At 68.6% G+C, this 112,579-nt stretch carries 104 protein-coding genes and 1 riboswitch (1 of these 105 cut by a window edge); of the genes, 56 read left to right on the top strand and 48 right to left on the bottom strand.

Annotated elements, in window-relative coordinates:
- Positions 1–42: 42 nt before the first annotated feature.
- Positions 43–1,545, top strand: a complete 1,503-nt coding sequence (locus QMA07_RS10500) for a Na+/H+ antiporter NhaC family protein (protein WP_290161880.1) — start codon at positions 43–45, stop codon at positions 1,543–1,545.
- Positions 1,546–1,566: 21 nt separating this feature from the next.
- Here QMA07_RS10500 and QMA07_RS10505 read toward each other — a convergent pair whose 3' ends face one another.
- Both QMA07_RS10505 and QMA07_RS10510 read right to left on the bottom strand, forming a co-directional pair.
- The gene (locus tag QMA07_RS10505; protein WP_290161615.1) at positions 1,567–2,199 is read right to left on the bottom strand and encodes a metal-dependent transcriptional regulator; all 633 of its coding nucleotides are present in this window, start codon (positions 2,197–2,199) and stop codon (positions 1,567–1,569) included.
- 82 nt (positions 2,200–2,281) lie between these two features.
- Complete coding sequence (locus QMA07_RS10510) at positions 2,282–2,584, bottom strand: hypothetical protein (RefSeq protein ID WP_290161617.1); 303 nt, start codon at positions 2,582–2,584, stop codon at positions 2,282–2,284.
- Positions 2,585–2,741: 157 nt separating this feature from the next.
- Here QMA07_RS10510 and QMA07_RS10515 point away from each other — a divergent pair, with 157 nt between their 5' ends.
- A complete protein-coding gene (locus QMA07_RS10515; protein ID WP_290161619.1) occupies positions 2,742–5,303 on the top strand; it encodes a rhamnogalacturonan lyase in 2,562 nt (853 codons plus the stop codon).
- 112 nt (positions 5,304–5,415) lie between these two features.
- Here QMA07_RS10515 and QMA07_RS10520 read toward each other — a convergent pair whose 3' ends face one another.
- Positions 5,416–6,705 (bottom strand): Nramp family divalent metal transporter, encoded by a 1,290-nt coding sequence (locus tag QMA07_RS10520; RefSeq protein ID WP_290161620.1) that lies wholly within the window; start codon positions 6,703–6,705, stop codon positions 5,416–5,418.
- A gap of 70 nt (positions 6,706–6,775) precedes the next feature.
- Between QMA07_RS10520 and QMA07_RS10525 the strand changes: the two genes are divergently transcribed.
- Complete coding sequence (locus tag QMA07_RS10525) at positions 6,776–7,435, top strand: TrmH family RNA methyltransferase (RefSeq protein WP_290161622.1); 660 nt, start codon at positions 6,776–6,778, stop codon at positions 7,433–7,435.
- A gap of 56 nt (positions 7,436–7,491) precedes the next feature.
- Here the strand turns inward: QMA07_RS10525 and QMA07_RS10530 are convergent, their stop codons facing one another.
- On the bottom strand, positions 7,492–8,811 hold the full coding sequence (locus QMA07_RS10530) for an MATE family efflux transporter (protein WP_290161624.1): 1,320 nt from the start codon (positions 8,809–8,811) through the stop codon (positions 7,492–7,494).
- An 86-nt stretch (positions 8,812–8,897) separates the two neighbouring features.
- On the opposite strand from QMA07_RS10530, the gene QMA07_RS10535 reads away from it, so the two are divergent.
- From QMA07_RS10535 to QMA07_RS10545, 3 genes are all read left to right on the top strand, one after another.
- On the top strand, positions 8,898–9,458 hold the full coding sequence (locus tag QMA07_RS10535) for a DUF1992 domain-containing protein (protein ID WP_290161626.1): 561 nt from the start codon (positions 8,898–8,900) through the stop codon (positions 9,456–9,458).
- A gap of 63 nt (positions 9,459–9,521) precedes the next feature.
- The gene (locus QMA07_RS10540) at positions 9,522–11,486 is read left to right on the top strand and encodes a M13-type metalloendopeptidase (protein ID WP_290161628.1); all 1,965 of its coding nucleotides are present in this window, start codon (positions 9,522–9,524) and stop codon (positions 11,484–11,486) included.
- Positions 11,487–11,664: 178 nt separating this feature from the next.
- Entirely contained in the window at positions 11,665–12,588 is a 924-nt protein-coding gene (locus tag QMA07_RS10545; protein WP_290161630.1) for a serine hydrolase, read from the top strand.
- A 12-nt stretch (positions 12,589–12,600) separates the two neighbouring features.
- On the opposite strand, the gene QMA07_RS10550 is transcribed toward QMA07_RS10545, so the two are convergent.
- Positions 12,601–14,043 carry an MFS transporter gene (locus tag QMA07_RS10550; RefSeq protein WP_290161632.1) on the bottom strand — a complete coding sequence of 481 codons (1,443 nt, stop codon included), beginning with the start codon at positions 14,041–14,043 and terminating at the stop codon, positions 12,601–12,603.
- A gap of 56 nt (positions 14,044–14,099) precedes the next feature.
- Positions 14,100–15,563, bottom strand: coding sequence for a peptide MFS transporter (locus QMA07_RS10555; RefSeq protein ID WP_290161634.1), 1,464 nt, complete (start codon positions 15,561–15,563; stop codon positions 14,100–14,102).
- A gap of 92 nt (positions 15,564–15,655) precedes the next feature.
- Here QMA07_RS10555 and QMA07_RS10560 point away from each other — a divergent pair, with 92 nt between their 5' ends.
- Both QMA07_RS10560 and QMA07_RS10565 read left to right on the top strand, forming a co-directional pair.
- Positions 15,656–16,345: a GNAT family N-acetyltransferase gene (locus tag QMA07_RS10560; protein WP_290161635.1), complete on the top strand. Its 690-nt coding sequence runs from the start codon at positions 15,656–15,658 to the stop codon at positions 16,343–16,345.
- Between the two features lie 126 nt (positions 16,346–16,471).
- Positions 16,472–17,857, top strand: a complete 1,386-nt coding sequence (locus QMA07_RS10565; RefSeq protein WP_290161636.1) for a glycine--tRNA ligase — start codon at positions 16,472–16,474, stop codon at positions 17,855–17,857.
- Between the two features lie 57 nt (positions 17,858–17,914).
- Here QMA07_RS10565 and QMA07_RS10570 read toward each other — a convergent pair whose 3' ends face one another.
- From QMA07_RS10570 to QMA07_RS10580, 3 genes are all read right to left on the bottom strand, one after another.
- Positions 17,915–18,340 carry a DUF1801 domain-containing protein gene (locus QMA07_RS10570; RefSeq protein ID WP_290161638.1) on the bottom strand — a complete coding sequence of 142 codons (426 nt, stop codon included), beginning with the start codon at positions 18,338–18,340 and terminating at the stop codon, positions 17,915–17,917.
- Positions 18,337–18,909: an HhH-GPD-type base excision DNA repair protein gene (locus QMA07_RS10575; protein WP_290161639.1), complete on the bottom strand. Its 573-nt coding sequence runs from the start codon at positions 18,907–18,909 to the stop codon at positions 18,337–18,339. Before QMA07_RS10575 ends, QMA07_RS10570 begins: the two co-directional genes overlap by 4 nt.
- Positions 18,910–18,974: 65 nt before the next feature.
- Positions 18,975–20,282 carry a glutamyl-tRNA reductase gene (locus QMA07_RS10580; protein WP_290161640.1) on the bottom strand — a complete coding sequence of 436 codons (1,308 nt, stop codon included), beginning with the start codon at positions 20,280–20,282 and terminating at the stop codon, positions 18,975–18,977.
- 61 nt (positions 20,283–20,343) lie between these two features.
- Between QMA07_RS10580 and hemE the strand changes: the two genes are divergently transcribed.
- From hemE to QMA07_RS10630, 10 genes are all read left to right on the top strand, one after another.
- A complete protein-coding gene (gene hemE / locus QMA07_RS10585) occupies positions 20,344–21,366 on the top strand; it encodes a uroporphyrinogen decarboxylase (RefSeq protein ID WP_290161641.1) in 1,023 nt (340 codons plus the stop codon).
- Between the two features lie 193 nt (positions 21,367–21,559).
- Positions 21,560–23,113: a protoporphyrinogen oxidase gene (hemG, locus tag QMA07_RS10590; RefSeq protein ID WP_290161643.1), complete on the top strand. Its 1,554-nt coding sequence runs from the start codon at positions 21,560–21,562 to the stop codon at positions 23,111–23,113.
- 201 nt (positions 23,114–23,314) lie between these two features.
- Positions 23,315–23,737: a hypothetical protein gene (locus tag QMA07_RS10595; protein ID WP_290161645.1), complete on the top strand. Its 423-nt coding sequence runs from the start codon at positions 23,315–23,317 to the stop codon at positions 23,735–23,737.
- Between the two features lies 1 nt (position 23,738).
- Positions 23,739–24,146, top strand: a complete 408-nt coding sequence (locus QMA07_RS10600) for a phage holin family protein (protein WP_290161647.1) — start codon at positions 23,739–23,741, stop codon at positions 24,144–24,146.
- On the top strand, positions 24,133–24,414 hold the full coding sequence (locus QMA07_RS10605) for a hypothetical protein (RefSeq protein ID WP_290161649.1): 282 nt from the start codon (positions 24,133–24,135) through the stop codon (positions 24,412–24,414). Before QMA07_RS10600 ends, QMA07_RS10605 begins: the two co-directional genes overlap by 14 nt.
- Before the next feature lie 67 nt (positions 24,415–24,481).
- The gene (hemQ, locus tag QMA07_RS10610) at positions 24,482–25,159 is read left to right on the top strand and encodes a hydrogen peroxide-dependent heme synthase (RefSeq protein WP_290161651.1); all 678 of its coding nucleotides are present in this window, start codon (positions 24,482–24,484) and stop codon (positions 25,157–25,159) included.
- Between the two features lie 7 nt (positions 25,160–25,166).
- Positions 25,167–26,183, top strand: coding sequence for a hydroxymethylbilane synthase (gene hemC, locus QMA07_RS10615; RefSeq protein WP_290161653.1), 1,017 nt, complete (start codon positions 25,167–25,169; stop codon positions 26,181–26,183).
- Positions 26,180–26,971 (top strand): uroporphyrinogen-III synthase, encoded by a 792-nt coding sequence (locus QMA07_RS10620; RefSeq protein WP_290161655.1) that lies wholly within the window; start codon positions 26,180–26,182, stop codon positions 26,969–26,971. The genes hemC and QMA07_RS10620 overlap by 4 nt, the downstream gene beginning before the upstream one ends.
- Positions 26,968–27,945, top strand: coding sequence for a porphobilinogen synthase (gene hemB / locus QMA07_RS10625; RefSeq protein WP_290161656.1), 978 nt, complete (start codon positions 26,968–26,970; stop codon positions 27,943–27,945). Before QMA07_RS10620 ends, hemB begins: the two co-directional genes overlap by 4 nt.
- 113 nt (positions 27,946–28,058) lie before the next feature.
- Positions 28,059–29,381 carry a glutamate-1-semialdehyde 2,1-aminomutase gene (locus tag QMA07_RS10630; protein WP_290161657.1) on the top strand — a complete coding sequence of 441 codons (1,323 nt, stop codon included), beginning with the start codon at positions 28,059–28,061 and terminating at the stop codon, positions 29,379–29,381.
- 226 nt (positions 29,382–29,607) lie between these two features.
- On the opposite strand, the gene QMA07_RS10635 is transcribed toward QMA07_RS10630, so the two are convergent.
- Positions 29,608–31,002 (bottom strand): HNH endonuclease signature motif containing protein, encoded by a 1,395-nt coding sequence (locus tag QMA07_RS10635; protein ID WP_290161659.1) that lies wholly within the window; start codon positions 31,000–31,002, stop codon positions 29,608–29,610.
- Between the two features lie 145 nt (positions 31,003–31,147).
- Here QMA07_RS10635 and QMA07_RS10640 point away from each other — a divergent pair, with 145 nt between their 5' ends.
- Entirely contained in the window at positions 31,148–31,597 is a 450-nt protein-coding gene (locus tag QMA07_RS10640; RefSeq protein WP_290161661.1) for a hypothetical protein, read from the top strand.
- Between the two features lie 78 nt (positions 31,598–31,675).
- Here QMA07_RS10640 and QMA07_RS10645 read toward each other — a convergent pair whose 3' ends face one another.
- Positions 31,676–33,667, bottom strand: coding sequence for an ATP-binding cassette domain-containing protein (locus QMA07_RS10645; protein WP_290161663.1), 1,992 nt, complete (start codon positions 33,665–33,667; stop codon positions 31,676–31,678).
- A 121-nt stretch (positions 33,668–33,788) separates the two neighbouring features.
- Here QMA07_RS10645 and QMA07_RS10650 point away from each other — a divergent pair, with 121 nt between their 5' ends.
- From QMA07_RS10650 to QMA07_RS10660, 3 genes are all read left to right on the top strand, one after another.
- Positions 33,789–34,850: an enoyl-CoA hydratase/isomerase family protein gene (locus QMA07_RS10650; protein ID WP_290161665.1), complete on the top strand. Its 1,062-nt coding sequence runs from the start codon at positions 33,789–33,791 to the stop codon at positions 34,848–34,850.
- A 200-nt stretch (positions 34,851–35,050) separates the two neighbouring features.
- On the top strand, positions 35,051–36,778 hold the full coding sequence (locus QMA07_RS10655) for an ABC transporter ATP-binding protein (RefSeq protein WP_290161667.1): 1,728 nt from the start codon (positions 35,051–35,053) through the stop codon (positions 36,776–36,778).
- Positions 36,775–39,024, top strand: coding sequence for an ABC transporter ATP-binding protein (locus QMA07_RS10660; protein ID WP_290161670.1), 2,250 nt, complete (start codon positions 36,775–36,777; stop codon positions 39,022–39,024). Before QMA07_RS10655 ends, QMA07_RS10660 begins: the two co-directional genes overlap by 4 nt.
- A 177-nt stretch (positions 39,025–39,201) precedes the next feature.
- Here the strand turns inward: QMA07_RS10660 and QMA07_RS10665 are convergent, their stop codons facing one another.
- Positions 39,202–40,851, bottom strand: coding sequence for a D-alanyl-D-alanine carboxypeptidase (locus tag QMA07_RS10665; RefSeq protein ID WP_290161672.1), 1,650 nt, complete (start codon positions 40,849–40,851; stop codon positions 39,202–39,204).
- A gap of 82 nt (positions 40,852–40,933) precedes the next feature.
- A riboswitch (TPP riboswitch) is annotated at positions 40,934–41,043 on the top strand.
- Here QMA07_RS10665 and QMA07_RS10670 point away from each other — a divergent pair.
- The 5 genes from QMA07_RS10670 to QMA07_RS10690 all read left to right on the top strand — a co-directional run bounded on the left by QMA07_RS10670 (position 41,037) and on the right by QMA07_RS10690 (position 46,652).
- On the top strand, positions 41,037–41,693 hold the full coding sequence (locus QMA07_RS10670; RefSeq protein ID WP_290161673.1) for an ECF transporter S component: 657 nt from the start codon (positions 41,037–41,039) through the stop codon (positions 41,691–41,693). It overlaps the preceding riboswitch by 7 nt.
- Positions 41,690–43,159: an ATP-binding cassette domain-containing protein gene (locus QMA07_RS10675; RefSeq protein ID WP_290161675.1), complete on the top strand. Its 1,470-nt coding sequence runs from the start codon at positions 41,690–41,692 to the stop codon at positions 43,157–43,159. Before QMA07_RS10670 ends, QMA07_RS10675 begins: the two co-directional genes overlap by 4 nt.
- Positions 43,156–43,953: an energy-coupling factor transporter transmembrane component T gene (locus QMA07_RS10680; RefSeq protein ID WP_290161676.1), complete on the top strand. Its 798-nt coding sequence runs from the start codon at positions 43,156–43,158 to the stop codon at positions 43,951–43,953. The genes QMA07_RS10675 and QMA07_RS10680 overlap by 4 nt, the downstream gene beginning before the upstream one ends.
- A gap of 217 nt (positions 43,954–44,170) precedes the next feature.
- Positions 44,171–45,253, top strand: coding sequence for a TerC family protein (locus QMA07_RS10685; protein ID WP_290161678.1), 1,083 nt, complete (start codon positions 44,171–44,173; stop codon positions 45,251–45,253).
- A gap of 94 nt (positions 45,254–45,347) precedes the next feature.
- Positions 45,348–46,652 carry a hemolysin family protein gene (locus QMA07_RS10690; RefSeq protein ID WP_290161680.1) on the top strand — a complete coding sequence of 435 codons (1,305 nt, stop codon included), beginning with the start codon at positions 45,348–45,350 and terminating at the stop codon, positions 46,650–46,652.
- Between the two features lie 29 nt (positions 46,653–46,681).
- Here the strand turns inward: QMA07_RS10690 and QMA07_RS10695 are convergent, their stop codons facing one another.
- On the bottom strand, positions 46,682–47,407 hold the full coding sequence (locus tag QMA07_RS10695) for an aminoglycoside 3'-phosphotransferase (protein ID WP_290161681.1): 726 nt from the start codon (positions 47,405–47,407) through the stop codon (positions 46,682–46,684).
- A 138-nt stretch (positions 47,408–47,545) separates the two neighbouring features.
- Here QMA07_RS10695 and QMA07_RS10700 point away from each other — a divergent pair, with 138 nt between their 5' ends.
- The 3 genes from QMA07_RS10700 (at position 47,546) to QMA07_RS10710 (ending at position 49,971) form a co-directional block, all read left to right on the top strand.
- The gene (locus QMA07_RS10700) at positions 47,546–48,178 is read left to right on the top strand and encodes a hypothetical protein (protein WP_290161682.1); all 633 of its coding nucleotides are present in this window, start codon (positions 47,546–47,548) and stop codon (positions 48,176–48,178) included.
- A 170-nt stretch (positions 48,179–48,348) separates the two neighbouring features.
- Positions 48,349–49,110 (top strand): SDR family NAD(P)-dependent oxidoreductase, encoded by a 762-nt coding sequence (locus QMA07_RS10705; RefSeq protein WP_290161684.1) that lies wholly within the window; start codon positions 48,349–48,351, stop codon positions 49,108–49,110.
- Positions 49,111–49,140: 30 nt separating this feature from the next.
- The gene (locus tag QMA07_RS10710) at positions 49,141–49,971 is read left to right on the top strand and encodes an NAD(P)-dependent oxidoreductase (protein WP_290161686.1); all 831 of its coding nucleotides are present in this window, start codon (positions 49,141–49,143) and stop codon (positions 49,969–49,971) included.
- 46 nt (positions 49,972–50,017) lie between these two features.
- On the opposite strand, the gene QMA07_RS10715 is transcribed toward QMA07_RS10710, so the two are convergent.
- The 4 genes from QMA07_RS10715 to QMA07_RS10730 are packed head-to-tail and all read right to left on the bottom strand — an operon-like array spanning position 50,018 to position 52,622.
- Positions 50,018–50,770 carry a sulfite exporter TauE/SafE family protein gene (locus tag QMA07_RS10715; protein WP_290161688.1) on the bottom strand — a complete coding sequence of 251 codons (753 nt, stop codon included), beginning with the start codon at positions 50,768–50,770 and terminating at the stop codon, positions 50,018–50,020.
- 7 nt (positions 50,771–50,777) lie between these two features.
- Complete coding sequence (locus QMA07_RS10720; RefSeq protein ID WP_290161690.1) at positions 50,778–51,365, bottom strand: ankyrin repeat domain-containing protein; 588 nt, start codon at positions 51,363–51,365, stop codon at positions 50,778–50,780.
- A 10-nt stretch (positions 51,366–51,375) separates the two neighbouring features.
- Positions 51,376–52,014, bottom strand: a complete 639-nt coding sequence (gene eda / locus QMA07_RS10725; RefSeq protein WP_290161692.1) for a bifunctional 4-hydroxy-2-oxoglutarate aldolase/2-dehydro-3-deoxy-phosphogluconate aldolase — start codon at positions 52,012–52,014, stop codon at positions 51,376–51,378.
- Between the two features lie 53 nt (positions 52,015–52,067).
- On the bottom strand, positions 52,068–52,622 hold the full coding sequence (locus QMA07_RS10730; RefSeq protein WP_290161694.1) for a ribosomal protein L7/L12: 555 nt from the start codon (positions 52,620–52,622) through the stop codon (positions 52,068–52,070).
- 70 nt (positions 52,623–52,692) lie between these two features.
- On the opposite strand from QMA07_RS10730, the gene rlmN reads away from it, so the two are divergent.
- Positions 52,693–53,982 (top strand): 23S rRNA (adenine(2503)-C(2))-methyltransferase RlmN, encoded by a 1,290-nt coding sequence (gene rlmN, locus QMA07_RS10735; protein WP_290161696.1) that lies wholly within the window; start codon positions 52,693–52,695, stop codon positions 53,980–53,982.
- On the opposite strand, the gene QMA07_RS10740 is transcribed toward rlmN, so the two are convergent.
- Positions 53,931–54,569, bottom strand: coding sequence for an NAD(P)H-dependent oxidoreductase (locus QMA07_RS10740; protein WP_290161698.1), 639 nt, complete (start codon positions 54,567–54,569; stop codon positions 53,931–53,933). The two genes, rlmN and QMA07_RS10740, sit on opposite strands and share 52 nt — an antisense overlap.
- 66 nt (positions 54,570–54,635) lie before the next feature.
- Here QMA07_RS10740 and QMA07_RS10745 point away from each other — a divergent pair, with 66 nt between their 5' ends.
- From QMA07_RS10745 to QMA07_RS10755, 3 genes are all read left to right on the top strand, one after another.
- Complete coding sequence (locus QMA07_RS10745) at positions 54,636–55,202, top strand: TetR/AcrR family transcriptional regulator (RefSeq protein ID WP_290161700.1); 567 nt, start codon at positions 54,636–54,638, stop codon at positions 55,200–55,202.
- Positions 55,203–55,291: 89 nt separating this feature from the next.
- The gene (locus tag QMA07_RS10750; protein ID WP_290161702.1) at positions 55,292–56,929 is read left to right on the top strand and encodes a DUF4407 domain-containing protein; all 1,638 of its coding nucleotides are present in this window, start codon (positions 55,292–55,294) and stop codon (positions 56,927–56,929) included.
- Positions 56,930–56,983: 54 nt separating this feature from the next.
- Entirely contained in the window at positions 56,984–57,997 is a 1,014-nt protein-coding gene (locus QMA07_RS10755) for an aldo/keto reductase family protein (protein WP_290161704.1), read from the top strand.
- A gap of 62 nt (positions 57,998–58,059) precedes the next feature.
- Here QMA07_RS10755 and QMA07_RS10760 read toward each other — a convergent pair whose 3' ends face one another.
- Genes QMA07_RS10760 through QMA07_RS10775 form a run of 4 tightly spaced genes read right to left on the bottom strand, consistent with a single transcriptional unit; the run spans position 58,060 to position 62,525 of the window.
- Positions 58,060–58,965, bottom strand: a complete 906-nt coding sequence (locus QMA07_RS10760; RefSeq protein WP_290161706.1) for a carbohydrate ABC transporter permease — start codon at positions 58,963–58,965, stop codon at positions 58,060–58,062.
- On the bottom strand, positions 58,962–59,912 hold the full coding sequence (locus QMA07_RS10765; protein WP_290161707.1) for a sugar ABC transporter permease: 951 nt from the start codon (positions 59,910–59,912) through the stop codon (positions 58,962–58,964). The genes QMA07_RS10760 and QMA07_RS10765 overlap by 4 nt, the downstream gene beginning before the upstream one ends.
- A 3-nt stretch (positions 59,913–59,915) precedes the next feature.
- Positions 59,916–61,229, bottom strand: coding sequence for a sugar ABC transporter substrate-binding protein (locus tag QMA07_RS10770; protein WP_290161710.1), 1,314 nt, complete (start codon positions 61,227–61,229; stop codon positions 59,916–59,918).
- Positions 61,230–61,289: 60 nt separating this feature from the next.
- Positions 61,290–62,525, bottom strand: a complete 1,236-nt coding sequence (locus tag QMA07_RS10775) for an aminotransferase class V-fold PLP-dependent enzyme (protein ID WP_290161712.1) — start codon at positions 62,523–62,525, stop codon at positions 61,290–61,292.
- A gap of 164 nt (positions 62,526–62,689) precedes the next feature.
- On the opposite strand from QMA07_RS10775, the gene QMA07_RS10780 reads away from it, so the two are divergent.
- Entirely contained in the window at positions 62,690–63,391 is a 702-nt protein-coding gene (locus QMA07_RS10780) for an FCD domain-containing protein (protein WP_290161714.1), read from the top strand.
- A 101-nt stretch (positions 63,392–63,492) separates the two neighbouring features.
- On the opposite strand, the gene QMA07_RS10785 is transcribed toward QMA07_RS10780, so the two are convergent.
- From QMA07_RS10785 to QMA07_RS10815, 7 genes are all read right to left on the bottom strand, one after another.
- On the bottom strand, positions 63,493–63,936 hold the full coding sequence (locus tag QMA07_RS10785; protein WP_290161716.1) for a GNAT family N-acetyltransferase: 444 nt from the start codon (positions 63,934–63,936) through the stop codon (positions 63,493–63,495).
- Positions 63,937–63,946: 10 nt separating this feature from the next.
- A complete protein-coding gene (locus QMA07_RS10790; RefSeq protein ID WP_290161718.1) occupies positions 63,947–64,459 on the bottom strand; it encodes an ACT domain-containing protein in 513 nt (170 codons plus the stop codon).
- 123 nt (positions 64,460–64,582) lie between these two features.
- Positions 64,583–65,641, bottom strand: coding sequence for a PLP-dependent cysteine synthase family protein (locus QMA07_RS10795; RefSeq protein ID WP_290161720.1), 1,059 nt, complete (start codon positions 65,639–65,641; stop codon positions 64,583–64,585).
- A 20-nt stretch (positions 65,642–65,661) separates the two neighbouring features.
- Positions 65,662–66,558: a hypothetical protein gene (locus QMA07_RS10800; RefSeq protein WP_290161721.1), complete on the bottom strand. Its 897-nt coding sequence runs from the start codon at positions 66,556–66,558 to the stop codon at positions 65,662–65,664.
- Between the two features lie 76 nt (positions 66,559–66,634).
- Positions 66,635–67,438 (bottom strand): GntR family transcriptional regulator, encoded by an 804-nt coding sequence (locus QMA07_RS10805; RefSeq protein WP_290161722.1) that lies wholly within the window; start codon positions 67,436–67,438, stop codon positions 66,635–66,637.
- A 1-nt stretch (position 67,439) separates the two neighbouring features.
- Positions 67,440–67,844 (bottom strand): D-ribose pyranase, encoded by a 405-nt coding sequence (gene rbsD, locus QMA07_RS10810; RefSeq protein WP_210096044.1) that lies wholly within the window; start codon positions 67,842–67,844, stop codon positions 67,440–67,442.
- 19 nt (positions 67,845–67,863) lie between these two features.
- On the bottom strand, positions 67,864–68,814 hold the full coding sequence (locus QMA07_RS10815; protein ID WP_290161723.1) for a ribokinase: 951 nt from the start codon (positions 68,812–68,814) through the stop codon (positions 67,864–67,866).
- Between the two features lie 107 nt (positions 68,815–68,921).
- Between QMA07_RS10815 and QMA07_RS10820 the strand changes: the two genes are divergently transcribed.
- Positions 68,922–69,584, top strand: a complete 663-nt coding sequence (locus QMA07_RS10820; protein ID WP_290161725.1) for a transaldolase family protein — start codon at positions 68,922–68,924, stop codon at positions 69,582–69,584.
- A 15-nt stretch (positions 69,585–69,599) separates the two neighbouring features.
- On the opposite strand, the gene QMA07_RS10825 is transcribed toward QMA07_RS10820, so the two are convergent.
- On the bottom strand, positions 69,600–70,277 hold the full coding sequence (locus QMA07_RS10825) for a FadR/GntR family transcriptional regulator (protein WP_290161727.1): 678 nt from the start codon (positions 70,275–70,277) through the stop codon (positions 69,600–69,602).
- A 46-nt stretch (positions 70,278–70,323) separates the two neighbouring features.
- Between QMA07_RS10825 and QMA07_RS10830 the strand changes: the two genes are divergently transcribed.
- Positions 70,324–71,304: an amidohydrolase family protein gene (locus QMA07_RS10830; RefSeq protein ID WP_290161728.1), complete on the top strand. Its 981-nt coding sequence runs from the start codon at positions 70,324–70,326 to the stop codon at positions 71,302–71,304.
- Positions 71,305–71,312: 8 nt separating this feature from the next.
- On the opposite strand, the gene QMA07_RS10835 is transcribed toward QMA07_RS10830, so the two are convergent.
- Together QMA07_RS10835 and QMA07_RS10840 are read right to left on the bottom strand one after the other, a co-directional pair.
- A complete protein-coding gene (locus QMA07_RS10835) occupies positions 71,313–72,086 on the bottom strand; it encodes an SDR family oxidoreductase (protein WP_290161729.1) in 774 nt (257 codons plus the stop codon).
- Positions 72,068–72,928, bottom strand: a complete 861-nt coding sequence (locus QMA07_RS10840; RefSeq protein WP_290161731.1) for a fumarylacetoacetate hydrolase family protein — start codon at positions 72,926–72,928, stop codon at positions 72,068–72,070. Before QMA07_RS10840 ends, QMA07_RS10835 begins: the two co-directional genes overlap by 19 nt.
- A 134-nt stretch (positions 72,929–73,062) precedes the next feature.
- On the opposite strand from QMA07_RS10840, the gene QMA07_RS10845 reads away from it, so the two are divergent.
- The gene (locus tag QMA07_RS10845; protein ID WP_290161732.1) at positions 73,063–74,358 is read left to right on the top strand and encodes an L-fuconate dehydratase; all 1,296 of its coding nucleotides are present in this window, start codon (positions 73,063–73,065) and stop codon (positions 74,356–74,358) included.
- The gene (locus QMA07_RS10850; protein WP_290161734.1) at positions 74,345–75,310 is read left to right on the top strand and encodes an aldo/keto reductase; all 966 of its coding nucleotides are present in this window, start codon (positions 74,345–74,347) and stop codon (positions 75,308–75,310) included. Before QMA07_RS10845 ends, QMA07_RS10850 begins: the two co-directional genes overlap by 14 nt.
- A gap of 124 nt (positions 75,311–75,434) precedes the next feature.
- Here QMA07_RS10850 and QMA07_RS10855 read toward each other — a convergent pair whose 3' ends face one another.
- Entirely contained in the window at positions 75,435–76,436 is a 1,002-nt protein-coding gene (locus tag QMA07_RS10855; RefSeq protein WP_290161736.1) for a LacI family DNA-binding transcriptional regulator, read from the bottom strand.
- Positions 76,437–76,650: 214 nt separating this feature from the next.
- Here QMA07_RS10855 and QMA07_RS10860 point away from each other — a divergent pair, with 214 nt between their 5' ends.
- From QMA07_RS10860 to QMA07_RS10875, 4 genes are all read left to right on the top strand, one after another.
- On the top strand, positions 76,651–77,520 hold the full coding sequence (locus tag QMA07_RS10860) for a sugar phosphate isomerase/epimerase family protein (protein WP_290161738.1): 870 nt from the start codon (positions 76,651–76,653) through the stop codon (positions 77,518–77,520).
- A 187-nt stretch (positions 77,521–77,707) separates the two neighbouring features.
- Positions 77,708–79,210 carry a sugar ABC transporter ATP-binding protein gene (locus QMA07_RS10865; protein WP_290161740.1) on the top strand — a complete coding sequence of 501 codons (1,503 nt, stop codon included), beginning with the start codon at positions 77,708–77,710 and terminating at the stop codon, positions 79,208–79,210.
- A complete protein-coding gene (locus tag QMA07_RS10870) occupies positions 79,210–80,241 on the top strand; it encodes an ABC transporter permease (RefSeq protein ID WP_290161742.1) in 1,032 nt (343 codons plus the stop codon). Before QMA07_RS10865 ends, QMA07_RS10870 begins: the two co-directional genes overlap by 1 nt.
- A gap of 46 nt (positions 80,242–80,287) precedes the next feature.
- Positions 80,288–81,286 (top strand): ABC transporter substrate-binding protein, encoded by a 999-nt coding sequence (locus QMA07_RS10875; RefSeq protein WP_290161744.1) that lies wholly within the window; start codon positions 80,288–80,290, stop codon positions 81,284–81,286.
- Positions 81,287–81,411: 125 nt separating this feature from the next.
- On the opposite strand, the gene QMA07_RS10880 is transcribed toward QMA07_RS10875, so the two are convergent.
- The 8 genes from QMA07_RS10880 to QMA07_RS10915 form a co-directional block, all read right to left on the bottom strand.
- Positions 81,412–81,708 (bottom strand): putative quinol monooxygenase, encoded by a 297-nt coding sequence (locus QMA07_RS10880; protein WP_290161747.1) that lies wholly within the window; start codon positions 81,706–81,708, stop codon positions 81,412–81,414.
- A 26-nt stretch (positions 81,709–81,734) separates the two neighbouring features.
- Positions 81,735–82,703, bottom strand: a complete 969-nt coding sequence (locus QMA07_RS10885) for an aryldialkylphosphatase (RefSeq protein ID WP_290161748.1) — start codon at positions 82,701–82,703, stop codon at positions 81,735–81,737.
- Positions 82,703–83,647 carry a shikimate dehydrogenase gene (locus tag QMA07_RS10890; RefSeq protein WP_290161750.1) on the bottom strand — a complete coding sequence of 315 codons (945 nt, stop codon included), beginning with the start codon at positions 83,645–83,647 and terminating at the stop codon, positions 82,703–82,705. Before QMA07_RS10890 ends, QMA07_RS10885 begins: the two co-directional genes overlap by 1 nt.
- Positions 83,648–83,657: 10 nt before the next feature.
- A complete protein-coding gene (locus QMA07_RS10895; RefSeq protein WP_290161752.1) occupies positions 83,658–84,614 on the bottom strand; it encodes an NAD(P)-dependent oxidoreductase in 957 nt (318 codons plus the stop codon).
- Entirely contained in the window at positions 84,614–86,116 is a 1,503-nt protein-coding gene (xylB, locus tag QMA07_RS10900; RefSeq protein WP_290161754.1) for a xylulokinase, read from the bottom strand. The genes QMA07_RS10895 and xylB overlap by 1 nt, the downstream gene beginning before the upstream one ends.
- A 9-nt stretch (positions 86,117–86,125) precedes the next feature.
- Complete coding sequence (locus tag QMA07_RS10905; protein WP_290161756.1) at positions 86,126–86,716, bottom strand: glucose-6-phosphate isomerase family protein; 591 nt, start codon at positions 86,714–86,716, stop codon at positions 86,126–86,128.
- Between the two features lie 110 nt (positions 86,717–86,826).
- Positions 86,827–87,807, bottom strand: a complete 981-nt coding sequence (locus tag QMA07_RS10910) for an acetylxylan esterase (RefSeq protein WP_290161758.1) — start codon at positions 87,805–87,807, stop codon at positions 86,827–86,829.
- 33 nt (positions 87,808–87,840) lie between these two features.
- Complete coding sequence (locus tag QMA07_RS10915; protein ID WP_290161760.1) at positions 87,841–88,377, bottom strand: CGNR zinc finger domain-containing protein; 537 nt, start codon at positions 88,375–88,377, stop codon at positions 87,841–87,843.
- Between the two features lie 39 nt (positions 88,378–88,416).
- Here QMA07_RS10915 and QMA07_RS10920 point away from each other — a divergent pair, with 39 nt between their 5' ends.
- The 5 genes from QMA07_RS10920 (at position 88,417) to QMA07_RS10940 (ending at position 93,700) form a co-directional block, all read left to right on the top strand.
- Positions 88,417–89,397 carry an EamA family transporter gene (locus QMA07_RS10920; protein ID WP_290161762.1) on the top strand — a complete coding sequence of 327 codons (981 nt, stop codon included), beginning with the start codon at positions 88,417–88,419 and terminating at the stop codon, positions 89,395–89,397.
- 73 nt (positions 89,398–89,470) lie between these two features.
- Complete coding sequence (locus QMA07_RS10925; protein WP_290161764.1) at positions 89,471–90,139, top strand: GntR family transcriptional regulator; 669 nt, start codon at positions 89,471–89,473, stop codon at positions 90,137–90,139.
- Positions 90,136–91,662, top strand: a complete 1,527-nt coding sequence (locus tag QMA07_RS10930; RefSeq protein WP_290161765.1) for an MmgE/PrpD family protein — start codon at positions 90,136–90,138, stop codon at positions 91,660–91,662. The genes QMA07_RS10925 and QMA07_RS10930 overlap by 4 nt, the downstream gene beginning before the upstream one ends.
- Positions 91,662–92,564: a methylisocitrate lyase gene (gene prpB / locus QMA07_RS10935; RefSeq protein WP_290161767.1), complete on the top strand. Its 903-nt coding sequence runs from the start codon at positions 91,662–91,664 to the stop codon at positions 92,562–92,564. Before QMA07_RS10930 ends, prpB begins: the two co-directional genes overlap by 1 nt.
- Before the next feature lie 2 nt (positions 92,565–92,566).
- Entirely contained in the window at positions 92,567–93,700 is a 1,134-nt protein-coding gene (locus QMA07_RS10940; protein WP_290161769.1) for a bifunctional 2-methylcitrate synthase/citrate synthase, read from the top strand.
- A gap of 73 nt (positions 93,701–93,773) precedes the next feature.
- Here QMA07_RS10940 and QMA07_RS10945 read toward each other — a convergent pair whose 3' ends face one another.
- Positions 93,774–94,205 carry an META domain-containing protein gene (locus tag QMA07_RS10945; protein ID WP_290161771.1) on the bottom strand — a complete coding sequence of 144 codons (432 nt, stop codon included), beginning with the start codon at positions 94,203–94,205 and terminating at the stop codon, positions 93,774–93,776.
- 339 nt (positions 94,206–94,544) lie between these two features.
- Between QMA07_RS10945 and QMA07_RS10950 the strand changes: the two genes are divergently transcribed.
- Positions 94,545–96,686, top strand: coding sequence for a hypothetical protein (locus QMA07_RS10950; RefSeq protein WP_290161772.1), 2,142 nt, complete (start codon positions 94,545–94,547; stop codon positions 96,684–96,686).
- Positions 96,687–96,882: 196 nt separating this feature from the next.
- On the opposite strand, the gene QMA07_RS10955 is transcribed toward QMA07_RS10950, so the two are convergent.
- The 5 genes from QMA07_RS10955 to QMA07_RS10975 all read right to left on the bottom strand — a co-directional run bounded on the left by QMA07_RS10955 (position 96,883) and on the right by QMA07_RS10975 (position 102,772).
- Positions 96,883–98,406, bottom strand: a complete 1,524-nt coding sequence (locus tag QMA07_RS10955) for an alpha-N-arabinofuranosidase (RefSeq protein WP_290161774.1) — start codon at positions 98,404–98,406, stop codon at positions 96,883–96,885.
- 38 nt (positions 98,407–98,444) lie between these two features.
- Complete coding sequence (locus QMA07_RS10960) at positions 98,445–99,350, bottom strand: carbohydrate ABC transporter permease (protein WP_290161776.1); 906 nt, start codon at positions 99,348–99,350, stop codon at positions 98,445–98,447.
- Entirely contained in the window at positions 99,350–100,300 is a 951-nt protein-coding gene (locus QMA07_RS10965; protein WP_290161778.1) for a sugar ABC transporter permease, read from the bottom strand. The genes QMA07_RS10960 and QMA07_RS10965 overlap by 1 nt, the downstream gene beginning before the upstream one ends.
- Entirely contained in the window at positions 100,297–101,634 is a 1,338-nt protein-coding gene (locus QMA07_RS10970; protein WP_290161780.1) for an extracellular solute-binding protein, read from the bottom strand. Before QMA07_RS10970 ends, QMA07_RS10965 begins: the two co-directional genes overlap by 4 nt.
- A 91-nt stretch (positions 101,635–101,725) precedes the next feature.
- The gene (locus tag QMA07_RS10975) at positions 101,726–102,772 is read right to left on the bottom strand and encodes a LacI family DNA-binding transcriptional regulator (protein WP_290161781.1); all 1,047 of its coding nucleotides are present in this window, start codon (positions 102,770–102,772) and stop codon (positions 101,726–101,728) included.
- Positions 102,773–102,850: 78 nt separating this feature from the next.
- Here QMA07_RS10975 and QMA07_RS10980 point away from each other — a divergent pair, with 78 nt between their 5' ends.
- The 7 genes from QMA07_RS10980 (at position 102,851) to QMA07_RS11010 (ending at position 111,719) form a co-directional block, all read left to right on the top strand.
- On the top strand, positions 102,851–104,110 hold the full coding sequence (locus QMA07_RS10980) for an FAD-binding protein (RefSeq protein ID WP_290161782.1): 1,260 nt from the start codon (positions 102,851–102,853) through the stop codon (positions 104,108–104,110).
- 68 nt (positions 104,111–104,178) lie between these two features.
- Positions 104,179–105,198: a LacI family DNA-binding transcriptional regulator gene (locus QMA07_RS10985; RefSeq protein WP_290161783.1), complete on the top strand. Its 1,020-nt coding sequence runs from the start codon at positions 104,179–104,181 to the stop codon at positions 105,196–105,198.
- Positions 105,195–106,742, top strand: a complete 1,548-nt coding sequence (locus QMA07_RS10990; protein WP_290161785.1) for a sugar ABC transporter ATP-binding protein — start codon at positions 105,195–105,197, stop codon at positions 106,740–106,742. The genes QMA07_RS10985 and QMA07_RS10990 overlap by 4 nt, the downstream gene beginning before the upstream one ends.
- A 180-nt stretch (positions 106,743–106,922) precedes the next feature.
- A complete protein-coding gene (locus tag QMA07_RS10995) occupies positions 106,923–107,918 on the top strand; it encodes a substrate-binding domain-containing protein (RefSeq protein WP_290161786.1) in 996 nt (331 codons plus the stop codon).
- A gap of 95 nt (positions 107,919–108,013) precedes the next feature.
- Positions 108,014–109,621: a sugar ABC transporter ATP-binding protein gene (locus QMA07_RS11000; RefSeq protein WP_290161788.1), complete on the top strand. Its 1,608-nt coding sequence runs from the start codon at positions 108,014–108,016 to the stop codon at positions 109,619–109,621.
- The gene (locus QMA07_RS11005) at positions 109,618–110,685 is read left to right on the top strand and encodes an ABC transporter permease (RefSeq protein ID WP_290161789.1); all 1,068 of its coding nucleotides are present in this window, start codon (positions 109,618–109,620) and stop codon (positions 110,683–110,685) included. The genes QMA07_RS11000 and QMA07_RS11005 overlap by 4 nt, the downstream gene beginning before the upstream one ends.
- Complete coding sequence (locus tag QMA07_RS11010; protein ID WP_290161791.1) at positions 110,682–111,719, top strand: sugar ABC transporter permease; 1,038 nt, start codon at positions 110,682–110,684, stop codon at positions 111,717–111,719. The genes QMA07_RS11005 and QMA07_RS11010 overlap by 4 nt, the downstream gene beginning before the upstream one ends.
- Before the next feature lie 96 nt (positions 111,720–111,815).
- Here QMA07_RS11010 and QMA07_RS11015 read toward each other — a convergent pair whose 3' ends face one another.
- Positions 111,816–112,579: the 3' end of a beta-L-arabinofuranosidase domain-containing protein gene (locus QMA07_RS11015; RefSeq protein WP_290161793.1), read on the bottom strand. It continues 1,099 nt past the right edge of the window; only the last 764 of its 1,863 coding nucleotides appear in the window; the start codon falls outside the window, past its right edge; it ends in the stop codon at positions 111,816–111,818.

Genomic DNA, 112,579 nt, shown 5'->3' on the forward strand with positions numbered 1-112,579 from the left:
ACCCGACCCCACCCTGCCCGACCTGACCACAATGAGGTGACCATGTTCGCTGAGGCGACCACGCTCCCCGCCATCGGCGGATTCGTACTCCTACCCATCCTGGTGATCCTGCTCGTCGCCGTCCTGACGCGCCGCACCCTTCTCGCCCTGCTCTGCGGCACGGTCACGGGCGCCCTGCTGCTGAGCGGCTGGGGTGCCTTCGACACGTGGACCGAGTACTTCGGCAAGGCCCTGGCGAACGAGACAGCCCAGTGGCTGCTGTTGATCATCGTGCTCTTCGGCATCCTGATCACCCTGTTCGAGCGCTCGGGCATCGTCTCGGATTTCGCCCGCTGGACCGAGCGTTTCGTCACCTCGAGGCGCAAGTCCACGCTGCTGACGTTCCTGCTCTCCGTGGTGCTGTTCGTCGACGACTATCTCAACGTGCTCGCGGTGGGCGCCTCGATGAAGTCCGTCACCGATCGATACCGGGTGCCCCGCACGCAGCTGGGAGCGATCATGAAGATGACGGCCGCGCCCATCGCCGTGATCGTGCCCTTCTCGACATGGGCGCTGTTCTTCTCGGGGCTCTTCGAGGCGCAGGGGGTCACGGTCGGCGGATCGGGATTCGGCGCATACCTGCAGGCGATCCCCTACGTCTTCTTCGGCTGGATCGCGATCGTGGTGGCCTTCCTGATGAGTGTCGGGTGGCTGCCGAAGTTCGGCGTCCTCCGGCGTGACGCGGCCAGGGCGGAGCGCGACGGAGACGTGTTCCCGCTCGACACGACGCCGGCCGAGCGCGAGGCCGAGGGTGCGGCGCTGCTGGCCGAGATCCGCTCGACCGACGCCGACGGCTCGACGGCGCAGCGCGTGTCCGCCGCTCTCGAGACCGCGACCGAGACCGCGACCGAGACGGGTGCCGCCGGGAGTGAGGTCGTGTCCACGCGTCCTCAGGCGTGGCCGTTCCTGCTCGCGATGGTCACGCTCGTCGGCGTCACGATCGTGACCGACGCGAACGTCGTCACCGGCACGGCGGCCGCACTGGCCGTCACCGTCGTGATCACCCTGGCGCAGCGGCGTCTTCGACTCCGTGAGCTCCTCGACTCTGCTCTCGTGGGGATCCAGAGCATGCTCTTCGTGGCGGTGCTGACCGTGCTCGCATTCATGGTGCAGGAGATGAACCTGACGCTCCAGCTGGCCGACTGGGTGATCGCCGTCACCGAGCCGGTGCTCACGCCCGCGCTCCTTCCGGCGATCGTGTTCGCCGTCTGCGGTGTCTACGCCTACGCCACGGGATCGTTCTGGGATCTCGCGGCCGTGATCACTCCGGTGGTGCTGCCGCTGGCGATCGCGCTCGGCGCCGACCCCGTTCTCGCCGGGGCAGCAGTCTTCTCCGGTGCCGCGCTCGGCAGCACGACCTGCCTCTACGGCGACGGGATCATCCTCGCGTCGCGATCCATCGGCATCAAGCCGCACAACCTGATGCTGGCGATCCTGCCCTACGCGGGCATCGCGGCGGCGCTGTCGCTCGTGATGTACCTCATCGTCGGAGCGGTCGGGGTGTGACCGCGAGGTCTCGTCCGGAGCTCAGGCGGTCAACCAGACGACGTCCGCCGCGCCGTCGGGCAGCGGGGTCTCGACGCCCCCGACCTCGATGCCCGATGCGGTGGTCGTGATCTGCGCGGTGACGGTGACCCCCGCGGCCTCGAGCGCACGAAGCAGCTCGGGGTCGCGGTCGTCGACCCGCAGCACGCGGCCGACGTGCCCCACCGGTGCATCGGCGAGAAGCACGAAGGCCTCACGCTCGACGACACCCGAGGCATCGGGGATCGCGTCGCCGTGCGGATCGAAGCGCGGGCGTCCGAGCCGCTCGTCGATGCCTTCGAGAAGGCGATCGCTGATCGTGTGCTCGAGCACCTCTGCCTCGTCGTGCACCTCGTCCCAGCCGTAGTCGAACTCCTGCACGAGCCACGTCTCGATGAGCCGATGGCGTCGCACCATCGCGAGGGCGCGCTGCGTGCCGGCATCCGTCAGTCTCACTGCGCCGTAGGGCACGTGCGAGACGAGCCCGGCGGCGGCGAGCTTCTTGACCATCTCTGTCACCGACGACGGGGCGATTCCGAGCTTCGCCGCGAGCACCGAGGGGGTGATCGGCGCGTCCTGCCATTCGGTGTGCGCGTAGACGGTCTTCAGGTAGTCGTCAGCTGCGGGGGATGCCACGGGTCCAGCCTAGATCAGGGGTCGGCCGTGCTCAGAGTTCGGCCGTGCTCACGGATCGGCTGTGCTCGAGGATCGGCTGTGCTCACGGATTGGCTGCGTCGACGAGGATGCCGAAAGCGACCTGCCCCGCGAAGAAGATGATGAGGAACCCGAGCAGTGCGGCGAAGAGCGAGAGGCGGCCGTCGAACCCTTCGATCTCGGCGATGCCGATCTTGCGCGCGCGGAAGGCCAGCACGAGGGTCGCGATACCCAGGGCGAGCTGCACCCAGGGGCCGCCGAAGGGCAGCGCGGTGGGGAAGGCGACGAGGAGCCCGCCGATCACGCCGGTCGCGATGCCGATCCAGGTGAGGATGCGGACGTTGCGGCGCGCGGTATCGGCAGACATCCTTCGAGCCTAACCGTCTGCGGCCACCGCGGTGCACGCTGTGAATCGTGTCAATCGGGTCGGATTCCTTGACTGGGGCGAGGTCTGCGGGTAGCTTCGACCGGGCACGGGAAAACGCTATCCGAGCGGGCTTCTGGCCCAGAGAAGGATTTCGACGATGAACATCCGACACCAATCGTTCCGCGCCGTCGTGGCGGTGGCCGCCGCCGGCTGCCTCCTCGTGGGAGGAGCGCAGAGTGCGACCGCTGCGTCGCCCGCAGCGCCCGCGGCCGGTCGCCATGACTCCGGGCCGAAGGCGCCCCAGCTCGAGGCGCTCGACCGTGGTCTCGTCGCCGTCTCGACCGCCGAAGGGGTCTTCCTCAGCTGGAGACTGCTCGCCACCGAGGCGAGCGGCGCGACCGAGACCGGACTCGCGGGCCCCGACTTCGCCGTCTACCGCGACGGCACGAAGATCGCCACGGTCACCGACAGCACGAACCACGCGGATGCCGGCGGCACGGCCGCCTCGCAGTACTCCGTCGTGCCGGTGGTGAACGGCGTCGAGCTCACGGCATCCGCCTCGGCATCCGTCACCGCGTGGGCCGAGGGGCACCACGATCTTCCGCTGCAGAAGCCGGCCGACGGCGTGACGCCGAAGGGCGAGGCCTACACGTACTCGGCGAACGACGTATCGGTCGGCGATGTCGACGGTGACGGGCAATACGAGTACGTCGTGAAGTGGGATCCCTCGAACTCGAAGGACGTCTCGCAGCGCGGCTACACGGGCCCCGTCTACCTCGACACCTATGAGCTCGACGGCACACTGCTGAATCGCCTCGATCTCGGGGTGAACATCCGCGCCGGAGCGCACTACACGCAGTTCCTCGTCTACGACTTCGACGGCGACGGCCGCTCCGAGACGATGCTGAAGACCGCTCCGGGCACGAAGTCCGTGCAGTACGCCGCCGACGGCACCGTCGCGAGCGAGTCGTACATCACGCTTCCGAAGGACGACCGAAAGGCGGGGTACTCGAACGACGACGACTACCGCCTCAGTGCCGCGGACTACGAGCAGCACCTCGTAGAGATGTTCCTCGGCTGGAGTGAGCGCGAGGAGGTCGTGTCAGGTCAGTGGCCGGCCACGCTCGAAGAGGCGTGGGGCATGCCCGTCACACACGAGTACCCGCTCTCGCAGGAGTCGGCGCAGGAGCTCGCCACCACCTTCATCGACGTGTACGCGCCCAGTCGCAGCTCGCGCAACCTGCTGCGGGAGTTCGAGGGGTTCATCATCGACGGACCCGAGTACCTCACGGTGTTCGACAGCGCCACGGGCGAGGAGCTGCAGACCATCCCGTATCCGACCGAGCGCGGCGACGACGGCCTGCTGTGGGGCGACTACGCGATGTCGCGTATCGAACCGGGCAACCGTGTCGACCGCTTCCTCGCGGGCGTCGGCTACCTCGACGGTCAGCATCCCTCTGCCGTCTTCGCCCGTGGGTACTACACCCGAACGACCGTCACGGCCTTCGACTGGGACGGCAAGCGTCTGAAAGCGCGGTGGGATGTCGACAGCGGTCATGCTCCGATGACCAACCCGTTCAACGACTCGCCGCACGGCAGGGACGGCACCGACCCGGAGTTCGGCACGATCACGACCCAGGGCGATCACTCGCTGAGCTTCGCCGATGTCGATGCCGACGGCAAGCAGGAGCTCGTCTACGGCGCTGCGACGATCGACGACGACGGAAGCCTGCTGTACAGCTCGTTCGACGTACTGCCCGAGGGCAGTGCTGACCCCGGAGCCTCGGTGCGCCTGGGGCACGGAGATGCGATGCACGTGACAGACATCGATCCGAGCCGCCCCGGGCTCGAGATCTGGACGGCTCACGAGGGCGGCACTTTTGCACCATACGGGTCGGTGATGCGTGACGCCGCCACGGGCGAATCCCTGTTCGGCGCCTACTCCGGTCGTGACACGGGGCGGGCGATGATCGGCGACGTGCGTCCGGATGTGCCGGGCATCGAGGTGTGGTCGAGCATGCCCGGCGGCACCGAGGGCAGCGGCCTGCTAAGTGCTGCGGGCGAGATGCTGCAGGCGCAGACGCCCGGCACGAACATGTCGATCCGCTGGGCGGGCGACCTCACGACCCAGCTCGTCAACGGCAGCGGCGACCAGACGCCGACGATCGACGACTGGACCCGCGGCACGGTGCTCACCGCGACGGGCACGCTCAACAACAACGGCACGAAGGGCAACCCCTCGCTCGTCGCCGATGTGCTGGGTGACTGGCGCGAGGAGCTGCTGGTGCGCACGGCGGACTCGAGCGCGCTGCGGTTCTTCACCACGACCGAGCCCACGGCGCACAAGCTCACGACCCTCATGCACGACGTGCAGTACCGCGTCGAGACCGCGCGTCAGCAGACGACCTACAACCAGCCGGCGTACACCTCGTTCTATCTCGCGAGTGATCTCGACTGGTCGCAGGTTCCGGTGCTGACCGCCCCGACGGAGCCGAAGGCACCGAAGTTCACGGACAAGCCGGGCACCTCTCGCGATGAGGTCAAGGTGCCGACGAACGTGAAGGGCGTCAGCTATTTCGTGAACGGCGAGAAGGTCGAGTCTCGGAACGGCAAGGTGCGGGTCACGGGCGAGGTGACCGTGGTGGCGGTGCCGGAGCCCGGTTACCGCATCGCCGACGGCGCGACCTCGCAGTGGACGGAGAACCTCCGCGCGCGCTGAGCATCGCGCCGAGCGCCGCGGTGACAGGACGCCGCCCCGAGTCGACTCTTCCCGTGCCGGCTCGGGGCGGTTCTGTGCGTTCTAACGTGTGTCTGCCCGAGGGGCTGCGATGTCAGGCTCCGGTCAGCACCAGCCAGAGCAGGGCGCCGTTGAGGGCGATGAGCAGCACGGAGGCGATGATGCCGGCGGCCGTCGTCCACGCGCGGTTCGCCCAGATGCCGAGCGTGCGGCGCTGAGCCGTGAGTGCGATGAGCGGGATCAGGGCGAAGGGGATGCCGAACGAGAGCACGACCTGGCTCAGCACGAGGGCGAGCGTCGGATCGAAGCCGATGCCGAGGATCACGAGAGCGGGGATCAGAGTCACGAGCCGACGTGCGAGCAGCGGGATGCGCACGTGCAGCAGGCCGTGCATGATCTCGGCTCCCGCGTAGGCGCCCACCGACGTCGAGGCGAGACCGGAGGCCAGGAGCCCGACCGCGAAGAACGTCGCGACGACAGGGCCGAGTCCGGCGGCCAGCGCGGTGTGCGCGCCTTCGAGCGAGTCGGTGCCCTCGACGCCGGCGAGGTTCGCGGCGGCGAGCAGCAGGATGCCGAGGTTGACCGTTCCCGCGATCACCATGGCGATCGATACGTCCCAGCGGGTCGCGGTGAGCAGGAGGCGGATGCGCGAGGTCTCCGTGCGGACGGCCTCCGCCGGCGCATCGGCGGTCGTCGAGCCGAAGCGGTCTCGGGTGAGCGACGAGTGCGCGTAGATCGCGTGGGGCATGATCGTGGCCCCGAGGATGGACGCGGCGAGGAGCACGGATCCGGTGTCCTCGAAGCGGGGCATGAGGCCGCCGACGATGCTCGAGGCGTCGGGCGGGGCGACGAAGAGGCCCGCGATGAAGCCCACGGTGATGATCACCATGAGCGCGATGATCACGAACTCGAAGGGGCGGGGCCCTCTGCGGCTCTGCACCGCCAGGAGGATCATCGACACCGCCCCGGTGATGATCCCGCCGAGCAGCAGCGGGATGTCGAACAGCAGGTAGAGCGCCACTGCGCCGCCGATGACCTCGGCCAGATCGGTCGCCATCGCGACGAGCTCGGCCTGCAGCCAGTACGCACGTCGAGCCCACGGGTTCTTCAGCCGCGTTCCCAGTACTTCGGGGAGGCTCTGCCCGGTGACGACTCCGAGCTTGGCCGACAGGTACTGGATCAGCCAGGCCATGATGTTGCCGGCGACCACGACCCACACCAGCAGGTATCCGTACTGGGCGCCCGCGGTCATGTTGCTCGCGACGTTGCCCGGGTCGAGGTAGGCGACTCCGGCGACGAGCGCGGGTCCGAGAAGCCACAGGCTGCGGGGCGCGGTCGCTCGGGAGATCGGTGCGGCCTCCGCGAGCGCAAGATTTTTAGGCATGCCGAAATCGTAGCCGATTTTTCGGCGTACCTAAATATGTGGGGAGGTGCGCGACGGATAGCCTGGCGGAATGGAAGAGCAGGCGCCCGCGGATGCGGCCGAGACAGGCGGATCGTCGACGCAGCCCGGCTACGGGGTAGGGCCCTGGCCCGGCGGCGAGGCGGAGTGGCCGGAGGGTGAGCAGTACGACCCGGAGCTGCTGTCCGTCGGCGACACGCGCAACGTGATCGACCGCTACCGCTACTGGCGGATGGACGCGATCGTCGCCGACCTCGACACCCGCCGGCATCCGTTCCATGTGGCCATCGAGAACTGGCAGCACGACATGAACATCGGATCGATCGTGCGCAGCGCGAACGCGTTCCTCGCCGACACCGTGCACATCATCGGGCGACGCCGGTGGAACAAGCGGGGTGCGATGGTCACCGACCGCTATCAGCACGTCGTGCACCACGAAGACGTCGAGACCTTCACCGCCTGGGCGCAGGCAGAGGGGCTGCCGATCATCGCGGTCGACAATGTCGAGGGCGCGGTGCCGGTCGACCGTGCCGACCTGCCGCAGAGCTGCGTGCTGCTGTTCGGTCAGGAAGGGCCGGGCCTGTCGGATGCCGCGCTCGCCGCAGCATCCGCCCACATCGAGATCACGCAGTACGGCTCGACGCGATCTATCAACGCCAGCGCGGCGGCCGCCGTGATCATGTACGAGTGGTGCCGGAGACACGCCGGCTGACACCCGCGCTCACCGGGGGAACGGGATCAGCCGATCCGCGCGGACACCATGAATCCCTAGGCGCCGGCCGTGACCCAGCGTCCTGAGCGCACGCGCCAGCCGAGGGTGCCCAGACGGGCGAGCAGATAGACGCCGAAGAACGCGACGGAGAGCCAGATGAGACCGGCGGACGCGTCGACGCCCGTCGCAGCGATGATCCAGAGCGCCGGCAGGAACGGCACGAGGTTCAGCCCACCCGCGATCGCGAGATAGCGCGCGTCGTTCGCCCCCATCAGCACCCCGTCGAGCACGAAGACGACACCCGCGATCGGCTGCGCGACCGCGAGGATGAGAAGTGCCGGCTGCACGAGAGCGGCGATCGCCGGGTCGCCTGTGAACACGATGCCGAGCACACCCGAGAGTGCCGCGATGAGCGCGCCGACCAGGACGCCGAACCACACTCCCCAGGCGACCGTGCGGGTGAGCACGCGGTGCACCTGCCGTTCGTCACCCGCGCCGAGTTCTTTGCCGATCAGCGCCTGGGCCGCGATCGCGAGGGCATCGAGAGCGAACGCGGCCGCCGAGAAGATGGTGAAGACGATCTGCCACCCGGCGAGCTCGTCGGTGCCGATGCCCGTGGCGACGGCGACGGTCGCCAGCAGTGCGGCTCGCAGGCTCACCGTGCGCAGGAACAGCCAGCCACCCGAACGAGCGGTGCTGCCCATGCCCGCTCGCTGCGCCATCAGCGACGCATCGTGCGTGGCCGCGAGGCGCCGGATCACCAGCACGTAGGCGCCGACCATGCCCCACTGGGCGACGACCGTGCCGACAGCCGATCCGGCGATGCCCCAGCCCAGACCGTAGATGAACACCACATTGAGCAGGGCGTTGGCGCCGAACCCGACTCCGGCGATCCACAGGGGCGTCATGGTGTCCTGCATCCCCCGCAGCAGTCCTGTCGCGGCGAAAACGATGAGCATCGCGGGGAGCCCCCACATCGAGACGACCAGGTAGGCGTTGGCGTCGGCGGCGACGGCGTCGCTCGCGCCGAACAGCGACACGAGCCACGGAGACGCCACGGCCCCTGCGGCGGCGAGCACCGCACCGATCGCCAGAGCCAGCCACATGCCGTTGATGCCGACCGAGATCGCTTCTCCGGGCCTGCCCGCGCCGAACAGCCTGGCGACGGCCGGGGTGGTGGAGTAGGCGAGGAAGACCATGAGCCCGACGATCGTCTGCAGCACGGCACCCGCGATGCCGAGGCCCGCGAGCGGCGTCGTGCCGAGGTGCCCGACCAGAGCCGCATCGACGATGAGGAACGCCGGCTCTGCGATCAGTGCGCCGAGGGCGGGCACGGCGAGGCGCAGGATCTCGCGGTTGAGAGTGCGCTCGGTCATCCTCCGAGCCTATGGGCTGGGGCGGACGGAGCCTCCGACGCCCCTCCGGTCGTACCCTGGAAGCACCGGATGCGACGGAGGCGCCCATGACGGATCCACGAGAGGCCGCGGCGAGGTACCGCGCGCGGCAGCGGAGCGGTGGCGAGGGTGAGGATGACGCCGAATCCGGTACGGCCCCCGGCATCGCGGCGGCCTCGGATCGAGCCGCCTTCATCGAGACGGCGATCCAGGTCGCGATCCGCCGCGGCGACTTCGACGATCTGCCCGGGGCCGGCAAGCCCCTCGAGGGACTCGGCACGCATCACGACCCCGACTGGTGGATCCGTCGCAAGATCGAGCAGGAGAACCTGACGGGTCTCGGCCCGCCTGCGATCCTGCTGCGGACCGAGGACCGAGAGCTCGACGACCAGCTCGACCTCCTCGGCCGCGAAGGCGACGTGCGGTCGGTGCTCGAGGACTTCAACCGGCGCGTGCTCGAGGCGCGACGTCAGCTGCAGGGCGGCCCGCCCGTCGTGACGAGTCCGCGTGACATCGACGCCGAGGTCGCCGCATGGGCCGAGCGCCGAGCGGCGCGCCTGGCGGCCCGGTCCGGGCAGGAGCCTGTGCAGCAGCGCAGGCGACGCTTCGGCATGCGTCGCCGGGACTGAGGTCGTCGCGGACCGCACGTCCGTTCCCGCCCGAATGTCGGAGCGACGCCTAGGCTGGTCGGCATGACCGACGTGCTTCCCTCTGGCCTTGAGACCTCCGAGTTCAGCTCCGACATCCGCCCGCAGGACGACCTGTACCGCCATGTCAACGGTGCGTGGCTCGCCCGCACAGAGATCCCCGGCGACAAGGCGCGCTGGGGCTCGTTCCATCTGCTCGCAGAGCAGGCGGAGAAAGACGTCAGGGCGATCATCGAGGAGTCGCAGGATGCCGAGCCGGGCACCCTCGCCCGCAAGATCGGCGACCTGTTCGCGAGCTTCATGGACACCGAGCGCATCGCCGCGGCCGGCGTCACGCCGCTCGCCGAGACGCTCGCCGAGATCGAGGCGATCGACGACATCCCCGCGTTCCTGCGCACGGTCGGCACCTACGACCGCGACGGTCGGGCGCACCTGATCGGCTTCTACGTCGACGGCGACCCCGGAAACCCCGAGCGATACCTGCCCGTGATCGTGCAGTCCGGTCTGTCGCTGCCCGACGAGAGCTACTTCAGACTCGACACCTTCGCCGAGACGCGGGCGGCCTACCGCGCGCACCTCGAGCGGCTGCTGGCGCTCGCCGGGATCGCGGATGCCGCGGGCGCCGCCGACCGCTCCATCGCCCTCGAGACCGAGCTCGCCGGGCACCACTGGGACAACGTGCGCAGCCGCGACGCCGTCGCCACGTACAACCTCAAGTCGTGGGCCGAGATCCAGGAGCTCGCGGGTGTCGACCTCGAGCCGTGGCGCGATTCCGTCGCGCCGGCCCACCCCGAGGCCTTCGCCGAGGTCGTCGTCTCGCAGCCGAGCTTCCTCGAAGGGCTCGGCTCGCTGCTCACCGCCGAGCGCCTCGACGACTGGAAGGCGTGGCTGCGCGCGCAGGTCGTGCACGCTGCGGCTCCGTACCTGACCGACGACTTCGTCCAGGAGAACTTCTCGTTCTACGGCACCGAGCTCACCGGCGTCCCCTCGATCCGCGAGCGCTGGAAGCGCGGCGTCTCGGTGACCGAGGGCGCGCTGAGCGAGGCGATCGGCAAGGTCTACGTCGAGCGGCACTACCCGCCGACGGCGAAGGCCGCGATGGACGAGCTCGTCGCGAACCTCATCGAGGCCTACCGGCAGAGCATCACCGACCTCGAGTGGATGACCGCCGAGACGCGGGAGCGCGCGCTCGCCAAGCTCGACTCGTTCACGCCGAAGATCGGGCACCCCGCCGTCTGGCGCGACTACTCGAGCCTCGAGATCGACCGCTCCGACCTGTTCGGCAACGTGCGGCGCGCCGCGATCTTCGAGCACGATCGCAACGTCGCGAAGGTCGGCAAGCCGATCGACCGAGACGAGTGGCACATGCCGCCGCAGATGGTCAACGCGTACTACAACCCTTCGATGAACGAGATCGTGTTCCCGGCGGCGATCCTGCAGTACCCGTTCTTCGACGCGTCGCGTGACGCGGCCGCCAACTACGGCGGGATCGGCGCGGTCATCGGCCATGAGATCGGCCACGGGTTCGACGACCAGGGCAGCCGCTACGACGGCGACGGCAAGCTCGAGGACTGGTGGACCGACGCGGATCGCACCGCGTTCGAGCAGCGCACCAAGGCCCTGATCGCGCAGTATGACGAACTCGTGCCGGAGGGACTCGACGCCGAGCACCACGTGAACGGCGCACTGACGATCGGTGAGAACATCGGCGACCTGGGCGGCCTCGGCATCGCGCTCAAGGCCTACGAGATCTCTCTCGACGGCGCAGAGGCCCCGGTGATCGACGGCTACACGGGCGTGCAGCGCCTGCTGCTGTCATGGGCGCAGGTCTGGCAGCAGAAGAGTCGCGACGCCGAGACTCTGCGACTGCTCACGATCGACCCTCACTCGCCGAACGAGTTCCGCTGCAACCAGATCGTCCGCAACATCGACGCCTTCTACGCGGCGTTCGACGTCGCCGAATCCGACGCGCTGTGGCTGCCGCAGGGCTCGCGCGTGACGATCTGGTGAGTCGTCCCGCCTAGCCGATCGGGCCGCGAGGGTGCCCTCATGTCTCCCGCATGACGATCTGATGACCGTATACCGGAGTATGTAGGGCATCCTCACCTGACGGGGTTACGATATCCGTGCTGCGGAGGATGGACACCGCAGCATCCCGCCAATCCAACCCCCCTATTAAGGATCCCGCGTGGGTGCTTCCGAGCCTGCCGACGGCCCACCACTGGCCTCGCTGCGCCGCTCTCAGCGGCCCAGTCGACGCTTGCCGCGGCGTGCCGCCACGGGGCGTCGGTCGTTCACGTCGACGCTGCGCGCCCTCGAACAGCTCGCGGACGCGGGGGCCCAGGTGTCCGTGCATGTCGTCGATCTCGACACCCACACGCACGTCCTCTCGGGCGATGACCATGTGACCATGCCGGTCGCCGGGCTCGGCGTCGTGCCCTTGCTCATCGAGGTGGCGGCCGCATTCGAGGCGGGCACCCTCGACCCGCTCGAGATCGTCGAGCGCTCCGCGGTCGAGGCGGTGTCGACATCGGGACTCTGGCGACACCTGCATGCACCCGCGCTGCCGCTCGAAGACCTCGCCGTGCTCGCAGCGACGGCCGGTGACCCGATCGCCGTCAATGCCCTGTTGCAGCGGGTCGGCCACGATCGCGTGCGTGCGCGCATCGAGGCCCTGGGACTCCGCCGCACTGCACTTCTCGATCGATTCCGCGACGAGCGCGGTCCGGATGACGCACCGCAGGTCGCGGTCGGGTCTGCACGCGAGTTCGCTGGGTTGTTCTCCGCCCTCGTCAACTCGCAGGTGGTGGGCGCATCCGTGAGCGCCCAGGTGTCCGAGTGGCTGAGTCTCAATCAGGACCTGAGTCTGGTGGCCTCCTCGACGGGCCTCGACCCGTTCGCTCACGACCATGACGCGCACGGGCTGCTGTTCATCAACAAGACCGGCCGCGATCGCGGTGTGCGGGCTGAGGCCGGCGTCCTCGCCGGGCCCCGTGCAGGTGTCGCCTACTCCTTGATCGTCTGCTTCGACGACCTGTCGATCACGCACCGGCTGCGTGCACACGATGCCTTCCGCGTGCTCGGGGTCGAGCTCATGGAGTACACGCACTGAGCGCGGGCCGGGTCATCCCGGCAGAGAGGGATGCGCCTCTGCCGCGCGCTGCCGAGGGATGAACAGCGACAGGACGAGAGCGACGATCCCGGCTGCGATCGCCAGCCAGAAGCACAGGTCGAACGCCGCCCTCGTCGGCACCGAGACCCCACCGACGTCGATGCTCATGGCGGCGAGCACCCCGCCCATCACGGCGGATGCACTCGACGTGCCGATCGAGCGGAAGAGCGCGTTCAACCCGTTCGACGCGCCCGTCTCGTTCGCGGGCACCGATCGCATGATGATCATCGGCATGGCGGCGAAGGTGAATCCGATGCCGACGCCGATCAGCAGGTTGCCGACGAGGATGTGCCAGACCTCGCTCGACCACAGCAGCACGAACACGTAGGCGAGCACGATCGCGCCGGCGCCGACGGTGAACAGCGGGCGAGGGCCGACGGTGCGCTCGAGCCAGCCCGACAGGGGCGAGATCACCATCATCACGAGACCCGCCGGCATGATCACGAGTGCGGCCGAGACCATGTCGAGTCCGAAGCCCGCACCGGAAGCGGCTGGGCCCTCGAGCAGCTGAGGGAAAGTCACGTTCGACGCGAAGAGCGCGAAGCCCATGCCGATCGCGGCGATGTTGGTGAAGAGCACGGCGGGGCGGGCAGCGACGCGCAGATCGAGCAGCGGATCCGTGGTGCGCAGCTGATACCAGCCCCACACCAGCAGCACGCCGACTCCGCCGATGATGCACGTGAGCGTCAGCGGAGCCGTCCAGCCCCACTCGGCCCCGCGCGAGACGAACAGCAGGATGCCGGTGAGGCCGATCGCGAGACCGATCGCACCGATCACGTCGAGGCGTCCGGGGAATCGCAGCACGTCCTCGGGGATCACGAGCAGCACGAGGGCGAGGCCGACGACGCCGAGAGCGGCGGCGAGCCAGAACAACCAGTGCCAGTCGGCGTTCACCGCGAGCAGGGCTGCCACCGGCATCCCGATCGCGCCCCCCACGCCCATCGTGGCGCTCATCAGAGCGACGGCGGTGCCCAGACGTTCGGGTGGCAGCACGTCGCGCATGATGGCGATGCCCAGTGGGACCACGCCGGTCACCGCGCCCTGCAACGCCCGGCCGATGATCACGCCGACGATCGAGCCCGACAGCGCAGCGATCAGCGACCCGAGGATCAGCAGCCCGAGCAGCACGATCACGACTCGGCGCTTGCCGTACATGTCGCCCAGCCGGCCCGAGATGGGGGTGGCGACCGCGGCGACGAGCAGCGTGATCGTGACGACCCAGGTGGTGTCCTCGCGGGATGCGTTCAGCAGACGAGGGAGTTCGGCCTGCAGAGGCACGACGAGAGTGAACATGAACGACGAGCAGAGCCCGGCGAACGCCAGGACCGCGACGACCGCCCACTTCGGTGATGTTCGGGAGAGTCTTCTGCGCGCGCGATCATCGTTCTCTCCCATCGCTTCAGGCTATCGGCGTCTGAGACACCCGAGGCGCGAGCCCCCTGCCGCGATCGTCAGCTCACGCCCTTCATCAGCCGCAGCACCGGCTTGACGGCGACGAGCAGCCCGAGGCCGACCACGATCGCGAGGGCGCCGAGGATCGAGAAGTAGGGCACCTCGTTCTTCGGGTCGTAGAACTGCACGAGCCAGCCAGAGATCGCGGTGCCCAGCGCGATCGACAGGAAGAACAGGGCGACCATCTGCGTGTGGAACACCTTCGGGGCGAGCTTCGTGGTCACCGACAGGCCGACCGGTGAGATCAGCAGCTCGGCGACCGTGAACACGAAGAGGATGCCGACGATAGCGATCAGCGGGGTGGAGTTGGCGCCTCCGCCCGCGAACGGCAGGAACAGCAGGAACGCCGCCCCCATGATCATCGCGCCCAGTGCGAACTTGACCGGAGTCGAGGGCTGACGGCGTCCGAGGCGGGTCCAGATCGCCGCGAAGACTCCGGACAGGATGATGATGAACACGGGATTGATCGACTGCACCCACGAGACGGGCATCTCGAATCCGAAGATGTTGCGGTCGAGACGCTCGTCGGAGTAGACCGTGAGCACGGTGAACTGCTGCTGGTACAGCGACCAGAAGGCGACGCTCGTGACGAAGAGGGGCAGGAACCCCCAGACGCGGGAGCGCTCGGTGCCGTCGATCCGGCGGCTGCTCAGGATGACCGCGAAGTAGGCCACCGTCGCGACGATCGTCCCGATGATGACCATGGACGCGAGGTTGTCGGCTCGGATCACTCCGATGAGCACCAGCACCGCGATGAGGGCGACCGCTGCGACCGCGATGATCGCGACGAGCGGGTAGCGCGAGGAGGGGAGCGGGTTCGGCACGCGTCGTGCCTCGTCCGGCAGCGCCTTGCGGCCGAAGGAGTACTGCACGAGTCCGAGCGTCATGCCGATCGCGGCGAGGCCGAATCCGTAGTGGAATCCGAGCGACGACTGCAGGATGCCGGTGAGGATGGGACCCATGAAGGCGCCGAGGTTGATGCCTAGGTAGAACAGGGAGAATCCGGCATCCCGGCGGGTGTCGTCCGCGCTGTAGAGGGTGCCGACGACCGAGGTCGCATTGGCCTTGAGGCCACCCGAGCCGAGCGCGACCAGTACGAGGCCGACCCCGACGCCGATGAATCCGGGAAGAAGGGCGAGGGCGATGTGTCCTGCCACGATCACGATCGCACTGAGGAACAGCACCCGCTCCGAACCCAGCATCCGGTCGGCGATCCATGCGCCGAGGATCGTCGAGAGATAGACCGACCCGCCGTAGGCGCCGACGATCCCGCCCGCGACGGCCTGGGAGAGTCCGAGTCCTCCCTCGGTGACCGAGAAGTACAGGTAGATGAGCAGGATGCCCTGCATCCCGTAGAAGCTGAACCGCTCCCACATCTCGACGCCGAAGATATGGACGAGAGCCCAGGGCTGCCCGAAGAACCGGGTGTCGGACTTCTCGGCCGACGTATCGCTGGTTGCCATTACTCCACGGTACGCCCGGTCGCGACGTGGTTCCCAGCCCACTCGCACGTGTTCGATTCCGATATCCGTGACCGGAGGGGCAGACTGGGGGCGTGCGAACCATCCGTGATCTGGACACCGTTGAACTCATCATCGCCGCGCAGGGCCTGCTGGACTCCATCCGCGGCCCCGAGCGCGTGATCGACGCCGGCACTCTGCGAGCGCTGCAGCAATCGGGCAACTACGTCGTCGGACTCTTCGACGCCGAGAGCGGGGAAGAGCGGATGGTGGGTGCCTCGATCGCCTTCTTCGGCGCCCCCGGACGCCGGGCGATGCATTCGCACATCACGGCACTGCTGCCGGAGTACCGCGGACGCGGCTGGGGACGAGAACTCAAGGAGCACCAGCGCCAGTGGGCGTTCTCACGCGACGTCGGTCGCATCACCTGGACGTTCGACCCGCTCGTCGCCCGCAACGCGCACTTCTTCCTCACGGTTCTCGGTGCTCGCGTGACCGGGTATTCGGTGAACCGCTACGGCATCTTCGGTGGCGGCGATGCCGGAGACGAGAGCGACCGGCTCGACGTCGAGTGGGCGCTCGCCGACATCGCGAAGTCGCCGGCACCTGATGCGGTCGCCGAGACTCTGGAGATCCCCTCGGACATCGAGACCCTCCGCGTCGAGGATCCGGACGCCGCCCACGAGTGGCGCATGCGTCTGCGCGCGCAGATGGAGGGTCTGCTGGGCAGCGGCCTGACCCTCTCGGGGTTCGATGTCGAGAAGGGCTACCTCTTCACCGCCTGAGGCCGGAGCCTCGACCTTCTGAGGGCTCGGCCCCGACCCGGCCAGGGTCCTGACACGAACCGGTCGCGGATAAGATTGACGTGCCCGTGATCACGGGCTTCCCCACAGCCGACCATTGGAGCCACCGTGGCCGAACAGTCCCGTCTAGACAAGGTCATCGCCCTTGCCCGCCACCGCGGGTTCGTCTTCCAGGCGGGTGAGATCTACGGCGGTTCGCGATCCGCGTGGGACTACGGGCCCCTCGGCACCGAGCTCAAGGAGAACATCCGTCGCCAGTGGTGGCAGACGTTCGTGCGCGGCCGTGGCGACATGGTGGGCCTCGACTCGAGCATCATCCTGCCCAAGCGCGTGTGGGAGGCGTCGGGTCACGTCGCCACCTTCACCGACCCGCTGGTCGAGTGCCTGAGCTGCCACAAGCGCTTCCGTGCCGACAACCTGGTCGAGGACTTCGAGGCGCGCAAGGGCCGCAAGGCCGAGAACGGCCTCGCCGACGTGCCGTGCCCCAACTGCGGGACCAAGGGTCAGTACACCGAGCCCAAGTCGTTCTCGGGTCTCGTGAAGACGTACCTGGGTGTCGTCGACGACGAGTCGGGCCTGCACTTCCTGCGCCCCGAGACGGCGCAGGGCATCTTCGTCAACTTCTCGAATGTGCTCACGGCCAGCCGCAAGAAGCCGCCGTTCGGCATCGGCCAGGTCGGCAAGGCGTTCCGCAACGAGATCACCCCCGGCAACTTCATCTTCCGTACGCGCGAGTTCGAGCAGATGGAGATCGAGTTCTTCACTCCGCCCGCCGACGCGCAGCAGTGGTTCGAGCACTGGGTCGAGGCCTGCTGGAACTGGTTCATCGACCTGGGCATCGACCCCGAGAACATGCGCCAGTTCGACGTGCCCGAAGACGACCGCGCGCACTACTCGGCCGGCACCATCGACGTCGAGTACAAGTTCGGCTTCGCGGGCAAGGAATGGGGCGAGCTCATGGGCGTCGCCAACCGCACCGACTACGACCTGTCGAGCCACAGCGAGGCGTCGGGTCAGAGCCTCACCTACTTCGACCAGGCCACGGGCGACCGCTACACGCCGTACGTGATCGAACCCTCGTTCGGTCTCACGCGCGCCATGATGGCGTTCCTCGTCGACGCGTACCGCGAAGAAGAAGTGCCGAACGCCAAGGGCGGCACCGATGTGCGCACCGTTCTGAAGCTCGACCCGCGTCTCGCACCGGTCAAGGCAGCCGTGCTGCCGCTGAGCCGCAACGAGCGACTGTCGCCGATGGCGCGCGAGGTCGCTGACACGCTGCGCAGCTCGTGGGCCGTCGACTTCGACGACGCGGGTGCGATCGGTCGCCGGTATCGCCGACAGGACGAGATCGGCACACCGTTCTGCGTCACGATCGATTTCGACTCGCTCGACGACCGCGCCGTCACCGTGCGCGACCGCGACACCATGGCGCAGGAGCGCGTCTCGATCGACGCGTTGCACGAGTATCTGGCTGAGCGCCTCAAGGGCGCCTGACGCTCGGACGATCCGAACGAGAGGCCCGCCGTCCGAGAGGACGGCGGGCCTCTCGCGTCAGCCCGTGACGGTCAGTCGCACCTGATCGGTGCCGCCGGCCTCGACCCAGGCGAGCGATCGCTCGAGGATGCCGCGGAGCACGTCGAGGTCGATCTTCTCGAGATCCTTGATGTAGAGGCATCCGACACCCGTCGTGTGCGGGCCGAGCTTCTCAAGCGCCTCGGAGTGGGCGTCGACGCCGTCGAACAGGTAGATCGTGGTCGCCGCCTTGCGAGGGGCGAAGCCGAGCAGGCCGCTGTCGCCCTCGGTGCCGGTCGGATACCGGTAGTGGCAGCTGCCGAACCCGATGATCGTGCCCCAGGTCTGAGGGTCGCGACCCGTGATCTCCTGCATGAGGGCGGTCAGCGTCTCGGCATCCCGGCGGCGGACAGCCGGAGTGGATCGCGCGATGAGTCCCGCGACGTCATCGCCGGTGGGCTTCACGCCTTCGCCTTCGCCGCGGCCTTCATCGCCTTCTTGTGCTCGCGCACCTTGGTGAGCGATTCGGGCGAGACGATGTCGGCGACGCTGCGGTACGAACCCTCGATGCCGTAGTCGCCGGCGGCTTCGCGCCACCCCGCGCCGGTGAACCCGTACTGCTTGCCGAGCAGAGCCAAGAAGATCTTGGCCTTCTGCTCGCCGAAGCCGGGCAGTGCCTTGAGACGCTTGAGCACCTCGGCGCCCGACGGGTCGCCCTCGGTCCAGAGTGCCGAGGCGTCTCCGCCCCACTGATCGACGATCTCCTGGCAGAGCGTCTGCACTCGGGTCGCCATAGATCCCGGGAATCGATGCACGGCCGGGGTCGTCTTGAACGCCTCGAGAAACTCATCGGGGTCCATCTCCGCGATCGTGGTCGCGTCGGTCGCGCCGGTGCGCTGCTCGATCTTGAGCGGTCCGGCGAACGCCGTCTCCATCGGGACCTGCTGATCGAGCAGCATCCCGACCAGAAGTGCGAGCGGGTTGTCGGTGAGCAGAGCGTCAGCGGCGGTGTCTCCGGTGATGTGAAGGGCCATGCCTCCAGTCTGGCACCCGAGGATGGTGACAGCGGAGTCAGATGCGCTTCGCTGGGCGATTTCCCTCAGGCGGTCGCGGCGTCGTCCAGGTCGGAGGCCTGCGCGGGCTCGAACGGCTCGATGCCGTACATCGTCGAGAGTGCGGCGGCGAAGTCGTCTGCACGTCCGGTGGCGGCGAGCTCGTGCGCGCGCGTCGTCGGCACGTGCAGCAGCACACCGGTCAGGTGGCGCAGCGCCTGCTCGACCTTGCCGTCGTCGTCGCCCCGCGCCCGCGCTCGGGCGATCTCGGACTCGAGCAGAGCGAACATGTGCGACCGCAGCGCGACGACCGAGGGGGTGACGCTCTGTCGGCTGCCGACGACGTGGAAGGTGTCGGCGGCTTCGCGCACGACGGTGCGCGCGGCATCCGTCGCCTGCAGCTCCTCGAGCGGTGCGTGCAGGCTGATGGTCTCGAGGTCGAGCAGAGCGACGCCCTCGAGGGCGGCGACGGCGGGGTCGACGTTGCGCGGCATGCCGAGGTCGACGACCATCTGGTTGTGGGATGCGACGGGGCATCCCTCAGGCGCGATGCCGGTCGGCGCCTGCAGGTGCTCGGGCGTGAGCACGGGAGCGGCCGCCGTCGTGCAGGTGATCAGCAGGCTCGATCGCGAGGCGACGCGCGCGTAATCCTCGGCGGACACCGGGCGGATGCCGTGCTTCGCGGCGAACTTCTCTGCGCGACCCGAGGGCGAGTACACCGAGATGTTGACGGCTCCCCGCTCGCGCAGCGTCGCGAGGGTGACGGCTGCGTAGGCGCCGGTGCCGACGAGCAGCACGCGTTCGGCCGACCAGTCGACGATGCGACTGTCGGCGAGCTCCAGAGCGAGCCGCACGAGTGAGCGGCCGGCGCGGCCGAGCGCCGTGACGTTCTTGACCTTGCGCTGCGCCTGGCTGGCCCGCTGGAAGAGGCGTTCGAGTTCGGGGGAGGTCGTGCCCTCTTTGCGGGCGGCCTTCAGCGCCCGGCGCACCTGGCCGGCGATCTCACCTTCACCGGAGACGACCGATTCGAGACCGGATGCGACCGAGAAGAGGTGCTCGGCGACGCGGCGGCCGGAGTGCACTTCGTAGGTGCCGTCGAGCTCGGTGGCGCGGATTCCCGTGGAGGCCTCGACGGCCTCGAGTACGGCCTCGACGCCGATCGCACCTGCTGCGGTGACGGGCTCGTCCATCTCGACGTAGGCCTCGAAGCGGTTGCAGGTAGCAAGAACGACCGCACCCTGCACGCAGGACGCCATGTCCACAACCGTGGAGGCGACGTCTTCGGGGGTGCGGCTCAGGCGTTCGAGCAATTCGAAGGGGGCGGTCTTGTGACTCGCCGTGACAACCAGCAGCACCGTTCGATTCTACCTGAGGCTTCATGCAGGTCGGCCCAGGAGCGGATGGGAGGATGGAGGCATGGCCCTCTCCGACGCTCCGCTGCTGCGCGCCCTCACCGGCCCCCGACCCGAGCATGCCCCCGTGTGGTTCATGCGACAGGCCGGCCGATCGCTGCCCGAGTACCGCGAGCTGCGGGTCGGAACACGAATGCTCGACGCCTGCCTCACCCCCGACCTCGCCGCCGAGATCACTCTGCAGCCGGTTCGACGTCACGGCGTCGATGCCGCGGTGTTCTTCAGCGACATCGTGATCCCGCTGCGCCTGGCCGGCGTGGAGGTCGAGATCGAGGCCGGCCGCGGCCCCGTGTTCGCCGACCCCGTGCGCACCGCGGCCGACGTCGACCGCATCACGGCGATCGATCCCCTCTCGCTCGACGGCACCGCGATCGCCGAGGCCGTGGGCATCGTCACCGCAGAGCTCGGGGACACCCCGCTGATCGGCTTCGCCGGCGCTCCGTTCACGTTGGCCGCGTACCTCGTCGAGGGCGGTCCGTCGAAGGAGCACCTGCGAGCCCGCGCCATGATGCACGCCGATCCCGACTCGTGGAATCGTCTGGCCGGGTGGTTGGCTCAGGTCTCGCGCCGGTTCCTCGAGATCCAGCGCGACGCCGGAGCATCCGTGGTGCAGCTGTTCGACTCGTGGGCCGGATCACTGAGCACCGCCGACTACCGCGCGTTCGTGGCTCCGCACTCGAAGGTCGCGCTCGACGGCATCGGCGTGCCGAGCATCCACTTCGGCGTGGGCACCGGCCCCTTCCTCGATGACATGCGTCTCGGGGGAATCGCCGACGGCGTGGGCGTGGACTGGCGCCTGCCGCTCGACGAGGCCGCGGCGATCCTCGGACCCGACGTCTCCGTGCAGGGAAACATCGACCCGGCGCTGCTCTCGGCGCCGTGGCCGGTTCTCGAGGCGCACGTGCGCGACGTGGTCGAGCGAGGGCGGGCGGCCAGAGGCCACATCGTCAACCTCGGACACGGCGTTCCGCCCGACACCGACCCCGATCAGCTCACCCGCATCGTCGAGCTGGTGCACTCGATCTGACCGCCGGAGTCGTTCGCTCGGGTCATCGGCTGTCGCCGCTCACGCCTTGGCGACCAGAGCTGAGCGCGGATGCGGATGGTCCAGGTCGGCACCGGCACGCGCGTGAGTGGTCCCACGACGGATCTCCGCACCGGATTCGTTTCTCCGGCTGCAATCGGAGGAGCCTCCGGGCTGCGAGTGAAAGGATTGACGCATGCCGTCGAACCCCGCGAACCGTGAGTCGTCCCGAGCCGAGTCCGCCACTCTGGCAGCCCGCGCCGCCACGCGCCACATCGTCGTGGTCGGCGGAGGGGTCGGCGGGCTGATCGCGGCTCGTGAATGCGTCAAGGTCGGCATGCACGTCACGGTGCTCGAGGCGTCGGATGCCGTCGGCGGCGCGATCCGTCAGGCCGAGATCGACGGTGTCGTCGTGGACGCCGGGGCGGAGAGCTACGCGACCAGAGGCGGCCGAGTGCGCGCGCTCCTGACCGACCTCGGCCTCACCGATCGCATCGTCGCCCCCGCGGCGGGCAGCGCGTGGCTCGCGGGCATCCCCGGCGTCGGTGCTGCACCGCTGCCGGTCGGCGGCATCCTCGGCATCCCGAGCAATCCGTTCCAGGAGGACGTGCGCCGCATCATCGGGTGGTCCGGAGTGTGGCGTGCCTACCTCGACCGTGTGCGCCCGCCTCTGACCATCGGCCACAATCAGAGCCTCGGCAAGCTGGTGTCCTCGCGCATGGGCGTCAAGGTGAGAGACCGGCTGGTGGCTCCGGTGACGACGGGCGTGTACTCGGCGTCTCCCGAAGACGTCGATGTCGACATCGCGGCGCCCGGACTCAACGCCGCTCTCACACGCGTCGGCTCACTGTCGGGCGCTGTGCAGGCTCTGCGTGACGAGGGCGCGGCACGTGCGGCACAACAGGCCGCCGCGGCACAGGCGCCCGGTGCTGCCGTCGAGGGCCTCGCCGGCGGCATGATGGTGCTGATCGACGCGCTGGTCGCCGACATCGAGAAGCTCGGCGGCGTCGTCCGCACGGGCGTGCGGGTGACCGACGTCGCGCGGTCGGCTTCGAGCTGGACCGTGCGTGCCGAGGGGCGGCCGCTCGTCGATGCGGACGACGCCGCGGATGCCGATGCCGAGTCGGCCGCGGAGGCGCTCGAGTACACCGCCGACGGAGTGGTGCTGGCGACCTCGGAGGCGGTGGCGCGACGTCTGCTCGAGAACACGGCACCCGCACTCGCCGAGACCACGATGGCGGATGCGCCGGAGATCGAGATCGTGACGCTGCTGCTGCAGCCGTCTGCGCTGCAGGGCGCACCTCGGGGCACGGGCGTCCTGACCGTCCCCGGCAGCCACACCGCGAAGGCGCTCACGCATTCGACGGCGAAGTGGGAGTGGCTCCGGGCCGCCGCCGGCGATCGGCACCTGGTGCGCGTCTCGTTCGGTGCTCAGGGAGAACCCGCCGCGACCGCGGGCCTCGACGATGACGCGGCTGCGCGTCTCGCGCTCCGCGAAGCATCCGCTCTCCTCGGCGTCCCGCTCGCCGCCGGCGATCTCATCGGTTCGCACCGCTCGCGGTTCGTTCAGTCGCAGCCCGCGTCGATCATCGGCTCCGGAGAACGGCGAGAGGCGGCACGGTCGGCGATCCAGGCCGTTCCCGGCCTCGCAGCGGTGGGCGCGTGGCTCGCCGGCACCGGACTCGCGCAGGTGATCCCCGATGCGCGAGAAGAAGCCGATCGGCTGCGGCGCGCACTGCTCTGGGATTGACCCGCGCGTGTCGGCGAGCGTCGGCCGTGCTCCGCGGGCGCGACGCGCCCGATGAGGGCAACCCGAAAGTCGCTCTGCTGTCAACCCTCTGCCTGACAGATGCCGAAATAGGCATACGGGGCTACGCTGGACACCTGGCAGGCGGCTCCGCGCCGTCGGTTCGCCCCAGGCGTTCACACCGGAACAACGTGAGGAGACCCCATGAAGGGGAAGATCGGACTCGTCGTAGGAATCGGCGTGGGATACGTGCTCGGAACCCGCGCAGGTCGCGAGCGATACGAGCAGATCAAGACGCAGTGGCTCAAGGTCTGGAACCTCGACCCCGTGCAGGAGCAGGTCGTCAAGGTCAAGGGCTACGTCGGCGACAAGGCTGCGGCAGTGCCCGGTGCGATCTGGACCGGCGTGCAGAAGGTCGTCAAGTCGGCGAGCGGCGGAGACAAGACCGCAGGCCAGCGACTCGACTCCGCTGTCGCTGCAGGCCGCAAGGCCGCTGACGACATCGTCGACGCCACCGAAGACGCCGTGGAAGAGGTCAAGGACGCCGCGAAGAAGGACGACGCGAAGAAGCCTGCGGCCAAGAAGCCGGCATCTCCTCGTTCGACCACCGCGAAGTCTGGCAGCTGACATGCCCCGCGGATACCGCGATCGTGCCGACGACAGCCTGCTGTCCCTGATCGGCGATCTTCCCGAGCTCATCAGCAGCCTGGTCAAGGCCGAGATCGATGCTGCCAAGACATGGATCTCGAAGACCGCGAAGGACGCAGGGATCGGTTCGGTCTGGTTCCTGGTCGCTCTCTTCTTCCTGTTCTGGGCCGTGCCGGTGATCCTGGTCTTCGCGATCGCCGGGCTGTCGTCGTGGTGGCCGGTCTGGCTCTCCGCGCTGGCCGTGCTCGGAATCCTGATCCTCGCCGTGCTGCTGTTCGCGCTGCTCGGCATCCTGAAGTTCCGCAAGGTGCTCGCTCGCAAGAACCCCGCCCAGGCGGTGGGCGAGGACATCAGACTCGTGAAGGAAGCCGGCTATGACGAACTCTGAGATCACGCGGCCGCTGCCCAAGACGGCCGTCCCCGCAGGGATCGTCGACCCGGTGCAGTCCGCGCGCGCCGAGCTCAAGGCCGCGCTCGCGGCGATCGAGGTCAAGGGCAACTTCCCCCGGCGGATCGACAAGGCATCGAAGCGCGCCGCGGCGAAGGCTCGGGTCTTCGCCGACCGCAACCCTGCCGCGGCGATCGCCGGAGCGGTCGGAGTAGCCGTGATCGTGGGCGGCGCTGTCTGGGCGATAGCCCGCGCGCTGGCCCGCTGACCGGAGGCGAATCCTCGCATCCTGACTCGCGTTCGCGAGTGATTCACAAAGGGGGCAGACTGGATCCATGTCCGATGCACGCGAAGAGAACCCGTCCGGTTTCACCCTCTGGGCCGTCTGGCGACGAAACCCCGATATCGCGGTCACCGAGTCCGACTCCACGGAGCTCGAGACGATCGTGTCCTACATCGAGGACTCCGGCGTCACGATCCGCGGCTTCTACGACGTCTCCGGCCTGAAGGCGGACGCCGACCTGCTGGTGTGGCTGCACGGGGACACCGCGGAAGACCTGCAGAAGGCTCTGCGGCGCCTGCGGCGCACCGAGCTGCTGCGCACCCTGCTGCCCGTCTGGAACGTCATGGGCGTGCACCGCGATGCCGAGTTCAACCGTGCGCACGTGCCGGGATTCCTCCGCGGCGTCGAGCCCAAGGACTGGCTGTGCCTGTATCCCTTCGTGCGTACTCCCGAGTGGTATCTCGCACCGGAGGAGGAGCGTCGCAAGATGCTCGCCGACCACGGTCGCAAGGGTGCCGCGTTCAAGGGAGTCATCGCCAACACGGTCGCCGCATTCGCCCTGGGCGACTACGAGTGGATCCTGCCGCTCGAAGCCGACGAGGTCACCGAGCTCGTCGATCTCATGCGCGACCTGCGCTACACCGATGCGCGTCTGTACGTGAAGGAGGAGATCCCGTTCTACACGGGCCGTCGCCTCCGGTTCGACGAGATCGCGGACGTGCTGCAGTAGGTCGACGATGAGCACTCAGAGTCATACAGCCGTCCCGATCCGACTGGGCACGCGCCGCAGCGCGCTGGCGCAGGCGCAGTCGGGTCATGTCGCCGCCGCCCTCGAGAAGATCTCGGGGCGCCCCGTCGAGCTCGTGCCGATCACCAGCGAAGGCGACACGAATCGTGCGTCGCTGTCGGAGATCGGCGGCCAGGGCATCTTCGCCACACGTCTTCGTGAGGCGCTGCTCGCCGGTGAGTGCGACTTCCTGGTGCATTCCCTCAAGGACCTGCCCACCGCGATCCCCGAGGGGCTGGTCATCGCGGCCACACCCGTGCGTGAGGACGCCCGCGATGTCGCGATCACGCGCGCAGGCACACCGCTGCACCAGCTGCGCTCCGGCAGCAAGGTGGGCACCGGGTCTCCCCGTCGCATCGCTCAGGTGCACCGCCGGGCTCCGCACGCGGAGGTCGTCGACATCCGCGGCAACGTGGATTCACGTCTGCAGCGGGTCGCATCCGGCGAGCTGGATGCCGTCATCCTCGCTGCCGCCGGTCTGTCGCGCCTCGGAACCGACTCACCGCTTCACCGTGAGGAGCTGGGGCTCTCGGAGTGGCCGACCGCTCCCGGACAGGGCTCGCTCGCGGTCGAGACGCGGTCCGACGCTCCGGCCGAGCTGCTCGCCGCACTCGCGGAGCTCGACGACCACGACACGCGGCTGGCCATCACGGTCGAACGCGGAATCCTCGAAGGGCTCGACTCCGGATGCCAGGCTCCGATGGCCGCTCATACTGTCGTGAACGGCGATGAGATCCGTGTCAGGACGGTCGTCTACTCGACCGACGGCGGTCGCCGGATCGGCCTCGACGTCACGGAGACTCTGAACGGGGAGTATATTCGTCGGAACGGCAGCGGCAATGGAGCGGATGCTGCCGGTGGTGCAGACCCGATGCGCACAGCACGCGAGTTCGGGTTGTCTGTCGCCCATCGGCTGCTCGAGCAAGGGGCGGCCGACCTCGTCTCCCGAGAGCATTCCTCATCATGACCAATTCGAAGCAGGACCGACCGCTTGACGGCTGGCGCATCCTCGTACCCCGCGGAGGCCCGTGGGGCGACGGCGTCGCCGCCAGTCTGCGCTCGCGCGGAGCGGTGCCCGTCGTCGCGCCGCTGATCAACTTCGCGGCCACCACCGATCAGGCCGCGCTCGACGTGGCGCTCACCCGACTGGCCGCCGGAGAGTACGACTGGCTGACGGTGACGAGCGCGACGACCGTCGACGTGATGTTCGCGCACCGCGCGGTCGTGCCGCGTCGCACGAAGATCGCTGCAGTCGGCGAGACCACGGCGGCCGCTCTGCAGGCGGTGGGGTACGAGGTCGCGATGGTGCCGGACGAAGACAACTCGGCAGCGGGCATGGCTGAGCAGCTGATCGCCCTCGAGGCCGAGCCGCGTCGCATCCTGGCTCTGCGCAGCGAGATCGCGAAGCCCGTGCTCAGCGTCCTGCTGCAGGATGCCGGTCACGACGTCGACAGCGTCGTCGCCTATCGAACCGTCGGCGTGCCTGTCACCGACCGCATCAAGCGCGATGTCGAGAACGGACGCATCAACGCGATCCTGATCACGAGCGGTTCGGTCGCCGAGCAGGTGCGGGAGCAGTTCCCCCTCATCCCGGATGAGACCCTGCTGGCCGCGATCGGTCCACGGACGGCGAGGGATGCCGACAAGGCGGGCCTGCCGATCACGGTCGTCGCCGATCGTCAGACGGTGGACGCGCTCATCGATGCCGTGTCGAGCCACACGCTCCCGCACGCGGCGGACGAGCTGGCGCCGTGAGCTTCCCCGATGTCCGACTGCGTCGCCTGAGGCAGTCTCCTGCCGTCCGGGGCCTGGTGCGTGAGACCTCGCTCGAGCCGCGGCAGCTGGTCCTGCCGATGTTCGTCCGTGAGGGGATCACCGAGGCTGCGCCGATCGGGTCGATGCCCGGCGTCGCGCAGCATTCGCTGGATTCGCTGCGCGCAGCGGCCGTCGAGGCCGCCGAGGCGGGTGTCGGTGGCGTGATGCTGTTCGGAGTGCCGGCTGTCAGAGACGCTCAGGGCTCGGGTGCGGACGACCCGAACGGCATTCTGAACGTGGCCACCGAGGCGCTCGCGGCCGAGGTCGGCGACGCTCTCGTCGTGCAGACCGACCTGTGCCTCGACGAGTTCACCGATCATGGTCACTGCGGCGTTCTCGCAGACGATGGCACGGTCGACAATGATGCGACCCTCGAGCGCTATGCGTCGATGGCGCTGGCTCAGGCTCGAGCCGGCTCTCAGCTGCTCGGCCTGTCGGGGATGATGGACGGCCAGGTCGCCGTCATCCGGGAGGCGCTCGATTCCGACGGCTATACCGACACGCTCCTTCTCGCCTATGCCGCGAAGTATGCGAGTGCGTTCTACGGCCCGTTCCGCGAGGCCGTGGATTCTCAGCTGAAGGGCGATCGTCGTACGTACCAGCTCGACCCCGGGAACCGCCGCGAGGGTGTGCGGGAAGCCGTCGTCGACGAGCAGGAGGGCGCCGACATCGTCATGGTGAAGCCCGCCATGGCCTTCCTCGACGTGCTGCGCGAGGTGCGCGACACCGTGCATATTCCGGTGTGGGCATACCAGGTGTCGGGCGAGTACGCGATGATCGAGGCCGCTGCCGCGAACGGCTGGATCGACCGTCGTGCGTCGATCCTCGAGTCGCTGCTGTCGATCCGCCGCGCCGGTGCCGATGTCGTCCTGACCTACTGGGCGACCGAAGCCGCACGATGGCTGCGCCCCTGACACTCGGTTCGTCGACGCACTCGTGGCGGGCTCGTCTGAGTCCTTCCCCCAGGTCTGCGGACTAGCCTGGAAGTGATGGCGGGAGAGTTCCGCGCATCGCTGAGGAGTGTGCTGTGACCGACCGCAATGACGACCTGTTCTCCGCTGCCCGCACGGTGATCCCCGGTGGAGTGAACTCGCCGGTGCGTGCCTACGGCTCTGTCGGCGGCACGCCGCGCTTCCTCGCGTCGGCGAAGGGCGCGACGGTGACGGATGCCGCGGGCAACGAGTACGTCGACCTGGTGGCTTCGTGGGGACCGGCGCTGCTCGGCCACGCGCACCCTGAGGTGGTCGCCGCCGTGCAGGAGGCAGCCACTCGAGGGCTCTCGTTCGGTGCCCCCACCGAGGGCGAGGTGGAACTCGCTCAGCTGATCGCGGACCGAGTGCGGTTCGGCGAGATCCGGCCCGTCGAGCGGGTGCGGCTCGTGTCGACCGGCACCGAAGCCACGATGACCGCTATCCGGCTTGCGCGCGGCGCCACCGGCCGCGACCTGCTGGTCAAGTTCGCCGGTCATTATCACGGGCACTCCGACGGTCTTCTCGCCGCGGCCGGTTCCGGCGTCGCGACTCTCGCCCTGCCCGGCTCTGCCGGCGTCCCGGCACCCATCGCCGCGCAGACCCTCGTGATCGACTACAACGACCCCGACGCGCTGGCCGCGGTGTTCGCCGAGCACGGTGACCGCATCGCAGCCGTGATCGTCGAGGCCGCAGCCGCGAACATGGGCGTGGTTCCGCCGCTGCCGGGGTTCAACCGGCTGCTGGCCGAGACTGCCCATGCGCATGGCGCTCTGCTGATCGTCGATGAGGTGCTGACGGGCTTCCGTGTGCATCCGGCCGGCTTCTGGGGGCTCCAGGCGGCGTCCGGCGAGGACTATCTGCCCGACATCATCACGTTCGGCAAGGTCGTCGGCGGAGGAATGCCGCTCGCTGCACTCGGAGGACGTGCCGAGGTCATGGATCTGCTCGCTCCTCTGGGGCCCGTGTACCAGGCGGGGACGCTGTCGGGCAATCCGCTTTCGGTGGCCGCGGGTCTCGCGACTCTGCGCCTGGCGACCCCCGAGGTCTACGCGACCGTCGACGCAGCCGCGGCCAGGGTCTCCCACGCTCTGGAGGCCGCTCTCGCCGATGCCGGCGTCGCCCACGCCGTGGCGCACGCGGGGAACCTGTTCAGCGCTTCCTTCCGGGCTTCAGCGCCCCGAACGTACGCCGAGGCGCAGGCTCAGGAGTCCTTCCGGTACGCGCCGTTCTTCCACGCGATGCGCGAGCAGGGAGTCGCGCTGCCGCCGAGCGTGTTCGAGGCCTGGTTCCTCACAGCCGCGCATGGCGAGGAAGAGCTCCAGCGCATCGAAGCGGCGCTGCCGATCGCTGCACGCGCCGCCGCCGCGGCTGCAGTCTGAGTCTGAGTCTGAGTCTGAGTCTGAGTCTGAGTCTGAGTCTGAGTCTGAGCCTGAGCCGGAGCCGGAGCCGGAGCCGGAGCCGGAGCCTGAGCCTGAGCCTGAGCCTGTGCCTGAGCAGGTCCGGCGTGCCGAGTGCGTCTGAGTCCCCGAGATCCCGGCTGCGGGCCACCGGGCATCCGGGGTGCAGAGGCGCCGGGCTCGGCGACGTTCGGACCTGGCGGAACCCTCAGACGAACATGACTCGTCGTCTCGCATCGTCTCGATAAGTGCGGCCCAGTGGGCTCACCCAATCGATCGTGCCGTCGGGGAGTTGCCTGGCCGACCAGCGATGCGCGTCGGCTATATCGGGATGCTTCAGCACGTGGTGGCTCGCACAGAGGTGAGCCAGGTTGTGGATCTCGGTCCGTCCGCCCTTGGCATGATCGAAGGTGTGGTCGACCTGGCAGCGATGCACCGGCATCCTGCAGCCGGGGAATCGACAGTGCTGGTCTCGGGCGCGGAGGAATCGACGCATCGCCTCGGTGGGCGCATAGTTGTCGGTCTCGACGACGAGGCCTGTCGGATCGAGGAACAGGCGAGACCATCCGCGCATGCGACCGGCGAGATCGCGGGCCACACCGGGATGCAGGGGGCCGTGACCGTCGAGTTCGGCGGGACGCTCATCGTAGCCCGCGAGCGTCGTCGAGGCGACGGTGACGTGGATCCGCCCACGGATGTTATCGAGCCCTGAGCCGTTCGCGGCACTGGGATCGGCGGCAAGGAGAAGATCGATCAGCAGGTCGGCTCTGACCTGGTCGATCGTGCGCGTGTCTGCCGGGATGTGCTCGACCGTGGGATCGGTGGTGAACGTGCCCTCCCCGAAGATCGCGTAGTCATCGCGAGCCGCGGAGTCGGCGGCGATGTCGTCGAGGTAGATCGGGTTCTCACCGTCGTCGATGGGCTCGAGCACCGGCTCACGGTCTGCCCGGCCGGCGATGACGGCGCGGGCCAGCTGCGTCAGGCGGTCGAAGATCGCCACGGCGAGATGCTCGGGGAGCACCGCGGTCAGCACGGCGAGCCCATCGCCGGCGGGCCGTACGGTCACCGTGCGTTCAGACAGTGCCCGGGCGTGCCGCTCATTCACCGTGGAACCCGCAAGGACTGCTGCCAGCGCCTTGAGGTGCACTCTCGTCCGTGCGGGGGTCTCCCTCTCCGCGACGGTCACGGCAGCGATGTCGTAGTCCTCCAGCGCCTCGGCATCCGCTCTGCCGTTGTTGACCGCCTCACGGACGACGCACGCTGCACGGACGATCTCGCGGACGTGCGCGGCCGTGACGGTACCGTCACGGAATGCCTGCTGCACGCGCGGATGACCTCGTTCGAGGAAAGCGGCATCGGTGAACGCGTACTCGATGCTGCCTTGCGCCATGCGACCTGCCGCGGAATACTCCGCGACCATCGATCTGTAGATGGCATCGCGATGGTACGGATTCTCTTCGGAGTCCGACTGGCTCAGGCGCATCCGCTCGGCGAGGAGAGCGGACGCCTCGGCCTCGAGAACGGCGATCTGTCTCCGCTTCTCGACCCACGAGTCGAGCAGCTCAGCGCGCTGCTCGAGGTCGCGATCGGTGGCGGATGTCATGCTCCAACTCTAGTAGATTTGTTCGAATGTGGAGCAGAACACCGGAATGGAAGAGGGGTGGAATCGTGGGAACCGACAACGGATCGTTGCCTTCCTGTGAGCAAGACACAGACATCTGGAAGGGTGCCGCTGGCAGACTGGACGCATGGTGACGTTGCTGCTGGACCAGACGCAACTCGAGATCGTGCTCTCGCCGATCGAGCGTGCGGCGAGCTTCCACCGTGACAACGTGCGTCTCGTGCGCGACACCATCACCAAGGTCCAGCTGATCGACGACGCGTGGACCTGGTTGCGTGGCGTGCCGAATCCCGGAACGCACATTCCCGGCGTGCTCGCCGCGGGAACCTGGAAGGCCGCGGGCAGCGTCGATTTCGTCCTCATCCGTCGTCGGCGTCCCAGCGTGGTCATCGACCTCTCGGGTGACGCGCAGTACCGACGGCTGATCCTCACGACGAGGCACGGCCTCGCGTTGACCCAGGCGCTCCGACTCGACGTGTCGGATGAGCCGGCGGACGTCGAGGAGATCGTGGCGACATCGCCCACGCCGGTGTCGAAGGGGAGTCGCCGTCCGGTGATCCGCCCGCGACCGGCCTGAGAGACCCCGGAACGAGAGAACGCCCTCCGCAGCCTTACGGCGCGGAGGGCGTTCGCATCGAGACCCGCTCAGACGAGCTCAGGGACGGTCGTGCTCACCGTCGTGGTGGTCACCCTCGTGCTGCTCACCCTCGTGCTGCTCGCCCTCGTGCTGCTCGCCCTCGTGCTGCTCGCCCTCGTGCTGCTCGCCCTCGTGCGGCTCGCCCTCGTGCTGCTCGCCCTCGTGCTGCTCGCCCTCGTGCTGCTCGCCCTCGTGGTGCTGCTCGCCCTCGTGCTGCACTTCGTCGGGGCTGTGGTCCGCCTCCGGGGCGGCATCCGCGTCTGTCTCCGCATCCGCTGATGCGTCGGCTTCTCCGAGCGGATAGTCCTTGGGCTCGTCCTCGTAGTACGCGCGCGCGGCGGCGGCGAGCATCGAGGTGACCGCCGCCGAGCGAGGGTCGTCGTCGGACGACGCCGACTCGCCCGACTCGCCCGAGTCGTTCGCCTCGGCGAAGAACTCGACTCCGGAGTGCTCGTCGGTGTCGGTGTCGGTGTCGTTGTCGTTCTCGGTGTCGTTCTCAACCGTGTCGGGCCCGTCAGAGACGTGGGCGTCGCTATCTGCGGCGACAGGAGCGTCGGCGCCGTCGGCAGATGCGGTCCCGAACAGGATGTCGTCGAACGACGGTCGGGTGCTCTCCGCTTCAGGGTCGGAAGTCGTCTCCGGCTCGGTCGAGCCGCCGGTCGAGTCCGCGTCGCCGGGAGTGTCCTCGCTGCCCGCATGGGCTGCCTCGGAGGCGACGTCGGCCGCATCCTCCGCGTCATTGGCGTCAGAGGCGTCCGCTGCGTAGCGGAGCTCTGCCGCGGCGTACTCGACATCACGAGCGGCGTCTGCAGCATCCGCCGCGTCGTCGGCTTCGGCATCCGCCGCGTCAGCCGCCGCGCGGGCGGAGTCCGATGCGGCCGCATCGGACTCCGAGGAGTCAGGCGCCGACGGGTCGGACCCGGGGTCATCCTCAGTGGGGGAGGCCTCGGAGTCGGCAGCGTCGGAGTCCGTCACGGCGGGGTCGGCGTCCGGGACTTCGGATGCCGCGCCGATGCCGATGGCCGGTGCTTCGACCGACGTGATCTGCGATTCGGCGTCAGGGCTGGGTACTGCGGAGTCGACCACCGGTGCGGCGGTGATGGCCTGCGGCGCGAGCCTGCCGCCGCGGACGAGTTCGATGAAGACGTCTTCGAGGGTGGGGCCGCGCTGCACGAGGGTGGCGAGGGCGATTCCGGCCGATGCCGCGATGGCGCCGACCGCACCCGCATTGCTGCCGCGAACCGTGAGGCCCGAGCGGAGCACCTCGACCTCGAGGCCGGCCGCCGAGAGCGCCGACTTCAGCGCGGCGCGATCCGCGGCGTCGACCACGACCGATCCTGACGACGGGTCGGCGAGCTTCTCGATGCCGCTCGAGAGCACGAGCTGCCCCTTCGAGAGCACGAGCACGTGGTCTGCGACCTGCTCGATCTCGCTCAGCACGTGCGAGGAGACGAGGACCGTGCGGCCCTCGTCTGCGAGGCGGCGCAGCAGGAGGCGGATCCAGCGGATGCCCTCAGGGTCGAGGCCGTTCGCCGGTTCGTCGAAGACCAGGGCGCCCGGATCGCCCAGCAGCGCGTGCGCCACGCTCAGTCGCTGACGCATTCCGAGTGAGAAGCTGCCGATGCGACCCTCGGCCTCGTGCTCGAGACCCACCAGTGAGAGGACCTCGTCGACACGCGAGAGCGGGATGCCGTTGGCCTTGGCCGCGATCGTCAGCTGGCGTGAGGCCGAGCGGCGCGGGCGGTATGCGGTCTCCTCCAGGACGGAGCCGATCGTGCGCAGGGGATGACGCAGCTCTGAATGTGCGGTTCCACCGATCGTGGCGGTGCCGCTCGTGGCGCGCACCTGCCCGAGGAGGATGCGCAGGGTGGTGGTCTTTCCGGCGCCGTTCGGGCCGAGGAAAGCGGTCACGACACCGGGCTCGACTCGCGCGGAGAAGTCGGACACCGCCGTCACGTCGTTGAAGCGCTTCGTGACGTGCGTGAACTCGAGCACCTGTCCGTCGGGCATCTGCGACCTCTCGTTGCAGTGGGCAGTTCTGTCTATCCTGCCGGAAAAGCCCCAAGATCGTGCATTTACCCTACAGACGCGGCCGGATGCAAGGGTCGGTGCACCGGGTAACCTGACACCCGTGACCGAATCCAGCGCAGCTCCCCGGGTCCTCGTCCGCACCGAAGGAGCCCTCGGCCGGCTGACCCTGAACCGGCCGGAAGCGATCAACGCGCTCGACCCCGACATGATCCGGCTGCTGACGCTGGCACTCGAGGATTGGCGTCACGACACCGATGTGCAGATCGTCGTCATCGACGGCGCGGGCGAGCGCGGCATGTGCGCCGGGGGAGACGTTCGGGGACTGCACGCGCAGATCGTGGGAGGACGCACGGAGGAGACCGCCGAGTTCTTCCGCGCAGAGTACGCGCTGAACGCGATGATCGCCGAGTACCCGAAGCCCATCGTCTCCATCGCCGACGGCATCACGATGGGCGGCGGAGTCGGCCTCTCCGGTCATGCGGCGATCCGCATCGTCACCGAACGTTCGAAGCTGGCGATGCCCGAGACGCGCATCGGATTCACCCCTGACGTCGGCGGCACGTGGCTGCTGGGGCGCACGCCCGGCCGGTTCGGCGAGTACTTCGGACTCACGGGCTCGACGATGAGCGGGGCGGATGCCGTGCTGCTCGGCTTCGCCGACCACTTCGTGCCGTCCGATCGACTCGATGCGCTGCGCGAGGCGCTCGCCTACCGTGCCGACCCGACAGGGCCCGCCGAGATCGTGCTGCTGTTCGACGAGACCCCGGAGCCTTCTGCGCTGCCGGCGTCACGCGAATGGATCGACAGGGCGTTCTCGGCCGACACGATCGCGGAGGTCGTGTCGCGACTGCGTGCGGAGGAGGGTGCGGATGCCGCGACGACCGCGGACCTGATCGAGAGCCTGGCCCCGACCGGACTGGCCGTCACGCTCGACGCCGTCAGGGAGGCGCGTCGACTCCCGAACCTGCGAGCGGCGCTCGAGGGCGAGTACCGCCGCGTGATGTGGTTCGTGACGCGGCATCCCGATCTCGTCGAAGGGATCAGGGCCCAGCTCATCGACAAGGACCGCAATCCGCAGTGGAACCCGGCGACGATCGCCGAACTCCCGTCCGATGCCGGTGCCGAGGCGCGGGACTTCGTGCCTGAACGCTCGCTGTTCTGAGACATCTCGGTATATCCGTGGTTGTTCGCCACGGTGCATAAACCGCTGGCCGCGCGCGAAATGGTTCGCTGTCAGCGAAGGTCCACCCATCGGGGGATACGAATGTCCGAAGTTCATGCCACTCTTGCTTGTGCGCGATCATCGGCCTGCGTCCGCCCGTCGGGAGATCCGCCGACTCATCCTTCCTAGAAAGTCCGCCTGTGCTGGGAAAAATTCTCTTCCGCTATCTCGCCCGCTATAAGTGGCTGCTCGCGGCCGTCCTGGTGTTCCAGTTCGCCAGCGCGCTCGCCACCCTCTACCTCCCGCGCCTGAACGAAGACATCATCAACAAGGGCGTCGCCCAGTCGGACACCGCCTACATCTGGCGCACGGGCCTCTTCATGCTCGCCGTCTCGCTGGGGCAGATCATCGCCTCGGTCATCGCGACCTACTTCGCGGCCCGTGCGTCCATGGGTGCCGGGCGTGACATCCGTGCCGACGTCTTCGGCAAGGTGAGCGGATTCTCCGAGCGCGAGGTGTCGCAGTTCGGTGCCGGTTCCCTCATCACGCGCAACACGAACGATGTGCAGCAGGTGCAGATGCTCGCGATGATGGGCGCCACCATGCTCGTGACCGCGCCGCTGCTCGCGATCGGCGGCATCATCTTCGCGGTGCAGACGAACATCGGTCTGAGCTGGCTCATCGCGGTCTCCGTGCCGCTGCTGCTCATCGTCGCCGGGCTCGTCGTCAGCCGCATGGTTCCCCTGTTCCGCAGCTACCAGGGCAAGCTCGACACCGTGAACCGCGTGCTGCGCGAGCAGCTCACCGGTGTGCGTGTGGTGCGCGCCTTCGTGCGAGAGGGCATCGAAGAAGAGCGCTTCCGCGGCGCCAACACCGACATCATGGTCGTCGGCCGCAAGGTCGGCTCGCTGTTCGTGCTGCTGTTCCCGCTGTTCATGCTGATCCTCAATGTCACGATCGTGGCCGTCGTATGGTTCGGCGGTATCGAGGTCAACAGCGGCACGGTGCAGGTCGGAACGATCTTCGCGTTCATGCAGTACATCGGCCAGATCATGGGCGGCGTCATCATGGCAAGTTTCATGGCGATCATGATCCCGCGCGCCGCCGTCTCGGCCGAGCGCATCGGCGAGGTCCTCGAGACGCAGTCGAGCATGGAGCGCCCGGCGAACGGCGTCACCGACTTCCCGACCTCCGGCTCGGTCGCCTTCGACGATGTCGAGTTCACCTACCCGGGGGCTGACTCTCCGGTTCTCAAGGGCATCAGCTTCGCGGCCGAGCCCGGCGAGACCGTCGCGATCGTGGGCTCGACGGGCGCGGGCAAGACGACGCTCGTGTCGTTGATCCCGCGGCTCTTCGACGTCTCGGGCGGAGCAGTCTTCGTCGGGGGCGCAGACGTGCGTGAGGCGGACGTCGAGTCGCTGTGGGCGACGATCGGTCTGGTACCGCAGCGTCCGTTCCTCTTCACCGGCACGGTCGCGTCGAACCTCCGCTACGGCAGGGAGGACGCGACCGACGACGAGCTCTGGCACGCCCTCGAGATCGCGCAGGGCCGTGACTTCGTCGAGGAGATGCCTCAGGGCCTCGAATCCCGCATCACTCAGGGCGGCACGAACGTGTCGGGAGGACAGCGCCAGCGTCTGGCGATCGCCCGAGCGATCGTGCGTCAGCCGCAGATCCTGGTGTTCGACGACTCGTTCTCGGCTCTCGACCTCACCACCGACGCCCGGTTGAGGCAGGCGCTATGGCGTGAGCTGCCGCACGTGACCAAGATCGTGGTCGCGCAGCGCGTCTCGTCGATCACCGATGCGAATCGCATCGTCGTGCTCGAAGGGGGCACCATGGTCGGCGTCGGCACCCACGAGGAGCTCCTCGAGACGAGCACCACCTACCGAGAGATCGTCGAATCGCAGCTGGGGGTCGACGCATGAGCGAGCAGAACGCTCCCAAGACCCGCCGCGGTCGTGCGCCCAAGGACACGGCAACGACCGCGACCGACGCGGTCGAGCCCGAACTGACCGAGGAAGAGAAGTACGAAGCCGAACTCGCCGAGAAGGCGCGCCAGGACGGCGGCGGCTGGGACAGCGTCGCACCGGGCAAGGCCGACAACTTCGGCAAGAGCTTCAGTCGGATGATCGGGCTGCTCAAGCCGTCGGCCGTGTGGTTCATCCTCGTATCGATCGCCGGCGCCGTCGGCGTCGTGCTCACCGTCGCCGCGCCCAAGGTGCTCGGCGAGGCCACGAACCTCATCTACAAGGGCTTCATCTCGGTGCAGCTCGCTCAGGCGAACGGGGACTTCCCCGGTTTCCCCGCCGGCACGCCGCAGGAGGACGTCGTCTCGGCGCTCCGTCGGGGCGGGCAGGATGACTTCGCCAACCAGGTCGCGGCCCTCGGCAGCTTCCGGGTCGGTGACGGCGTCGACTTCGACGCGCTGCGATGGATCATCATCGCGGTGCTGGCGATCTACATCACGGCCGCATTCCTCAGCTGGCTCCAGGGATACGTGATCAACGTCATCATGGTCCGCACCATGTGGCGCCTGCGCGAAGCGGTCGAGGCGAAGATCAATCGCCTGCCTCTGTCGTATTTCGACAAGGTGCAGCGCGGCGACCTGATCTCCCGCGTGACCAACGACATCGACAACATCACGCAGACCATGCAGCAGTCGCTGTCGGGCGCGATCACGGCTGTGCTCACGGTCGTGGGTGTGCTGGTGCTGATGTTCTCGATCTCGTGGCAGCTCGCTCTCGTCGCCCTGATCGCACTCCCGCTGATGGGCGTGATCTTCGGAGTCATCGGCCCTCGTTCGCAGAAGGCCTTCGGCACTCAGTGGCGCAAGGTCGGTCGCCTGAACGCTCGCGTCGAAGAGGCCTTCTCCGGTCACGCTCTGGTCAAGGTCTTCGGTCGAGAGCAGGATGCGCTCGAGAAGTTCAAGGACGAGAACGAAGAGCTGTTCCAGGCCAGCTTCAAGGCGCAGTTCCTCTCCGGCATCATCATGCCGGCGATGACCTTCGTCGGCAGCCTCACCTACGTGGGCATCGCGGTGCTCGGCGGTCTCATGGTCGCGAGCGGGCAGCTGCGTCTCGGTGACGTGCAGGCGTTCATCCAGTACTCGCAGCAGTTCACGCAGCCGCTGTCGGAGCTCGGTGGAATGGCCGCGGTCGTGCAGTCCGGAACAGCGTCCGCCGAGCGGGTGTTCGAGTTGCTCGACACCGAGGAGCAGGAGGCCGACGCCACCGACGCTCCGAAGCTCGCCGACGGCAAGGGCGTCGTGGAGTTCGAGAACGTCGCGTTCTCGTACACACCCGAGCGCCCGCTCATCACCGACCTCTCGTTCAGGGTCGAGCCGGGCCAGACGGTCGCGATCGTCGGTCCGACCGGAGCCGGCAAGACGACGCTCGTCAACCTCATCATGCGGTTCTACGAACTGAACGGCGGGCGGATCCTTCTCGACGGTCAGGACATCTCCGAGGTCACGCGCGAGCAGTTGCGCTCACGCACGGGCATGGTGCTGCAGGACCCGTGGCTGTTCGCAGGCAGCATCCGCGAGAACATCCGATACGGACGCTCCACGGCGACCGATGACGAGGTTCTCGAGGCGGCCAAGGCGACGTACGTCGATCGCTTCGTGCGCTCCCTCCCCGAGGGGTACGACACGGTGCTCGACGAAGACGCGTCGAACGTCTCGGCGGGTGAACGTCAGCTGATCACGATCGCGCGAGCGTTCGTCGCTCAGCCCTCGATCCTGATCCTCGACGAGGCGACGTCGGCGGTCGACACCCGCACCGAGGTGCTGCTGCAGCACGCGATGGCGGCGCTGCGACAGGGACGCACCTCGTTCGTGATCGCTCACCGGCTGTCGACGATCCGCGACGCCGACCTCATCCTCGTGATGGAGCACGGCGACATCGTCGAGAAGGGCACGCACGACGAGCTCATCACCGCGCAGGGCGCATATTGGCGCCTCTACCAGTCGCAGTTCGAGCAGGCGGCGACCGACATCGACGCAGAGGACGCCCTCACGGGCTCGACTCCTGTCGTCGTGAGCGGCGACGCCGAAGAAGCGGCTGTCGCAGCACAGGTCGGAGTCTCGGTGGGGGCGCAGGTTCCCGCCGCCGAAGCCGCTGCGGCGCAGTCCGTGGTCGAACGTGCGGATGACGGAGGCCACAAGGCCTGATCCGCGCGCCGGCCGGTCCGCGCGCCGGCCGGTCCGCACGCGGTTCGACCAGCACACGGCCCGACAAGCAGGACGCCCCGACTCCCGTTCATCCGGGGGCGGGGCGTCATGCTGTCGCCTGCGCCTGCGCCTGCGCCTGTCGCGTGCTGAGACTGAGACTGAGACTGAGCCGGGACCTCAGCGCTGCTCTGAGGTGATGCCGAGGAGTTCGAGCGGATGGGTCAGGCGCCACCATGGGCTCGGGGCATCGATGTCGTCTGCGAGCGACAGCGACGTCGTCACCGTGTTCAACGGTCCGGTGCTCGTCATCGTGCCGACCTCGTCGCCCGACTCGCGGTTGTCGCCGAGGGAGAAGTCCGTCGAAGCCTGGGCCGTCGCGCCGTTCCAGAGCACGACGTCGGCGTCGGCATCCGTCACGACGTCGGTGGTCGTGCCCCACGGAGTGGTCACCGTGCCGACGACGGTGCCGGCCGCCACGGCGGGGGGCAGCTGCTCGAGCGCCGTCTCGACCTGCGAGAACAGCGAACGGGTCTCGGTGAGGCGCTGTGCATCATCGACCTGGCCGAGAACGGATGCGTAGAGGTGCACGGACGTGTCGTCGAGGGTGATGACCTTCGCGGTCAGCAGGTTCCAGCTGTCGCCCAGCGTGCCGGTCTTGACGCCGACCACGCCGGGATCCGCCAGCATGCCGTTCGTGTTCACCACGGTGCCCGCGCCCGGAAGATCGACAGACGGGGTGCCGACGATGCCGGCGAACACGGGATTCTGCATCGCCAACTCGGCCAGCGCGACGAGCGACTCGGGAGTGGCCCTGTTGCGGTCGTCGAACCCGGACGGGGTCACGATCGTGATGTCGTCGAGGCCGCGGTCGCGCAGCCACACCTCCGCCGCGGCGGTGAACGCCGACGGGGATCCCCAGATCTCCCGGGAGAGACGATCGATGTAGTTGTTCGCCGAACCGAGCAGCGTTCCCTGCAAGAGCTGGAACTCGGTGAGGGTGCCACCCACGGGCACGTCGAGCGCCGACTGGTCGGATCGCCGGTAGTCCCAGTACGACAGGTTGTCTGCCCGGGTGAACGAGAACTCCGGACCCTGCTCACCCACGGCGAGGGGCATCCGTTCGAGCACCATCAGGCTGGACACGACCTTGGTCACACTCGCGATCGCCGCCGCATCGAGTGACGACGACGTCGTGCCGATGCCGCCGATCCCGACGGCTGCGCTTCCCTGGGCGGGCCAGGTGATCGCTGCTGCGGGCGCGGCAATCGTGGTCAGCTCCGCTGCCTGCACGGTCGGCGGCACCTCGTGCAGCGGCCACAGCATGGCCGACCCGACATAGGTGCCGAGCAATCCGACGAGGACGCCGAGCGGAACCAGCACGCCGGGTCTGGTGATCGCCGGGCGCAGGTGCGCTCCGGTCAGGAGCGCTCCGCCGCTCGCCGCGGCAGGTGTGTCGTCGAGCGCCTCGGTCGCCGGGTGCAGAGCGACGTCGACCGCGTCGACCCAGGTCAGCGGCGTCCCACCGCTCGTACCCTCGGCCCACTGGGCCTCGGGAGCGGTGTCAGGGGCGAAGATCGCAGCGGCGTCGTCATCTGCATCCGGTTCGGGCGCCGCATCCATCTCGGCGGACGGCGAGACATCCGGTGCCGGCGGCGCTGCCGTCGAAGCGGCAGCCACCGACACGTCAGCCGCGGAACCAGCAGGCGTCGAACCGGCAGGCACCGACACATCAGCCGTCGGACCCGCGGGTGCTGACGCATCGGGCGTCGACGCGTCGTCCGCAGGAGCGGCGGAGGCGGTGGCCTCGGCGGAATCGGGAGCGGTCACCTCCTCACGGTACCGAACTCGTGCAGGGTTGCGTGTCGCTGCAACAGGAGCAGACGCGAGTGTCGGCACTGGGTAAGATCGTCAGAACAACCACGGGAGTCCGGCGAGCCGGGCTGAGAGGGAGCGAATCGCGCTTCGACCGTCGAACCTGATCTGGGTAATGCCAGCGCAGGGAGGAGTCACTGATGAGTACATCCACGTCCGGATCCGCCACGGAATCCGCGTCCGTCTCGCACGCCTCACAGGGCCTGGGTCGCCCCGGGCTCTGGCGCTGGCGTGTCGTCGACATCGTCGTCGCCAGCGTCATCGCCGTTGCTTGCGCGCTGATCTTCCTGCTCTGGAACGTCGGCTACGAGGTGCCGAGCAGCATCCTGACACCCCTGCTCCCCGGCGTGCAGGGCCTGCTCGCCGGCCCCTGGCTGATCGCCGGTGTGCTCGGCGGCCTCATCATCCGCAAGCCGGGTGCCGCTCTGTACACCGAGCTGGTCGCCGCGATCATCTCGGCCCTGGTCGGCAACGCCTGGGGTCCGCTCACCATCGTCTCCGGCCTCGTGCAGGGCCTCGGAGCCGAGCTGGCCTTCCTCGTGTTCCTCTACGGCGTCTGGCGTCTGCCCGTCGCGATGCTGGCCGGAGCCGGAGCAGGCCTCGCGTGCGGCATCAACGACCGCATCCTCTGGTACGCCGGAGCAGACACGCTCTTCACCGGCGTGTACATCGCCTCGACGACCATCTCGGGTGCCGTCATCGCCGGACTCGGAGCGTGGTTGATCGCGCGAGGGCTCGCAGCCACGGGCGCCCTCAGCCGGTTCGCCGCCGGCCGCGAGGTCACCGCACGGGTGTGAGCTCGCTTCTGACGCCCGCCACCCTCGAAGCCCGCGGCTGGGGGTGGCGGTACGCGACGAGACTGCGCTGGGCGGTGCGCGACATCGCCCTGCGCATCGAACCCGGCGAGCGGGTGCTGCTGCTGGGTGCGTCGGGCTCCGGCAAGTCGACTCTGCTGCAGGGGTTCGGCGGGGTGCTCGGAGGCGCGGACGAGGGTGAGACGCACGGGGCGCTGCTCGTCGACGGGGTGCCTCCCATCGAGGCGCGTGGTCGAGTCGGCATGGTGCTGCAGGACCCGGACACCCAGACGATCCTCGCCAGGGTCGGCGACGATGTCGCTTTCGGCTGCGAGAACCTCGGCGTCCCTCGCGACGAGATCTGGCAGCGGGTGCGCGCGGCACTGGATGCGGTCGAGCTAGACGTCGCGCTCGATCGGTCGACGGCGGCGCTGTCGGGCGGGCAGAAGCAGCGTCTCGCACTCGCCGGCGTGCTGGCGATGCGGCCGGGCGCCATCCTGCTCGACGAGCCGACAGCGAACCTCGATCCCGAGGGAGTGCAGGACGTGCGGGATGCCGTCGCGGCCGCCCTCGACGCCACCGGCGCCACCCTCGTGGTGATCGAGCATCGCATCGACGTCTGGCTGCCGCTCGTCACCCGGGTGATCGTGCTCGGCGCCGCGCCGGAGGGCACGGTCGTGCTGGCAGATGGCAGCCCGGACGAGGTTCTCGGCGCACGAGGGGCCGAGCTCGCAGCGTCCGGTGTGTGGGTTCCCGGACACCCCCCGGCCGTTCCGCCCGCACCGGCGCACCTGCCGGGGGAGGCCCTGCTCGCAGCGCGCGGCCTCACGGTCGCCCGGCGCCGTGGGCTGGCGGTCGCCGGTCCGTTCGACGTCGAGGTCCGCGCGGGCGAGGTGCTCGGTGTGACCGGCGCGAACGGCGCGGGCAAATCGACGCTCGGACTCACCCTCGCTGGGCTCATTCCGGCCGAGGACGGCCGGGTCGCGGCTCTGCCTGCGCTCGCCGCGGGAGAGAGCCCCGACCCCATCCGCTGGTCGTCTCGCGCGCTGCTCACGCGCATCGCATCGGTCATGCAGACGCCCGAGCACCAGCTGCTCGCCAAGACCGTACGCGAGGAGCTGTCGGTCGGGCCTCGCGCGCTGAAGCTCTCCGACGCCGAGATCACCGCCCGTGTCGACGACCTGCTCGAACGACTGCGGCTCACCTCGCTCGCCGGGGCCAACCCGTACACGCTGTCGGGAGGAGAGAAGCGGCGCCTCACGGTCGCTGCCGCGCTCGCCACACGGCCTCGGATGCTGGTGCTCGACGAGCCCACCTTCGGGCAGGATGCCACGACCTGGGCCGAACTCGTCGGCCTGATCGCACGCCTGCGCGATGAGGGCACGGCGATCGTGGCGATCAGCCACGATGAGGCCGTGCTGGAGGCCCTGCACGCGCGGCGCCTCGAGGTCGGCGAGGTCGTCCGATGATCGATCCGCTGACCGCCCGCATCGAACGACCGGGGCCGATCGCCTCTCGCTCAGCCCTGGCGAAGCTCGCCGCCGCACTGTTGATCGCGCTGCCCCTCGTGCTGACGATCGACGTCGTCTCGGCATCCGTCGCTCTGGTGCTCGAGATCCCGCTGCTCCTGCTGGCGGGCCTGCGGGCCAAGGAGTTCTGGACCCGCACCGCGGTGCTGTGGATCGCCGCACCGCTGAGCGCGGTCACCATCGCCCTCTACGGTGCGACCAGCGGCACGGTGCACTTCGAGTGGCTGGTCATGCGCGTCAGCGATGGATCGCTCACCCTCGCCGCGGCGACGGCTGTGCGGGTCCTCGCGATCGGACTGCCCGCCGTGGTGCTCTTCATCACGGTCGATCCCACCGATCTCGCCGACGACCTGGCTCAGCGGGTGAAGCTGCCGGCGCGGTTCGTCGTGGGGGCGCTCGCGGGGATGCGGATGCTGGGCCTGCTCGCCGATGACTGGCGTGCACTGTCACTCGCGCGGAGGGCCCGCGGCGTCGCCGACGAGGGCCGGGTGCGCCGCGCGTTCGGCATGGCCTTCGCGCTGTTCGTGCTGGCCATCCGACGCGGGTCGTCGCTGGCCACCGCCATGGAGGCTCGCGGCTTTGGCGGCACGGGCCGCCGCTCGTGGGCGCGGGAGTCCAGATGGGACCGACGAGACACGGCGCTCGTGGTCGTCGCGGCGGTGATCCCCGCGGTCGCGATCACGGTGGCCGTGCTGACGGGGGCCTGGAACTTCATCCTCGGCCCGACCGCCTGAGGTGCCTGGTCGCGACCGACCCACAGCACCCATTCAGCTTTCTCATAGCTGACATGCCGATGTATTCGCTAGCATCTAGTGAACCCAAGGGGAGTACTCCACCACGGGCGGCTCGTCATTACGGATGTCCCTGCATCCCGGGTCCCCGGTTCTCGTCCACGAGAATGGAGAAGACCTTGGCGTCGACATCGTCACGCCTACGTCTTTTGGAGACCTCTTGAACATCACGCCTCTCGTGTGGATCATCACGATCGCCGTCACGATCGCCTTCTTCGTCTACGAGTTCTTCGCCCATGTGCGAAAGCCGCATGAGCCCACCATCGGCGAGTCCGCGCGCTGGTCGGCGTTCTACATCGGTCTGGCCTTGCTGTTCGGCGTCGGAATCGGCACCGTGTCTGGATGGACCTACGGAGGCGAGTACTTCGCCGGGTACCTGACGGAGAAGGCGCTGTCGATCGACAACCTCTTCGTCTTCCTCATCGTGATGACCGGCTTCGCCGTGCCGCGGATCTATCAGCAGAAGGTGCTGATGATCGGCATCGTGATCGCGCTGATCATGCGCGGTGGCTTCATCGCCCTCGGCGCCACGCTGATCGAGAACTTCTCGTGGATCTTCTACCTCTTCGGCGCCCTGCTGCTGTTCCTCGCGTACCGACAGGCGTTCGCGCACGGTGAGTCCGACCCGGCCAACGGCCGCTTCATGCGCTTCGTGCGCCGCATCCTGCCGGTGAGCGACGAGTACAACGGCGACCGCCTCACGGTGAAGCGCGACGGCAAGCGCTTCTTCACCCCGATGTTCCTCGTGATCATCGCGATCGGCTTCGTCGATCTGATCTTCGCGGTCGACTCGATCCCCGCGATCTACGGTCTGACCGAAGAGGCGTACATCGTCTTCACGGCCAACGCGTTCGCCCTCATGGGTCTGCGTCAGCTGTACTTCCTCATCGGCGGTCTGCTGCAGCGCCTGGTCTACCTCGCCCAGGGGCTCGCGGTCATCCTCGCCTTCATCGGCGTCAAGCTCGTCATGCACGCCCTGCACGTCAACGAGCTGCCGTTCATCAACGGCGGAGAGCCGCTGCTGTGGGTGCCCGAGATCCCGATCTGGTTCTCGCTGGTCTTCATCGGCGCGACCATCGCCGTCGCCACCATCGCGAGCCTCATGAAGACGCGACGCGACGACAAGCGCGACGCGCTCGATGCGGCATCCTCGCCGATCGTGGCCGACGATGCATCCGCGGCCGCGGCCGCCGCCTCGACCTCTGCCTCCCTCACCACCGACACCCAGAAGGAACACTCGTGAACCAGTCGCGCCGCTCCGACGCGTCCGCAGACCCTGACAGACCCGGTGCCCGAATGACCTCGGGCACCCCCGCACCTCGTGAGGTGACCCGCTGATGGGCGACCTCGCGGTGAACATCGCACTGGTGTTCGTGTTCGTCCTCGTCGGCGGCGTGTTCGCCGCCACCGAGATGGCGCTCGTCACCCTGCGTGAGAGCCAGATCAATGCCATCGCCGCTCGTGGCAGGCGAGGTGAGAAGGTCGCGAGTCTGGCTCGCAACCCGAACACCTTCCTCTCTGCGGTGCAGATCGGCGTGACGGTCGCGGGCTTCGCGTCGGCGGCATACGGTGCGACCTCGATCGCCCCGTCGGTCGCGCCGCTGCTCGAGAACCTCGGCGTCGCGGCGCCGTTGGCCCTGACGCTGGCGACCGTGCTGTTGACGCTGGTGATCGCGTATCTCTCGCTGGTGCTGGGCGAGCTCGTGCCCAAGCGCCTCGCGATCCAGCGCAACGCCCAGTTCGCATATGCCGTCGCCCCGGTGCTCGACGGCTTCGCCACCGTCATGCGGCCCGTCATCTGGCTGCTCTCGGTGTCGACGAACGCGGTGGTGCGCCTGCTCGGCGGCGATCCGAACAAGGCCGCCGACGAGCTCAGCGACGAGGAGCTGCGCGACATCGTCGCGACGCATCAGAGCCTCCCCGACGACGAGCGGCGGATTCTCGACGACGTGCTGTCGCTGCGCGGGCGCCAGGTGAGCGAGGTGATGCGGCCCCGCCCCGAGGTCGTCGCGCTCGACGGTGCGGCGACGCTGGCCGAGGCGATCTCGCAGGTCAGGGAGCTGCCGTTCTCGCGGTATCCCGTGATCGACGCGTCGCTCGACGACATCGTGGGCTTCGTGCACGTGCGCGACCTCTTCGAGGCCGCTCACGACGACGCGACGCGCGAGGTGCTCGGTCTCATGCGCCCGGTCGAGTACGTGCCGTCGACCGCGGGCGTGCTGCCGACCCTGACCCGCATGCGCGCGGCCGGTCACCAGATCGCGGTCGTCGTCGACGAGTACGGCGGCACCGACGGCATCGTGACCCTCGAGGACCTCGTCGAAGAGGTCGTCGGCGAGATCTTCGACGAGTACGACACGGAAGACCGGATGCAGGATGCCGGCGGTGCGCTGGACGGACGCCTGAACCTGCAGGACTTCGCCGAGATCACCGGCATCGCCCTGCCCCGAGGTGCGTCGGACACGGTCGCCGGTTTCGTGATGGAGATGCTCGGACGCCTGGCGGTGGTCGGTGACGCGGTCGAGGTGCCTGGTGCGACGATCCGGGTCACCGCCGTGGACCGCCGTCGGATCGCCGAGATCCGGGTGGTTCTGCATGATGATGCCGGGTCGGATGCCGCAGACGGCGGCACCCGGGCCTGAACGTCGGACCTGAGGCTCGGACCTGAGCCTCAGGTCTCGTTCCAGAGCCGACGGTAGTACTCGAGGCGCTCCCGATCGGGGGCGACTCCGTAGTCCTCGATGAGCGTATCCGCCCAGCCGGGACCGAAGTTCCACTCGGTGCTCATCGAGGCGACGGCGATGTCGGCCCAGCGGTCGGCTGTGCCGAGGGCTGCGAGATCGACATGCGCGAGCGGTCGACCGGCATCGTCGAGCAGGGTGTTCGGCATGCACGCGTCGCCGTGGCACACGACCAGCCTGTCGACCGGCGGGGGCTCGTGCAGGTCGGCGGGCACGGTGACGCCGCGCTCTGCGGCGTTCGCGATCCGCCACGCAGGGTCCCATGCCCAGGGGCACTGCTCGACGGGCAGCGAGTCGTGCAACGCCCTCAGAGCGGCGCCGACGGCGTGCACGGCGGTCTCGGGTTCTTCGCTCCAGCGGTGATCGACGGCGCTGTGCCCGGGGAGCGCCGCGGTGACGAGCCACTCGTGAGCGTCATCCTCGCCCTGATCGAGCACCTCGGGAACCGGGATCCACTGCCGCGCCCACCTCATCCGCTCTGCCTCGTCGCGCATGTTCGCCTCGGCGTCGTGCGGCCCCCACTTGATGTAGCGCCCGTCGCCGGTGCGGAATGTGAGCCCGCCGATGCCGTTCAGCCACACCGGGGTCAGGGTGGCGCCCGCGGCCAGAGACAGCACGATCGGTGGGATCGCCGTCGAGGCGGAAGGGATGCTCATGGGTCGCTCGCTTCGTGTCTGAACGTATATCGGTATGCACGTATTCTCCCGGTTATCGGGGTTCATCTGCGATTAGTCTCAGTCCCGGTCGCCGTCGGCGACCGCAACATCCATCCCACTCGACACACAGAGGTCTTCGTGCGCGTTTCGTCTCGGCCGCAGTGGTGGCGGCGGCACGGCAGCGATGCCGACGCCTCCTCGTCCGGATCCGGGGTGCCCGGGTCGGACGCCGCTCAGGCGACCGCGGTCGGGCTGCCGAAGGCTCGGGCGGTGTCGTCGCAGGAATCCGGCGAACGGGATCTCGACCAGTTCGTGGAGTGGATCTGGAGTGGAGACGCTGAGGCATCCGCGCCCGACGACACCGTCGAGAGCGTACGCATCACCATTGAGGAGCAGTACAACATGAGTTCACTTGACGACGCCCTGCAGCAGCTGCTGGCCATCGAGGGCGCGACGGGCGCCGCGATCGTCGACTACGGCAGCGGCATGGCACTCGCCCAGGGCGGCAACCCCTCGTTCGACCTCGGGATCGCCGCGGCCGGCAACTCGAACGTCGTGCGCGCCAAGCTCGCCACGATGCGAGACCTCGGGGTCACCGACGAGATCGACGACATCCTCATCACCCTGAGCTCGCAGTACCACCTGATCAACGTGCTCAACACGACGGGCGCGAACGGTCTCTTCATCTACCTCGTGCTCAACAGCGCGTCGGCGAACCTCGCGCTCGCGCGTCACAAGCTGAAGGGCATCGCCGCGCAGATCGAGGTCTGATCTCTCGGGCGCACAGAAGGGGCGGGGCCGTCACGGCTCCGCCCCTTCCGCGTGTGCGGCGTAGGCTCGGGATCGACACGGTCGACGGATGCCAGGCTCCCGACGTGTCGCTTGAAACTCAGAATCAGCTAAACTGACACTGAGTCGCACACGTTTCGAAGGAGAACCGCATGCAGATCCAGGGCTCGAGTGCTCTCATCACCGGCGGTGCGTCCGGTCTGGGCCTCGCCACCGCACGAACGCTCGCCGCCGCGGGCGCCGTCGTCACGATCCTCGACCTGCCGTCGTCGGCCGGAGCCGAGATCGCCGACGAGATCGGCGGAGTCTTCGCGGGCGGCGACGTCACGAGCGCTGACGATGCCGCCGCGGCCGTCGCCGCAGCTCAGGCCGCAGCACCGCTGCGCATCGTGGTCAACTGCGCCGGCATCGCGCCGCCGGCCAAGGTGCTCGACCGTGAGGGAAACCCCGCGGTGCTCGCCGACTTCGAGCGCATCGTGCGCATCAACCTCGTCGGCACCTTCAACGTCCTCTCACAGGCGTCAGCCGTGATCGCGAAGAACGATCCGACGGACGACGGCGACCGCGGCGTCATCGTGAACACCGCGAGCGTGGCGGCCTTCGACGGTCAGATCGGTCAGCCCGCATATTCGGCCTCGAAGGGCGGAGTGCACGCCATGACCCTCCCGGTCGCTCGCGAGCTCGCCCGCTACGGCATCCGCGTCTGCACCATCGCCCCGGGCATCATGGAGACGCCGATGCTGATGGGCCTCCCGCAGGCCGCACAGGACTCGCTCGGCCAGCAGGTGCCGTTCCCCTCGCGCCTCGGACGCCCCGACGAATACGCGGCCCTCGTGCAGCAGATCGTCGAGAACGGCTATCTCAACGGAGAGACCATCCGCCTCGACGGCGCGATCCGCATGGCGCCGAAGTAACCCGCAGCACCCACGCTTCAAGGAGAATCCATGTCACTGGCAGGCAAGACCATCCTGATGTCCGGCGGAAGCCGCGGCATCGGCCTCGCGATCGCCCTGCGCGCCGCGGCCGACGGCGCGAACATCGCGATGCTCGCGAAGACCGACACCCCGCATCCGAAGCTCGAGGGCACGGTGCACTCGGCGGCCGAGCAGATCAGGGCCGCCGGCGGCCAGGCGCTGCCGATCGTGGGCGACGTGCGCGACGACGATGACATCACCGAGGCCGTGATGAAGACGCAGGGCGAGTTCGGCGGCATCGACATCGTCATCAACAACGCCAGCGTCATCGACCTGTCGCGCTCGCTCGACCTCGGCGCGAAGAAGTACGACCTCATGCAGGACGTGAACGTGCGGGGAACCTTCATGCTGTCGCGCGCGGCCGTGCCTATTCTCAAGGACGCCGAGAACCCGCACATCCTGTCGCTGTCGCCGCCCCTGAACCCCACGCCGAAGTGGCTCGGCGCGCACACCGGGTACACCCTTGCGAAGTTCGGCATGACGATGGTCACGCTCGGTCTCGCGGCGGAGTTCGCCCGCGACGGCATCGCCGCCAACACGCTCTGGCCGCGCACGACGATCGCGACCGCCGCCGTGCAGAACCTGCTCGGCGGCGACAAGGTCATGGCCGCGAGCCGCACGCCCGACATCTATGCCGATGCCGCCTACGCAGTGCTGCTCAAGCCGGCGGCCGAATACACCGGCCAGACGCTGATCGTCGAGGATGTGCTCGAAGCAGACGGCGTCACCGACTTCTCGAAGTACGCCGCCGTGCCGGGGACTCCCGACGACCGACTGTTCCCCGACATCTTCCTCGACTGACGCGTCGACAGGCTCAGCGACCCGGAGGCCCGAAACGGCGGGCAGATCAGACGAGCAGGTAGACGGCACCGGCGATCGTGAGGACGATCACGATGCGGTCGAACAGCACCTGGTTCATGCGCCTCGCCAGGCGGATGCCGCCGAGGGCGCCGAGCACGACGAGCGGCGCCAGCACCGCATCCATCAACAGCACGTGTCCGTCGAACAGGCCGAGCCCCGCGAGGAACGGGATCTTCACGAGGTTGATGATCGCGAAGAACCAGGCCGAGGTGCCCAGGAACACCTGAACGGGTGTGCGCGTCGCGAGAAAGTACATCGACATGACGGGTCCGCCGGCGTTCGCGACCATCGTCGTGAACCCGCCGAGCGTGCCGTAGACGCCGGAGAGCACGATGCCCCCGGGTGCCGGGGTCACGGCATCCGCCGCCCGGTTCTGCCGCCACCGTCTCCACAGGGTGATGGCGATCATCGCGAGCAGGATCACGCCGATCGCGCGACGCACGATGCCATCACCCGCGATCGCGAGGAACGCGAAGCCCGCCAGAAGCCCTGCGAGCACGGCCGGCGCCAGCCGCAGCAGCGTCGGCCAGTGCGCGTGGCGACGGTAGGTGATCAGGGCGAACACGTCGCCGACGATGAGCAGCAGGAGCATCGCGGCGGTCGACGTGCGCGCGGGCAGCACGGTCGCGAACAGGGCTATCGCCAGGATGCTGCCGCCGGGCAGTGCCGTCTTCGAGATGCCGATCGTGACCGCGGCGAGGCCGAGTGCGGCCCACGCGAGGGGGGCGAGTTCGATCACCGGGTGATCAGCGTTCCAGCAGCGCGACGATCGCGTCGTAACCGCGCTCTGCGGCGAGGTCGCGGGGAAGGACACCGTCGCCGTCGCGGATCGTGGTGTCGGCGCCACCGTCGATGAGCGCGCGCACGACGTCGACGTAGGCGTCGGATCCGTCGCCGAGGACGATCGCCTCGTGCAGTGCCGTCCAGTGCAGGTTGTTGACGTGATTCGGGTCGACGCCCGCTTCGAGCAGGATCTCGACGGTGGCGAGCAGCCCCCGTTCGGATGCCGGGATCAGCGCTGTGCCTCCGAAGCGGTTCGTGCTGGTGAGGTCGGCGCCGTTGTCGAGCGTGAGCCGCAGGATCTCGTCATGCCCGCGTGCGCCCGCGTAGAGGTACGCGGAGTCCTGGATGTCGTCCTTCGCGTTCACGTCGGCTCCCGCCTCGATCAAGACGCGTGCGGCGTCGACGCGGTTCTCCTTCGTGGCGGCGACGAGAGCCGTCATGGCGCCGTCGGCGCGGGCCTCGATGTCGGCTCCTGCGTCGAGGGCGGCGCGCACGGCATCCGCGTCGCCCGCGGATGCCGCGGTGAGGAGATCACGGGTGGCATCAGACATGGGGGACTCCTCAGCTGCGGGCGTGGGCGAGCGCTGCGGCGAAACGCGCCGAGCGCTGCTCGATGTCGGCCCAGTCCGATGCGGCGAGCGAGGCGCCGTTCGCGAGGTCGCCGCCCGCGCCGACCGCGACGGCACCGGCGCGGAACCACTCGGCGAGGTTGTCGGGGCTGACGCCGCCCGTCGGCATCAGCGGGGCGTCGGGGAAGGGCCCCCGGAGCGCACCGAGGTACGAGGGGCCGCCGAGCGAGGCGGGGAAGATCTTGATCACGTCGACGCCCAGTTCGAGTGCGCCCATGACCTCGGTCGGCGTCATGGCGCCGGTCATCACGACGCGATCGGTGTCGAGCATCGCGCGGGTCAGCGCGGGAAGAGTCCCGGGGCTCACCAGGAACTCCGCGCCGGCGTCCGCGGCGAGTGCGGCCTGCGCGGCGGTGGTGACGGTGCCCGCGCCGATGTAGGCGGCGTCGCCGTGGCGCGCGATGAGCTCGCGGATCACGGCCGGTGCGTCCGGTGTCGAGAAGGTGACCTCGATGCCGGTCACCCCGCCGCGGATGATCGCCTCGGACGCCTCGAGGGCGAGCTCGGGCGAGGGCGCGCGGAGCACGGCGAGGACGCCGGCGGCGCGGGCGCGGGAGAGACGGTCGGGCATCGGGGCTCCTTCGGTGGGGGATCGCATCCATTCTCCCCGACCGTAACCTGTAATTACAAGTGGCGAGGGTGCGGCCAGGCCTCGACGACGTCCTTCGATTCCTTGAGGCCCAGGCCCGTGTGCTCGCGGACGAGCTTGATCGCCTGGATCTTCTGGTCGTCGGACACGAGGCGGTCGACCTCGGATGAGACGGATGCCGGAAGCGCGCCACGCACCGACGACGGCGTCGCCGTGATCGCCGAGCGCGCGGCCGACGCGTTCGACACGGCGGCGAGATGCGGAGCCGTGGTGCTGACCGACCAGTGGTCGATCCGGTCCTTCGCCTCCTGCAGACGCACGCCCGTGTGCTGACGGTAGAGCTTGATGGCGTGGATCTTGTGTCCCGAGGCGACGAGCCGATCGATCTCGGCGATCGCCGCAGGAGTCAGCTGCGACGCCGAGGCGGTCGATGTCGCCGTGGAGGCCACCGAGCGGGCCATCGTCGGGGAGGGCGTGAACACGTGGGGCTCGGGAGACCGGGGGCGCATCGCCCGCAGCGCTGCGCCGATGATCACCACGCCGACCCCGATGGCGAGGATGACCGCGCCGACAGCGATGATGATGTCCATCCGCTCAGTCTAGGGACGCACGTGGCCCCGCCCCAGGGCCTTCCCACCCGGCACCGCGTACCCTGGAGATATGACCGAGACTCCCCGCACGCGCGAGACGCGCCCCGCCACGGCACCCGCGTCGTCCCGTTCGGGGGCCGTCCGCTCCACCAAGACGCCGCAGGTGCGACCTGCGACCGAGGGCTGGACCCAGCAGAAGGATGCCGAGGGGCGCCCGCTGCTGCAGTTCGCGAGCCCCAAGCGAGGCAAGCCGCCGGTGCACCTCGCCGACCTCACGCCCGCCGAGCGCATCGAGAAGGTCAAGGAGCTCGGCCTCCCCGGCTTCCGGGCGAAGCAGCTCTCCACCCACTACTTCCGCCACTACACGTCGGATGCCACGGAGATGACCGACCTCCCCGCCGACACCCGCGAGCAGCTCGTCGCCGGGATGCTTCCGCCGCTGCTCACCGAGGTCCGCCGCCTCGAGACCGACCGCGGAGACACGATCAAGTTCCTCTGGCGTCTGCACGACGGCGCCCTGGTCGAGTCGGTGCTCATGCGGTACCCCGGCCGCATCACGCTGTGCGTCTCGTCGCAGGCCGGATGCGGCATGAACTGCCCGTTCTGCGCCACCGGCCAGGCCGGTCTCACGCGCAACATGTCGACCGCGGAGATCATCGAGCAGATCGTGCGCGCCAACCGCTTGATCGCCGACGGCGGTCTCGGTGGCAAGAAGTCCGATGACCACTCGATGGAGCGCGTCTCGAACATCGTCTTCATGGGCATGGGCGAGCCGCTCGCCAACTACAAGCGCGTGATGGACGCGGTGCGGTCGATGGTCGCCCCGCAGCCCGACGGTCTCGGCATGAGCGCGCGCGGCATCACGGTGTCGACGGTCGGACTCGTGCCGGCTATCAAGAAGCTCGCCGACGAGGGCATCCCCGTCACCTTCGCGCTGTCGCTGCATGCACCGGACGATCACCTGCGCGACGAGCTCATCCCGGTGAACTCCCGCTGGAAGGTCGATGAGGCGCTCGACGCCGCCCGGTACTACTACGAGAAGACGGGTCGCCGCGTCTCGATCGAGTACGCGTTGATCAAGGACATGAACGACCATGGCTGGCGTGCCGACCTGCTCGCCGACAAGCTCAACGAGCGCGGCCGTGGTTGGGTGCACGTCAACCCGATCCCGCTGAACCCGACCCCCGGGTCGATCTGGACCTCGTCGGAGCCCTCGGTGCAGAACGAGTTCGTGCGTCGACTCAATGACGCCGGCATTCCGACGACCCTCCGCGACACCCGCGGCAAGGAAATCGACGGTGCGTGCGGTCAGCTCGTCGCGACGACCGAGGACGAAGCGGCGTCGGCCGCGATGGCCTGAGCGCCTGCGCCGCGACCTCGATCGCGGATGCCGTCTCGGCGCCCGAGTGACTCGGCTCGATCGAGCCATGAGGTGATGCGCTCGGGGCTCGCGTCCTTGACGCCCAGCATCCGGGTGGTGCGCACCGAACGGACGCCGCAGAACCGCAGCGTGCCGCGGGCGACGTGCGTCTGTGCGGGAAGGCCCGTGAAAGGCGTCAGGAACCACGGGGTGTCGGCCAGCAGGAACAGGCGGCCGTTGCGCGCAGGCAGCAGACCCTCGGGCATTCCGAGCGTCGAGTAGCGGTACTCCTGCTGCGGCAGCAGCGCCCGGTCGAAGAAGCCCTTGAGCAGCGCGGGCACCGAGCCCCACCACAGCGGCGTGAACACGGTGACGGTCGCGGCCTCGGCGAGGGCGCGCTTGGCGTCGATCAGGTCGGGCTCGAGCTCCATGCGCCGGCGATAGCCGAAGCGCAGTGACGGATCGAAATCGAGATCGCGCAGAGCGAGGACGCGCGCATCTCCGTGCGCTGCGGCGTACCGCCGGGCGAGCTCGGCGGTGAGGGAGCGGGCGTCGGGGTGGCCGTCGATGATCAGGGCGGAAGACATGCGGACTCCTATGTTGACAGTGTCAAGCAGTGGTGGACACTGTCAAGATAGGCAACAATGTTGCTTGTGTCAAGTTCCCGATCCGGCTATCACCACGGCGACCTCGCCCACGCGCTCGAGGCGGCGGCGATGCAGCTGCTCGCCGAGAAGCCTGCGGGGGAGATCAGCCTCCGCGAGGTCGCCCGCGCCGCAGATGTGAGCCACAACGCCCCGTACCACCACTTCTCCGACCGTCGCGGGCTGCTCAAGGTGCTGGCCGAGCGCAGCATGGCCGACCTCGTCGCCGCGGTGCGCGTCGCGATCGAGGGGGCATCAGGCCCGGCATCCGCCGTGATCGAGGGCGGCGGCGCGTACATCCGCTACGCGGTCGAGCATCCCCACGGCTTCGACGTCATCTACGACCCCACGGTCTGCATCCCCGGTGAGCCGAGTGAGACCATGGCCCCGTTGATCGCCGAGCTCGAAGAGCTGCTGGGGGCAGCATCCGTCACCGCGGGGCTCGACGAGCAGAGCGTGACCGGGGTATGGGGCCTCGTACACGGACTCGGAACGCTGTGCGCCGCGGGGCACTTCTCGCTCGATGACGCCCTCGCCGCGAGCGCCGACGCGCTCACTCGCATGCTCCCGCGCTGACCCCTCGCGGGGTCGCCGGCGGCCCTGCAGAGGCGGAAACACAGGGTTCGTGCACGTTTTCCACAGGCGACCTTTCGTAGATTGTCGGAATGCCCTATTCCGCTCACCGCCCCGGACGGTTCGATTCGCAGGGTCGGATCATCCTCGACAGCGACCCGAACGCTGACACGGACGACCTCGACTTCCTTCGTGCGTACGAGCCCACCGGCGCCGATCTGCAGGCGCCGGACACGGTCGACCCCGGGCGCGGCGGTGAGGCGGAAGCGGACGCGGAGCCGGATGCCGCGGCATCCACCCCTCCCGCGCGCGAGAAGAAGCCCCGCCGGCAGCCCCGCGAGCGCACGCCGCGCGTGCCGGGTTCGCGTCTGCGCACGCTCGCGATCCTCGGCGGAGCGGACGGCGAGATCCTCGACCGGGTTCCCGGCGAGACCCCACGGTTCGTGCAGATGTTCTTCGTGCTCGCCGGAACCGCACTGGTCTCGGCGATCTCGATGCTGTTCGCGTTGACGACCGGAGTGCAGGCCGCGATCTGGCTCGCCGTGCCGCTGGCGGTCGTCTGGGCGCTGATCATCTTCAACCTCGACCGGTTCCTGACGTCGACCATGTCGTCGACCCGCAACGTCTGGAAGCTCATCGGGCTCGCGATCCCCCGCGTGATCATGGCCGCGATCATCGGCTTCGTCGTCGCGGAGCCGCTCGTGCTGCAGATCTTCCACAACGACATCGCCCGCGAGGTCGCCGCCACGAACATCACGCAGGCGCAGTCCGACCAGGAGGCGTTGGAGACGGGCCCCGAGAAGAAGGCGCTGGATGCGGCATCCGACCGCGTCGCCGAGCTCGAGAACCAGGCAGCCACCGGAATCGTCGCCGGCACCGACTCGTCGTCGGCGACGGAATCCGCCGCGCAGGCGACGGTCGACGACCTCACCGCCAAGATGACCGCCCAGCAGGCCGTGATCGACCAGGCGCGCATCCTGTACCAGTGCGAGCTCACGGGTGAGGGTGCAGGCACCGTGCCGGGCTGCACCGGCGTGAACGGCGAGGGTGCGAGCTCGGATGCCGCCGAGGCCCAGCTCGCCGAGGCGCAGCAGACCTACGACGCGCTCGCCGGGCAGCTGCGCACCGCCAACGAGGAGCTCGCCGCGGCCGGCACCGCAGCCAAGGAGAACACCAGCACGTCGGAGACGCAGAACCGCGAGGAGGCGCAGTCGCAGCTGCCCGCGGCGCGCGACAGCTATGACGCGGCGCTCGACGCGTACAACGCCCGGGCCGAGTCCGTGGCATCAGGCAATGCGGGAGCGATCGGTCTGCTGAGCCAGATCAGCGGCCTCAACCGACTGAGTGAGAAGGAGCCGACGATCCTGTGGGCGCACATCCTGATCGCCGCGCTGTTCTTCATGATCGAGCTGCTGCCGGTGCTCGTCAAGGTGCTCACGTCGTACGGCGACCCGTCGCTCTACGAGAAGGCCGCCGCGATCCGCAGACAGGTCGCACTCGACAAGGTCACGGCCGAGGGATTCCGCGACAGGGCGGCGATCGTGACGGTGCAGTCGGAGGGCATGCAGGCCGATGCCTCGCCGGCCGAGCCGCAGACCCGGGCCGAGCGCAAGGAGGCCGCCCAGGCGGCGCAGGAGCGGTCGCGGGTCGAGGAGCGCGAGCTCGCCGAGAAGCGGGCGCAGGCTCAGACGCTCGAGGAGCAGGAGCAGCTGGTCGAGCCGCGGGTCTGAGACCGGTCACGGCGATCAGGCCCCGGTGTCTGTGGTGGCGGGTAGCGTTGTCGCATGGTCAACTATCGCTATCTCGGCAACAGCGGTCTCAAGGTCTCTGAGATCACCTACGGCAACTGGGTCACGCACGCATCGCAGGTCGAAGACGACGCCGCCGTCAAGACGGTGCACGCGGCGCTCGACGCCGGCATCACCACATTCGACACGGCCGACACGTACGCCAACACCGCGGCGGAGGTCGTGCTCGGCAAGGCCCTCGAAGGACAGCGCCGCGAGGGTCTCGAGATCTTCACGAAGGTCTACTTCCCGACCGGTGCCAAGGGCCCGAACGACACCGGGCTGAGCCGCAAGCACATCCTCGAGTCGATCAACGGCTCGCTGAAGCGCCTCGGCACCGACTACGTCGACCTCTATCAGGCGCACCGCTTCGACTACGAGACGCCGCTGGAGGAGACGTTCCAGGCGTTCGCCGACGTCGTCCGTCAGGGCAAGGCGCTCTACATCGGCGTCTCGGAGTGGACGGCCGAGCAGCTGCAGGAGGGTCACGCGCTGGCGAAGCAGCTCGGTGTGCAGCTGATCTCGAACCAGCCCGAGTACTCGATGCTGCACCGGGTGATCGAGGGCAAGGTCGTGCCCACCTCGCAGGACCTCGGCATCTCGCAGATCGTCTGGTCGCCGATGGCCCAGGGTGTGCTGTCGGGCAAGTACCTGCCGGGTCAGCCGGTACCCGACGGGTCGCGTGCGACGGACTCGAACAGCGGCGCCGACTTCATCAAGCGATTCCTGCAGGACGACATCCTGACCGCGGTGCAGCGGCTCAAGCCGATCGCCGAGCAGGCGGGCCTGTCGATGCCGCAGCTGGCGATCGCGTGGGTGCTGCAGAACCCGAACGTCGCCGCGGCACTCGTCGGTGCCTCGCGTCCCGAGCAGCTGGCCGACACGGTCAAGGCCTCCGGCGTGACACTCGACGCCGACACCCTCGCCGCCATCGACACGGCTCTGGGCGACACGGTCGACCGAGACGTCGAGGTCACCTACTCGAGGTCGCCGAAGTCGCGCCTGGTCTGACCTCCGCACGACGAAGGCCGCCGTTCGTATGAACGGCGGCCTTCGTCGTGCGCGGGCGGCGGCTACTCCTTGACGGCTCCGGCGGTGAGGCCCTGCACGATCCAGCGGCTCGCGAGAGCGAACATCACCATGGTCGGCAGGATCGTCAGCACGGCCGCAGCCGACATCGAACCCCAGTCGATGTTGAACGTCGAGATGAAGCCGTTCAGCGCCGAGGGCACCGTGCGGTTCGCATCGGTGTTCATCAGAACCACCGACAGGAACAGCTCGTTCCAGCAGTTGACGAAGTTGAAGATGAACGCCGCGATGATCCCCGGGGTCATCACCGGCACGAGTACGCGGAACAGAGCGCCGAAGCGCGAGCATCCGTCGATCATCGCCGCCTCTTCGAGGGCGTCCGGGACGTTCTCGAAGAACCCGCGCAGCATGACCGTGGAGAACGGGATGCAGACCGCGATGTACACGAGGATCAGGCCCGGCTTGGTGTCGACCAGGCCGAGGTCGGTCATCATCGAGTACAACGGCCCCAGCGCGATGAACGCGGGGATCATCTGGGTGAGCAGGAACGCGACCAGCACCGTGCCCTTGCCGCGGAACTCGAATCGGGCGATCACGTAGGCGCTCAGCAGCGCGATCAGCGTCGCCACCGCGCCGGCGATCGTGGCCACGATCGCGGAGTTGGCGAGGAAGACCCCGAACGAGCTCTGCTGGAACAGAGTCACGTAGTTGTCGAGCGACGGCTCGCTCGGCCAGTACTCGATCGGGAACGAGTTGATCGTGCCCGGTGACTTGAACGACGTCAGTGCGATCCAGTACAGCGGGAACAGCGTGATGACGAGCCAGAGCAGAAGCCCGACCACACGCACGACGCCGCCGACCGACACCTTGCGCTTCGGGCGAGGAGCCTTCGCGATGTCGGGAACGGTGAGACGCCGGGTCTCGGTGACTGTTGTGCCGGTGATGGTCATCGCTGCACCTTCCGCATCGCCATCAGGTAGAACGCGCAGAACACGAACAGGAACGCGACGACGATGAGTCCGATCGCACTCGCGATGCCGTAGTTGCCCTGCTGCGTGTAGTTGATCATCCACGTCGTGATGATGTGCGTCTGGTTCGCCGGCCCGCCGTTGGTCATCGCGTAGATGATGTCGGGGAAGTTGAAGATCCAGATGATGCGCAGCAGGATCGTCAGCAGCAGCGTCATCGAGATGTACGGGATGATGATCGAGAACAGCTGGCGCACCTTGCCTGCGCCGTCGAGGCTCGCTGCCTCGAGCATCTCATCGGGCACCGACTGCAGCGCCGCGAGGATCATGATCGCGAAGAACGTCACGCCGTACCAGATGTTGGCCACGATGACCGCGAACATCGCGAGCTTCGGATCTGCCAGCCAGGGGAGCGGGGCGTCGATGAGGCCGGCCTTCATGAGCAGGTCGTTCACGACACCGAACTCGGCGTTGAACATCCATCGGAACAGCATGCCGATCAGGAAGCCCGACACCGCCCACGGGAAGAACACGAGCGCCTGGTAGAGCCCGCGGAAGCGGAACCGCTTGCGCAGTGCGAGCGCGATCAGGAAGCCGATCACCAGCTGAGGCACGAGCGAGCCGACGACCCAGAGCACCGAGTTCCACGCGACGACCGGGAATGCCGGGTCCTGGAAGACGGTCACGAAGTTGTCGAAGCCCACCCACGGGGTCGAGGTGAGGTCCCAGAGGTTCCAGTCGTGGAAGGCCATGCGTGCGCCCTGCAGCATTGGCCAGTAGGTGAACCAGCACACGAACACGATCGCCGGGGCCATGAAGGCCAGCAGCGTCAGCGCGTGGCGGCCACGGAACGGGCGGCGCCGGCGGGATGCCGGGGAGGCCCCGCCGGCGGTGCCGACGGAGCCCCCTTCGAGAGTGGTCCGGGTCACGGATCAGCCCTTTTCCGCTGCGTACTTCTCGGTCCAGAAGGTGTCCCACGACTCGAGCAGCTCGCTGGTCGACATGTTGCCGAGCAGCACGTTCTGCACGTCCTGGTCGGACTTCTGGATCCACTCGGTCCACCAGCTGACACCACGCGGCTGCTGCACGTTGACGTATGTCTCGGGGTCTTCGGTCATCGTGACGTAGCTCGTCCACGGGCCGGACGAGTAGAACTCGTCATCCGCCGCCTCCGTGATGATCGGCACGAGGCTGTTGGCCTGCGCGAACTCGGTCGCGGGCTCGGCCGACGAGAGGAACTCGACGAGCCTGACCGCGGCATCCTGGTGCTCGCTGTTCTCGGCGACGCCCCAGCCGGCGACCGCCAGCGGCTGTGCGGCCTTGCCCGACGGGCCGACGAGCAGCGGGGCGGTGTCCCACTGGTCCTCGGTCAGCGAGGAATCCTGCACCGTGGCGATGACCTCGGGATCCTGCAGCAGGAACGCCGTGGTGCCGTTGGTGAAGCCGGCCACCATCTCGGGGTAGCCCCACGACACGGCGGAAGGCGGCGAGGCCTCTGTGAACAGGTCGAAGTAGTCGTCGACGGCCTCTTGCGCCTCGGGGGCGGCGAAGATCGTCGATCCGTCCTCCATCAGGAACGCGTCATCGACGTCGAGGCCGTCGATCGTGTAGGCCTCGATCGCCGCGACCACGTTGCTGTTCGCGTTCGCGCCGCCGCGGAACGCGTAGCCGTAGATGTTGTTCGAGGGGTCCTGGATCGCGCTGGCCTGCTCGAGCAGGTCCTTCCAGCTGTGCGGAGGACCGTCGAAGCCGGCCTCCTCGACCAGGTCGGTGCGGTAGAAGAGCGACAGGCCGTAGAAGCCGTAGGGCACGAAGTAGCTCTTGCCGTCGGCGGCCACCGACGCGGCCTGTGCGTTGTCGGTCAGGGCGTCCCAGCCGTCCCACTTCTCGAGGTCGCCCGAGATGTCGTGCAGCCAGCCGTTGTTCGCGAACGGGCCGACCGTGATGTCGCGGACCTCGAGCACGTCGACGCCCTTGCCCGACTGCAGCATCTGCTGGATCTTCGCGTCGGCCTGCTCGGTGGGCGGGGAGACGAGCGTGACCTTGATGTCGGGATTCTCCTTCTCGAAGTCGTCGAGGAGCCCGCGGAGCAGGTCGGTGCGCGCAGGGTTGGTCAGGCTCTCGACCATCTGCAGGGTGACGGTGCCGTCGGCGGATTCGCCGCCGCTTGCGGAACAGCCGGTGAGCGCGAGTGCGGCGACGGTGCCGATTCCCGCGGCGGTCGTCAAGATTCTGTTCTTCTTCACGAGGTGCCTCTCAGTTGGTGATGGGTGTGGGTCGGGTGGTGGGTGGAGCGGGTGGTCGGGTCAGGTGACGATGATCGAGTCGGGGGTGCGGATGCCGGCTCGGCGGAGGATCTGCGGAATGCAGCGCTCGACGAAGGCCTCGAAGTCCGACGCCTCGGTGTACAGGTGCGCCGAGAGGCGGAAGTACCCGATGCCGCGGAAGCTCGTGAACGCGGTCTCGACGCCGGTCTCGTCGAGCAGATCCATGCGCAGGGCGTCGGCCTCTTCGCGGGTCGACCCGAGCCCGAGCGGCAGGCGCACGAGCCGCATCGACGGCACGGGAGAAGGCAGCGGGGTCAGGGGGTCTTCGTCGCCATAGGGGCGCAGGCCCTCGGCGATGATCTCGGCTCCGGCATCCGCCATCTGCGCCATCGCCCGGCGGGCGTGGTGCCAGCCGAACTCGCGCTCGATGAACTCGATCGATGCCGGGGTGGCGAGATAGGTCGTCGCGTCGATCGTGCCCTGGGTGTCGAAGCGCTCGGGATAGGGCTCGTTCGCGGCCCACGAGTCGATGAGCGGCCAGAGGTCATCGCGGTCCGGTGCGGTCGTGACCAGCAGCGCCGAACCGCGCGGGGCGCAGGGCCACTTGTGCAGGTTGCCGAACCACCAGTCACCGCCGGCGACGGCCGCGGCATCCGCCACCAGGCCCGGAGCATGCGCGCCGTCGACGAGAGTGCGGATGCCGCGCTCGGCGGCGAGCTCGGCGATGCGGCGGGTCGGCAGCGTGCGGGCCGTGGGTGACGTGATCTGATCGACGACGATCAGGCGGGTGGCCGGGGTGAGTGCGTCGGCGAAGCGCTGCACGACCTCGTCGTCGGACGCGAGCAGCGGCAGCTCGACGGCGCGGACGGATGCTCCGAAGCGGCGGGCCAGGCGCTGCGCGCCCATCGTGATCGCGCCGTAGCCCTGGTCGGTCACGAGGATCTCGTCGCCGCGCTCGAGGTGCAGGGCGTTGTAGACGACGGTGGCCGCGGCCGAGGCGTTGGGCACGAAGACGCTGTCTTCAGCGTGGGCGCCCAGGAAGGGCGCTGTGCGCTCTCGGGCGGCGCGCACGCGCTCGGCGATGCGGGGGAACCACTCGACCGGGCTGAGGTCGGCTCGGCGCCGCAGAGCATCCTGCTGCTCGACGACCGCGGTGGGCACTGCGCCGAACGAGCCGTGGTTGAGGTGGATCACGTCGGGATCGAGCGGCCACGCATCACGGGCTCGGATGCCGGAGTTCAGCGTGAGCGGTGCGGGGAAGAGTGGTGCGGGCATCGGTCCTCGTCGGTGCGTCGGGGGAGTTGTTGCACAACTTTGCCACAGAGGTTCCGATATGGCTATGGAAAGGTGAAGATGAAACATAGTTGTCATACGAATTTGATGCAGAGCGCGGGTCCGACAGACTCGCAGGGGAGCGGCCGGTGTCAGGGAGGATCACGATGAGCGCTTTGGATACGGCTCTGCACGGGCTGCGTGCGCTGATCGCCGACGGCGCGCTGCGCCCCGGCGACCGCCTGCCCAGCGAGGGCGAGCTGTGCGAGACGCTGGGCGTCTCACGAGGTTCGCTGCGCGAGGCCATCCGCATGCTGGCCGCACTCGGGGTGCTGGAAACCCGCCACGGCTCCGGCAGTTACGTCAGCGAGCTGCGCGCCGCCGACCTGATCGGCAGCCTCTCGCTGACGGTCGGGCTGCTGCCCATGGCCGGAGTGCTCGAGCTCACCGAACTGCGCCGCGTGCTCGAGCCGCATGCCGCCGCGCTCGCCGCCGCCCGCATCGACTCCTCGACGCTCGAGGAGCTCGGCGCGGTGCTCGATGAGATCGAGGCCAGCGACGACTTCGAAGATCACTCGCGGCTCGACCACGCCTTCCACATGACGATCTCGAAGGTCGCGGGCAACGACGCCCTCACGAGCCTGATCGACGTGTTGCGCTCACGATCGCGGGCGTATCGGATTCCGGATGCCGGTGATGCCGCCGAGCTCAAGCTGCACTCGGACGCCGGGCACAGGGCGATCCTGCGAGGACTCGCGGCGGCCGACCCGGTCGCGGCGTCCGCTGCGGCATCCGCGCACGTCGCCCAGACCGAGTACTGGGTGCGGCGCTACACCGACACGGTCGAGCCTGCGCCCGTGGCCGAGTGAGCGGGGCTCCTGACCCGATCTGCGGGCGTCGCCCCGATCTGCGGGCCCATCCCGCCGATCCGCCCGCTGATCGCGACGAGGTCCGCTGATCGGGCGGCTTCTCAGCTCGACCGAGGGCCGAAACGCAGCACGTTCGTGTTCCGACGGACGAAGCCGACCGACTCGTAGAGGCGCAGCGCCGATTCGCGAGACGGACGGGACGTCAGATCGAGCGTCGGCAGTCCCCGCCGTTCGGACTCGTCGATGATCGCCTCGAGCAGCAGACGGGCGATGCCTCGTCCACGTACGCTCTGATCGACCACGACGTCTTCGATGCTGCCGTGCCATCCGGTCAGGAGCGGGGCGGTGGCGAGCGTGGCCATCCCCACGATCCGGCCTGACTCGCGCGCGACGAAGAGGTCTGCGTCGGGCGCCTCGAGCAGCGAGATCACTCGTTCCGCGTCGAATCGAGCGGTCGACGAGAGCTGGGGGAGAAGGGCCTCGATCCGCTCGAGGTCAGTCGGTGTGAGGCGATCCGCGATCGAGATGCTGAGTCCATCGGCCATGGGTGAGAGCTCAGGCGAGGGTGATGTCGACCTGGATCTCGGTGGCGATGCGCTCGAGGTCGCGGCGCAGCGCGTCGAGGTCGACCGACTCGGGAACCCGGGCGATCACGGATGCCTCGAACAGGCGTCCGCCGGCCATCGCGGCATCCCGGGTCTCTGTCGCCAGCTCCTCGATGCTCAGGTCATGCGCGCTCAGCACGTTCGACACTTCGCGGACGATGCCGGAGCGGTCGTTGCCGAGCACGCGGATCTCGAGCACCTGGTCGTCGGCGTCCGCCGCGGGTGCACCGGTCAGAACGGCGAGAGTGAGCAGCCCCTGCCCCTGCAGTTCGCGGAGTGCGGTCTGGAGCCCCTCCGAGTGCTCGGGTGCGACCGAGACTTCGATCACCCCGGCGAAGGTTCCGGCGAGCTCGGCGAGTGAGCTGTTCTCCCAGTTGCCGCCGTGGGCATCGACGACATCGGCGACCGCCGCGACGAGACCCGGACGATCGGCACCCGCGACAGTGAGGATGAGAGTAGTCATGCGGCCAGCGTAGCCGTTCACAATTCAGCATCACCGGTCGGATCCCGAGCGAAACGGGTGGCCAGGTGGCCGATCGACGGACTCGGTGCTGAATCGTGAACGAGCAGGCCAGTCGAACCCAGCTCAGTCGCCCCAGACGCCGCTGTCGAGGAAGCGGTCGAGCCGCGCACGATGCGGGGCGAGGTCCCAGCCCTGCTCGGCGACCCACACATCGTTGAAGTACGTGCCGGCATAGCGGATGCCGCTGTCGCAGATGAGCGTGACGATGCTGCCGGTCTCGCCCGCTGCACGCATGCGCGCGATCAGCTGGAACGCCCCGTACAGGTTGGTGCCGGTCGAGCCGCCGGCGAGGTGCAGCGTGCGCTCGCGCAGCATCCGGATCGCGGCGATCGAACCCGCATCGGGAACGCGGATCATCTCGTCGATCACGCTCGGCACGAACGAGGCCTCGACCCGGGGCCGGCCGATGCCCTCGATGCGACTGGGGCGCCCGGCAGGCGGATCGACGGTTCCGGCCCATCCGTCGTAGAACGCAGACCCCTCAGGGTCGACGACGGCGATCTGCGTCTCGTGGCGGCGGTACTTCACATAGCGGCCGAACGTCGCGCTCGTGCCGCCGGTGCCTGCGCCCACGACGATCCATCGGGGGATCGGATGCCGTTCCTGCGACAGCTGGCTGAACACGCTCTCGGCGATGTTGTTGTTGCCTCGCCAGTCGGTGGCACGCTCGGCGAAGGTGAACTGGTCGAGATAGTGACCGTGGCATTCGGACGCGAGACGCTGGGCCTCGGGAGACATGTCCTCTGCGCGATCGACGAAGTGGCAGCGTCCGCCGTAGAACTCGATGAGGTCGATCTTCTCCTGGCTCGTCGACCGCGGCACGACGGTGACGAACGGCAGACCCAGCATCCGCGCGAAGTACGCCTCGGAGACGGCGGTCGAGCCGCTCGACGACTCGACCAGCGTCGAGTGCTCGGTGATGCGACCGTTCACGAGTCCGTAGAGGATCAGCGAGCGCGCGAGACGATGCTTGAGCGACCCGGTGGGGTGGACCGACTCGTCTTTCAGGTACAGATCGATGCCCCACTCGGGCGGCAGCGGGAAGAGGTGCAGGTGCGTGTCTGCGCTGCGGTTCGCGTCGGCTTCCAGCAGGGCGATCGCGGTGCTGGTCCAGTCGCTCATGCTTCGAGCGTAACGCTCCTCTATCTGGCGGAGTAGCCGCCCTCGCCCGTCTCGCCGTCGTAGGTGAAGACCTCGTCTTCGAGGGTGATCTGGATGTCGTCGCCGAGCGGCTGTTCAGCGAGCAGGCGTTCTTCGAGCATCGTCATCCGTTCTTCGTATTCCTGCGCCTGCGTCTCGTCGACGCCCCAGATCGTCGCGACCTTCATGTCGGTGAGGAAGTACAGGAAGGCCGACACCGCGGTGCGGTTGAACTCGGTGTCGGGGATGCGCTCCCACAGTGCGCCGCTGTCGCGCAGGCGCTTGTACTCGTCGATCTTCGCCTGGAGGACGTCGGCTATTCCGGACGCATCGGCGTCACCGGGTTCGTCGGCGGGCGGATCCTCGGTGGACGGCCCGTCGGAGGGCGCGCTGGGTGCTGCGGCCGTCGCGGAGGGCATCGGCGCGGCGACCGGCTCGCGCGAACCCACCAGCAGACTCACGGCCACGCCGATTCCGACGGCGATGATCAGCACGAATGCCGCGACCGCCGCGATCACGATGCCGAGGGTCCTTCCCGAGCGCGAGGGAGGGGTCGGAGGTGTGGAGGGGTAGGGATACGCGGCGCCGTAGGGGGCGGATGCCTGCTGGCCCGCCGGGTACTGCCCCGGTTGCTGCGCCGGGTACTGCCCCGGTTGCTGTGGCGGGTACTGACCCGGTTGCTGCGGCGGGTACTGCCCCGCGGCGTACGGAGGCAGCGGCGGCGCGGGAGGTGCGACGGGCGCGCCGGATGCAGGCGGCGGGGACGCGGGGGATGCCGGAGGCCCGCTCAGGGGCGGTGCCAGCGGAATCGACGACGACAGGTCGCCGGGCGCCGCGGGCGGTGGCGGCGGGATGACCGGTTCGGATTCCGAAGCCGGTGGATGCGCGTCGTCGACCATCGTGTCTGCCCCCCTGCTCGCATCGCCCGGTGCGACGCGTGCTCCGCTGCCAGGCTAGCGGCCTCGGCGGATTCGGCTAGCGAACCGTGCCTGCGCGCGAGGTGCCGCCGTCGTCGTCGACGTGCAGCAGCGAGGCCTGCGACTGCTCCTGCTGCAGCTGGAACTCGAAGCGGGAGCGATCACCGCGGTGGTGGGCCACGAAGTACTCGATCGGGATGCCGTCGGCGGCCCGACTCACGCTGCGCAGCCGCAGCAGGGCCGAGCCGGCACTCACACCGAGATGCTGAGCCTGCTCGTGGGTCGCCACCGTCGCCTCGGCCGAGCGGACGCCGCTGGTCGCCACGATCTCGTGATCGGCGAGCAGGCGGTACAGGGATCGCTCCGACAGGTCGACGCCGAGAGTGACGCCGCCGACGGCATCCGGCATCCACGTCGTGGAGAGCGACCACGGCTCGCCGTCGACGTGACGCAGGCGGTCGAGCACCACGACCGGTGCGCCGACCTCGACCTCGAGGGCCGCCGCGATCTCGTCGTCTGCCAGCGTCTGCTCGTGCCGCAGCACGTCGCTGTGCACATGCCCGCCGCGGCGCTCGACGTCGTCGTACAGGCCGACCAGCGTGTGCACGAGGCTCTCGCTCGTGCGCGGGCGCGACACAAAGGTTCCCTTGCCCTTGACCCGCTCGACGAGCCCCTCGTGCTCGAGCTGGGCGAGTGCCTGGCGCACGACCGTGCGTGAGATGCCGTAGCGCTCGCACAGACGATGCTCGCCCGGCAGCGGGTCGCCCGGCTGCAGGCCGTCTCTCGAGATGCCCTCGATGATCAGCTGACGCAGCTGGTCGTACATGGGTGCCGCGGAGTGGCGGTCGATCGTGTCGTGCATGTCAGTACGCCACCCCCGCGTGCAGGATCACATTCGCGTACGGCGTGAACTCGCCCGAGCGCACGAACGCGCGCGCCGAGTGCGTGAGCTTCTTGAACTCGACGTGCGGGATCAACTCGATCTCGAAGTCCTGGTCGGCGAAGCGCTCGCGCAGCGCAGCGAGCACCTCGGGGCTCTTCTCGGCGACCTCCTCCGACACGGTCGCACCCTCGACGACGAGTTCGGCGAGCACGGTGTCGAGCACATCGAAGAAGGCCGGAGCGCCCGGCCGGTAGGCGAGGTCGATGCGCTCGGAACCCGGCGGAATCGGCAGCCCGGCGTCGGTCACCACCAGCAGATCGGTGTGCCCCGTCTCGCTGATCACGCGCGAGAGGGCGGGGTTGATGGTCGTCGCTGTCTTGCGCATGATGTCTCCTCGGGGGATGTCAGTGGGCTTCTCGGGCGGCCAGGAACGCCTCGACGTCGGCGCGCAGCGGCAGGCTCGGCGAGGCGCCCTGCTTCGTGACGGCGAGGGCACCGGCCGCGGTGGCGATGCGCACGGCATCCGTCAGCTCCAGCCCGTTCGCCAGCGCGGCACCGAGGTAGCCCGCGTACGCGTCACCCGCGGCCGTCGTGTCGACGGCCTCGACAGGGAAGGGCGGGACGACGGATGCGCCGTCAGCCGTCACGACGCATGAGCCCTGCCCTGCGAGCGTGATCACGGCTGCGCCGACGCCGCGGTCGAGGAACCAGCGTCCGGCGAGCGCGGCCGAATCGGCGTCCGTCACCTCGATGCCGCTGAGCACCGATGCCTCGGTCTCGTTCGGCGTCACGATGTCGATGTTCGCCCACACCGCGTCGTCGAGCGGAGCGGCGGGTGCCGGGTCGAGGATGACGGTCATGCCGTGCTCGCGTCCGCGCGACGTGATGTGGGCGGTGAGCGCCGAGGGGGTCTCGAGCTGGGTGAGCAGCACCGACGTGGTCGGGGCGAGGGCTGTGAGCGCCGCGTCGATCTGCTCGGTGCTGAGGGCGGCGTTGGCGAGGGGCACCATCACGATGTCGTTCTGCGCCGAGGCGTCGACACGGATGTGCGCGATGCCCGTCGGGCCGGGCACCGTGCGAAGGTGCGCGAGGTCGACGCCGGCCTCGCTCAGCCCGTCGACGACCAGGTCGTGGAAGAGGTCGTCGCCGACGCACCCGACGAAGCTCGTGCGGGCGCCCGAGCGTCCGGCCGCGACGGCCTGGTTGGCGCCCTTGCCGCCGAGCATCAGGGTGAACTCGTCTCCGAGGATGGTCTCGCCGCGGGCCGGAAGCCGGGTCGAGAAGGTCGTCACGTCTGCGGTCACACTGCCGACGATGACGACGCCGGTGCGATCGGGCGAGGTGGCGGCTGTCATGGCACTCCTGATCGTCGTCGATGCGGGGTGCTTTGACATCCTCCGCGGCTGTCATTACATTAGCCGAATCCGAACCTGTAACGACAGGTTGTGCACAAGGAGACCCGATGACCGCCGTGGCCCCCCGTCTCTATGTCGACAGCGCAGACGTCGACCGCGTCGCCTCCCTCCTCGCCGCAGGGGTCGTGCACGGCGTCACGACCAACCCGACGATCCTCGAGCGCGGCGGCCGCACCGCCGCCGAGATCCCCGACCTCTACGCCCGCTGGGCAGGCGAGGGTGCACGCGAGATCTTCTTCCAGACGTGGGGCGGCGACACCGCGTCGTTGCTCCGCAACGCCGAGAGCATCCGGACGCTCGGCGACCGGGTGGTCGTGAAGGTGCCGGCCACGCGCGACGGCTTCGCCGCGGCATCCGCGCTGGTGCGCGACGGAGCGACCGTGCTCGTCACGGCGGTGTATTCGGTCGCGCAGGCTCTCGCGTGCGCCTCGATCGGCGCGCAGTACATCGCCCCCTATCTCGGACGGATGCGGGATGCCGGCATCGACGGCGATGCCGTGATCGCGACGATGCAGGAGGTCTGCGTCGGCAGCGAGTCGAACGTGCTCGCCGCGAGCCTGCGGTCGCCCGATGACATCACCGGTCTGCGGCTCGCGGGGGTGTCGTACTTCACCGCGGCGCCGGAGGTGATCGAGCAGATGCTGTTCCACGAGGTCAGCGACAGCTCGGCGGCCGAGTTCGACGCCGCGATGGCGCGGCTCGGGGCCTGACCCGATCGCGCGGGATCAGGCAGTGGCCGCCTGACGCAGCCACCGTTCGACGCCGGCGATGTGCGCGGTGGCGAGCGAGGTGGCGAGACCGGAGTCGTGTCGCGCGATCGCCTCGGCGATGGCCCGGTGCTCAGAGAGCGTGCGCTCGACGGCGCCGCCCTCGGTGAGCCCCCGCCACACACGGGCGCGCACGGTCTGGCTGCTCAGATGCTCGATGAGGCTGGCGAGATAGGCGTTGCCTGCCATGCCGACGATCTCGCGGTGGAAGCGGATGTCGTGCTCGACCAGCTCTTCGATGCTGACGGTCGGATCGATGGACTCGACCTCGCGCTCGAGGCCGGCGATCGCCTCGTCGGTGCCGAGGGTGGCCGCGAGGCCGGTCGCCTGAGACTCCAGCATCCGTCGCACCGCGAAGATCTCGAGCATCGAGTCGTCGTCGTGCATGTCGACCACGAAAGAGATCGCCTCGAGCAGCAGGTGGGGTTCGAGGCTGGTGACGTAGGTGCCGTCGCCGCGGCGCACATCGAGCACCCGGATCACCTCGAGGGCCTTCACCGCCTCGCGCATCGAGTTGCGCGACAGGCCGAGCCGCTCGGACAGCTCCTTCTCGGGAGGGAGCCGATCGCCGGGGGCGAGCTCGCCCGACACGATCATCGCCTTGATCTTCTCGATCGCGTCGTCAGTCACTGCCATGGCGTCATCCTAACCATTCATCGGATGTCTGCGGCAGGATGGGGGCATGCGCGTACTCGATTCGCACCTGCACCTCTGGGATCCCGAGCTTCTGCACTACACCTGGCTCGAAGGTCCGCTCGCCTGGCTGTTCGGTGAGACCGAGATCGAGCACGCGCGAATAGCGCGCGCGACCTCGGAGAGAGCGGTCTTCGTGCAGGCCGAGACCATCGAAGACGACTTCCTCGACGAGGTGCGCTGGGTGTCGAGTCTGGCTGCTCGCGTCGGGGTGGTCGGCATCGTCGCCGGAGCGCGCATCGACCGTGGCACCGACACCACGGCGCACCTCGAGGGACTCGCGGCTGAGCCGCTCGTGGTCGGCGTGCGTCACAATCTGCAGATCGAACCGGACGGCCTCGCGGTCTCGGCAGCGTTCGTGACCGGTGCGCGAGAGGTCGCAGCCCGCGGATGGTCGTTCGACGCGTGCGTGCGCGCGGCGCAGCTTCCTGAGATCGCCCGCCTCGCCGGCGCCGTGCCCGAACTGCGGATCGTGCTCGATCACCTCGGCAAGCCGCAGGTCGGCACCGCGGATGCTCCGGTGGCACCGACCACGGAGTGGGTGCGCGACCTCGACGACCTCGCACGGCATCCGAATGTCTGGTGCAAGCTGTCGGGGCTCCCGGCGGAGGCCGGAGGCGACTGGTCGGCTGAGCAGCTGCATCCGTTCCTCGATGCCGCGGCCGACGGGTTCGGGGCCGGGCGACTGATGTGGGGCAGCGACTGGCCCGTCTCGGTCATCGGCCCCGCCGAAGCCGACGACCCGTACGCGAACGAAGACGGATCGCCGATGTACCAGCCCACGGCGCGCAGCCGATGGGCGGATGCCGTGAGCGCCTGGGCCGAGCGGCGCGGGCACGACGTCGATGCCATCATGTGGCGCAATGCCGAGGAGTTCTACCGCGTCGGCGCCAGGCCCCCGCATGAGGATGCGGGGGAGCAGCGGCCTCGGCGTGGGTTCCTGGGCTGGCTGCGGGGCGACCGCGAGTAGCCGCCGACTCAGCTGCCGGCGGGGCGGAGGCGCAGCTGCGCCATGCCGCCGTCGACCTCGATGAACGTGCCGGTGGTCGACCCCGCGGCGGGGCTCACCAGGTAGGCGACAGCTGCCGCGACCTCCTCGGGCGAGACGAGGCGGCCGTGTGGCTGGCGGGCTTCGAGAGCGGCACGCTCGGCGGCCGGGTCGGCGGCCGAGTCGAGCAGGCGTCCGACCCAGGGAGTGTCGGCCGTGCCGGGGTTCACGGCGTTGACGCGGATGCCGTCACGCAGGTGGTCCGCTGCCATCGCGCGCGTCAGAGCGGAGACGGCGCCCTTCGACGCGCTGTACAGAGCGCGCTGCGGCAGGCCGGTGGTCGAGGCGATGGATGCCGTGTTGCACACCGACGCACTCGGCGACCTCTTGAGCCAGGGCAGCGCCGCCGAGGTGACGCGGGCGATGCCGGTGACGTTGATCGAGAGCACTCGCGCCCACTCGTCATCGTCGTTCGCGCTGATGTCGCCCTGCGCGCCGACCCCGGCGTTGTTCACGACGATGTCGATGCGGCCGAACCTCTCGGCGACGGCGGCCACGGCAGCATCCACCGATGCCCGATCCGACACATCGGCAGTGAACGCGGCCAACGCGGCATCCGCTCCCGAGGTGTCGCGGTCGAGCACCGCGATGTGCGCGCCGTCGGCATGCAACCGGGCTGCGATGGCGGCGCCGATGCCCGACGCTCCTCCGGTGACGATCGCGACGAGTCCGTCGAGTGCGCTGCTCACTTCTGTGCCTCCCATGCCACGAACTCCTGTCGCTGATGCCCGAGGCCTTCGATCTCGATCTCGACCACGTCGCCCGCCTTCAGATAGGGGAACTTTCCGCCGAACGCGACCCCCTGCGGGGTGCCGGTGAGGATCAGGTCGCCGGGCTCGAGCGTGACGTACTGCGACAGGTGGTGCACGATCACCCGCACGTCGAAGATCATGTCGTCGGTGTTCGAGTCCTGCCGCGCTTCGCCGTTGACCCAGCTGCGCAGCTGCAGGTGGTCGACATCGACCTCGTCGGGGGTGACCAGCCACGGGCCGGTCGGGTTGAAGCCGGGGGCGATCTTGCCCTTCGACCACTGCCCACCCGAGACCTCCATCTGGAAGGCGCGCTCCGAGACGTCGTTCGCGGTGACGTAGCCGGCGATGTGCGCGTCGGCGTCCTCCGGCGAGTCGAGGTAGGCGGCGCGGGCGCCGATGACGATGCCGAGCTCGACCTCCCAGTCGGTCTTCTCGCTGCCGCGGGGGATCGTCACGGCATCGTTCGGGCCGACGACCGTGTTGGGCGTCTTCAGGAACATGATCGGCACGGTCGGGGGCTCGGAGCCCGACTCGCGGGCGTGGGCGGCGTAGTTCTGACCGATGCAGATGACGGCGCTCGGGCGTGCGATCGGTGCGCCGATGCGCATCGCTGCAGCGTCCTCGAGCACGGGCAGCTCGTCGGCGGCGCGGGCGGTGTCGACACGCGCGCGGAAGTCGGAGGCCAGAAAGTCACCGTCCACATCGGATGTCACCGACCTCAGATCGAGGTAGCGGTCGCCCTCGACGAGGACGGGGATCTCGGCGCCTGGGGTGCCTAGCCGTGCGAACTTCATGTCTCTCCTGATCACTGAGGATTCCGTGGTGCGGGGGCGCGCCGGGAAGGCCCGTCTCGTTGACAGTATAGACATCGGATGTTTACACTCCAAGAGATCTGCACGAATCCCCACCCCGTGCACGAGAGGACCCCGTGAGCCGCATCGTCGCCCTCGACACGACCGACATCCGCTTCCCCACGTCGCTGAGTCTGGACGGATCGGATGCCATGAACCCAGACCCCGACTACTCGGCCGCGTACGTGATCGTGCGCACGGATGCGGAGGATGGCATCGACGGCCACGCCTTCGTCTTCACCATCGGCCGCGGCAACGACGTGCAGGTCGCGGCGATCGACGCGCTCGCCGGGCACCTCGTGGGCCGCGAGATCGAACCGCTGCTCGACGACATGGGCACGACGTTCCGCGACATCATCGGCGACTCGCAGCTGCGCTGGCTCGGCCCCGAGAAGGGCGTCATGCACATGGCGATCGGCGCCGTCATCAACGCGCTGTGGGACATCAAGGCGAAGCGCGCCGGCCTGCCGCTCTGGCAGCTCCTCGCCCGCATGACGCCCGAGGAGATCGTCGATCTCGTCGACTTCCGCTACCTCACGAATGCGCTCACACCGGAGGATGCCCTCGAGATCCTGCGCGCCGCCGAACCCGGCCGCGTCGAGCGCGAGCGGGAGCTGCTCGCCACCGGGTACCCGGGGTACACGACGAGTCCGGGGTGGCTCGGCTACTCGGACGAGAAGCTCGAGCGCCTCGCCCGCGAGGCGATGGCCGACGGCTTCACCCAGATCAAGCTCAAGGTGGGGGCCGACCTCGACGACGACATCCGCCGGTTCCGCAAGGCGCGCGAGGTGTGCGGGCCCGACTTCCCGATCGCGATCGACGCGAACCAGCGGTGGGAGGTGTCGGAGGCGATCGAGTGGATAGGCGCGCTCGCCGAGTTCCACCCCGCCTGGATCGAGGAGCCCACGAGTCCCGACGACGTGCTCGGTCACGCCGAGATCGCCAGGGGAGTGGCGCCCATCCGCGTCGCGACCGGTGAGCACGCGCAGAACCGCGTCATCTTCAAGCAGCTGCTGCAGGCCGAGGCCATCTCGGTCATGCAGATCGACGCGGTGCGAGTCGCCGGCGTCAACGAGAACATCGCCAATCTGCTGCTCGCCGCGAAGTTCGGGGTGCCCGTGTGCCCGCACGCCGGCGGAGTGGGGCTGTGCGAGGCCGTGCAGCACCTGTCGATGTTCGACTTCGTCGCCGTCACGGGGACGCGTGAGGGGCGCATGATCGAGTTCGTCGATCACCTGCACGAGCACTTCGTGATCCCCACCGACATCCAGGGCGGCTCGTACATGGCGCCGACCGTGCCGGGCTCCGGCATGGAGATGAAGGCAGACAGCATCGCCGCCTACGAGTGGAAGGGACAGCATGTCGTCGCGTGACTCGCTGACGGTTCCCGCGCTCGGATACGGGGCGGCGAACGTCGGCAACCTGTTCCGTGCGCTCAGCGACGACGAGTCATGGGCGATCCTGGAGGCGGCGTGGGACAGCGGCATCCGCTACTTCGACACGGCTCCGCACTACGGGCTGGGGCTCTCGGAGCGGCGCCTCGGCGCGTTCCTGCAGACCAAGCCGCGTGATGAGTACGTGCTGTCGACGAAGGTCGGCCGACTGCTGCGGCCGAACCCCGACCATGACGGCGGCCTCGACACCGCGAACGACTTCCACGTGCCCGACGACCTGCAGCGGGTGTGGGACTTCTCGGCCGCAGGGATTCGCAGAAGCCTCGACGAGTCGCGCGAGCGGCTCGGCATCGAGAGCATCGATCTGCTCTACCTGCACGACCCCGAGCGGCACGACCTCGACCTCGCCCTCGCCGAGGCGCTGCCCGCGCTCGAGCAGCTGCGCTCCGACCGACAGGTGTCGGCGATCGGGATCGGCTCGATGGTGTCGGACGCGCTCGCCGCATCCGTGCGTTCGGCCGACCTCGACCTGGTCATGGTCGCGGGGCGCTACACGCTGCTCGAGCAGCCGGCCGCGGCAGACGTGCTGCCCGCCTGCCGCGAGACGGGGACCGGCATCGTGGCGGCATCCGTGTTCAATTCGGGCCTTCTGGCTTCGAGCGAACCCCGCCGCGACGGCCGTTACGAGTACGGGCAGCTGCCGGACGAGCTCTGGGAACGGCTGCTGCGCATAGCGCGCGTGTGCGCCGACCACGACGTGCCGCTGCCCGCGGCCGCCATCCAGTTCCCGCTGCAGTCCGACGTCGTGCGGTCGGTGGTCGTCGGGGGTAGCCGCCCGGCGCAGCTGCGGCAGAACGCGGAGTATGCGGCGCTGACGACTCCGGGGGCGCTGTGGGCTGAGCTCGCCGCAGAAGGGCTGATTGCCGCCTGAGGCAGGTCGTTGCCGTTCGCAACTCAGGAAGATCCGTCGGCGGAGGCGGTTCTCGGCCCCGAGCCAGCGCCTCAGTGCCGCTGTTCCTGAGTTGCGAACAGTGTGAAGACCCCAGGGTCGGGATTCAGCGGCCGACGGTCGACTCGCGGATCACGAGCTCGGCGGCGAACGGCGTCGGCGCGGGGAGCTCTGCCGTGGGATCGGAGAGCTGCCGGATCAGAGCGCCGCCCGCAGCGCGGCCGATCTCGTATCCGGGCTGACGCACGCTCGTCAACGGCACGACGCTCTGATGCGCCTGCGCCACGTCGTCGAATCCGACCAGCGCGATCTCCTCGGGCACGCGGATGCCATGACGCAGCAGCTGGGTCATCACGCCGATCGCCACCATGTCGTTCGCCGCGAAGATCGCGTCGGGCCGCTCCGCTGCCGGGAGTGCGAGGATGCGTTCGGCGACCTCGAGGCCATCCTCTGTCGTGAGATGCGGCACGTCGAGCACATCCACCGCAGCATCCGAGCCGATGACGGCATCGCGCAGACCCCGCAGCCGGTCGTTCGACTGACTGACGCTCGGCGACCCGAGGAACAGGATGCGGCGGCGTCCGATCGACAGCAGGTGCTCGCCCGCCAGGCGACCGCCTCCGCGATCGTCGAAGAGGACAGAGCCGACGGTCGGGGAGTCGGGGATGGGGCCGACCACGACCGAGCGGATGCCGCGGTCGGCGAGCTGTTCGAGCCGAGGCACGACGTCTTCGAGCGGATAGATCACGATGCCCTGCACGCGGTGCGCCTCGAACATGTCGATGTTGCGGCGCTCGATGCCGGCGTCGCGGTTGCTGTTGCTGAAGAACAGCGACCAGCCTTCTTCGCGGGCGACGTCTTCGACGCCGCGGGAGAGCTCATGGAAGTACGGCAGCCACGCGTCGAGCAGGATCAGTGCGAGCGCCTTGCTCGACCCCGCCCGCAGCTGCCGTGCCGACTCGTTGGGCACATAGCCGAGCCGTTCGATCGCATCTCTGACCCTGGCGGCGCTGGACTCGCCGAGCACATGGGGGTGGTTGAGGTAGTTCGAGACGGTCGAGGAGGAGACCCCGGCGAGTGCGGCGACGTCTTTGACGCTGGCTGGCATGAAGCTCCCTGTCGATGATGCCTGCGCGCGAATGCGCGAGTGGGGCTGCGCGCCCGCGCGACGCTGGCGAGTCCAGAGTAGTCGAGCAATTGGCACGTGCCAAGAAAGTTCTTGACAGGTCTGTACGACCCCGCGTACCGTGACCTGAACGCGGACTTGGCACGTGCCAAATTCCAGAGGCGATGGTGCCCCACACCCGTCTCCGAGAGGTCTCATGAACATCGGATGCCACGGGCTCGTCTGGACCGGACACTTCGATGCCGACGGCATCCGACTGTCGGTCGAGAAGACGAAGGCGGCCGGGTTCGATCTGATCGAGTTCCCGCTCATGGATCCGTTCTCGTTCGACGTCGCCGCAGCCCGGGAGGCGCTCGAAGAGCACGACCTCGCCGTGAGCGCATCGCTCGGCCTCTCGGGAGCCACCGATGTGACCAGTTCAGACCCCGCAGTCGTCGCGGCGGGGGAGTCGCTGCTGGTCAAGGCGGTCGACGTGCTCGCAGATCTCGGCGGGCAGCACTTCTGCGGAGTGATCTACAGCGCGATGCAGAAGTACATGGACCCTGTGACGGCCGAGGGGCTCGAGAGCAGCCGCCGCACGATCGCCCGCGTCGCCGACCACGCCGCCGAGCGCGGGATCTCGGTCTCGCTCGAGGTCGTCAATCGCTACGAGACCAACGTTCTCAACACCGCGCGGCAGGCGCTGGCCTACCTCGCCGAAGTCGATCGACCGAACCTCGGCATCCATCTCGACACGTACCACATGAACATCGAGGAGTCGGATATGTTCGCGCCGGTCCTCGACGCCGCACCGGCTCTCCGCTATGTGCACATCGGAGAGAGTCACCGCGGCTACCTCGGCACCGGAACCGTCGACTTCGACACCTTCTTCAAGGCGCTGGGGCGCATCGGCTATGACGGTCCGATCGTGTTCGAGTCGTTCTCGTCGGCGGTGGTGGCGCCCGATCTCAGCCGGATGCTCGGCATCTGGCGCAACCTCTGGACCGACAACGCCGAACTCGGAGCGCATGCCAACGCCTACATCCGCGACAAGCTCGTCGCGGTGGACTCGATCAGGCTGCACTGACGCAGACAGCCCACGAGACATCGCGACCTGTTGTGAACTTGTTATTACAGGTCTTCCCATCCGCAGAAGTCTTAGTTACATTTAGATACAACTTGCGCAGGGCGGGGCGCAGGACGCAGAATTGATCCGATGTTTCCAGTCCCGACTGGAATATCGCATGACGACCTTCAAGGAAGCAGGTGAGCACATGAGTGACCCCATTCTCAGAGTCGAGGGGATCAGCAAGGGATTCCCCGGTGTGCAGGCTCTCAAGGACGTGCACCTCGAGGTGCGGGCCGGCGAAGTGCTGGTGCTCGTGGGCGAGAACGGCGCGGGCAAGTCGACTCTGATGAAGATCCTCTCGGGGATCTACACCAAGGACGAGGGCACGATCACGTTCGAGGGCCAGGAGGTCGAACTCACCAGTCCCCTGCAGGCGCAGCAGCTCGGCGTCACGATCATCCATCAGGAACTCAACCTGATGCCCGACCTCACCGTGGCTCAGAACATCTACGTGGGCCGCGAGCCCACCACCGGGCCCTTCCTGTCGGAGCGCAAGCTCAACGCCCAGACCGCCGAACTGCTGCAGCGTCTCGACATCCGGCTGAACCCGCGGCAGCTCGTCGGCGAGCTCACGGTGGCCGAGCAGCAGATGGTCGAGATCGCCAAGGCGCTCTCGTTCAACGCCAAGGTGCTCATCATGGACGAGCCGACGTCGGCGCTCACCGACTCCGAGACCGAGACCCTCTTCGTGCTCATCGAGCAGCTGCGAGCGTCAGGCACCGGCATCGTCTACATCTCGCACCGCATGGACGAGCTGCGGCGCCTCGCCGACCGGGTCACGGTGCTGCGCGACGGTACATACATCGGATCACTGGACAAGTCAGAGGTCAGCATCCCGAAGATCATCGAGATGATGGTCGGACGCGTGATCGACGAGGGGACCAGGCCGCAGGCCCGCGAGCACGCCGACGATCCGATCGTGCTCGATGTGCAGGGGCTCTCGACCAAGAGCCTGCTCACCGACGTGTCGTTCCAACTGCACCGGGGCGAGATCCTGGGCTTCGCCGGTCTCATGGGCGCCGGTCGCACCGAGACGGCCCGGGCGATCATCGGCGCCGACCACCGCGACGGGGGCACCGTGTCGATCGGCGGACGACCGGTGCGCATCGCCCAGCCGGCGGATGCCGTCAAGCACGGCGTCGGCTACCTCTCGGAGGACCGCAAGCTGCTCGGGCTGATGCTCGAGCAGGATGTCACCTTCAACACCGTGCTCGCCTCACTCGGGTCGTACGCCAACGCGATCGGCTGGATGGGCGACGGCAAGGCGAAGAACCGCACCAAGGACTACGTCCAGCAGCTGCGCGTCAAGACGCCCTCGGTCAACCAGGTCGTCAAGCTGCTGTCGGGAGGCAACCAGCAGAAGGTCGTCATCGCCCGATGGCTGATGCGCGACTGCGACATCCTCATCTTCGACGAGCCGACGCGAGGAATCGACGTCGGCGCCAAGGAAGAGATCTACCGCCTGATGCAGCAGCTCGCTGATCAGGGAAAGTCCATCATCGTCATCTCGTCGGAGCTGCCGGAGATCCTCCGCGTCGCGAACCGCATCGCGGTCTTCGCGAACGGGCGCATCACCGGCACGCTCCGCAACGAGGACGCCAGCCAGGAGAAGATCATGCAACTCGCAGCCCACGGAGAGGAAGACTGATGAGCGCTCCGCAGAACGGGTCGTCGACGACGACGATCATCCAGACGGCTCTCGATGAGAACACCGACAAGCGCGACGTGGTCGGCTTCCTGAAGCGTCAGGTGCAGCAGTCCCTCGCGTTCGGCACCCTGATCGTGCTCGTGATCTTCTTCTCGATCGCCAGCCCGAACTTCTTCACCTTCAGCAACATCGCGACCGTGCTGCTCTCGACCGCGGTCATCGGCATCCTCGCCCTCGGCACGACGTTCGTCATCATCACCGGCGGCATCGACCTGTCGATCGGAACCGGCATGGCCCTGTGCGCCGTGATGACCGGTGTCATCGTCACCAATCTCGGACTGCCGGTCTGGCTCGGTGTGATCGGCGGCATCGCGACCGGTGTGCTGATGGGCCTCGTGAACGGCATCAACATCACGTTCCTGCGGCTGCCCCCGTTCATCGCGACCCTCGCGATGATGATGATCGCCGGAGGCCTCGCCCTCGTCATCTCCAACGTCGCGCCGATCTACTTCTCGACCTCGGCACCGGATTTCAAGAAGATCGCGCTCGGGGTGATCATCCCCGGCATCCCGAACGCCGTGCTGATCACCGCCGCCCTCGCCGTCGTCGCCTGGCTGGTGCTGTCGAAGACGCTCCTGGGTCGGTACACCTTCGCGATCGGCTCGAACGAGGAGGCCACGCGCCTCTCGGGCGTCAACACGCGACGCTGGACGATCTTCATCTACATGTTCGCGGGGGCCTTCACCGGCATCGCGGGCATCGTGATCGCCGCCCGTCTCGACTCGGCACAGCCGCAGATCGGCACCGGGTACGAGCTGCAGGCCATCGCGGCCGTCATCATCGGCGGCACCTCGCTGCTCGGCGGGCGCGGGTCGATCCTGGGCACCGTGATCGGCGCGCTGATCATGAGCGTGCTCGTCAACGGTCTGCGCATCATGTCGATCCAGACGGAGTGGCAGAACATCGTCGTCGGCGTCGTCGTGCTGCTGGCCGTGTTCCTCGACTCGCTGCGCAACCGCCAGCACACCTGATCAAGACCTATCCCCCCACCACCACACAGAGAACAATGGAGTTTCCATGAAATTCGGCAAGAAGACCGCATTCGCGGCACTCGTGGCCGCATCCGCCCTCGTCTTCGCGGGCTGTGCCGGCGGCGGTGACGTCATCGAAGAAGGCAGCGGCGACGGAGGCAGCGGCGACGGCGAGATGTACATCGCCATGGTCTCGAAGGGCTTCCAGCACCAGTTCTGGCAGGCCGTCAAGAAGGGCGCGGAGCAGAAGGCCGAAGAGCTCGGCGTCCGCATCACGTTCGAAGGCCCCGCAGCCGAGACCGAGATCGCACAGCAGCTCGAGATGCTGACCGCTGCGATCGACAAGAACCCGGATGCCATCGCCTACGCAGCCCTCGACCCCGAGGCGTGCGTCGCCCCGCTCGAGCAGGCGAAGTCGAAGGACATCCCCGTGGTCTACTTCGACGCCCCGTGCGACGGCGACGTGGGCCTGAGCCTCTCGGCCACCGACAGCAAGGTCGCCGGCGCGCTCGCCGCAGAGCACATGGCAGAGCTGATCGGCGGATCGGGCGAGGTCGCGATCGTCGGCCACTCGCAGATCAACTCGACCGGTGTCGAGCGTCGTGACGGCTTCGTCGAGAAGATCGAGGCCGACTTCCCCGACATCGAGATCGTCGACATCCAGTACGGTGACGGCGACCACCTGAAGTCGGCAGACATCGCGAAGACGCTGATCGCGGCGCACCCCGACCTCAAGGGCATCTACGGCACCAACGAGGGCTCGGCCATCGGCGTCGTCAACGCGGTGAACGAGCTGGGTCTCGAGAAGGGCAAGATCACGATCGTCGGCTTCGACTCGGGAGCGGCCCAGATCAACGCGATCAAGGACGGCACGATGGCCGGCGCCATCACGCAGGACCCGATCGGCATCGGCGAGCAGGTCGTGCAGGCGGCCTACGACGCGGCCAACGGCGACACCGTCGACGAGTTCTACGACACCGGTTCGTACTGGTACGACAGCACGAACCTCGAGGACGAGAACATCGCAGCCGTCCTCTACGAGTGACCCGCTGAGATCGCAGAAGCCCCTCGCCTTCGGGCGGGGGGCTTCTGTGCGTTGCGGGGTCGGTGCGCGGCATCCGAGCGCGGGCCTAGCGGCACGTGTGGTCGCCGCACGACGCCAGAGGCGCGTCAGACGCGGCGCAGGAACGTCAGGATCGAGGACGGCTCGACGATGAGCTGCTGCAGTGCCTCGTTGAACGGGACTCCGGTGGGTGCGGCGATGTGCGCCTGGAAGGCCGCCTCGTCTCGGTAGACCTCGTAGACGAAGAAGCGGTCGGGGTCGTCGACCAGTCGTGTCGCATCGAACACGACATTGCCCTCTTCCGCACGCACGATCTCGGCGAAGTCGCGCAGCAGTGCGGCCACGCGGTCGCCCTCGCCGGGGCGCGCGGTGAAGATCGCGTGCAGGATGGTGGGCTCGGCCATGGGAGTGCTCCTCGACGATTGGGGGATCAAGACGACAGGGTCAGCAGGCGGGCGGGGTTGTCGACCAGCATCCGCTCGACCGCGTCATCACCGACGGCAGAGCGCAGCCGCGGTAGGTAGCGCTCGCCGAGATAGGCGAGCCCCGGCATCCCGCCGTAGGAGATGTAGCGGGTTCGGCGGGCGACATCGCCGCCGAGCAGCACCCGGTCGCCGGCTCCGAGCTCGACGACGCGCTCGGTCAGATCGAGCAGCTCGGCATCGGATCTCGTGCGCGGCCGCGCGAAGCCGTCGTATCCCAGGTAGGCGCCGCGCTCGGCGAGAGAGGCGTGCAGCCCGGCGTCCGGATCGCGGTCGGCATGCGCGAGCACGACACGGTCGGATGCGACGCCGGCCGCCTCGAGCAAATCGAGCACCTCGTGGGCGGCGGTGCAGAACTCCAGATGCACCATCACGGGTGCTCCCGTGGCCCGATGGGCCGCGGCGACCGCGATGAGCGTCGCCCGCTCGAAGGGACTGATGCTCCAGTAGCCGACCCCGGCCTTGAGCATCCCGGCTCTGACCGGCGATCCGTCCGGCGCTGCGGCGCGCAGAACATCGGGCGCCTCGAAGATCAGGGCGTCGTCGACCGGCATCCCTCGCGTCACATCGGCGACGAACAGCTCGGCCAGACGCTCGACACTCCACACCTGCATCGGATGATCTGCCCCGTAGTGGGCCTCGCGGTGGCGTCCTGTCGTCGCGACGACATGCATCCCGGTGCCGGAGCTGATGCGTGCGACCGCCTCAGGGTCGCGCCCCAGGCCGAAAGGAGTGGCATCGACCATCGCCGCGAAGCCGCTGGCCTTCAGCAGTGCGGCCTCGTGACCCGAGAGGTCTTCATCGTCGAGTTCGTCGCCGACCAGCAGCGGCGAGATCTGGAACAGGTGCTCGTGATAGTCCGTCGTGCCCAGCTGAGTCGGGTCGACATCGCCGAGCACCGTGCGGACGACACTCATCAGCGCACCGACTCGGCAGCCTCGGCGAGCCGCTCGACGATCTCTGGGGTGAGGTCGATCTCGAACACGTCGGCGACCACCTGCGACCAGCCGTGGATGAAGTACCGCCAGCCGTCGACCACGTGCAGACCATGTGCGGCCTCCTGTGCACGGGCCTGGTGCAGGAACTCGAGCGACCCGCGGTAGTTGAACTCCCAGACCCATGCGTCGGCCGGGAACACGACGTCGTCGGGAAGCGGAGAGCCCGGCCGATCCTTGCCGAGCCCCGTGGCGTTCACGATCAGCGACCCCGCGGGTGCTGCTGCGACGACGGCCGCCGCCTCCTGCACCGTGTCGGTGCGCACGTAGGAGATCAGTCCGTCGGGGGTGCCGTGCTGGCGATGCACCTCGCGCAGGTGGTCGAGCTTGTCGTCGTCGCGGGCCGTGACGGTGATCTTCGACGGAGCATCCGCCCGCTCCGCCAGCGCCCAGCTGAGGGCCGTGCCCGACCCGCCGGCGCCGAGGATCACGACCTCCGCTCCGGTGCGTGCGAAGTGGTCGGCCGGGAGGAAGTCCTTGAGCGCGAGGTCGACCGTGAGAGGATCCTTCGCGCGGCCGATCAGGCGATCGCCGCGCTTCGAGATGCTCGAGATCTCGGAGCACGACACGGCGAACGGGTCGAGTTCGTCGAAGAGGTCGGATGCTGCGGCGAAGACGTTCATCTTGTGGGTCGTCACGAGAGCGCCGCGGTGGTGGGGGTCGTCACGGATCTGCTCGACCATCGCCACGTACTGTGCGGGTGTCGCATCGATGGGCAGGTCGTGCCCGAGGAGGTTCCGGGTGGGGAGCCCCAGCACCTCGGCCCACTTCGGGAACACCTTCATGATCGACGAGGAGCCGGTGCTCACGCCGACGAACCCCATGTGACCGCCGGTCGTGGTGGCGGGCGTCTCGGTGATGGTCATGGTGGGCCCTTCAGGGTCGGGGTGAGACGAGGTGGGCGGGGGAGCGCCCCGCGAGTACGGCGAGCACATCGTCGAGCGACATCGAGCCCATGTTGTCGACGGCCTGTGTCGTCTGGGCACCCAGATGCGGGGTGATGGTCACGAGGGCTGCGAGATCCGGCGCGAGCAGCGGGCTCGCGCTCGCCGCGGTGTCGCCGTCGAGGGTGTCGGCAGCGTACCCGCCGAGGCGCCCGTCACGCAGGGCGGCAGCGAGTGCGGTCTCGTCGACGAGGTCGGGGCGGGCGGTGTTCACGAGGATCATTCCCGGGCGGATGCCGTCGAGTCGCGCCGCATCGACCAGCGTCTGCCCGCCGGGGGCGTGCAGGGTGATCACGTCGGCCGAGCCGAAGAGTTCGTCGAGATCGGTCGGCTCGGCGCCACGCTCGGCGATGATGTCGGACGGCAGGAACGGGTCGGTGGCGAGCACCCGTGAACCGAAGCCGCCCAGGCGCCGCGAGACGCCCTGACCGATGCGTCCGAAGCCGACGATGCCCACCGTCGCAGCGCCCAGTTCACGTCCGCGGCGCACGCCCCAGTCGCCCGCTCGCACGCGGCGGTCGCCGTCGGCGATGAATCGGAGCGCCGCGAGCATGAGCCCGACGGCATGGTCGGCGACGGCATCCGCGTTCGCACCCGGGGTGTTGGTCACCGGGATGCCGCGTCGCAGCGCCGCATCGAGATCGACCGCCTCGGTGCCGACGCCGTAGCGGGAGATGACCCTGAGGTTCGGAGCGGCCGCGAGGTGCTCGTCGGTCACCGGCCCGGTGCCGGCGACCCAGCCGTCAGCGGCGGCGAGCAGGGGCGCGAGTTCGGCGAGACCGTGGTGTGCGGGACCGCGGACGATCTCGTGACCCGCGGCTCTGGCCCGCTCGACGAGGTCGAGATCGCCGTCCGAGAACGACCGGCTGGTGGCGAGGATGACCCCCATCAGTTCTCCTCGGTCGACGGCGCTGCGGCGAACCACGGCTCGAGCGCCGTGTACGCATCGACGAAACGGGCGTGCCGGTGCTCGTGCACGGCATGCCGCCCGGCGTCCGGTGTGAACTCCGCGGTGACCTCGCTGAGTGCCCTGGCCGCCGAGAAGTCCGCGAGTCCGAGCCCGACCGCGCCCGTGACCGCGGCGCCGAGGCTGTTGGCCTCTTCGACGATCGTGCGCCGGCGGATCGGCACGCCCCAGACGTCGGCGAGGATGCCGAGCCAGGCGTCGCTCTGCGCGCCACCGCCGACCGCGTCGATGCGGTCGATCGCGGCACCGGATTCGCGGAACGCCTGGATGCAGGTGAGCAGGTTGTACGCCACGCCCTCGAGCACGGCCCGCGTGAGGTGCGCGCGCGTGTGGTGGCGACCGAGACCGACGAAGGCGCCGCGGGCGTGCGGATCCCACAGGGGCGAGCGCTCGCCGAGGAGATAGGGGAGGAAGTAGAGGTCCTCCGTGTCGACGTCGCCGCCGGCCTCCGCCGTGAGACGCGCGGTGTCGGGGTGCGCGGGGTCGGGGGAGAGCGCCTCGGCGATCCACTGCACGGAGGCGCCGCCGGCCTGCATGGTCGCGGTCGGCACGAACGAACCGGGCACGACGTTGTCGAAGGTCATGGTGCGCATCTGCGGGTCGTGCAGCGGGGCGAGGCTCGCGAACGAGATCCACGACGAGGTGCCCAGACACACGTACGCGCCGTCTTCGGGAGCCACGATGCCCGAGCCCACCGCGGCGAGCGGTCCGTCACCGCCGCCCATGACGACGCGGACGGAGGCCGGCAGTCCGAGGGCATCTGCCGACTCGCCCGTGAGGGTGCCGGCCACGGTCGTCGACTCGAGGATCTCGGGGAAGAGCGCGGGGTCCAGGCCGGCCGCCGCGAGCACCTCGGCCGACCACGTGCCGCGCAGCTGGTCATACGCGTTGGTGCCCGAGGCGTCGGAGCGCTCGGTCGCGAGGCGCCCGGTGAGCCGATAGACGATGTAGTCCTTGGCGACGCAGAAGTGGCGCACACGGGTCCACACATCGGGCTCGTTGTCGCGCACCCACATGATCTTCTCGATCGAGTAGGTGGGATTCAGCCGGTGGCCGAGCACACGGTACGCGTCGGCGGCGCCGAGCCGCTCTTCGAGGGAGCGGGTCTGCGCGCCCGAGCGCGTGTCGGCCCAGATGATCGCAGGGCGCACCGGCTCGCCGTGCGCGTCGAGGAGCACGGTGCCCATCATCTGGCCGCTGACGACGAGGCCGCCGACGGTCTCGGGGGCGACGCCCGCCCGGGCGATCAGCTGCAGGGTCGCCGAGACGACCGCGTCCCACCAGTCCGCAGGGTCCTGTTCGGCGATGCCGCCGGTGGCGAAATGCGCGGGGTACGGCACGGTCACGGAGGTGACCAGACGCCCGTCGTCATGGTGCAGGGACGCCTTGTTCCCGGTCGTACCCAGATCGTGCGCGATCAGCATGTGGGGACCCTATCCCGCCGAGGGGGTTGCGGAATAGGGACGCAGATCGACACCGTCGGACGAGCGGTAGGCGCGCGAGCCCATGCCGTGCTCGAGCACCCAGCCGTAGTCGTGTCCGGCACCGCCGGGGTAGACCGCGAGGAACGCATACGGCTCGTCGCCCGTGTTCACTGAGCGGTGCGCCCAGCCCGGCGGGATGTAGCCGATGGTGCCGGGAAGCATGTCGAGCCACTCGGTGCGCTCGCCGTCGAACATGAGCAGCCCGCCGCGACCCCTCAGCGCCAGGTAGATCTCGCCCTGGTGGTTCGGATGCTGGTGCCCCTTGGTCATCCAGAGCTCACCCGAGGTGTCGCCGGGCATGATCGTCGTGATCGACTGAGGCAGTTCGCGGTCGACCTCGGGCACGGGAGAGCTGGTCACGGTGTAGACGACGGGGTCGTCGTCGGCGGATGCTGCGGCCCAGGCGTCCGCGTCGAGGAACAGGCCCTCGAGATCCGACATCCGGCGCGTGAGGGTGGGGCCTTCGGGTGAGAGCGTGAGCTTCTCGGCATCGAACGCGATCGCCATCGGAGAGATCGGAGGCGTGTGGAACTGGGGCATCGGTGCTCCTCGTACGGGTGCTGCGGCTCTGCGCAACCTGTAATGACAAGTTGAGTGTACCTGTGATGACAGGTTGCGTCCAGTGCTCCGATGCGCGGGGGTGAGCGGGGTCAGGATGCTGCGCGCAGCGCGCGTGAGAGGTGGGACCTGCCGTCGCGGATCGCCCCGGCCGCCACCTCCTCGACCCCCGGATATTCGGCGTGGCCCGCGGGGAGGACGGCGAGTTCGAGCATCCGAGCCGCGTTCGCGACGCCGAACTGTCCGGGCGGCGGCACGTACGGGTCCCACAGCGCCGCCTCGACGCGCACAGGGATGCGGGCGAAGCCGAGGGCCGTAGAGGCGTCGAACAGGCGCAGCACGTCGCGGGCCTCCGGATGCGCGGCGACATGGTCGCGCACGGTCTCGCCGCTGCCGATGCAGTGCACGGCGAGGCGCTGGTCGTACTGTCCGAAGCTCGGCACGATGAGGGTCGCCCCGGCGTAGCGGTCGTCCCACGGCAGGGCGAGGGCGCCGATGCCACCGCCGAAGCTCTCGCCGACGTAATAGAGGGGCAGCGCGCCGACGAGGGTGGTGAGAGCATCCGCAGCGAGCCAGAGGTCTCGGGCGCAGAGGCCGAGCACGTACGAGTCCTGGCTCTCGAGCCCGGCCAGCACATGCTCGGCCTGGGGTGCGGGGGCGCCGACGCCCGTGTTCAGCGTGGGCAGCCCTCGGGCGACGGGGAAGATCGCTGCCGCATCGTCGGGTATGCGAGCGAGATCGACCGCATCCCGTCCGCCGTAGCCGTGGCTGTGCACGACACCGACGCGCGCCGGGGCGGCGAGGGGTTCGACCAGCCAGGCCCGCAGGCGGGTGCCGTCGACTCCCGCATGCTCGATGACCGAGACCCGTCGGCCGTGCGTGGTCTCGGCGGACAGCGCGCTGGGTGCGGCATCCACCGTCTTCGCCTGCTGTCGCCAGCCCTGCCACTGTTCGGCGAACCCGTCGGGTGCGGCGACCGGAGCGATCGCGCGGAGCGTGCTCAGCGTGTGGCCGTAGCTCGCGTCGAACTCGGCGTCGGCGAACCAGATGTCGTAGGGGGAGGGGAAGGGCATGTCGAGACGACGCTACCGAATCTGCGCGGAGGCTCAAGCGCTCGCGCGCCGTGCGCGGTATGCGGCCACGGCGTTGCGGTTCGTGCAGGTCGTCGAGCAGAAGCGCTTCGAGCGGTTGCGTGACAGGTCGAGGGCCAGTGCCTCGCACGTGTCGTCGGCGCAGATGGAGATGCGCGACCCCTCATCGGATCGGATGACGTCGATCAGTGCCATGGCGGTCTCGATCAGCACGCGCTCGGCGAGCGGGCGCTCGTCGGCCACCGCGTGCAGGTGCCAGTCGACTCCGTCGTGGCGCACGAGTCTCGGGGCGAGGTGAGCCTCGGCGAGGGCGGCGTTGACGTGCTCGGCCATCTCGTCGCGGGGCGCGAGCAGCATGGTGCGAAGCCGCGGGCGCAGGTCTCGGATCGCGGCGAGTTCGGTCTCGTCCCGGTCGAGTCGACCCGAATAGGGGAAGTCCGTGAGGAACGCGTCGTAGTCCGCGAGCGTCTCGAGGGTCTCTGGTTCTTCGGCCGAGTTCACCAGCCAGACGGCCGAGCGCAGAGCCTCTTCCGTGTCATCGGTGAAGTTCATGTTGACACCTTACATGCTGCGAGAGTAGCGTCACCTGTCATGAGCAAGGTTGCAAATGACATCACCGCGCAGGGTGTGCGACTCGGTCTGCCCCTGGCGATCGGCGCGGCCTTCGCGTTCGGGATGTCCGGCGCCTGGGCTCGAGGTCTCATCGACGCGGGATGGACGCCCGGTGCGGCGGTGACCGCGCGGGTGTGGGTCGCCGCGCTCGTGCTGCTCGTGCCGACGATCCTCTCGCTCCGGGGTCGGTGGGGAGTGCTCAGGAAGAACGCGGGCATGGTCGCCGCCTACGGACTCCTCGCCGTCACCGCTACGCAGCTCTGCTATTTCCAGGCCGTCGCCGTGATGGACGTCGGCCTCGCACTGCTCATCGAGTACACGGCCCCGATCGCCGTCATCCTGTGGCTGTGGGTCCGGCGGGGTGAACGGCCGAGTCGCCGCAGTGTGATCGGCGCGGCCATCGCCTTCATCGGTCTCGTGCTGATGCTCGACATCATCACCGGCGCCGAGGTGAATGTCGCAGGCATCCTCTGGGCGCTCGCCGCGATGGTCGGCGCCGCGACGTACTTCCTGCTCTCGGCCAAGGCCGACACCGGCCTGCCGCCGATAGCGCTCGCCGGAGGAGGGCTGCTGCTCGGCGCCGTCGCTCTCACGATCGCGGGCCTCGTCGGCATCCTGCCCATCGCCTGGACGACCGACGACATCGCCTACCGCTTCGGCACCGTGCCGTGGTTCGTGCCGGTGCTGGCGATCGGCCTCATCGCCACTGCCCTCGCCTACGTGCTCGGCATCGCATCGACCCGGATGCTGGGCTCGCGCCTCGCATCCTTCGTCGCACTCTCCGAAGTCGTCGCCGCACTGCTGTTCGGCTGGCTGCTGCTCGGACAGCTACCCGACCTGCTGCAGGCTCTCGGCGGAGCGCTCGTGCTCGTCGGAGTGGTGGTCGTGAAGCTCGGCGAGCCGCGCCCTGCGGAGTTCGTCGAACCGATCCCGAATGCCGTGGGGACGCCGCAGCGGTAGATCAATGTATACGTGCAATGCCGGAAACTGAGGTTCGAGTCTGTCTGTGTGAGTTTATGTATACAATGAGGGCATGAGCTCCATCGCCGATCGCATCAGTGCGAGCGATCGAGCCCACGCGGCACTGCTGGAGGAGATCCAGTCGGGCGCCCTGCCCGCCGGTTTCGTGCTGGGCGAGGTCGAGCAGGCCGCCCGCCTCGGCATCAGTCGCACACCGATGCGTGAGGCCCTGCGCCGCCTCGCGGCCGACGGCCTGGTCGTGCAGCAGTCCCCGCGGGTGACGGTCGTCGCCGATCTGGATGCCGACGACATCCGCGCGCTGTTCGAGATTCGCCGCGCGCTCGAAGAGACCTCGGCCCGCCTCGCCGCCCGCCGAGGAGATGCCGACCTCTTCGCCGCGCTCGCCGACGAGTTCGCGCACGTCGACCTCGCCGCCGTCGAAGGCCGCGACGCCTACTACGCACTCATCGCCCGATTCGACGCGGCCCTCGACCAGGCCGTCGACAACGACTACATCGCCTCGGCGCTGCGCACCGTGCGGACCCACCTCGTGCGGGTGCGGCGTATGGCCCGCGACAAGCCCGACCGCCTCGCCGCCTCCGCCGCCGAGCACCGCACGATCGCGGCAGCGCTGGCCGACCGAGACGGCGACCTCGCCGCCCATGCCACGCACGTGCACCTGCACAATGCGCTCACCGGCATCCTCGACTCCCTGACACCCAATCCGGAAGGTGTGAAATGACCGTCACCCACCACGTCCGCGTGCACCGCAGCGAAGAGAACCTCGCCCGAGAAGACCAGCTCGCCTGGAAGATCGCCGAGGTCGCCGCCGACCCGGTCGAGGTCGATCAGGACGTCGCCGACATGATCATCAACCGCATCATCGACAACGCGTCGGTCGCCGCGGCATCCCTCACGCGGGGGCCCATAAACGCCGCACGCGCCCAGGCGTTCAGCCACCCCGTCTCGACCGGGGGCATCGGCGCCACCGTCTTCGGCGCAGCGCTCGACCACCGCACCAGCCCCGAGTGGGCCGCGTGGGCGAACGGCGTGGCCGTGCGCGAGCTCGACTACCACGACACGTTCCTCGCCGCCGAGTACTCGCACCCGGGCGACAACATCCCGCCGATCCTGGCCGTCGCGCAGCACGTGCAGGCCGACGGCCGTGCGCTGCTCCGCGGCATCGCCACCGGCTACGAGATCCAGATGGACCTCGTGCGCGCGATCTGCCTGCACAGGCACAAGATCGACCACGTCGCGCACCTCGGCCCGTCGGCGGCTGCCGGCATCGGCACCCTGCTCGGCCTCGACGTCGAGACGATCTACCAGGCCGTCGGCCAGGGGCTGCACACCACGACCGCGACGCGTCAGAGCCGCAAGGGCGAGATCTCGACCTGGAAGGCGCATGCCCCGGCCTTCGCGGGCAAGCTCGCCGTCGAGGCGGTCGACCGGGCGATGCGCGGACAGACCAGCCCGGCTCCGATCTACGAGGGCGAAGACGGCGTGATCGCCTGGATGCTCGACGGCAAGGACGCCGCGTACGAGGTGCCGCTGCCCGCCGCCGGCGAGGCGAAGCGCGCGATCCTCGACTCTTACACGAAGGAGCACTCGGCCGAGTACCAGGCGCAGGCGTGGATCGACCTCGCCCGCAAGCTCGGCACCGAGAACCCGGCGCTGCGCGACCCCGCGAACATCGAGTCCATCGTGCTGCACACCAGCCACCACACGCACTACGTGATCGGCTCGGGCGCGAACGACCCGCAGAAGTACGACCCGACGGCGTCGCGCGAGACGCTCGACCACTCGATCCCGTACATCTTCGCGGTCGCGCTGCAGGACGGCGGCTGGCACCATGTCGACTCCTACGCTCCCGAGCGTGCGGGTCGGGAAGACACGGTCGCGCTGTGGCACAGGATCACCACGGCCGAGGATGCCGAGTGGACGCGCCGTTACCACTCCGAAGACCCCGACGTGAAGGCGTTCGGCGGCCGCGTGGAGTTCCGCCTCACCGACGGCACGACCGTCGTCGACGAGATCGCCGTCGCCGACGCGCACCCGCTCGGAGCCCGTCCGTTCGCCCGCGAGAACTACATCGCGAAGTTCCGTCTGCTGGCCGAGCCCGTGCTCGAGGCGGCAGAGATCGAGCGCTTCCTCGAGCTCGTGCAGCGTCTGCCCGAGCTGACGGCCGCCGAGGTCGGCGAACTGTCGATCATCGCTCGCCCGGGTCTGCTCGAGGGCGCCGACGCCCCGAAGGGTCTGTTCTGATGCTGTACTCCCACGTCACCCCGGCCGAGAAGCGCCGCCTGTTCCGCGAGCGACTCGCGAGCGGCGAGCTGCTGCGGTTCCCCGGCGCGTTCAATCCGCTCAGCGCCCGTCTGATCGAGCAGAAGGGCTTCGACGGCGTCTACATCTCGGGCGCCGTGCTGTCGGCCGACCTCGGCGTGCCCGACATCGGCCTCACCACCCTGACCGAGGTCGCGGGGCGAGCGAAGCAGATCGCGCGCATGACCGACATCCCCGCGATCGTGGATGCCGACACGGGATTCGGCGAGCCGATGAACGTCGCCCGCACGATCCAGGAGCTCGAGGATGCGGGCCTTGCCGGCACGCACATCGAAGACCAGATCAACCCGAAGCGCTGCGGTCATCTCGACGGCAAGAGCGTCGTCGACGAGAGCACGGCGATCCGTCGTATCCGTGCGGCCGCCGACGCGCGTCGCGACCCGAACTTCCTCATCATGGCGCGCACCGACATCCGCGCGGTCGAGGGACTCGAGTCCGCGATCGACCGCGCCAAGGCGCTGGTGGATGCCGGAGCCGATGCCGTGTTCCCCGAGGCGATGCGCACGCTCGCCGAGTTCGAGGCCATGGCGGACGCGCTCGACGTGCCGATCCTCGCCAACATGACCGAGTTCGGCAAGAGCGACCTCTTCTCGGTCGACCAGCTGCGGGATGCCGGCGTCAACATGGTCATCTGGCCGGTGTCGCTGCTGCGCATCGCGATGGGCGCGGCGGGCCGTGCGCTCGATACGCTGGGCGAGGAGGGGCATCTCACCTCGAAGCTCGGTGAGATGCAGCACCGTGCAGATCTCTACGACCTGATCGACTACGAGTCCTATAAGGAGTTCGACTCGGGCGTCGCAGGCTTCACCGTCACGAAGGAGTGAGCATGACCGAGCCGGACATCAAGAAGGGCCTCGCCGGGGTCGTCGTCGACACGACCGCGATCTCGAAGGTCAACCCCGAGACGAACAGCCTGCTCTACCGCGGCTACCCCGTGCAGGAGCTGGCCGCCACGCAGCCCTTCGAGGCGGTCGCGTACCTGCTCTGGCACGGCGAGCTGCCGGATGCCGCACAGCTGGCCGCGTTCCGGGCGACCGAGCGCGAGCACCGAGCGCTCGCCGACAACGTCAGGGCGGCGATCGACCTGGTGCCCGTCGAGGCGCACCCGATGGACGAGGTGCGCACGGCCGTCAGCCTGATCGGCGCCTCCGACCCGAACGCGGGCGGATCGGTGCTGCATGCCGGTGGCAGCCCCGAGCAGAACCTCGAGCGCAGCATCCGGCTGTTCGCGGCCCTTCCGGCGATCGTCGCCTACGGTCAGCGTCGCCGCCGCGGCGAACAGCTCATCGAGCCGCGCGACGACCTCGACTACTCGGCGAACTTCCTCTGGATGACGTTCGGTGAAGAGCCTGACCCGGTCGTCGTCGATGCGTTCAACCGCTCGATGATCCTGTACGCCGAGCACTCGTTCAACGCCTCGACGTTCACGGCCAGGGTGATCACGTCGACGCTCAGCGATCTCTACTCGGCCGTGGTCGGTGCGATCGGCGCGCTCAAGGGGCCGCTGCACGGCGGCGCCAACGAGGCCGTGCTGCACATCTTCGACGAGATCGGCGAGGCGTCCAACGTGGTGCCGTGGCTGGATGCGGCACTCGCCGAGAAGCGCAAGATCATGGGCTTCGGCCACCGCGTCTACAAGAGCGGCGACTCTCGTGTGCCCACCATGAAGGCCGCTCTCGACACACTCGTCGAGCACTACGACCGCGCAGACGTGGCCGAGCTGTACGACGCCCTCGAATCGGAGTTCGTCGAGCGCAAGGGCATCTACCCGAACCTCGACTACCCGTCAGGCCCGGCTTACAACCTGATCGGCTTCGACACCCTCACCTTCACGCCGCTCTTCGTCGCGGCGCGCGTGACCGGGTGGACGGCCCACGTGATCGAGCAGGCCGGCGCCAACGCACTGATCCGACCCCTGTCGCTCTACAACGGCGCCGACGAGCGCCACATCGAGAACTGACCCGGCTGCCGGTCCGGGTCAGTGCGCCCGGGCCGGGGTCGATCGGATGCCGCACCCGCCGAGGCGGTGATGATCAGCTCGCGCGCGAGAGGTTGCCCAGCTCCGCGCCGGAGGCATCCTTGATCACGAGCACGTCGCCGTCGATCTCGACCGCACGGATGCCGCGCATCCAGTCGTCGACGCCGGGGCAGGCCTTGAGGGTCGAGGCGAATCGGGCGAGGTCGACACGGTCGCCGTTCACCGAGTAGGTCGTCGTGATGCCGTTGCATCCGTCGCTGCCGTGCACCTCGCCGTTCGCGGTGAACTCGAGGTGCGGCTGTCCTGAGGCATCGTCGCCCCACAGGCCGACGAGCTTCTCGACGACGGCGGCGTCTTCGCTGCTCGGGTCACTGCTCGAAGTGGGCGCGCCGCTCGGGGCACCCGTCGCGCAGGCCGCGCCCATCAGGGCGAAGGCGCCCAGAATCGCGAGGCCGACGAGGTTCCGTGCTCTGCGGTGGGTGCTCATGCTGGCCATGCTAACGGTGCCGCCTGCGAACGCCATCGCAATCTCGATCCGGCCGGTGCGGAGCGATTCGGCCCCTCCTCGGTGGCAGCGCGTGCGCGTGTATCGCACAGAGGAGGTGCAGGTCAAGGGGTGAAATTCCGGTAAACAATTTCCCCATTCTGTGGATTTACTGGGTACTCTTCTAGAGATCCCTGTTCGTTCCGACGAACAGGATCCTGCTTGTCGGGGGGCCAGCGTCGTAGTTCACGCCTCCACCGGGAGGCGACCGGTTCTGTGCTCCACGCGCACTGCCGATATGAAACTGACTGACGATCCGTGACCAGCAAGGACATACATCACATGAAGCACAGAGTGACAGGCCGACGCCCTCTGGCGTTGACGGCCGCCACCACGCTCGCCCTCTCGGGCCTCTTCCTCGGAGCGCCTGCGGCGTTCGCTGAAGACTCCAGCGAAGCACCCAGCCAGGACGCTCCCGTCGAGGTTCTCAACACTCGGGCGGAACTCGACAAGGTCGGCACCGACATGGTCGCCGTCGGTCAGACCGCGGATGGTGGCAACGTCGTCGTCGTGACTGCCGACAGCGCATCGGCCGACGCCGAGATCACGCAGATCGCGGCAAACGAGGGCTTCCCTGACGCATCCGTCGTGAAGGTCGACCGTGTGCTCTCGGCTTTCGATGAGGGTGACATCGTCGGCGGACAGGGCTACCTGTCGGTCAGCCCCGACCTCGACGGCTTCCTCGCCAACGAGCCCGGAAGTGCCGCCTGGTCGTGCTCCGTCGGCTTCGCTGCATTCACCCCGACGGGTGACCCTGCGCTCCTGAGTGCCGGACACTGCGCGTTCGGCGACGACGGCGAGCCGCTCACCGACACCACTCTCACCGTTCCCGGCGATGAGCCGGCAGTCGGCGGAACCCCCTCACTGCCCGCCTCGGTCGAGCTGCTCGGCACGTTCGGCTTCGCCCAGTTCGGCGGCGGCGACGGTGGCCTCGGCTCGAACGGCGACACCACCGCGACCGACATCTCGGTCATCGACATCGACGAGGCCGCGGGCTGGAACCCGGTTCCCGCGGTCACCGACTGGACCACGGCCGGCGACTCGCTGAGCTCGCTCGCCGACAGCGTCGTCGAGATCAAGTCCGTCGCGGCTCCGTCGCTCGGCGAGGTCCAGAAGAGCGGTCGCACGACCGGCTTCACCACCGGTGCGGTCGACGGCGACGACATCCTCGACGGATGGGCGAGCATCGACGGCCACTGGGTCCAGGGCTTCTCGAGCAACACGCCCGCGGCTCCCGGTGATTCCGGCGGCGCCGTCATCCAGGGCAATGCGGCCGTCGGCCTCATCAGCGGTGGATCCGAGGCGACCGAGACCGAAGAGCAGTTCACCTGGGCGGCATCGCTCGTGACCGCTCTGCCCAAGACCAACGGTTACCAGGTCGCACTCGACCTCGACGCACCGGTCATCACGAGCCCGACCGACGGTGCAGAGGTGCAGCCGGGAACGGCCATCACCGGAACCGCTGTCGGAGCGGCCAAGGTCACCGTCAGCGGCTTCGGCGCAGACCAGACGGTCGATGTCGTCGACGGCGCCTTCTCGGTCGTCGGTCCCGTCGAGCTCGGCGAGCAGACCATCTCGGTCCGTGCACGCAGCGGCTTCAGCTCCTCGGAGACCACGTCGATCGACGTGACCGTCGTCCCGGCTCCGCTCGTCGCACCGGTCATCACCTCGCCGGCTGACGGCTCGACGGTCACCGAGACCGTCACCGCGATCAGCGGCACCGGCCTGCCGGCCACCGCCATCACGGTGACGGACGCCGACACCGACGACGTGCTCGGCACGACCGAGGTCGCCGCAGACGGTTCGTGGACCGTCGACGGACTCACCCTCGAGTACGGCTCGCACAGCGTCGTCGTGACGCAGACCCGTGACGACGAGGTCTCGCCCGAGGCCACCGCGTCGTTCTCGGTCGTCCCCGTCTCGCCGGCCGTGACCTCGGTCGCTAACGGCGCGGAGTTCGCCCACAACGACGGTCCTTCCGGACTCGCCGGTTCGGGCATCGACGGCGCGACCGTCACGGTGACGCTCAACGGAGCCGAGCCGGCGTCGGCGAACACGGCTGCTCTCGCGGGCGCCTTCGCCGCAGCGAGCGGAACGTTCACGGCCACGGTCGAGGACGGCGCATGGAGCGTCGACTTCGGTGCGGCTCTCGAGTCGGGCACCTACACGGTCTCGGCCACGCAGGCCATCGACGGCGTCTCGTCGGCTCCGACCGACCTGGCGTTCGCTGTTCTCGCCGCACCGGTCGCCGGTGGTGGCGGAGCCGCTCCCGGTGACGGTGGCGCAGCCGCCCCCGGTGACGGTGGACTCGCCGTGACCGGTGCCGACATGCTCGTCCCGCTCTCCGCCGCAGCCATCGCGCTCGCGCTGCTGTCGGGTGGACTGCTGCTGGTCTTCCGTCGTCGCCAGCTCATCGAGAGCTGAACGCGCTGATCACCTGTTGAGGGTGTGACCGGCTCCGGCCGTGAACCCCTCGCCGAGAAGCCCGGTATCGATCGATACCGGGCTTCTTCGCGTCTGCCATGTGTCCGCGACGGCGCGCGGGCGAGACGATGCTGCCACACAGCAGAAGGCCCGACATCGGAATCCGATGCCGGGCCTTCTGCTGTCGAGGAGGACCTCAGGCGAGTTCGATCACCGACCACGAGAGCGGCGGCAGTGTCGCGCGCACCGCGCCGTCGACGACCTCGGCCGCAGTGAGCGGCACCATGTGCACGGCATCCTGCGTGGTCTCGAGGTTCGCGGTGTGGCGGTCGCCGCCCTCGGGAATCGTGAGCGTCTCGGCGTTGACGACGCGCAGCCCCGTGAGGCCGCGCAGCTCGACCGTCAGGTCGCTCTCCTCGTCGAGCGAGCGGTTGGCGACGAACACCACGACGCGTCCGGTCTCCTCGTCCCACGTCGCCGCCGCATCGACCGAGTCGACGCCGCCGTAGCGCTTGGTCTCGATCTGCGGAGCCGACACCGCGAGGCGCAGGATGCGACCCTTCGCGAGGCGAGCCATGCGCTCGAAGGGCCAGAAGCTCGTCTGCCGCCATGCCGGACCGTTCTCCTCCGAGCGGATCGGCGCGATCACGTTGACGAGCTGCGCCTGGTTGGCGATCTTCACCCGGTCGCCGTGGCGCAGCAGGCTGTTGAGCAGTGTGCCCACGACGACGGCATCCGTCACGTTGTAGGTGTCTTCGATCACCCGCGGATGCTTCTTCCACCCGGCTTTGGCGATCTCGACCGATTCGACGTCGTTGAACTTCACCTGGTCCCACACGTTCCACTCGTCGAACGAGATGTCGACCTGCTTCGTGTGCTTGCCCGCGGCCTTCACCGCGTCGATCGTCGCGATGACGCCGTCGATGAACGCGTCCATGTCGACGGACTCGGCGAGGAACGACTCGGCATCGCCGTCGTGCTCCTGGTAGTAGGCGTGCATCGAGATGAAGTCGACCTCGTCGTACGCGTGCGTGAGCACTGTGTGCTCCCAGGTGCCGAAGGTCGGCATCGACCGGCCGGAGGACCCGACAGCGACGAGCTCGATGGTCGGGTCGACGAGCTTCATGGCCTTGGCCGATTCCTGCGCCAGGCGACCGTACTCGGTCGCGGTCTTGCCGCCGATCTGCCACGGGCCGTCGAGCTCGTTGCCCAGGCACCACAGCTTGATGTCGAACGGCTGCTCCGCGCCGTTCTTGCGGCGCAGGTCGGACCAGTACGTGCCGCTCGGGTGGTTCGCGTACTCGACGAGCGACCGGGCCTCTTCGACGCCGCGGGTGCCGAGGTTGATCGCCTCCATGACCTCGACGTCGGCCTCCTTCGCCCAGTCCATGAACTCGTGCAGACCGAACGCGTTGCTCTCGATGGTGTGCCACGCGCCGTCGATGCGCACCGGGCGGTCCTCGACCGGGCCCACGCCGTCTTCCCAGCGATAGCCCGAGACGAAGTTGCCTCCGGGGTAGCGGACGACGGTCGGACCCATCTCCTTCACCAGGGCGAGGACGTCCTGGCGGAAGCCGCGCTCGTCGGCCTGGGGGTGCCCCGGCTCATAGATGCCGGTGTACACGCAGCGCCCCATGTGCTCGACGAACGATCCGAAGAGCCTCCGGGGGACGTCGGCGATGGTGAAGTCGCGGTCGATGGTGATGCGGGCCTGAGACATTGCTCTCCTAGGTTCTGGCTCTCGAGCCGGGTGGGGGACTACTGACCGCCGAAGCCGCTGGTCGCGACGCCCTTGACGATCTGCTTCTGGAAGATGATGAACACGATGATCAGCGGCAGTGCCGCGAGCACGGCCTGCGCCATGACCTGCGCGTACTGCACGCCGTAGGCGCTGATCACGGTCTGGAGTCCGACCGGCAGCGTCATCAGCGTGGTGTCGTTGATGACGAGGAACGGCCAGAGGAAGTTGTTCCATGCTCCGATGAACACGAAGATCGCCACGGATGCCAGGATCGGCCGCGACAGCGGCAGCACGATCGACCAGAAGATGCGCAGGCGGCCGGCGCCGTCGACGCGGGCCGCGTCTTCGAGCTCGATCGGGATGGCGTCGAAGAAGCGCTTGAGGATGAACACCATCGCGGGGGCCACGACCTGCGGCAGAATCAGACCCCAGTAGGTGTCGATCATGTTGAACGCGAGCATCTCGTAGAACAGCGGGATGATCAGCACCTGCGGCGGCACGACGATCGAGGCGATGATGACGACGAACAGCCACTTGCGCCCGGTGAAGTCGAGGCGGGAGAACGCATAGGCGGCCAGGGCGGAGATCGTCAGTGTGATCAGCGTCACGGCGACCGAGGTCCACAGGCTGTTGAACGCCCACGTGTAGACATTGCCCTGCGACAGGATCGCCGCGAAGGCTTCGATCGTCGGCCCCGAGGCGCCGATCCACGACGGGTCGCCGCTGGCGGCATCCGTCTCGGTCTTGAAGGCCGTGGCGACCGCCCAGAGGAACGGCAGCAGCCAGCCGATCGCGAGGATGATCAGGACGACGAGGGCGCTGATGCGCAGCGCGCCGAACGGCTTCTGGCCGGGCAGGTGCGAGCGGCGGGCGCGCGGCGGCCTGGTCGTGGTGATGGTCTCGGTGAGTGTGGCGGTGGACATCACAGCTGCGACTCCTTCCGGCGGCGCATGATCAGAGCCTGCGCGACGCCGATGATGACGATGAGAGCGAAGAACACGTATGAGATCGCGGCGGAGTAGCCGAATCGGTAGCTGACGAAACCGGCCTCGTAGATGTACTGGACGATCGAGCGGGTGGTGTCGCTCGCGACGCCGCCGAGCATCTGGTACGCCTGATCGAACAGCTTGAGGGATGCCAGGATCTGGAGGATCAGGATCAGCACCGTCGCGGGGCCGAGCTGGGGGAGCGTGATCGACCAGAACTGGCGCCAGGGGCCTGCGCCGTCGAGCGATGCCGCCTCGTACTGCTGCGGCGGTATGTTCTGCATCGCGGCGAGATAGAGAAGGAAGTTGAACCCGACCGTCCACCAGACGGTGGCGATGACGATCGACAGCATGTTGGTGTCGGGATTCTGCAGCCATGCGAGCGGCTCGAGGCCGAAGAACTCCAGGATGTTGTTGGCCGCGCCGATCTGCGGATTGAAGATCCACACCCAGATCTGCGAGATCACGGTCGAGGCGAGCAGATACGGCATGAAGAACGACAGCCGCCACAGCCACTGGCCGGGGAGACCCCGGTCGACGAGCGCCGCCATGAGCAGCGCGATCACGACGAGCGGAACCGTCGACAGCAGCGTGAACCACACCGTGTTGCCCATCGACTGCCACATCTTGGGGTCGGTGAGCGCCTCGGCGTAGTTCGCGAACCCGATGAACGAGCCGCCCGCCCCGGTGAGCGACTGGTCGGTGAAGCTGAGGATGATGCCGTGCACGATCGGCCAGGCGAGGAAGAGCACGAACGCGATGAGGAAGGGAGCGAGGAACGCCCAGCTGATGAGCTGCTCGCGGTTGCGCGAGCCGGCACGGCGTGCGGGAACGGCCGACTTCGAGCCGGTGACGATCGTGCGCGTGGAATCGGTGGCGGTCGTCATGATGCGAACGTCCCCTCGGGGTCGGCCGGGTTGGGCTGCCGGAGGAGCGTGTTCACGCGAGCCTCGAACCGGTCGATGGCTGCGGCAGGGTCATCGCCCGAGAGCAGGACTCCCTGCACCGCGGCCCCGAACTCGCCCTGGAAGTTCGATCCGCTGCCGGTGAACCAGGCGGTCGGGTCGTAGACGACGTGCTGCGCGGCCTCGGCGTAGTGGGCCTGGGGAATGAGGTCGGCGTACTCGGGAGACTCTGTCACCGGGAGGAAGGCGGGGATGTGTCCGGCCTCGGCCCAGCCGAACGATCCCTGGAGCATGTCGGCGACGAACCGATAGGTCAGGTCGCGCTTCTCCGGGTCTGCGTCGGTCTGATGCGGCAGCACGAACGAGTGCGAGTCGGCGTAGACCGCCGGCGTGCCGAACAGGGTGGGGATCATGGTGGCGTCCAGGGGCAGCTCGGCCGCCTGCATGGTGCGCAGCTCCCAGACGCCGGTGAACAGCATCCCGCTCTTGCCGGTGGCGAACTCGGCCACCGCGCTGCCGTAGTCGGCCTGGGCGAGGGCGATCTCACCGTCGAGCAGGGTGCGCATGAGGGTGAGCGATTCGACCGCGGCATCCTTGTCGATCACGGCCTTGCCTCCGGCCGGCAGCTCCATCGCCGTGCCGTGCTGCGAGTAGAACGTGTAGAAGAGGCGCCACATCTGGGCGCCGTCGCCGAGGTAGCCGTATGACAGCGCATGGCCCTCGGCCTGGCCGCCGATCGCCCGGAGCTGGTCGAGGAACTCGTCAGGAGACGACGTCTCCTGCAGCCGTCCGTCGCTGTCGAGCACGCCGGCGGCGTCGCAGATGTCCGTGTTGAACATCGCGACGAACGGGTGGGCGTCGAGCGCGATGCTGTACATGTTCTCGCCGACGAAGCCCTTCTCCCAGATCGGCTTCGGGAACGTCGAGGCGTCGACGCCGAGGTCTGCGAGCCGATCGAGATCCCAGGTGTCGAGCAGACCACCGGGTGCCCACCCGACCGTGCGCGTCGCGTGCATGATCGCGACGTCCGGAGCCCGACCGCCCGCACCCGCCATGGCGAGCTTCGTGTAGTACGGGGTGCCCCAGGCGAGCACGGTGGGGCGGATGCGGTACTCGCTCTGCGCCGCGTTCGCGGTGTCGAGCAGCTGCGACATCGTCACGCCGTCGCCGCCGGAGAGCAGATGCCAGAACTGCAGGGTGGTGGCGTTCGAGCCGGGGACGGTGCCAGGGGCGCAGCCGGCGAGCAGCGCCGCGGCGGCCGTGACGGAGGCGGCAGTCAGGAACTGCCGCCGAGACAGATCGAGCGGGGGCGTCATCGTCACTCCTTCGTGACAGCGGGCGGGGTCGGGGTACATCATTACATCGATGTAATCGGCGGCGCAAGAGAGCGTTGCCGGAGCCCGCGGCTCAGGGGCGGTGGCCGCGCGGGCGGCCCTGCGTGCTGTCGCGTTCGAGCAGATGGTGCGAGAGGGTGAGCGCCCGCGGCGGGGTGGAGCGGTCATCCATGCGCGACTCGAGCAGGCTGAGGGCCGCATCGGCGAAGGCGCGACGATCGAAGGCGATGGTCGTGAGCGAGGGCGACGTGTAGCGCGAGAACTCCACGTCGTCGAAGCCCGTGACGATCACGTCATCGGGCACGCGGATGCCGTGGTCGTGCAGTGCGTGCAGTGCGCCGAGCGCCAGTGAATCGGTGAACGCGACGATCGCATCGAAGGCCACGCCGCGGCGCAGCAGTGTCTGCACACCCTGGGCCCCGCCGGTCATCGACCAGGGCATCGGGTTGATCTCGAGCGCCGTATCGCGGGGTATGCCAGCCTCCCGAAGCGCATCGTGCACGCCATCGAGGCGCAGTCGGCCCGTCGCGGTCGCGACCGAGTCGTCGGCGTCGGCGCCGATCACGGCGATGCGGGTCGCCCCGCGCGAGAGCACATGACGGGTGACATCCGCCGCAGCCCGACGACTGTCGATGCGCACGTGGTCGGCCCGATTCTGCTCGACCTCGCCGAGCACGACGAGCGGCGGAAGGCGGTCGGCGTACTTCAGCACACTGTCTTCGAGGCGGATCGGGTTGAGGATGAGCCCGTCGACGAGATGCGCCCTGGCGCGGGAGACGAGTTCCTTCTCGCGCTCCGGGTCTGTCGCCGTCTCCTCGATCTGCACGGCCAGGCCACGTTCGTGTGCGGCGTCGACGATGCGGTGCATGAGCTCGGCCGAGAACGCGGTCGCGAGGTCGGGCAGGGCCACGGCGATGATGCCCGAACGCCCCTTGCGCAGCCCTCGGGCGTTGAGGTTCGGCACGAAGTCGAGCTGCGTCATCGCCGCCTCGACCCGGAGTCTGGTCTCCTCGCGCACCGCGATCGTGCCCGTGACGACGTTCGAGACGGTCTTCGGCGAGACGCCCGCGAGCGCGGCGACGTCCTTCATCGTCGCGCGCGGCGGTGGCATCGCTGTCATCCGGTCAGCCTATCCATCGCTTCGCCCGCGAGCCCACCGCATCGTCCTGTGTCCGCACCCGCTGACTACTATGGCCCGATGACCATCGAACGCAACTGGGCCGGCAACCTCACCTACCGTGCATCCGCCGTCGAGCACCCCGGCTCGATCGACGAGCTGAGGCACCTGCTCGCCCGGGGCGGAGCTGTGCGCATCCTCGGTTCGAGGCACTGCTTCAACGACATCGCCGACACGGACGGCGTGCTCATCGCCCTCGATCGGCTGCCCGTCGTGTTCGAGGTGAACGATGCGCGTGACGCGGTGCGCGTCTCGGGCGGGCTGCGCTACGGAGATCTCGCTCCGCGGCTCGACGCCGAGGGGCTCGCGCTCGCGAACCTCGCCTCGCTGCCCCACATCTCGATCGCCGGCGCGGTCGCCACCGGCACGCACGGGTCGGGCGACGCGATCGGTTCGCTCGCCTCGGCGGTGCGTGCGCTGACGATCATCACCCCGAGCGGCGAGACACGCACGCTCGCCCGCGGTGACGACGACTTCGACGGCGCAGTCGTCAGCCTGGGCGCGCTGGGTGCGGTGGTCGACCTCACGCTCGACGTCGAGCCGTCGTACGAGGTCGCCCAGCACGTGTTCGAGCAGCCGTCGTGGGATGCGATCCTCGCCGACTTCGACGAGGTGACGAGCATCGGCACGAGCGTCAGCATCTTCTCGCGCTGGGAGCACACCGACTTCGCCGATCAGATCTGGGTCAAGCAGCGCCAGCCGGAGGCGCGGGAGAACACCCGTGCCGACCTCTTCGCCCGACTCGGCGCAGAGCCGGCGACCGCCAAGCGGCATCCGATCATCGGGGTCGACCCCGTCGCGTGCACCGAACAGCTCGGCGAGCCCGGGCCGTGGTTCGAGCGCCTCGCGCACTTCAAGCTCGAGTTCACGCCGTCGGCCGGCGCCGAGATCCAGAGCGAGTACCTCGTGCCCCGGGCCGATGCGGTCGCCGCCATCCAGGCGGTTCGCACGCTCGCCGGTCAGATCGCGCCGCTGCTGCTCGTGAACGAGATCCGCACCGTCGCCCCCGACTACCTCTGGCTGAGCTCGTCACAGGGCACGGATGCCGTCGGCATCCACTTCACCTGGAAGCCCGACGAGGCTGCTGTGCGCGCGTTCCTGCCGACCCTCGAGGCGGCACTGCCCGAGACGGCCCGTCCGCACTGGGGCAAGGTGTTCACTCTCGATGCCGCAGAGGTGCGATCGCGCTACTCGCGATGGGGCGACTTCGCCGAGCTCGCGCGACGGTTCGACCCCGAACGCCGACTCGTGAACCCGTACCTCGAGCGGCTGGGCCTGTAGCAGGATCCATTGCACCACCCCGGTTGTTCTCGGTAACATTCTCCGAGGCCCGGCCGACGGAGGTGCGCATGGCGAACGTCGGCTCCGACAAGCCCAACATCCGTCAGGTGGCGACCATCGCCGGCGTCTCGCACATGACGGTGTCGCGTGTTCTCAACGATCATCCGAACATCAAGCCCGACACCAGGCGCCGAGTCCTCGAGGCGATCGAGGAGCTCGACTACCGCCCGAACCTCGTCGCCAGGGCGCTCGCCACCCAGCGCACCCGGCGCATCGGCGTGATCGTCGAGAGCGCGGTGGCGCACGGTCCGACCAGCATCCTGCGGGCCGTCGAGCTGTCGGCCCGTGCCACCGGATACTCGGTCACACCGATCGCGCTGCACGAGGGCGATGCGCTGTCTCCGCAGGAGGCGGTCGACCATCTCGTGACGCAGGGGGTCGATGCGCTGTGTGTGATCGCGCCCCGTTCGTCGTCGGTGGCTGCGCTGCGGCGCATCGCGATCACGGTGCCCATGCTCGTCGTCAAAGCCGACGCGGACCCGACCTTCCTCACCGTCTCGATCGACCAGCACGCCGGCACGACGTCGGTCGTCGATCACCTCGTGGCGCTCGGGCACCGCGACATCCTGCACCTCTCCGGCCCGCTGGACTGGCTCGACGCGCGAGCGAGGGAGCGCGCGTTCCATACGAGGGCCAAGTCGTGGGGCATCCGTGAGCGGCCGATCGTCGTCGGAGACTGGTCCGCCGACTTCGCCTACGACTTCGCGAAGGGCCTCACCAGGCTGCCGGACTACACGGCGATCTTCGCCGCGAACGACGACATGGCGATGGGGCTGATCCACGGTCTGCACGACAGGGGCTTCGAGGTGCCGAAGGACCTCAGCGTGGTGGGGTTCGACGACATCCCGCTCGCACGCCACTTCATCCCTCCGCTCACGACGGTGCGGCAGGACTTCGGGGCGCTGGGCGTCGCGGTGGTCGAGATGCTGCGCGCGGCGATCGAGGGCCGTGACATCCCGGCGCTCACCCGAATCCCGACCGAGCTCGTCGCTCGCGGCTCGTCGGCTGCACCCAGGGAGGTGCGATGACACCCGACCGTGGTCCCGAGCCGGTGGTGCGGCTCGAGGGCATCACGGTCGAGTTCCCCGGCGTGCGCGCACTCGACGGCGTCGACTTCCGCCTGTTCCCCGGTGAGGTGCATGCTGTGATGGGCGAGAACGCCGCGGGCAAGTCGACGCTCGTCGCGGTGATCACCGGCACGCTCCCTCCCGACGAGGGCGTGGTCTGCGTCGACGGCGAGCCGCGTCGCTTCTCGGGAGTCGCCGACAGCCGGGCAGCCGGCATCGCGACGGTGTTCCAGGAGGCGCAGCTGAGCCCCAACCTCAGCGTGGCGGAGAACGTGATGCTCGGGCGAGAGCGACGGGGCCGGTTCGGCATCGACTGGCGACGCACCAGAGCGGATGCCGCCGAGGCGCTGGCGAGACTGGGGCTCGACGACCTCGACCCGAAGACGCCGCTGTCGATGCTGACGCCGGCGCAGAAGCAGCTGGTCGCACTCGCTCGCGCGGTCGTCGACGACCCCCGGGTGCTGATCCTCGACGAACCCACCTCGAGCCTCGACGTCGCCGAGGTCGCCACTCTGATGCGGGTCATCCGGGGCCTGCGGCAACGGGGGGTCGCGATCCTGTTCATCTCGCACTTCCTCGAGCAGGCCTTCGCGATCAGCGACCGCATGACGGTCCTGCGGGGTGGGCGCCGCGTGGGCGAGTACGCGACGCGCGACCTCGACCGAGCCGATCTGATCTCGAAGATGCTCGGCAAGGACATCGACAGCTTGAGAGCACTCGGTTCCGAGCGCAAGGCTCACCACTACGCGTACGACGGAGAGCCGGCGATGCAGGCGTCCGGTGTCGGTCGACGCGGCGAGCTGGAGCGGATGGACGTCGAGATCCAGAGGGGTGAGATCGTGGGGCTCGCCGGCCTCCGCGGTTCCGGACGCACCGAACTCGCGTCGCTGCTCAGCGGTTCGGTGCGCACCGACAGCGGAGAGCTCTGGGTCGACGGGGAACGGGTGCAGCTGCGGAGTCCCTCGGCCGCACTGCGGCACCGCATCGCGCTGTCGGCTGAGAATCGGGGGACGCAGGGCATCATCGGCGAGCTCACGGCGCGCGAGAACATCATCCTGTCCTTGCAGGCGCTCCGCGGATGGACTCGTCCCCTCTCGCACGCCGAGTCGAGGGGGCTCGTGGAGACGTACGTCGAGGCGCTGCACCTCGACCCCGCGGACCTCGACCGTCCGGTCGGCCTCCTGTCGGGGGGAACCCAGCAGAAGGTGCTTCTCGCTCGGGCGCTGGCGGTGCGCCCCCATGTGCTGATCCTCGACGAGCCCACCCGAGGGATCGACATCGCGGCGAAGGTCGAGGTGCAACGCCGCATCAGTCAGCTCGCCGGAGACGGCGTCGCCGTCGTGTTCATCTCGTCCGAGCTCGAAGAGGTCGTGCGGCTGAGCGACCGCATCATCGTGCTGAAGGATCGCGAGAAGATCGGCGAGCTCAGCAACGGTCCGGGCGTGACCGTCGACACGGTGGTCGAGATGATCGCGGCCGAGCTGAGCCATGCCGCCGAACTGTGATCGGTAACAATCTCGGATAGGCCCGACAGCCCCGATTTGGTAACGACCTCTTGTGTTCCTGAAATTGTTCCCGGTAACATCGCCACAGGACATGCGAAGTCGCTGTCCTGCACTCACGACAGGACCAGGACTGGTCCGCCACCGCCGGAGTGACCACCGGCATCTCAAAGAGGAGAAACAATGTCCGCGAAGAAGCGCATCCGCGTCGCGTTCGGCCTGGCAGCAGTCGGCGCACTCACCATCGGCCTTGCGGCCTGCTCGACGGGCGACTCGGGCGGCGACGGGGGCGGTTCGGAGGAGATCACGACCGTCGGCTTCGTGGCCGTCGGTCCCGAAGGCGCCTGGCGCGAGGCGAACGAGTCGAACATCCAGGACACCTTCACGGAGGAAGCCGGATACGAGCTCAAGTACGCCCCCGCCACGAACCTCGACCAGAAGTCGCAGATCGACGCCTTCACGTCGTTCGTCGATGAGGGCGTCGACGTCATCCTGCTGTCGGCCACCGAGGCCTCCGGCTGGGAGGACTCGCTCAAGCGCGCGCAGGAGGCGGAGATCCCCGTCATCCTGCTCGACCGCGGTATCGAGCCCGACGACGACAGCCTCTACGTCACGCGCATCGCCCCCGACAATGTCGAGGTCGCCAAGGAGGTCGGCACCTGGGCTGCGGCCACGTTCCCCGACGGCGGCAACTACGTCGTGCTCGAGGGCCCGGCAGGCGTGGGCGTCGTGAACGAGCGCAACACGGGCTTCGACGAGGGCCTCGGCGACTCGTCGCTCACGAAGCTCGACGCGCAGACGGCGAACTGGTCTGCCGAAGAGGGCAAGAGCGTCTTCGAGACGATGCTGAAGTCATCGAACAACGACATCCAGCTCGTGTTCGCCCAGAACGACGAGATGGGTCTCGGTGCCGCTCAGGCCGCCGAGGAGGCCGGCCTCGTCGTCGGTGAGGACGTGAAGATCGCCACGATCGACGGCACGAAGAACGCCATGCAGGCGCTCGCCGACGGTCAGCTCAGCTACGTGCACGAGTACAACCCGCTGTTCGGTGAGACCGCGCTCGAGGTCGTCGAGAAGACCCTCGCGGGCGAAGAGGTCGACTCGTACATCGTCGTGCCCAGCGAGGCGTTCGACTCCGCCGAGGCGGCGCAGGCCGTGCTCGCCGACCGCAAGTACTGACCGAGCACCGAACCCGACGCCGGAGTGATCCGGCAGCGAGCCCGGGTGGGGCAGGAGCACTGCGCCACCCGGGCTCTGCGGACGGAGAGACAGCGATGAACGAAGCACTGCCCATCGTCGAGATGCGCGGGATCTCTATCGAGTTCCCGGGCGTGAAAGCCCTCGACGGAGTCGACTTCCGGCTGTTCCAGGGCGAGGTACACGCGCTCATGGGAGAGAACGGCGCCGGGAAGTCGACCCTGATCAAAGCACTGACCGGTGTCTACCGGATCGACTCCGGGTCGATCGTCGTCGCAGGGCAGGAGCGCAGCTTCGGCGGCGCCGGCGACGCGCAGGATGCCGGGATCTCCACGGTCTACCAGGAGGTCAATCTCGCCCCGAACCTCTCGATCGGCGAGAACGTGATGCTCGGACACGAGTCTCGCGGAGTCTTCGGCATCAACTGGACGGCCACGCACCGAGCGGCGACAGAGGCCCTCGAACGGCTCGGTCTCGGCCACCTCGACACCCGCAAGCCGCTGTCGACGCTCTCGATCGCGCTGCAGCAGCTCGTCGCCATCAGTCGCGCGATGGCGATCAAAGCCAAGGTGCTCATCCTCGACGAGCCGACCTCCAGCCTCGATGCCGCCGAGGTCGAGGGCCTGTTCACCGTGATCCGGGCTCTGCGCGACCAGGGGGTCGCGATCCTCTTCGTCTCGCACTTCCTCGATCAGGTCTACGCGATCAGCGACCGACTGACGGTGCTGCGCAACGGCCAGTACGAGGGCGAGTACCTCACCCGTGACCTCGACCGCCATGCCCTCATCTCGAAGATGATCGGCAAGGACTTCGACGCGCTCACGTCGCTCGGGGGCAACCGCCGCCGCGCACCGCGCGACGCCAACGAGAAGCCGCTGCTCGCGGCATCCGGAATCGCGCGACGAGGCGCAGTCGAGGCGACCGACCTCGACATCCGCCCCGGCGAGGTGATCGGCTTCGCCGGTCTGCTGGGCTCCGGGCGCACCGAGCTCGCCCGGCTGCTGTATGGAGCGGATCGCCCCGACGAGGGGACCATCGAACTGCACGGACGCCGGGTCGACCTCCGATCGCCGGCAGACGCGCTGCCTCGCCGAATCGCCTTCTCGACCGAGAACCGCCGTGATGAGGGGATCATCGGAGACCTGACCGTGCGCGAGAACATCATCCTCGCGGTGCAGGCGGAGCGCGGCTGGGCGCGGCCCATGAGCCGCAAAGAGCAGGATGCGATCGTCGACCGCTACATCGAGCAGTTCCACGTCCGCCCAGCCGACCCCGACCGGATGATCAAGAACCTCTCCGGCGGCAACCAGCAGAAGGTGCTGCTCGGGCGCTGGCTCGCCACGCAGCCCGAGCTGCTGATCCTCGACGAGCCGACCCGTGGCATCGACGTGGGTGCGAAGGCCGAGATCCAGGAGGCGGTGGCCGAGCTCGCCGAAGACGGCGTCGCCGTGGTGTTCATCTCGTCCGAGCTCGAAGAGGTCGTGCGTCTCTCCGAGCGGATCATCGTGCTGAAGGATCACCGCAAGATCGGAGAGATCCAGAACGGCCCCGATGTCACCGCGCAGGTGATCGTCGAGGTGATCGCCGCTCACGGAGTGGAGGCAGCGGCCGAGACGCTCGACGACACCGACGGCGCCGTGCCCGATAGCATCGCTCCCACGACCGACAAGGAGGCAGCGCGATGACCGCGTCAGCCGGCACCACCATCTGGCGGGATCTGATCCACAAGCCGTTCTTCTGGGGCATCATCGCGATCCTCGCGCTGCTCGCCCTGAACGTGATCAAGGACCCGACCTACCTCGCGCTCTCGATCAACCCCAACAACGGCAACCTCGTCGGCAACCTGATCGACATCCTGCGCCAGGCGGCGCCGATCATGATGATCGCTATCGGGATGTCCCTCGTGATCGCCACCGGCGGCATCGATCTCTCGGTCGGCTCGCTGATGGCCGTCGCCGGGGCCGTCTCGATGGAGTTCCTCAGCGCCGCGGGCGACTCGTTCGGTGCGGCGCTCGCCGCGGTCGGACTCGCGCTGGTCATCACCGGCATCCTCGGGGCGGTCAACGGTCTGCTCGTCGCCTATGTCGGGTTGCAGCCGTTCATCGCGACACTCGTGCTCATGCTCGCGGGCCGCGGCATCGCCAAGGTGATCACCGGCGGGCAGAACACCACCGCGTCGAACGATGCATTCCGGTGGATCGCGAACGGCTTCGTGATCGGCATCCCGGTGGTGTTCATCCTCGCCGTGCTCATCGTGATCGCCGTCGGCTGGGTCGTCAGGCGCAGTGCGCTGGGGCTCATGATCGAGGCGATCGGCATCAACCCCCGGGCCAGTCGCATGGCGGGCATCAAGCCGAAGGGCCTGCTGCTCACGGCGTACATCATGAGCGGCCTGCTCGCGGGAATCGCGGGGATCATGTCGGTCGGCAGCGTGATGACCGTCGACATCTCGCGCACCGGATACCAACTCGAGCTCGATGCGATCCTCGCGGTCGTCATCGGCGGCGCATCTCTGGCCGGCGGCAAGTTCTCGCTCAGCGGCGCGTTCGTCGGAGCGCTCCTCATCGCCACCCTCGACAAGACCGTGCTGTATCTCGGTGTCTCGTCGTCGGCGACCCCGGCGTTCAAGGCCATCGTCATCGTCGCTCTGTGCCTGCTGCAGTCGCAGCGGGTGCGCAGCTGGTTCCGCTCACGTCGCAAGGCTCGACCGGTCGAGCAGATCATCGCCAAGGAAGAGGTGTCCGCATGAGCATCGCGACCGCCACCCGCGCCCCGCAGGCGACCGAGACCGTCGTCGACCGCGTGCGCCGCATGATCACGGCGAACCCGTCCGTGCTGCCGACGATCGCCTCCGTCGTGATCTTCGTCGGCATGGTGATCTTCGGGGAGCTGGCCTACGGTCGCATCCTGCAGTTCAACACGCTGTCGAACCTGCTCATCAACAACGCGCACCTCATCGTGCTGGCCGTCGCGCTGACCTTCGTGATCCTCACCGGCGGCATCGACCTGTCGGTCGGCTCGATCATCGCCGTCTCGTCGGTCGCCGGGGTGATGCTCTCGAATGCCGGCTGGAACGCATTCGCCGTGATCGTCGCGATGATCGGCATCGGCATGCTCTTCGGCGTCGTCTCGGGGATCCTGATCAGGTACTTCGGTGTGCAACCGTTCATCGCGACGCTGGCGATGATGTTCCTCGGGCGCGGCCTCGCGTCGCTGCTCAGCACCAAGCCGGAGCGACTCGGCGAGGAGTCTCCGATCCGGTGGATCGGCACGCAGCTGAAGATCATCGACGGTCCCAAGGTCAATGACCTCGTGATCACCCCCGCGGTGCTCGTCGCCGTGATCGTCGTCGCGGCCGCCTTCTTCGTGCTGCACCGCACCCGCACGGGGCGCACGGTCTATGCGATCGGCGGCTCCGAGAGCTCCGCTCTGCTGATGGGGCTTCCCGTGCAGCGCACCAAGGTGCTCGTCTATGTGATCAGCGGTGGCCTCGCCGGTCTCGCGGCGGTGCTGTACACCGCACGACTCGGAACCGCGCAGAACATCACCGGCATCGGGTGGGAGCTCGACGCGATCGCCGCCGCGGTGATCGGCGGCACCGTGCTCACGGGTGCGTACGGCTATGTGCTCGGATCGGTCATCGGTGCGCTGGTGCTCGGGCTCATGAACGTGCTGATCACGCGCGACGGAGGCATCCCTCCCGAGATGACCACCATCATCACCGGCGGCATCCTGCTCGTCTTCGTACTGCTGCAGCGGGCGGTCACCCGAAAACGGGAGTAGTTTCACCGGCGACAGCGACGCGAAAGGCCCCTCTCCATCGAGAGGGGCCTTTCTCATCAGAAGACAGCATGTCTTCTGTGCTCAGGGAGAGAGCCGTCACACCGTCGGGATCCACACCCGCATGGTCGACGGACCGCGCCGAGCCCAGTCGTGATAGGCGATCAAGGGCGCCTCGACCGTCTCGCCGGTCTCGCGGTGGCGCACCGGCAGCACGACGGAACCGCGCTGCTCGATGGGCTCCCCGGCGACGACCACATCGCCGACATCGGCCCTGAGATCGATCGACTCGAGCGCCAGCACCTCGGGGCCGCGCTCGATCGCGACGCTGCCGCGCACGGCATCCACCATCGGATGCGGTGACGTGGCCCTCGCCACGATCGGCAAACTGAGCTCGACGACGTCGCCGGCGCGGTACGCGCGAGCGACCGCGACCGTTCCCCCAGGTGCAGGTGACTCCGTGATCTCGCCTCCGCTGTGCACCCGAACGACGGCGCCCTCGGCCCACGACGGCACGCGCAGCGCCAGCGTGAACTCGGCATCCTCATCGATCGTGATCCGCACGTCGCCCCCGGCGGGGTAGTTGGTCGACACGTCGAAAGCCACGATCCGCCCGTCGGGCAGAACGGTCCGCACCGACGACGGCGCGTACTGATGCAGCTGCACGCCGTCGTCATCCGCTGTGGCGACATATGCGGCGAGGCTCGCGAACGTGCGTGCCACGTTCGGCGGGCAGCACGACACCTCGAACCACGGGGCGCGCAGCGATGACGAGGCGCGCGGCGACGTGGCATCCGGATCCGCCGGCGTTCCCGGCGTGCGCTGATGCAGGGTGTTGGCGTAGAAGAACGAGCGGCCATCCG

It is taken from the genome of Microbacterium sp. APC 3901 (genome assembly GCF_030407765.1).
Lineage (GTDB): Bacteria > Actinomycetota > Actinomycetes > Actinomycetales > Microbacteriaceae > Microbacterium.

Excerpts from the sequence above, each read along its gene's own strand:
- QMA07_RS10980 (WP_290161782.1), top strand. The coding sequence starts at position 102,851 with ATGACCATCGAACGCAACTGGGCCGGCAACCTCACCTACCGTGCATCC.
- QMA07_RS10970 (WP_290161780.1), bottom strand. The coding sequence starts at position 101,634 with ATGACGCCCCCGCTCGATCTGTCTCGGCGGCAGTTCCTGACTGCCGCC.
- QMA07_RS10805 (WP_290161722.1), bottom strand. The coding sequence starts at position 67,438 with ATGCACGACACGATCGACCGCCACTCCGCGGCACCCATGTACGACCAG.
- QMA07_RS10835 (WP_290161729.1), bottom strand. The coding sequence starts at position 72,086 with ATGGGAGGCACAGAAGTGAGCAGCGCACTCGACGGACTCGTCGCGATC.
- QMA07_RS10790 (WP_290161718.1), bottom strand. The coding sequence starts at position 64,459 with ATGACTACTCTCATCCTCACTGTCGCGGGTGCCGATCGTCCGGGTCTC.
- QMA07_RS10710 (WP_290161686.1), top strand. The coding sequence starts at position 49,141 with ATGTCACTGGCAGGCAAGACCATCCTGATGTCCGGCGGAAGCCGCGGC.
- hemE (WP_290161641.1), top strand. The coding sequence starts at position 20,344 with ATGGCCCTCTCCGACGCTCCGCTGCTGCGCGCCCTCACCGGCCCCCGA.
- QMA07_RS10605 (WP_290161649.1), top strand. The coding sequence starts at position 24,133 with ATGACGAACTCTGAGATCACGCGGCCGCTGCCCAAGACGGCCGTCCCC.
- QMA07_RS10645 (WP_290161663.1), bottom strand. The coding sequence starts at position 33,667 with ATGCCCGACGGACAGGTGCTCGAGTTCACGCACGTCACGAAGCGCTTC.
- QMA07_RS10950 (WP_290161772.1), top strand. The coding sequence starts at position 94,545 with ATGAAGCACAGAGTGACAGGCCGACGCCCTCTGGCGTTGACGGCCGCC.
- QMA07_RS10870 (WP_290161742.1), top strand. The coding sequence starts at position 79,210 with ATGAGCGCTCCGCAGAACGGGTCGTCGACGACGACGATCATCCAGACG.
- QMA07_RS10905 (WP_290161756.1), bottom strand. The coding sequence starts at position 86,716 with ATGCCCCAGTTCCACACGCCTCCGATCTCTCCGATGGCGATCGCGTTC.
- QMA07_RS10705 (WP_290161684.1), top strand. The coding sequence starts at position 48,349 with ATGCAGATCCAGGGCTCGAGTGCTCTCATCACCGGCGGTGCGTCCGGT.
- QMA07_RS10960 (WP_290161776.1), bottom strand. The coding sequence starts at position 99,350 with ATGTCCACCGCCACACTCACCGAGACCATCACCACGACCAGGCCGCCG.
- QMA07_RS10595 (WP_290161645.1), top strand. The coding sequence starts at position 23,315 with ATGAAGGGGAAGATCGGACTCGTCGTAGGAATCGGCGTGGGATACGTG.
- QMA07_RS10955 (WP_290161774.1), bottom strand. The coding sequence starts at position 98,406 with ATGTCTCAGGCCCGCATCACCATCGACCGCGACTTCACCATCGCCGAC.
- QMA07_RS10885 (WP_290161748.1), bottom strand. The coding sequence starts at position 82,703 with ATGAGTGTCGTCCGCACGGTGCTCGGCGATGTCGACCCGACTCAGCTG.
- QMA07_RS10880 (WP_290161747.1), bottom strand. The coding sequence starts at position 81,708 with ATGGCCGAGCCCACCATCCTGCACGCGATCTTCACCGCGCGCCCCGGC.
- QMA07_RS10635 (WP_290161659.1), bottom strand. The coding sequence starts at position 31,002 with ATGACATCCGCCACCGATCGCGACCTCGAGCAGCGCGCTGAGCTGCTC.
- rlmN (WP_290161696.1), top strand. The coding sequence starts at position 52,693 with ATGACCGAGACTCCCCGCACGCGCGAGACGCGCCCCGCCACGGCACCC.
- QMA07_RS10695 (WP_290161681.1), bottom strand. The coding sequence starts at position 47,407 with ATGAGCATCCCTTCCGCCTCGACGGCGATCCCACCGATCGTGCTGTCT.
- QMA07_RS10760 (WP_290161706.1), bottom strand. The coding sequence starts at position 58,965 with ATGACCATCACCGGCACAACAGTCACCGAGACCCGGCGTCTCACCGTT.
- QMA07_RS10815 (WP_290161723.1), bottom strand. The coding sequence starts at position 68,814 with ATGACAGCCGCCACCTCGCCCGATCGCACCGGCGTCGTCATCGTCGGC.
- QMA07_RS11000 (WP_290161788.1), top strand. The coding sequence starts at position 108,014 with ATGAACGAAGCACTGCCCATCGTCGAGATGCGCGGGATCTCTATCGAG.
- QMA07_RS11010 (WP_290161791.1), top strand. The coding sequence starts at position 110,682 with ATGAGCATCGCGACCGCCACCCGCGCCCCGCAGGCGACCGAGACCGTC.
- QMA07_RS10780 (WP_290161714.1), top strand. The coding sequence starts at position 62,690 with ATGAGCGCTTTGGATACGGCTCTGCACGGGCTGCGTGCGCTGATCGCC.
- QMA07_RS10820 (WP_290161725.1), top strand. The coding sequence starts at position 68,922 with ATGACCGCCGTGGCCCCCCGTCTCTATGTCGACAGCGCAGACGTCGAC.
- prpB (WP_290161767.1), top strand. The coding sequence starts at position 91,662 with ATGCTGTACTCCCACGTCACCCCGGCCGAGAAGCGCCGCCTGTTCCGC.
- QMA07_RS10550 (WP_290161632.1), bottom strand. The coding sequence starts at position 14,043 with ATGGGAGAGAACGATGATCGCGCGCGCAGAAGACTCTCCCGAACATCA.
- QMA07_RS10690 (WP_290161680.1), top strand. The coding sequence starts at position 45,348 with ATGGGCGACCTCGCGGTGAACATCGCACTGGTGTTCGTGTTCGTCCTC.
- QMA07_RS10660 (WP_290161670.1), top strand. The coding sequence starts at position 36,775 with ATGAGCGAGCAGAACGCTCCCAAGACCCGCCGCGGTCGTGCGCCCAAG.
- QMA07_RS10575 (WP_290161639.1), bottom strand. The coding sequence starts at position 18,909 with ATGGCCCTTCACATCACCGGAGACACCGCCGCTGACGCTCTGCTCACC.
- QMA07_RS10555 (WP_290161634.1), bottom strand. The coding sequence starts at position 15,563 with ATGGCAACCAGCGATACGTCGGCCGAGAAGTCCGACACCCGGTTCTTC.
- QMA07_RS10940 (WP_290161769.1), top strand. The coding sequence starts at position 92,567 with ATGACCGAGCCGGACATCAAGAAGGGCCTCGCCGGGGTCGTCGTCGAC.
- QMA07_RS10540 (WP_290161628.1), top strand. The coding sequence starts at position 9,522 with ATGACCGACGTGCTTCCCTCTGGCCTTGAGACCTCCGAGTTCAGCTCC.
- QMA07_RS10990 (WP_290161785.1), top strand. The coding sequence starts at position 105,195 with ATGACACCCGACCGTGGTCCCGAGCCGGTGGTGCGGCTCGAGGGCATC.
- QMA07_RS10750 (WP_290161702.1), top strand. The coding sequence starts at position 55,292 with ATGCCCTATTCCGCTCACCGCCCCGGACGGTTCGATTCGCAGGGTCGG.
- QMA07_RS10975 (WP_290161781.1), bottom strand. The coding sequence starts at position 102,772 with ATGACAGCGATGCCACCGCCGCGCGCGACGATGAAGGACGTCGCCGCG.
- QMA07_RS10535 (WP_290161626.1), top strand. The coding sequence starts at position 8,898 with ATGACGGATCCACGAGAGGCCGCGGCGAGGTACCGCGCGCGGCAGCGG.
- QMA07_RS10530 (WP_290161624.1), bottom strand. The coding sequence starts at position 8,811 with ATGACCGAGCGCACTCTCAACCGCGAGATCCTGCGCCTCGCCGTGCCC.
- QMA07_RS10895 (WP_290161752.1), bottom strand. The coding sequence starts at position 84,614 with ATGGGGGTCATCCTCGCCACCAGCCGGTCGTTCTCGGACGGCGATCTC.
- QMA07_RS10875 (WP_290161744.1), top strand. The coding sequence starts at position 80,288 with ATGAAATTCGGCAAGAAGACCGCATTCGCGGCACTCGTGGCCGCATCC.
- QMA07_RS10825 (WP_290161727.1), bottom strand. The coding sequence starts at position 70,277 with ATGGCAGTGACTGACGACGCGATCGAGAAGATCAAGGCGATGATCGTG.
- QMA07_RS10640 (WP_290161661.1), top strand. The coding sequence starts at position 31,148 with ATGGTGACGTTGCTGCTGGACCAGACGCAACTCGAGATCGTGCTCTCG.
- QMA07_RS10860 (WP_290161738.1), top strand. The coding sequence starts at position 76,651 with ATGAACATCGGATGCCACGGGCTCGTCTGGACCGGACACTTCGATGCC.
- hemQ (WP_290161651.1), top strand. The coding sequence starts at position 24,482 with ATGTCCGATGCACGCGAAGAGAACCCGTCCGGTTTCACCCTCTGGGCC.
- QMA07_RS10720 (WP_290161690.1), bottom strand. The coding sequence starts at position 51,365 with ATGTCTGATGCCACCCGTGATCTCCTCACCGCGGCATCCGCGGGCGAC.
- QMA07_RS10985 (WP_290161783.1), top strand. The coding sequence starts at position 104,179 with ATGGCGAACGTCGGCTCCGACAAGCCCAACATCCGTCAGGTGGCGACC.
- QMA07_RS10785 (WP_290161716.1), bottom strand. The coding sequence starts at position 63,936 with ATGGCCGATGGACTCAGCATCTCGATCGCGGATCGCCTCACACCGACT.
- QMA07_RS10500 (WP_290161880.1), top strand. The coding sequence starts at position 43 with ATGTTCGCTGAGGCGACCACGCTCCCCGCCATCGGCGGATTCGTACTC.
- QMA07_RS10995 (WP_290161786.1), top strand. The coding sequence starts at position 106,923 with ATGTCCGCGAAGAAGCGCATCCGCGTCGCGTTCGGCCTGGCAGCAGTC.
- QMA07_RS10910 (WP_290161758.1), bottom strand. The coding sequence starts at position 87,807 with ATGCCCTTCCCCTCCCCCTACGACATCTGGTTCGCCGACGCCGAGTTC.
- QMA07_RS10515 (WP_290161619.1), top strand. The coding sequence starts at position 2,742 with ATGAACATCCGACACCAATCGTTCCGCGCCGTCGTGGCGGTGGCCGCC.
- QMA07_RS10600 (WP_290161647.1), top strand. The coding sequence starts at position 23,739 with ATGCCCCGCGGATACCGCGATCGTGCCGACGACAGCCTGCTGTCCCTG.
- QMA07_RS10925 (WP_290161764.1), top strand. The coding sequence starts at position 89,471 with ATGAGCTCCATCGCCGATCGCATCAGTGCGAGCGATCGAGCCCACGCG.
- QMA07_RS10510 (WP_290161617.1), bottom strand. The coding sequence starts at position 2,584 with ATGTCTGCCGATACCGCGCGCCGCAACGTCCGCATCCTCACCTGGATC.
- eda (WP_290161692.1), bottom strand. The coding sequence starts at position 52,014 with ATGCCCGACCGTCTCTCCCGCGCCCGCGCCGCCGGCGTCCTCGCCGTG.
- QMA07_RS10945 (WP_290161771.1), bottom strand. The coding sequence starts at position 94,205 with ATGAGCACCCACCGCAGAGCACGGAACCTCGTCGGCCTCGCGATTCTG.
- QMA07_RS10915 (WP_290161760.1), bottom strand. The coding sequence starts at position 88,377 with ATGAACTTCACCGATGACACGGAAGAGGCTCTGCGCTCGGCCGTCTGG.
- xylB (WP_290161754.1), bottom strand. The coding sequence starts at position 86,116 with ATGCTGATCGCGCACGATCTGGGTACGACCGGGAACAAGGCGTCCCTG.
- QMA07_RS10525 (WP_290161622.1), top strand. The coding sequence starts at position 6,776 with ATGGAAGAGCAGGCGCCCGCGGATGCGGCCGAGACAGGCGGATCGTCG.
- QMA07_RS10740 (WP_290161698.1), bottom strand. The coding sequence starts at position 54,569 with ATGTCTTCCGCCCTGATCATCGACGGCCACCCCGACGCCCGCTCCCTC.
- QMA07_RS10930 (WP_290161765.1), top strand. The coding sequence starts at position 90,136 with ATGACCGTCACCCACCACGTCCGCGTGCACCGCAGCGAAGAGAACCTC.
- QMA07_RS10865 (WP_290161740.1), top strand. The coding sequence starts at position 77,708 with ATGAGTGACCCCATTCTCAGAGTCGAGGGGATCAGCAAGGGATTCCCC.
- QMA07_RS11005 (WP_290161789.1), top strand. The coding sequence starts at position 109,618 with ATGACCGCGTCAGCCGGCACCACCATCTGGCGGGATCTGATCCACAAG.
- QMA07_RS10840 (WP_290161731.1), bottom strand. The coding sequence starts at position 72,928 with ATGAAGTTCGCACGGCTAGGCACCCCAGGCGCCGAGATCCCCGTCCTC.
- QMA07_RS10795 (WP_290161720.1), bottom strand. The coding sequence starts at position 65,641 with ATGAGCGACTGGACCAGCACCGCGATCGCCCTGCTGGAAGCCGACGCG.
- QMA07_RS10855 (WP_290161736.1), bottom strand. The coding sequence starts at position 76,436 with ATGCCAGCCAGCGTCAAAGACGTCGCCGCACTCGCCGGGGTCTCCTCC.
- QMA07_RS10670 (WP_290161673.1), top strand. The coding sequence starts at position 41,037 with ATGAGTACATCCACGTCCGGATCCGCCACGGAATCCGCGTCCGTCTCG.
- QMA07_RS10890 (WP_290161750.1), bottom strand. The coding sequence starts at position 83,647 with ATGACCATCACCGAGACGCCCGCCACCACGACCGGCGGTCACATGGGG.
- QMA07_RS10850 (WP_290161734.1), top strand. The coding sequence starts at position 74,345 with ATGTCGTCGCGTGACTCGCTGACGGTTCCCGCGCTCGGATACGGGGCG.
- hemC (WP_290161653.1), top strand. The coding sequence starts at position 25,167 with ATGAGCACTCAGAGTCATACAGCCGTCCCGATCCGACTGGGCACGCGC.
- rbsD (WP_210096044.1), bottom strand. The coding sequence starts at position 67,844 with ATGCGCAAGACAGCGACGACCATCAACCCCGCCCTCTCGCGCGTGATC.
- QMA07_RS10830 (WP_290161728.1), top strand. The coding sequence starts at position 70,324 with ATGCGCGTACTCGATTCGCACCTGCACCTCTGGGATCCCGAGCTTCTG.
- QMA07_RS10920 (WP_290161762.1), top strand. The coding sequence starts at position 88,417 with ATGAGCAAGGTTGCAAATGACATCACCGCGCAGGGTGTGCGACTCGGT.
- QMA07_RS10755 (WP_290161704.1), top strand. The coding sequence starts at position 56,984 with ATGGTCAACTATCGCTATCTCGGCAACAGCGGTCTCAAGGTCTCTGAG.
- QMA07_RS10620 (WP_290161655.1), top strand. The coding sequence starts at position 26,180 with ATGACCAATTCGAAGCAGGACCGACCGCTTGACGGCTGGCGCATCCTC.
- QMA07_RS10520 (WP_290161620.1), bottom strand. The coding sequence starts at position 6,705 with ATGCCTAAAAATCTTGCGCTCGCGGAGGCCGCACCGATCTCCCGAGCG.
- QMA07_RS10800 (WP_290161721.1), bottom strand. The coding sequence starts at position 66,558 with ATGGTCGACGACGCGCATCCACCGGCTTCGGAATCCGAACCGGTCATC.
- QMA07_RS10730 (WP_290161694.1), bottom strand. The coding sequence starts at position 52,622 with ATGGACATCATCATCGCTGTCGGCGCGGTCATCCTCGCCATCGGGGTC.
- hemG (WP_290161643.1), top strand. The coding sequence starts at position 21,560 with ATGCCGTCGAACCCCGCGAACCGTGAGTCGTCCCGAGCCGAGTCCGCC.
- QMA07_RS10965 (WP_290161778.1), bottom strand. The coding sequence starts at position 100,300 with ATGACGACCGCCACCGATTCCACGCGCACGATCGTCACCGGCTCGAAG.
- QMA07_RS10775 (WP_290161712.1), bottom strand. The coding sequence starts at position 62,525 with ATGCCCGCACCACTCTTCCCCGCACCGCTCACGCTGAACTCCGGCATC.
- QMA07_RS10680 (WP_290161676.1), top strand. The coding sequence starts at position 43,156 with ATGATCGATCCGCTGACCGCCCGCATCGAACGACCGGGGCCGATCGCC.